The sequence below is a fragment of the Microlunatus ginsengisoli genome (assembly GCF_039537205.1).
Taxonomy (GTDB): domain Bacteria; phylum Actinomycetota; class Actinomycetes; order Propionibacteriales; family Propionibacteriaceae; genus Microlunatus; species Microlunatus ginsengisoli.
Genome location: NZ_BAABAB010000017.1, coordinates 1 through 115,343, shown reverse-complemented (window position 1 = coordinate 115,343; position 115,343 = coordinate 1). Strand labels below are relative to the sequence as shown.

At 70.5% G+C, this 115,343-nt stretch carries 90 protein-coding genes and 1 tRNA gene (1 of these 91 running past the window's edge); 53 read left to right on the top strand and 38 right to left on the bottom strand.

The window, feature by feature from the left end:
* Positions 1-879 carry the 3' portion of a DMT family transporter gene (locus ABD747_RS13035; RefSeq protein WP_344805138.1) on the top strand. 21 nt of this gene lie to the left of the window's left edge, so 879 of the gene's 900 nt are visible here — the last part of the coding sequence; the start codon falls outside the window, past its left edge; its stop codon occupies positions 877-879.
* A 17-nt stretch (positions 880-896) separates the two neighbouring features.
* On the opposite strand, the gene ABD747_RS13030 is transcribed toward ABD747_RS13035, so the two are convergent.
* Complete coding sequence (locus ABD747_RS13030) at positions 897-2,330, bottom strand: CCA tRNA nucleotidyltransferase (RefSeq protein ID WP_344805387.1); 1,434 nt, start codon at positions 2,328-2,330, stop codon at positions 897-899.
* A gap of 120 nt (positions 2,331-2,450) precedes the next feature.
* Between ABD747_RS13030 and ABD747_RS13025 the strand changes: the two genes are divergently transcribed.
* Together ABD747_RS13025 and ABD747_RS13020 are read left to right on the top strand one after the other, a co-directional pair.
* Positions 2,451-4,601: a penicillin acylase family protein gene (locus tag ABD747_RS13025; RefSeq protein ID WP_344805136.1), complete on the top strand. Its 2,151-nt coding sequence runs from the start codon at positions 2,451-2,453 to the stop codon at positions 4,599-4,601.
* Positions 4,598-5,695 (top strand): AI-2E family transporter, encoded by a 1,098-nt coding sequence (locus tag ABD747_RS13020; protein ID WP_344805134.1) that lies wholly within the window; start codon positions 4,598-4,600, stop codon positions 5,693-5,695. The genes ABD747_RS13025 and ABD747_RS13020 overlap by 4 nt, the downstream gene beginning before the upstream one ends.
* 163 nt (positions 5,696-5,858) lie before the next feature.
* Here the strand turns inward: ABD747_RS13020 and ABD747_RS13015 are convergent, their stop codons facing one another.
* Together ABD747_RS13015 and ABD747_RS13010 are read right to left on the bottom strand one after the other, a co-directional pair.
* The gene (locus ABD747_RS13015; RefSeq protein ID WP_344805132.1) at positions 5,859-7,295 is read right to left on the bottom strand and encodes a DUF2252 domain-containing protein; all 1,437 of its coding nucleotides are present in this window, start codon (positions 7,293-7,295) and stop codon (positions 5,859-5,861) included.
* A gap of 56 nt (positions 7,296-7,351) precedes the next feature.
* Positions 7,352-7,942: an RICIN domain-containing protein gene (locus ABD747_RS13010; protein WP_344805130.1), complete on the bottom strand. Its 591-nt coding sequence runs from the start codon at positions 7,940-7,942 to the stop codon at positions 7,352-7,354.
* Between the two features lie 231 nt (positions 7,943-8,173).
* Here ABD747_RS13010 and ABD747_RS13005 point away from each other — a divergent pair, with 231 nt between their 5' ends.
* From ABD747_RS13005 to trxA, 7 genes are all read left to right on the top strand, one after another.
* A complete protein-coding gene (locus ABD747_RS13005; RefSeq protein WP_344805128.1) occupies positions 8,174-10,378 on the top strand; it encodes a hypothetical protein in 2,205 nt (734 codons plus the stop codon).
* A complete protein-coding gene (gene murJ / locus ABD747_RS13000) occupies positions 10,371-14,174 on the top strand; it encodes a murein biosynthesis integral membrane protein MurJ (RefSeq protein ID WP_344805126.1) in 3,804 nt (1,267 codons plus the stop codon). The genes ABD747_RS13005 and murJ overlap by 8 nt, the downstream gene beginning before the upstream one ends.
* A 30-nt stretch (positions 14,175-14,204) precedes the next feature.
* Positions 14,205-14,834, top strand: a complete 630-nt coding sequence (gene sigM, locus ABD747_RS12995) for an RNA polymerase sigma factor SigM (protein WP_344805124.1) — start codon at positions 14,205-14,207, stop codon at positions 14,832-14,834.
* Positions 14,834-15,325, top strand: coding sequence for a hypothetical protein (locus ABD747_RS12990; protein ID WP_344805122.1), 492 nt, complete (start codon positions 14,834-14,836; stop codon positions 15,323-15,325). The genes sigM and ABD747_RS12990 overlap by 1 nt, the downstream gene beginning before the upstream one ends.
* 224 nt (positions 15,326-15,549) lie before the next feature.
* Positions 15,550-16,263, top strand: coding sequence for a hypothetical protein (locus ABD747_RS12985; protein ID WP_344805120.1), 714 nt, complete (start codon positions 15,550-15,552; stop codon positions 16,261-16,263).
* Positions 16,264-16,372: 109 nt separating this feature from the next.
* Positions 16,373-17,389 carry a thioredoxin-disulfide reductase gene (gene trxB / locus ABD747_RS12980; RefSeq protein ID WP_344805118.1) on the top strand — a complete coding sequence of 339 codons (1,017 nt, stop codon included), beginning with the start codon at positions 16,373-16,375 and terminating at the stop codon, positions 17,387-17,389.
* 88 nt (positions 17,390-17,477) lie between these two features.
* The gene (trxA, locus tag ABD747_RS12975; RefSeq protein ID WP_344805116.1) at positions 17,478-17,798 is read left to right on the top strand and encodes a thioredoxin; all 321 of its coding nucleotides are present in this window, start codon (positions 17,478-17,480) and stop codon (positions 17,796-17,798) included.
* Positions 17,799-18,179: 381 nt separating this feature from the next.
* Here trxA and ABD747_RS12970 read toward each other — a convergent pair whose 3' ends face one another.
* The 4 genes from ABD747_RS12970 to ABD747_RS12955 form a co-directional block, all read right to left on the bottom strand.
* Positions 18,180-19,442 carry a GNAT family N-acetyltransferase gene (locus ABD747_RS12970; RefSeq protein ID WP_344805114.1) on the bottom strand — a complete coding sequence of 421 codons (1,263 nt, stop codon included), beginning with the start codon at positions 19,440-19,442 and terminating at the stop codon, positions 18,180-18,182.
* Between the two features lie 4 nt (positions 19,443-19,446).
* Positions 19,447-19,905: an OsmC family protein gene (locus ABD747_RS12965; protein ID WP_344805112.1), complete on the bottom strand. Its 459-nt coding sequence runs from the start codon at positions 19,903-19,905 to the stop codon at positions 19,447-19,449.
* Positions 19,906-19,985: 80 nt separating this feature from the next.
* Positions 19,986-20,627 carry a GNAT family N-acetyltransferase gene (locus tag ABD747_RS12960; RefSeq protein ID WP_344805110.1) on the bottom strand — a complete coding sequence of 214 codons (642 nt, stop codon included), beginning with the start codon at positions 20,625-20,627 and terminating at the stop codon, positions 19,986-19,988.
* A complete protein-coding gene (locus ABD747_RS12955) occupies positions 20,627-20,767 on the bottom strand; it encodes a hypothetical protein (RefSeq protein ID WP_344805108.1) in 141 nt (46 codons plus the stop codon). Before ABD747_RS12955 ends, ABD747_RS12960 begins: the two co-directional genes overlap by 1 nt.
* 145 nt (positions 20,768-20,912) lie before the next feature.
* On the opposite strand from ABD747_RS12955, the gene ABD747_RS12950 reads away from it, so the two are divergent.
* From ABD747_RS12950 to ABD747_RS12935, 4 genes are read left to right on the top strand one after another with little or no spacing between them, the layout of a single operon-like run.
* Positions 20,913-22,241, top strand: coding sequence for an aminotransferase-like domain-containing protein (locus tag ABD747_RS12950; RefSeq protein ID WP_344805385.1), 1,329 nt, complete (start codon positions 20,913-20,915; stop codon positions 22,239-22,241).
* Positions 22,242-22,258: 17 nt separating this feature from the next.
* Positions 22,259-23,251 carry a D-alanine--D-alanine ligase family protein gene (locus ABD747_RS12945; RefSeq protein ID WP_344805106.1) on the top strand — a complete coding sequence of 331 codons (993 nt, stop codon included), beginning with the start codon at positions 22,259-22,261 and terminating at the stop codon, positions 23,249-23,251.
* An 11-nt stretch (positions 23,252-23,262) separates the two neighbouring features.
* Entirely contained in the window at positions 23,263-24,003 is a 741-nt protein-coding gene (locus ABD747_RS12940; protein ID WP_344805104.1) for an SURF1 family protein, read from the top strand.
* A gap of 10 nt (positions 24,004-24,013) precedes the next feature.
* On the top strand, positions 24,014-24,427 hold the full coding sequence (locus ABD747_RS12935) for a DUF3817 domain-containing protein (RefSeq protein WP_425562523.1): 414 nt from the start codon (positions 24,014-24,016) through the stop codon (positions 24,425-24,427).
* Positions 24,428-25,008: 581 nt separating this feature from the next.
* Here the strand turns inward: ABD747_RS12935 and ABD747_RS12930 are convergent.
* The 8 genes from ABD747_RS12930 to rpmH all read right to left on the bottom strand — a co-directional run bounded on the left by ABD747_RS12930 (position 25,009) and on the right by rpmH (position 31,233).
* A complete protein-coding gene (locus ABD747_RS12930) occupies positions 25,009-25,974 on the bottom strand; it encodes a ParB/RepB/Spo0J family partition protein (protein ID WP_344805102.1) in 966 nt (321 codons plus the stop codon).
* Positions 25,971-26,885 (bottom strand): ParA family protein, encoded by a 915-nt coding sequence (locus ABD747_RS12925; RefSeq protein WP_344805383.1) that lies wholly within the window; start codon positions 26,883-26,885, stop codon positions 25,971-25,973. Before ABD747_RS12925 ends, ABD747_RS12930 begins: the two co-directional genes overlap by 4 nt.
* 1,033 nt (positions 26,886-27,918) lie before the next feature.
* Positions 27,919-28,566 (bottom strand): 16S rRNA (guanine(527)-N(7))-methyltransferase RsmG, encoded by a 648-nt coding sequence (gene rsmG / locus ABD747_RS12920; protein WP_425562522.1) that lies wholly within the window; start codon positions 28,564-28,566, stop codon positions 27,919-27,921.
* On the bottom strand, positions 28,545-29,117 hold the full coding sequence (locus tag ABD747_RS12915; RefSeq protein WP_425562526.1) for a Jag family protein: 573 nt from the start codon (positions 29,115-29,117) through the stop codon (positions 28,545-28,547). Before ABD747_RS12915 ends, rsmG begins: the two co-directional genes overlap by 22 nt.
* Positions 29,118-29,364: 247 nt before the next feature.
* Positions 29,365-30,381, bottom strand: coding sequence for a membrane protein insertase YidC (gene yidC / locus ABD747_RS12910; RefSeq protein WP_344805100.1), 1,017 nt, complete (start codon positions 30,379-30,381; stop codon positions 29,365-29,367).
* Between the two features lie 23 nt (positions 30,382-30,404).
* Positions 30,405-30,728 carry a membrane protein insertion efficiency factor YidD gene (yidD, locus tag ABD747_RS12905; protein ID WP_425562521.1) on the bottom strand — a complete coding sequence of 108 codons (324 nt, stop codon included), beginning with the start codon at positions 30,726-30,728 and terminating at the stop codon, positions 30,405-30,407.
* Positions 30,725-31,081, bottom strand: a complete 357-nt coding sequence (gene rnpA / locus ABD747_RS12900) for a ribonuclease P protein component (RefSeq protein ID WP_344805098.1) — start codon at positions 31,079-31,081, stop codon at positions 30,725-30,727. The genes yidD and rnpA overlap by 4 nt, the downstream gene beginning before the upstream one ends.
* Positions 31,082-31,095: 14 nt before the next feature.
* Positions 31,096-31,233 (bottom strand): 50S ribosomal protein L34, encoded by a 138-nt coding sequence (rpmH, locus tag ABD747_RS12895; RefSeq protein ID WP_344805096.1) that lies wholly within the window; start codon positions 31,231-31,233, stop codon positions 31,096-31,098.
* A gap of 438 nt (positions 31,234-31,671) precedes the next feature.
* Here rpmH and dnaA point away from each other — a divergent pair, with 438 nt between their 5' ends.
* Positions 31,672-33,333: a chromosomal replication initiator protein DnaA gene (gene dnaA / locus ABD747_RS12890; protein ID WP_344805094.1), complete on the top strand. Its 1,662-nt coding sequence runs from the start codon at positions 31,672-31,674 to the stop codon at positions 33,331-33,333.
* A 75-nt stretch (positions 33,334-33,408) separates the two neighbouring features.
* On the opposite strand, the gene ABD747_RS12885 is transcribed toward dnaA, so the two are convergent.
* Together ABD747_RS12885 and ppk2 are read right to left on the bottom strand one after the other, a co-directional pair.
* Positions 33,409-33,702 carry a GIY-YIG nuclease family protein gene (locus ABD747_RS12885; RefSeq protein WP_344805092.1) on the bottom strand — a complete coding sequence of 98 codons (294 nt, stop codon included), beginning with the start codon at positions 33,700-33,702 and terminating at the stop codon, positions 33,409-33,411.
* 144 nt (positions 33,703-33,846) lie between these two features.
* Complete coding sequence (ppk2, locus tag ABD747_RS12880; protein ID WP_344805090.1) at positions 33,847-34,752, bottom strand: polyphosphate kinase 2; 906 nt, start codon at positions 34,750-34,752, stop codon at positions 33,847-33,849.
* A gap of 510 nt (positions 34,753-35,262) precedes the next feature.
* Here ppk2 and ABD747_RS12875 point away from each other — a divergent pair.
* The 11 genes from ABD747_RS12875 to ABD747_RS12825 all read left to right on the top strand — a co-directional run bounded on the left by ABD747_RS12875 (position 35,263) and on the right by ABD747_RS12825 (position 51,115).
* Positions 35,263-35,634 carry a hypothetical protein gene (locus tag ABD747_RS12875; RefSeq protein WP_344805088.1) on the top strand — a complete coding sequence of 124 codons (372 nt, stop codon included), beginning with the start codon at positions 35,263-35,265 and terminating at the stop codon, positions 35,632-35,634.
* Positions 35,635-35,795: 161 nt separating this feature from the next.
* Positions 35,796-36,968 (top strand): DNA polymerase III subunit beta, encoded by a 1,173-nt coding sequence (dnaN, locus tag ABD747_RS12870; RefSeq protein WP_344805086.1) that lies wholly within the window; start codon positions 35,796-35,798, stop codon positions 36,966-36,968.
* A gap of 120 nt (positions 36,969-37,088) precedes the next feature.
* The gene (gene gnd, locus ABD747_RS12865; RefSeq protein WP_344805084.1) at positions 37,089-38,138 is read left to right on the top strand and encodes a phosphogluconate dehydrogenase (NAD(+)-dependent, decarboxylating); all 1,050 of its coding nucleotides are present in this window, start codon (positions 37,089-37,091) and stop codon (positions 38,136-38,138) included.
* A gap of 103 nt (positions 38,139-38,241) precedes the next feature.
* Positions 38,242-39,372, top strand: a complete 1,131-nt coding sequence (gene recF / locus ABD747_RS12860) for a DNA replication/repair protein RecF (protein WP_344805082.1) — start codon at positions 38,242-38,244, stop codon at positions 39,370-39,372.
* Positions 39,373-39,473: 101 nt separating this feature from the next.
* The gene (locus ABD747_RS12855) at positions 39,474-39,941 is read left to right on the top strand and encodes a DciA family protein (protein ID WP_344805377.1); all 468 of its coding nucleotides are present in this window, start codon (positions 39,474-39,476) and stop codon (positions 39,939-39,941) included.
* Between the two features lie 468 nt (positions 39,942-40,409).
* Complete coding sequence (locus ABD747_RS12850; protein ID WP_344805080.1) at positions 40,410-44,324, top strand: efflux RND transporter permease subunit; 3,915 nt, start codon at positions 40,410-40,412, stop codon at positions 44,322-44,324.
* 142 nt (positions 44,325-44,466) lie between these two features.
* Positions 44,467-45,645, top strand: coding sequence for an inorganic phosphate transporter (locus ABD747_RS12845; RefSeq protein ID WP_344805078.1), 1,179 nt, complete (start codon positions 44,467-44,469; stop codon positions 45,643-45,645).
* Positions 45,646-45,758: 113 nt separating this feature from the next.
* Complete coding sequence (locus ABD747_RS12840; protein ID WP_344805076.1) at positions 45,759-47,978, top strand: SulP family inorganic anion transporter; 2,220 nt, start codon at positions 45,759-45,761, stop codon at positions 47,976-47,978.
* Positions 47,979-48,558: 580 nt separating this feature from the next.
* Positions 48,559-49,953, top strand: a complete 1,395-nt coding sequence (locus ABD747_RS12835) for a hypothetical protein (protein ID WP_344805074.1) — start codon at positions 48,559-48,561, stop codon at positions 49,951-49,953.
* Complete coding sequence (locus tag ABD747_RS12830) at positions 49,950-50,534, top strand: hypothetical protein (RefSeq protein WP_344805072.1); 585 nt, start codon at positions 49,950-49,952, stop codon at positions 50,532-50,534. Before ABD747_RS12835 ends, ABD747_RS12830 begins: the two co-directional genes overlap by 4 nt.
* Positions 50,531-51,115 carry a hypothetical protein gene (locus tag ABD747_RS12825; RefSeq protein WP_344805070.1) on the top strand — a complete coding sequence of 195 codons (585 nt, stop codon included), beginning with the start codon at positions 50,531-50,533 and terminating at the stop codon, positions 51,113-51,115. Before ABD747_RS12830 ends, ABD747_RS12825 begins: the two co-directional genes overlap by 4 nt.
* A 33-nt stretch (positions 51,116-51,148) precedes the next feature.
* On the opposite strand, the gene ABD747_RS12820 is transcribed toward ABD747_RS12825, so the two are convergent.
* Positions 51,149-51,766, bottom strand: a complete 618-nt coding sequence (locus ABD747_RS12820; RefSeq protein ID WP_344805068.1) for a hypothetical protein — start codon at positions 51,764-51,766, stop codon at positions 51,149-51,151.
* 380 nt (positions 51,767-52,146) lie between these two features.
* On the opposite strand from ABD747_RS12820, the gene gyrB reads away from it, so the two are divergent.
* The 4 genes from gyrB to ABD747_RS12800 all read left to right on the top strand — a co-directional run bounded on the left by gyrB (position 52,147) and on the right by ABD747_RS12800 (position 58,683).
* Entirely contained in the window at positions 52,147-54,186 is a 2,040-nt protein-coding gene (gene gyrB, locus ABD747_RS12815; protein ID WP_425562520.1) for a DNA topoisomerase (ATP-hydrolyzing) subunit B, read from the top strand.
* Between the two features lie 221 nt (positions 54,187-54,407).
* Complete coding sequence (gyrA, locus tag ABD747_RS12810) at positions 54,408-57,026, top strand: DNA gyrase subunit A (RefSeq protein ID WP_344805066.1); 2,619 nt, start codon at positions 54,408-54,410, stop codon at positions 57,024-57,026.
* Entirely contained in the window at positions 57,023-58,354 is a 1,332-nt protein-coding gene (locus ABD747_RS12805; protein WP_344805064.1) for a DUF3566 domain-containing protein, read from the top strand. The genes gyrA and ABD747_RS12805 overlap by 4 nt, the downstream gene beginning before the upstream one ends.
* Positions 58,355-58,609: 255 nt before the next feature.
* Positions 58,610-58,683, top strand: a tRNA-Ile gene (locus ABD747_RS12800).
* A 92-nt stretch (positions 58,684-58,775) separates the two neighbouring features.
* On the opposite strand, the gene ABD747_RS12795 is transcribed toward ABD747_RS12800, so the two are convergent.
* Together ABD747_RS12795 and ABD747_RS12790 are read right to left on the bottom strand one after the other, a co-directional pair.
* Positions 58,776-59,594, bottom strand: a complete 819-nt coding sequence (locus tag ABD747_RS12795; RefSeq protein ID WP_344805062.1) for a glycosyltransferase family 2 protein — start codon at positions 59,592-59,594, stop codon at positions 58,776-58,778.
* A 10-nt stretch (positions 59,595-59,604) separates the two neighbouring features.
* The gene (locus ABD747_RS12790) at positions 59,605-60,303 is read right to left on the bottom strand and encodes a class I SAM-dependent methyltransferase (RefSeq protein WP_344805060.1); all 699 of its coding nucleotides are present in this window, start codon (positions 60,301-60,303) and stop codon (positions 59,605-59,607) included.
* A 110-nt stretch (positions 60,304-60,413) separates the two neighbouring features.
* Here ABD747_RS12790 and ABD747_RS12785 point away from each other — a divergent pair, with 110 nt between their 5' ends.
* Positions 60,414-61,895, top strand: a complete 1,482-nt coding sequence (locus ABD747_RS12785) for a hypothetical protein (RefSeq protein WP_344805058.1) — start codon at positions 60,414-60,416, stop codon at positions 61,893-61,895.
* A gap of 101 nt (positions 61,896-61,996) precedes the next feature.
* Positions 61,997-62,449 carry a GtrA family protein gene (locus tag ABD747_RS12780; RefSeq protein WP_344805056.1) on the top strand — a complete coding sequence of 151 codons (453 nt, stop codon included), beginning with the start codon at positions 61,997-61,999 and terminating at the stop codon, positions 62,447-62,449.
* Positions 62,450-62,736: 287 nt separating this feature from the next.
* Here the strand turns inward: ABD747_RS12780 and ABD747_RS12775 are convergent, their stop codons facing one another.
* Positions 62,737-63,033 (bottom strand): hypothetical protein, encoded by a 297-nt coding sequence (locus tag ABD747_RS12775; protein WP_344805054.1) that lies wholly within the window; start codon positions 63,031-63,033, stop codon positions 62,737-62,739.
* A gap of 22 nt (positions 63,034-63,055) precedes the next feature.
* Here ABD747_RS12775 and ABD747_RS12770 point away from each other — a divergent pair, with 22 nt between their 5' ends.
* Together ABD747_RS12770 and ABD747_RS12765 are read left to right on the top strand one after the other, a co-directional pair.
* Positions 63,056-64,630 carry a hypothetical protein gene (locus tag ABD747_RS12770; protein ID WP_344805052.1) on the top strand — a complete coding sequence of 525 codons (1,575 nt, stop codon included), beginning with the start codon at positions 63,056-63,058 and terminating at the stop codon, positions 64,628-64,630.
* A gap of 219 nt (positions 64,631-64,849) precedes the next feature.
* On the top strand, positions 64,850-66,766 hold the full coding sequence (locus ABD747_RS12765) for a family 43 glycosylhydrolase (RefSeq protein WP_344805050.1): 1,917 nt from the start codon (positions 64,850-64,852) through the stop codon (positions 66,764-66,766).
* Positions 66,767-66,787: 21 nt separating this feature from the next.
* On the opposite strand, the gene ABD747_RS12760 is transcribed toward ABD747_RS12765, so the two are convergent.
* Positions 66,788-67,618, bottom strand: a complete 831-nt coding sequence (locus ABD747_RS12760) for a hypothetical protein (protein WP_344805048.1) — start codon at positions 67,616-67,618, stop codon at positions 66,788-66,790.
* Positions 67,619-67,891: 273 nt separating this feature from the next.
* Between ABD747_RS12760 and ABD747_RS12755 the strand changes: the two genes are divergently transcribed.
* Entirely contained in the window at positions 67,892-69,604 is a 1,713-nt protein-coding gene (locus tag ABD747_RS12755; RefSeq protein WP_344805046.1) for a glycosyltransferase 61 family protein, read from the top strand.
* A 27-nt stretch (positions 69,605-69,631) separates the two neighbouring features.
* Here the strand turns inward: ABD747_RS12755 and ABD747_RS12750 are convergent, their stop codons facing one another.
* Positions 69,632-70,543: a glycosyltransferase family 2 protein gene (locus ABD747_RS12750; RefSeq protein WP_344805044.1), complete on the bottom strand. Its 912-nt coding sequence runs from the start codon at positions 70,541-70,543 to the stop codon at positions 69,632-69,634.
* Positions 70,544-71,081: 538 nt separating this feature from the next.
* Here ABD747_RS12750 and ABD747_RS12745 point away from each other — a divergent pair.
* Entirely contained in the window at positions 71,082-72,047 is a 966-nt protein-coding gene (locus tag ABD747_RS12745) for a glycosyltransferase family 2 protein (protein ID WP_344805042.1), read from the top strand.
* Between the two features lie 22 nt (positions 72,048-72,069).
* Positions 72,070-73,419: a glycosyltransferase family 2 protein gene (locus ABD747_RS12740; protein ID WP_344805040.1), complete on the top strand. Its 1,350-nt coding sequence runs from the start codon at positions 72,070-72,072 to the stop codon at positions 73,417-73,419.
* Here ABD747_RS12740 and ABD747_RS12735 read toward each other — a convergent pair.
* Entirely contained in the window at positions 73,402-74,553 is a 1,152-nt protein-coding gene (locus ABD747_RS12735) for a UDP-galactopyranose/dTDP-fucopyranose mutase family protein (protein WP_344805038.1), read from the bottom strand. The two genes, ABD747_RS12740 and ABD747_RS12735, sit on opposite strands and share 18 nt — an antisense overlap.
* 63 nt (positions 74,554-74,616) lie before the next feature.
* On the opposite strand from ABD747_RS12735, the gene ABD747_RS12730 reads away from it, so the two are divergent.
* Positions 74,617-75,540, top strand: coding sequence for a glycosyltransferase (locus ABD747_RS12730; RefSeq protein ID WP_344805036.1), 924 nt, complete (start codon positions 74,617-74,619; stop codon positions 75,538-75,540).
* Positions 75,541-75,554: 14 nt separating this feature from the next.
* On the opposite strand, the gene ABD747_RS12725 is transcribed toward ABD747_RS12730, so the two are convergent.
* The 3 genes from ABD747_RS12725 to ABD747_RS12715 all read right to left on the bottom strand — a co-directional run bounded on the left by ABD747_RS12725 (position 75,555) and on the right by ABD747_RS12715 (position 78,993).
* The gene (locus tag ABD747_RS12725; protein WP_344805033.1) at positions 75,555-75,944 is read right to left on the bottom strand and encodes a hypothetical protein; all 390 of its coding nucleotides are present in this window, start codon (positions 75,942-75,944) and stop codon (positions 75,555-75,557) included.
* A gap of 62 nt (positions 75,945-76,006) precedes the next feature.
* Complete coding sequence (locus tag ABD747_RS12720; RefSeq protein ID WP_344805031.1) at positions 76,007-78,055, bottom strand: DUF6020 family protein; 2,049 nt, start codon at positions 78,053-78,055, stop codon at positions 76,007-76,009.
* Between the two features lie 89 nt (positions 78,056-78,144).
* Positions 78,145-78,993 carry an EamA family transporter gene (locus ABD747_RS12715; RefSeq protein ID WP_344805029.1) on the bottom strand — a complete coding sequence of 283 codons (849 nt, stop codon included), beginning with the start codon at positions 78,991-78,993 and terminating at the stop codon, positions 78,145-78,147.
* 61 nt (positions 78,994-79,054) lie between these two features.
* On the opposite strand from ABD747_RS12715, the gene ABD747_RS12710 reads away from it, so the two are divergent.
* The 3 genes from ABD747_RS12710 to ABD747_RS12700 all read left to right on the top strand — a co-directional run bounded on the left by ABD747_RS12710 (position 79,055) and on the right by ABD747_RS12700 (position 83,610).
* Positions 79,055-79,243: a hypothetical protein gene (locus ABD747_RS12710; protein WP_344805027.1), complete on the top strand. Its 189-nt coding sequence runs from the start codon at positions 79,055-79,057 to the stop codon at positions 79,241-79,243.
* 531 nt (positions 79,244-79,774) lie between these two features.
* The gene (locus ABD747_RS12705) at positions 79,775-83,302 is read left to right on the top strand and encodes a PKD domain-containing protein (RefSeq protein ID WP_344805025.1); all 3,528 of its coding nucleotides are present in this window, start codon (positions 79,775-79,777) and stop codon (positions 83,300-83,302) included.
* A 137-nt stretch (positions 83,303-83,439) separates the two neighbouring features.
* Positions 83,440-83,610: a hypothetical protein gene (locus ABD747_RS12700; protein WP_344805023.1), complete on the top strand. Its 171-nt coding sequence runs from the start codon at positions 83,440-83,442 to the stop codon at positions 83,608-83,610.
* Positions 83,611-83,643: 33 nt separating this feature from the next.
* On the opposite strand, the gene ABD747_RS12695 is transcribed toward ABD747_RS12700, so the two are convergent.
* Positions 83,644-84,651 (bottom strand): DNA topoisomerase IB, encoded by a 1,008-nt coding sequence (locus tag ABD747_RS12695; RefSeq protein WP_344805021.1) that lies wholly within the window; start codon positions 84,649-84,651, stop codon positions 83,644-83,646.
* 82 nt (positions 84,652-84,733) lie between these two features.
* A complete protein-coding gene (locus ABD747_RS12690; RefSeq protein ID WP_344805019.1) occupies positions 84,734-87,376 on the bottom strand; it encodes a hypothetical protein in 2,643 nt (880 codons plus the stop codon).
* A 259-nt stretch (positions 87,377-87,635) separates the two neighbouring features.
* Here ABD747_RS12690 and ABD747_RS12685 point away from each other — a divergent pair, with 259 nt between their 5' ends.
* The 6 genes from ABD747_RS12685 to ABD747_RS12660 all read left to right on the top strand — a co-directional run bounded on the left by ABD747_RS12685 (position 87,636) and on the right by ABD747_RS12660 (position 93,446).
* The gene (locus ABD747_RS12685; RefSeq protein ID WP_344805017.1) at positions 87,636-87,839 is read left to right on the top strand and encodes a hypothetical protein; all 204 of its coding nucleotides are present in this window, start codon (positions 87,636-87,638) and stop codon (positions 87,837-87,839) included.
* 58 nt (positions 87,840-87,897) lie between these two features.
* The gene (locus tag ABD747_RS12680) at positions 87,898-90,834 is read left to right on the top strand and encodes a helix-turn-helix transcriptional regulator (protein WP_344805015.1); all 2,937 of its coding nucleotides are present in this window, start codon (positions 87,898-87,900) and stop codon (positions 90,832-90,834) included.
* Positions 90,835-91,149: 315 nt separating this feature from the next.
* On the top strand, positions 91,150-92,322 hold the full coding sequence (locus ABD747_RS12675; protein WP_344805013.1) for a glycosyltransferase: 1,173 nt from the start codon (positions 91,150-91,152) through the stop codon (positions 92,320-92,322).
* Positions 92,319-92,675, top strand: a complete 357-nt coding sequence (locus ABD747_RS12670) for a VOC family protein (protein ID WP_344805011.1) — start codon at positions 92,319-92,321, stop codon at positions 92,673-92,675. The genes ABD747_RS12675 and ABD747_RS12670 overlap by 4 nt, the downstream gene beginning before the upstream one ends.
* Before the next feature lie 47 nt (positions 92,676-92,722).
* Positions 92,723-92,860 carry a DLW-39 family protein gene (locus ABD747_RS12665; RefSeq protein ID WP_344805009.1) on the top strand — a complete coding sequence of 46 codons (138 nt, stop codon included), beginning with the start codon at positions 92,723-92,725 and terminating at the stop codon, positions 92,858-92,860.
* 40 nt (positions 92,861-92,900) lie between these two features.
* Positions 92,901-93,446, top strand: coding sequence for a GNAT family N-acetyltransferase (locus tag ABD747_RS12660; RefSeq protein WP_344805007.1), 546 nt, complete (start codon positions 92,901-92,903; stop codon positions 93,444-93,446).
* An 8-nt stretch (positions 93,447-93,454) separates the two neighbouring features.
* On the opposite strand, the gene ABD747_RS12655 is transcribed toward ABD747_RS12660, so the two are convergent.
* A complete protein-coding gene (locus ABD747_RS12655) occupies positions 93,455-94,459 on the bottom strand; it encodes a LacI family DNA-binding transcriptional regulator (RefSeq protein WP_344805005.1) in 1,005 nt (334 codons plus the stop codon).
* A 221-nt stretch (positions 94,460-94,680) separates the two neighbouring features.
* Here ABD747_RS12655 and ABD747_RS12650 point away from each other — a divergent pair, with 221 nt between their 5' ends.
* Together ABD747_RS12650 and ABD747_RS12645 are read left to right on the top strand one after the other, a co-directional pair.
* On the top strand, positions 94,681-96,054 hold the full coding sequence (locus ABD747_RS12650; RefSeq protein WP_344805003.1) for an MFS transporter: 1,374 nt from the start codon (positions 94,681-94,683) through the stop codon (positions 96,052-96,054).
* A complete protein-coding gene (locus tag ABD747_RS12645) occupies positions 96,054-98,498 on the top strand; it encodes a beta-glucosidase family protein (protein WP_344805001.1) in 2,445 nt (814 codons plus the stop codon). Before ABD747_RS12650 ends, ABD747_RS12645 begins: the two co-directional genes overlap by 1 nt.
* Positions 98,499-98,640: 142 nt before the next feature.
* Here the strand turns inward: ABD747_RS12645 and ABD747_RS12640 are convergent, their stop codons facing one another.
* The 3 genes from ABD747_RS12640 to ABD747_RS12630 form a co-directional block, all read right to left on the bottom strand.
* Entirely contained in the window at positions 98,641-99,669 is a 1,029-nt protein-coding gene (locus tag ABD747_RS12640) for a DNA polymerase IV (RefSeq protein ID WP_344804999.1), read from the bottom strand.
* A gap of 87 nt (positions 99,670-99,756) precedes the next feature.
* Entirely contained in the window at positions 99,757-100,587 is an 831-nt protein-coding gene (locus ABD747_RS12635; protein WP_344804997.1) for a class II glutamine amidotransferase, read from the bottom strand.
* 106 nt (positions 100,588-100,693) lie between these two features.
* Positions 100,694-101,155, bottom strand: coding sequence for a hypothetical protein (locus ABD747_RS12630; protein ID WP_344804995.1), 462 nt, complete (start codon positions 101,153-101,155; stop codon positions 100,694-100,696).
* 172 nt (positions 101,156-101,327) lie between these two features.
* Here ABD747_RS12630 and ABD747_RS12625 point away from each other — a divergent pair, with 172 nt between their 5' ends.
* The gene (locus tag ABD747_RS12625) at positions 101,328-101,627 is read left to right on the top strand and encodes a DUF6343 family protein (RefSeq protein ID WP_344804993.1); all 300 of its coding nucleotides are present in this window, start codon (positions 101,328-101,330) and stop codon (positions 101,625-101,627) included.
* Positions 101,628-101,649: 22 nt separating this feature from the next.
* Here ABD747_RS12625 and ABD747_RS12620 read toward each other — a convergent pair whose 3' ends face one another.
* The 5 genes from ABD747_RS12620 to ABD747_RS12600 form a co-directional block, all read right to left on the bottom strand.
* Positions 101,650-102,630 (bottom strand): hypothetical protein, encoded by a 981-nt coding sequence (locus ABD747_RS12620; RefSeq protein WP_344804991.1) that lies wholly within the window; start codon positions 102,628-102,630, stop codon positions 101,650-101,652.
* Positions 102,627-105,971, bottom strand: coding sequence for an SMC family ATPase (locus tag ABD747_RS12615; RefSeq protein WP_344804989.1), 3,345 nt, complete (start codon positions 105,969-105,971; stop codon positions 102,627-102,629). The genes ABD747_RS12620 and ABD747_RS12615 overlap by 4 nt, the downstream gene beginning before the upstream one ends.
* 190 nt (positions 105,972-106,161) lie before the next feature.
* A complete protein-coding gene (locus ABD747_RS12610; RefSeq protein WP_344804987.1) occupies positions 106,162-107,337 on the bottom strand; it encodes an exonuclease SbcCD subunit D in 1,176 nt (391 codons plus the stop codon).
* A gap of 102 nt (positions 107,338-107,439) precedes the next feature.
* Positions 107,440-109,215 carry an ATP-binding protein gene (locus ABD747_RS12605; protein WP_344804985.1) on the bottom strand — a complete coding sequence of 592 codons (1,776 nt, stop codon included), beginning with the start codon at positions 109,213-109,215 and terminating at the stop codon, positions 107,440-107,442.
* 81 nt (positions 109,216-109,296) lie between these two features.
* The gene (locus tag ABD747_RS12600) at positions 109,297-110,523 is read right to left on the bottom strand and encodes an FAD-dependent monooxygenase (protein ID WP_344804983.1); all 1,227 of its coding nucleotides are present in this window, start codon (positions 110,521-110,523) and stop codon (positions 109,297-109,299) included.
* Positions 110,524-110,658: 135 nt separating this feature from the next.
* On the opposite strand from ABD747_RS12600, the gene ABD747_RS12595 reads away from it, so the two are divergent.
* The 3 genes from ABD747_RS12595 to ABD747_RS12585 all read left to right on the top strand — a co-directional run bounded on the left by ABD747_RS12595 (position 110,659) and on the right by ABD747_RS12585 (position 115,174).
* Entirely contained in the window at positions 110,659-111,210 is a 552-nt protein-coding gene (locus ABD747_RS12595) for a TetR/AcrR family transcriptional regulator (RefSeq protein ID WP_344804981.1), read from the top strand.
* Positions 111,211-111,257: 47 nt separating this feature from the next.
* Positions 111,258-114,191: an aminotransferase gene (locus ABD747_RS12590; protein ID WP_344804979.1), complete on the top strand. Its 2,934-nt coding sequence runs from the start codon at positions 111,258-111,260 to the stop codon at positions 114,189-114,191.
* 221 nt (positions 114,192-114,412) lie between these two features.
* Complete coding sequence (locus tag ABD747_RS12585) at positions 114,413-115,174, top strand: GolD/DthD family dehydrogenase (RefSeq protein WP_344804977.1); 762 nt, start codon at positions 114,413-114,415, stop codon at positions 115,172-115,174.
* The last annotated feature ends 169 nt before the right edge of the window (positions 115,175-115,343 follow it).

The window sequence follows — 115,343 nt, the reverse complement described above, 5'->3', positions numbered from 1 at the left end:
CTGTTCGGCACCCTGGGGGTGTTCTGGGGCGTTCCCTATCTCTTCATCCGGATTGCGGTCACCGAGCTCGACCCGGTGGTGGTCGCGGGCGGCCGGACCCTGCTGGGCGCGCTGATCCTGCTGCCGTTCGCGCTGCGGGCAAAATCGCTCCGACCGGTGTTCGGCCGCTGGCGCTGGCTGCTGCTCTATACCGGGGTCGAGATCGTCGGTCCGTGGATCCTGCTCGGTCACGCCGAGACCCGGCTGAACAGCTCCACCACCGGTCTGCTGATCGCCATGGTGCCGATCGTCGCCGCGATCATCCTGACCGCCACCGGCCAGGACCATCTCGGCACGCGCCGGGTCGCCGGACTGGTGATCGGCCTGGTCGGGGTCGGGCTGCTGGTCGGTCTGGACCTGCGGTTCGACGACCTGGTGGCGATGCTGCAGGTGCTCGGCGTCGTCGTCGGCTATGCGATCGGTCCCATCATCGTCAGCCGCAAGCTGGCCGACCTGCCCTCGATCGGGGTGATCACCTCATCGCTCGTGCTGGCCGCGGTCGTCTACCTGCCGTTCGCGATCTGGCTACGGCCGGCGACCGTCAGCGCCGCCGCGATCGGCTCGGTGGTGGTGCTCGCGGTGGTCTGCACCGCCGGGGCGTTCATGGTGATGTTCGCCCTGATCGCCGAGGCCGGACCGGCCCGGATGACCCTGATCACCTACGTCAACCCGGCCGTCGCCGTGCTGCTCGGTGCCCTGGTGCTGAACGAGCCGATCACCCTGGGGCTGATCCTCGGCTTCCCGCTGATCATCGTCGGCTCGATCCTCGGCACCTGGCGCAACGCCACCCCGGTCGAAGCGGGCATCGAGCCGGAGGTCACCGCCACCGAGCGCACGTGAGGATCAGGACGTGAGGTTCAGGAGGACCGGGCCGCCCACCAGGCGAGCAGGGTCTCGCGGGCCTGGTCCTCGCTCGCCGGTCCGTGTTCGAGCCGGTGCTCCAGCAGCATCCGATAGGCTTGGCCGACCTGCGGGCCGGGGCCGATGCCGAGGATCGCCATGATCTGCTGGCCGTCCAGGTCGGGCCGGATCGCGGCCAGCTCCTCCTGCTCCGCCAGCACGTCGATCCGCTCCTCCAGGTCGTCGTACGCCGCCCGCAACCGGGCCGCCTTCGCCTGGTTCCGGGTGGTGCAGTCGGCGCGGGTGAGGATGTGCAGCCGCGGCAGCTGGTCGCCGGCGTCGCGGACGTACCGGCGGACGGCGGAGTCGGTCCACTGCCCGTCGCCGTAGCCATGGAAGCGCAGGTGCAGCTCGACCAACGTGGCCACGTCCTTGACCACCTCGCTCGGGAACCGCAGCGCAGTCAGCCGTTTGCGGGCGAGCTTCGCGCCGACCACGTCGTGGTGATGGAAGGTCACCTTGCCGCCGGCCTCGAACCGGCGCGTGTCCGGCTTGCCGATGTCGTGCAGCAGCGCCGCGAGCCGGAGCACCAGGTCCGGCTCGCCGAACCGTTCCCGTTCCAGGTCGATGGCCTGCTCCAACACGGTCAGCGAGTGCTCGAAGACGTCCTTGTGCCGGTGGTGCTCGTCCCGCTCCAGCCGGAGCGCGGGCAGCTCCGGCAGCACCCGGTCGGCCAGCCCGGTGAGCACCAGCAGTGCCAGCCCGGCCCGCGGCCGGTCGCTCAGCAGCAGCTTCGACAACTCGTCGCGGACCCGTTCGGCGGACACGATCGAGATCCGGTCCGCCATCGCCGTCATCGCCGCGATCACGTCCGCCGCCGGACGGAAGCCGAGGCTCGAGGTGAACCGCGCGGCGCGCATCATCCGCAGCGGATCGTCGCTGAACGACACCTCCGGCGGGGCCGGCGTCCGCAGCACCCCCTCGGACAGGTCGCGCAGACCGCCGTACGGGTCGCTGAACCGCTTGCCGGGAATCGAGACCGCCATCGCGTTCACGGTGAAGTCGCGCCGGATCAGGTCGCCCTCGAGAGTGTCGCCGAACTCGACGATCGGCTTGCGACTCTCCGCCTCATAGGCGTCAGCGCGATAGGTGGTCACCTCGATCACCCAGCTGGCCCCACCCTCGTCGACCTTGCAGCCGATCGTGCCGAACGCCTTGCCGATCGTCCAGACCGAGCGGCTGAACGATCGCAGCAGCCGCTCGATCTCGTCCGGCCGGGCCGAGGTGGTGAGGTCGAGGTCGTGTCCGAGCTGGCCCAGCAACGCGTCCCGGACGCTGCCACCGACCAGGTAGAGCTCGTGCCCGGCCTTCTCGAACAGCCGACCGAGCCGGTCGACCACCGGCGCGATCCGGAGCAGCTCCGTGACCGCACGGGTCTGCGCGTTGCTCAGTCGGGCCTGGGACACGCTGGCCAACTCTAGCGAGTCCGACCGGCCGGCCAGCCCGGCTTTTCGCCGCGATCCGCCTCGGTAGCCGCCGACCGCGGCAGCGGATCGGCCAGACTGGCCCCCGTGCCCACCGCCCCCGACCCGCGACCGCCCGGCCGCGGCACGATCTTCCGGGACGACTTCGGCGTACCGCACCTATGGGCCGACACCGTCGACGACCTGGCGTACGTCCAGGGCTGGGAAGCCGCGTACGAGCGGGCCTGGCAGCTGGAGTACGGCCGGCTGCGGGCCGAGGGCCGGACCGCGGCGCTGCTCGGCTCGGCCGCGGTGGAGTGGGACGTCTTCGCCCGCCGGGCCCGGATCGTCGACACCGCGCGGCGGGCGTACGACCGGCTGGACGCCCGGACCCGATCCTGGTGCGCCGCGTACGTCGAAGGGGTCAACGACGCCCTCCCGCTCGGTGCCGCGGACTCCGCCGAGTTCGCAGCCCTCGGCGCGACGCCGGGGCGCTGGTCGTCGTGGAGCCCGCTGGCGGTGTTCGCGGGGATCCACATCCTGTTCGGCACCTGCCAGTACAAGTTGTGGCGGGCGCACGTCGCGGCCACCCTCGGCGCGGAGTTCATCGACCTGTTCGACGTCGACGGCGGGCCCGAGGGCGGCAGCAACGCGTACGCGGTGACCGGGCCGCGCTCCCCGACCGGGCTCCCCCTGGTCGCCGGCGACCCGCACCGCTATCTGGAGGCGCCGAACGCCTATCAACAGGTCCGGCTCGCCTGCCCCGCGTTCGACGTGGTCGGCCTGGCCTTCCCCGGTGTGCCCGGCATCGCCCACTTCGGGCACGCCGGCGCCGTCGCCTGGGCCACCACGAATGCGATGGCCGACTACCAGGACCTCTATCTGGAACGGCTCGGGTCCGACCCCGAGACCGGGCCGTGGGTCGCCGGTCCGCGGGGACGCGAGCCGGTCGAGCGCCGGTTCGAGCGGATCGAGGTTCGCGACGGCGAGGCGGTCCGGGTCGAGGCGGTCGAGACCGCACGCGGCCCGGTGGTGCTGGAGCTGGCTGACGGCCGCTGCTACAGCCTGCGGACGCCGTCCCGGGTGACCTCGAGTCTCGGTTTCGGGGCCCTGCTGCCGCTGCTGCACGCGCGTGACGTCGACGACGTAACCGCCGCGATGACCGGGTGGGTCGAGCCGGTGAACGCCTTGGTCATCGCGGACGCGACCGGCCGGCTGCGCGAGCAGGTGGTCGGTCTGGTCCCCGAGCGCAGCCCGGCCAACCGGGTGCTGCCCGCCGACGGCGCCGACCCGGCCGCGACCTGGACGGGTGACTACGGCCGGCCCGGTGGCCGGGACGGGGAACTCGTGGTCAACGGCAACGACGCCGCGAGTGGCGCCGGCCTGGGCTACGACTACGCCGCGCCCCAGCGCGCCGCCCGGATCCGCTATCTGGTCGAACGTGGCGCCGCGTTCGACGCCGCTGGGCTCGCCGCGGTCTCGCTCGACACCGACCAGCCAGCAGCGGGCACGCTCCGTATGTTGCTGAGCGACCCGTCCCTGGCCGCCCGGCTCGGTCCGGCCGCGGCGGAGGTCCGCGACCGGCTGCTGGGCTGGGACGGCCGGGCCGACGCGGCCAGTTCCGAGGCAGCGCTGTTCGCGGCGTGGCGCTCGGCCTTCGTCCGCTGGCTGCTGGACCAGCCGGCGCTGGCGCCGTTGACCGCCGCGTCCGGGTTGCCCGACCTGTTCGCGCGCTGGGTCGAGCCCGTGGCCCGGGCCGGCGCCGCCTGGGAGCGGCTCGCGGGAGCGGCCGACCGGCTCCGGCTGGACGTACGGTCCGGGACCGCGCTGGCCCTCGACCAGGTCGCCGGCGCACCGCCGACCGCCTGGGGCGACACCCACCGCTACCGCCCGCTGCACCCACTGGCCGGACGGCCGGGCGCCCCGGAGGTGCCCGCCGCAGCGCTGTCCGGCGACTACGGCTGCGTGCTCGCCGCGCGCAGCCAGCCGGGCGTCACCGACGCGTGCACGTTCGGTCCGGTCGCGCGCTATCTGTGGGACCTGACCGATCGGGACCGCAGCCGCTGGGTGGTCCCGCTGGGATCGTCCGCACGGTCCTCGAGTCCGCATCGCACCGATCAGCTCGACCGCTGGGCCGGGGGTGAGACGATTCCGATCGTCACCGCGTGGCAGCGACTTCGGCTCGACCGGGTGCTGCCGCCTGCCACAGCACGCCCGGCCGTCCCGACGGACCGTCCCGACCCCGAAAGCGACCGATGACCGACAGCCGACGCCCGATCCCCCGCGCCCTGATCATCCTGCTCGCGGTGGCCGCCGGCGGGATCGTGACGCTCACGCTGCGTCAGGTCGGCTGGCTCGTCGCACCGGTGATGCTGGCCCTGGTGCTGGTCATCTTGTTCCAGCCCGTGCATGCCTGGCTCCGCCGCAAGCGGGTGCCGGAGATCCTCTCCCTGATCGCGTTCGTGCTGGTGGTCTTCGGCGTACTGATCGCCGTCGTGGCGATCATCGCGCTCTCACTGACCCGGCTGGCCGCGATCCTGCCCGGCTATGCGGCGAACGCCGATCAGTTGTTCGCCCGGACCGCCGAGCGGCTGTCCGGGCTCGGCTTCGGCCGGGACGAGATCCGGTCCACCCTCGGCAACTTCGACCTGCGCCGGCTGAGCGGCCCGCTGGCGACCCTGGTCAGCCGGCTGAGCAGCCTGATCGCGACCTCGGTGTTCCTGTTCAGCCTGCTGATCTTCCTCTCGGTGGAGGCGACCAGCGCCGGCCCCCGGCTGGTGGAGCTGGCCCGGCTCAAACCGCGAACGGCGGCGGCGCTGCACGGGTTCGCCCGCAACACCCGCCGGTTCCTCGCCGTGACCGCCATCTTCGGCCTGATCACCGGCACCGCGAACACGCTGTTGCTGGTCTGGCTGGACATCCCGCTTGCGCTGCTGTGGGGGCTGCTCGCGGCGGTCTGCAACTTCATCCCGTACGTCGGCTTCGTGATCGGGCTGGTCCCGCCGGCGCTGCTGGCCCTGCTGGGCGGGGACTGGCGGCTGATGATCTTCGTCGTGATCGCGTACGTTCTGCTGAACTCGCTGTTCACCTCGCTGATCCAGCCCTATTTCATCGGCGACGCGGTCGGTGTCTCGGTGACCGTGACGCTGATCTCGCTGGTCTTCTGGGGCTGGGTGCTGGGCCCGCTCGGAGCGATCCTGGCGATCCCGCTGACGCTGCTGGCGAAGGCCGTGCTGGTCGATCCCGACCCGAACGCCGCCTGGGCCGAGGCCCTCATCGGCTCCACCCGGCGGCATCGCAAGGACGTCGCCCCGCCCACCACCGGATCCGAGCCCGATCCCGCCGCCCCCTGACCCCCGTCCACACGCCCTGTCCCCATCCGCCTCGCCCGCGGCCGGCCCCTCCCCTCGCCGGCGCCCGCACTCGCGCCCGCGAAACTGTGCAGTTCCTGCAGCGACACGCCGGGCGCGAGTGCAACAGCTGCACAGTTTCCGGAGCGGGAGGGGCGGGAGAGGGTCAGGGTTCGGGGGCGACGGTGATCGCGCCCGAGTCGGCGGCGGCGCGCAGGGCGGCGTAGTCGGCCTCGTTCTTGTCCGCGTACGCGGTCGCAAACGCGAGGATCGCCCGGTCGAACGCGTCGCCGCCGCCGAGATAGGCGGCGATCGCCATCCGGTCGCCGGAACGGGCATGGGCCCGGGCCAGGGTCTGCCCGCAGGCCCGGGCATAGAAGGTCAGCTGGCGGACCGTCATCTCCTGGCTGTCGAAGGAGCCCTTCCAGTCCCGGAACTGACGCAGGTAGTAGTCGCGCCGGGTCCCGCCCAGCGTGACGGCCTCCCGCCAGCCCAGCATCGGGTCGCCGAACGCCTGCATCAGCCGCTGCCCCTCGACCACCCGCTGCCCCTGGTGGCTGATCCGCGGGCCCGCCAGATAGGGCGCCAGCACCGATTCCTGGGCCTCCTTCGCCTGCAGGATCACCGCGTCGGCGTCGTTCGCCCCGGTCAGCAGCACCACCCAGGCGGCCGTGCCGACGCTGCCGACCCCGACGACCCGCCGGGCGACCTCGACCAGGTGATACTGCTGCAGCAGCCGGCGGCGGTCCGCGGAAAGGGTCTGGGCGTAGCCGGCGAGCAGCATCGCGATCCAGGCCATCAGCTCGTTCTGGTCCGCGGTCGGCATCAGCTCGGCGAGCGGCACCAGCACCGGTGGCTGGCTGACGAATCGGGGCCGCCCGTCCACCGTCTCGGTGAGCTTGCGGACCGCCTGCATGGTGTCGCGGCTGCGCGCCTTCGCCACCGTCTTGCTGGCGGCGGCGAACTCCTCCTTCGTCGCGCCCTCGGGCCGGCTGGCCAGCACCGCATCGATGTCGATGTGGGAGTAGAACACCTCCCGGCTCGTCCGGCCGGCGTAGCGGCGCATCCTCCTCCGGTACGCCGAGGCCGCGGCCAGCACCACCGGCTCCCGCTCGGCCGGACCGAACCCGGCCTGGCGCATCGCGATGTCGAAGCTGGCCGCCAGCCGCTTCACGTCCCACTCGAACGGACCGGGGTAGGTCTCGTCGAAGTCGTTCAGGTCGAACATCAGCCGGCGTTCGGGCGAGGCGAACAGGCCGAAGTTGTCCAGATGGGCGTCCCCGCACAGCTGGACGAACAGGTCGCTCCGCGGGCCGCCACCCAGATCGGCGGCCATCACCGCGGCCGCGCCCCGATAGAAGGTGAACGGGGACACCAGCATCCTGGCGTAGCGCAGCGGGATCAGCTCCGCGATCCGGTTCGCCTCCTGGCCGCGCAGGATGCTCACCGCGTCCTGCTCTCCGGGCACCAGCTCGGCCAAGCTCCGGCGGGACACCCGCCGCCGGGTCTGCCGGCCGTAGGCCCGCTGGTCGGCCTCGCTCGCGTACGCGATCGGCCACTTGTCCACCAGCGGGCCCCGTTGGGTCCAATCCACCTCGGTCACGGCGCCAACCCTTCCGGACATACGCGCGTCGCGTCCAGATCAGCGTCGAACACCACTCAGCCGACGCCGCCGAACCCGAAGTTGAACATCTGGTTGTCGGCGCTGCCCAGACCCTTCTGGAAGTACTGGATGGCCAGCGTTCCGTTCGCCGTCGAGGCGTTGCCGATGTCGATCACCAGCCCGCTGTTGCGGTTGAACACCCAGCGGTAGCCCTTGCCGGTCAGCAGGCCCTTGTCGGCGAGCTTGTGCATGTACCAGCGCTGGCTCGGCTTGCCGCCGGTGAAGTCGCACGGCTGCTGGACCAGGTGCGCGCCGGCCGAGGTGGAGCGGTTCTCCACGTCGAGGCACATCCCGCTGTTCCGGTTCTGCAGCACGAAGTCGGGCGTATCCGTGGCGTTCGGCGCCGCGGCCACGTTCACCTGCCGCCACTGCTGGTTCTCCCCGCCGATGAACGGGAACTGGATGACGTGGGCGTTGGCGCTGGTGCTGGCCTCGCCGACGTCGAGCACCTTGCCGGAGTGCAGCGCCTCGAGCTTCACGAACGGCACCACGGCCGAGGCGGTGGGCGCCGCGGCGGCCAGGCCTCCGACGGTCAGCGCAGCGGCCGCGGTAGCCAGCGCGGCGACGCGACGGCGATTGCTCGTCATGATCTCTCCTTCCGCCGAGGAGCTGGGGTGTGGTGCGTGCCGGAACTGCTTGTTCCGGCACGGCTCCGTCGGCGGGGGAAGAGAGCGCACCCGGCGCGCCGCCCGGACGCGGTTACCCAGAAGTACGCAACACCCCGCGCCGCGGATCGAGACCGTCACGTCCCCGACTCGCCGAGCGAGCGGCCGGCACAGCCTGCGGCACTAGGATGGCCGGATGAGGCAGGCACACCCGTGAGGGCGCTGCGCGCCGTCGCGGCGAGCCTCCTCGGCCTCGTGCTGGTGCTCGGGATGGCGTGGTCGGCACCGGCGACGGCCGGTGCGGCCGAGCCGACGGCGTACGTCGCCATCACCTTCACCGCGATGACGCCGAGCCTGCCCGATCGGAACGACCCGAAGGCCACGGTCACCCTGCAGGGCACCGTGACGAACACCGGCAAAAGCGAGCTGTCCAACCTGCAGGCGGTGTTCTGGCGCTCCTTCGACCCGATCCAGGACAGCGAGGGGATGGCCGCGGCGCTCGCGTCGCCGGCCGACGAGCCGCTCGGCTATCGCGCGGCGGACTACTACGAGAACATCCCGTCCGAGAGCGACCGCACGCTCGCGCCGAAGAAGTCCACCGACTTCTCCGTCACCATCCCGATGTCGGCGCTGAAGCTGCCCTCGATCGACGCGATCTATCTGCTCGGCATCCACATCCGCGGCCGGCTGGTGCCGAACGGGCCCGACATCACCCTCGGTCGGGGCCGGGTGTTCGCCCCGGTGGTGTCCGGCGAGCCGGACAACGCGGCCCAGCTGAGCACCCTGGTGGTGCTGGACAGCCGGCCGTCGCTGGTCCGCCAAGGGGTGTTCGCCGACGACCACCTGGCGACCGAGCTCGGCCCCGACGGCCGGCTGACCGCCCTGCTGGACGCGGCCGAGACCCCGGACGCGAGCTTCGCCGTCGACCCGAACCTGATCGAGGAACTGCAGACCATGCGGGCGGGCTACCAGGTGCTCCGACCCGACGGCCAGACCGAGGCCGGCACCGGGCAGTCCGCCGCGGGCCGATGGCTGGCCGACTACACCCGGATGGCCCGCACCCAGACCGGGTACCGCCTGCTGTACGGCCATCCCGACATCAGCGCGCTGGTGCATGCCGGGATGACCTCGGTCGTCGACAACGGCGAGACGGCCGCGAAGGCGGTCACCACGACCTCGGCGCTGCCGCTGCTGGCGATGCCCGCGTCGGGCCAGGCCGACCAGCAGACCGTGGAATACCTGGCCGGGCTGAAACCGGCGGCGATCGTGCTCGACGACTCCACCACCGCGCAGACAAGACCGCTGCTGGCCGGCCCGAACGGCGTCCCGCTGCTCAACACCGCGGCTACCAGCGTCGGTGGCGGACCCGGCCCGGACCCCAGCGACACACCGGTCCAGATCCGGCAGCGGACGCTGTCGGAGTCCTGGCTGGAGGCCGGCGCGGCAGGTCCGGCGGACACCATCGGTCAGCTCCGGGTGATCCGGACCCGGGCCCAGGCCCGCAGCAGCACCAGTGAGGTGACCGCTCCCTGGCTCAAGCGCGAGCCGCTGTCCCGGCTACTCGACTCGACTCCGGCCAGCTGGCCGGAGCGTTATCGCTATCCGGAGTCGGCGGCGCAGAAGGAGCTGACCCAGACCCAGCTCGGCGGCGTCGGCCGGCTCGTCGCCGGCTACCGGGTCCTCGCCGACTTGCTGGTCCGTCCCGCGGACGTGGAGCTCGAGGCGGACGCGGCCCCGGCGCGGGCGGCCAGCACCTCGTGGCGCAGCCGGCCCGACCTGTGGGCGAGGTTCGTCGATCCGCAGCAGGCCCGGCTCGACGACGTCCAGCACGCGGCGGTGACCATCATCGCCACGCCTCGGGTGGTGACATCGGCCCACCGGGTTCAGTTCCCGGTCACCGTCCGGAACACGCTGCCCCGCAGCATCGACGACCCGCAGCGCAACGCCGTCCAGGTCCGGCTCCGGTTCACCTCCGCGAACAGCCAGCGGCTGACCGTCACCATCCCGGCGGACGAGCAGCGCCAGCTGCAGATGATCCCGGCAGACGCCGGGGTGACCACCAACGCCCAGGTCGAGGCGCAGACCAACGGCACCGTCGGGGTGACGGCGCAGGCGTACACCATGGACGGCACGCCGGTCGGCGCCCCGGTGCCGATCGAGGTGAAGGCCACCCAGGCGGGCACGATCGGCTGGCTGATCGCGATCGCCGCCGGCATCGTCCTGGTCGGTACGTCGGCACTGCGGATCCGCCAGGTCGCCAGGGAGCGTTCCCGCGACGGTGCCGCGGCCGAGCCCCCGGCGGATCCGTCGGACGGCACCGACCCGACGAGCGAGCCGCATCCGGCCCAGACGGTCCCGCCGCCATCGGAGACCGACCGGGGAGACGCCCCCCGCGACCCGGAGAGCCTGGATGTCTGAGCAGTCCCCCCGCACGTCCTCGAGCCCGCCCACACCCCAGTCCACAACCCCGTCCGAGCCGACCTCGAACGACACCACCGAGCCGTCGGAGGCCACCCGGCACGCCCGGAGCACCGCCCGGCTGGTCTCGGCGAGCGCGCTGATGGCCGGCGGCACCCTCGTCTCCCGGCTGCTCGGCTTCGGCCGGCTGATGCTGCTGACGGTCCTGTTCGGCAACGGCACCCGGCAGGCGGAGATGTTCACGCTGGCCAACACGGTCCCGAACAGCATGTACATCCTGCTGGCCGGCGGGGTGCTGAACACCGTGCTGGTGCCGCAGATCGTCCGGGCGATCAAGGGCGACAAGGACCGAGGCGAGGCGTACACCAACCGGATCATGACCGGTGGCCTGATCGTGCTGACGCTGATCACGGTGGTGCTGACCGCAGCGGTCCCGCTGATCATCGCGATCTATTCCGCCCACGGCTGGAAGGACCCGGCGCTCGCCACCCAGTACCAGTCCATGATCATGCTCGGCTACTACTGCATGCCGCAGGTCTTCTTCTACGGCGTGTACGTCCTGGCCGGCCAGATCCTGAACGCCCGGGACCGGTTCGGGCCGATGATGTGGGCGCCGATCGCCAACAACGTCGTCTCCATCGGCGTGCTGCTGATCTTCTTGTTCACCTTCGGCGAGGGTGACACCGCGAGCGCGTTCAGCTCCGGCGAAGAGCTGCTGCTCGGGCTGGGTTCGACCCTCGGTATCGCCATCCAGGCACTGGTCCTACTGCCCTTCCTGCGGGCGGCGGGCTATCGGTTCCGGCCCCGGTTCGACTTCCGGCACACCGGCCTCGGCAAGACGGTCCGGCTGGCCAAGTGGACCCTCGGCTTCGTCCTGGTCACCCAGCTGGCCCTGGTGGTGGTGAACCGGCTGGCCAGCAGCGCGACCGTCGGTGGCAGCGGCGCCGGCCTGACCGCGTACGCCAACGCCTACGCGGTCTGGATCTTGCCGCACTCGCTGATCACGGTGTCGTTGGCGACCGCGATGCTGCCCTCGGCGTCCCGGCTGGCGCACGCCGGTGACCTCAAGGGGGTCGCCGACGAGACGCTGCGGGCGGTCCGGCTGGCGGTCACCGCGCTGCTGCCCGCCAGTGTCGCGTTCATCGCCCTCGGGGTGCCGATCGCCCAGCTCGCCTTCGGTTTCGGTCAGGGTGCCGACGACGCCGATTTCGTCGGCTGGGCCTTGATGGCGCTCGGTTTCGGGCTGGTGCCCTTCACCGTGCAGTACCTGTTCCTGCGCACCTTCTACGCTCTCGAGGCCAACCGCACCACGTTCTTCCTGCAGGTGCTGATCTCCGGCGTGAACGTGGTGGTCGCCGTCCTCGTGGTGTACGGCCTGCACCGCTCCTCGCTGGTGGCCACCGGGCTGGCTGCGGCCTACTCGCTGGCCTATGTGGTCGGCGTGATCGGCTCCTACCACTGGCTCCGGCGCCGGCTGCCCGACCTGACGGCCGCGCCGCTGGTCCGGCTGTGCGTCCGGCTGCTGGTCGCCGCGGCGCCGGCCGGCGCCGTCGGCTTCTGGATTACGTTCGCATTCTCGCTGTGGTCCACCAGCCAGTTCGCCCGAGCGCTCGGGCTGGCCACCGCTGGGCTGGTGGCGGTCGGGATCTTCCTGCTGCTCAGCCGCTGGCTGCACATCCGGGAGGTGACCGACATCCTGCAGCTGCTGCGCCGGCGCCGGCGCAGCGGGTCCGGCGACCGTGCTGACGACGGCTCCGGCGATCCGTCCGATCCCGAGCCGTCCGGCGATTCTGCCGACCCGGAGGCGTTCGTCGGCTCTACCATCGACCCAGGTCCGCAACCGACCATCGACGCGGAGGACGTCCCCGTGGTGGCCGAAGGCGGCCTGACTGCAGAAGTCTCCAGCGAGACTGCCCCGACCGGAACAACAGAGACCATGGTGACCCAGGCCGGCGCCCTCAGCGCTTCCGAGCAAGACCTCTCGGCGGGCGCCGACGACCCCGGATCCTCCGACGCGGCCCGGACCGCCCGGGTGGCCGGTCTGCCGGCCGGGACGGTCCTCGGCGCGCGCTACCGGCTGGAGGAGCTGCTCGCCGAGGCGCCGACCACGGTCACCTGGCGCGCCTTCGACCAGGTGCTGTCGCGTTCGGTGCTGGTGCACCTGCTGCCGCCGGGCCAGACAAATGCACCGGACCTGCTCGACCTGGCCCGGCGGGCGTCGATCGCGACGGACGCCCGGTTCCTCCGGGTGTTGGACGTGGTCCACGTGGACGACCGCGCCGGCGACCCCCGGGCGGGCGATCCGCGCTCCGACGAGCCGGACACCGGCGACTACATCGTCTGCGAGTACGCCAACGGCCAGACCCTGGAGGCGATCCTCACCCACGGGCCGCTGTCCGGACTGGAGGCCGCCTGGATCGTTCGCGAGCTGGCCGATGCGCTCGCCGGAATCCACTCCGCCGCGCTCGGCCACGAGCGGATCAATCCGGACACGGTCGTGATCACCCCCACCGGCAACGTCCGGATCGTCGGCCTGGTGATCGAGAAGGTGCTGCGTCCCGCCGCGAACGCACCCGTCCACGGCCACGACCTACCCGAGGCCAGCACGCCGGAGCTGACCGACGTCCGCGACCTGGGCCGGCTGCTGTACGCCTGTCTGGTCGCGCGCTGGCCCGGCGGTCCGGCGTTCGGTCTGCCGGAGGCGCCGCAGTCCGGTCACCGCTGGCTGACGCCGCGCCAGGTCCGGGCCGGGGTGGCGCCGGCGCTCGACCACATCTGCGACCAGATCCTCAGCGACCCGCCGCGGCACCGCGGCGAGCAGCTGACCACCGCGGTCGGGGTGGTGAACGCGCTGACCAAGGTGCTCGGCCCGGCCGACGCCTCGAACGATCTCGAGCGCCGGCTCCGCCAGCCCGTGCCGCGGGTCCGCAGCACCGTGCGGTTCGACGACGACCGGTCGCCGGCCCGGCCGCGGCACGGTGGCCAGGCCGGCGCCGCCGCGTCCCGGGAGGCGGCGGCGATGGCACCGCCGCCGGCGCCCGCTGCGGTGGCCCCGGGGCAGGTCACACCGGAGCAGGGTGTCCCGTCCTCGCCGGAGTCGGTCCGGACGACGCTGATCCGGCAGCCCATCCCGCCGGCCGCCGGGCGGGCCCGCAAGCAACTCCAGGCCCGCCGCAGCCGGACCGCGCTGCTGGTGCTCATCGTGCTGCTGTCGATGGCCCTGGTCGCGGCCGGCCTGGTCGCGTTCCTCGGCTACCGGCAGCGCGCCTCGACGGCCGGATCGCAGCCGAGCAGCGCCGCGTCGACCGCGGCCACCCCGAGCGTCCCGGTGAAGCTGCCCATCTCGTCCGCACGCGACTTCGACCCCCAGGGCGACCCGCCGGAGGAGAACCCGCAGGAGACCCGGCTGGCCGTGGACGGCGACCTGACCACCCGGTGGCGGACCAATCGCTACCTGGGGAACCCGAAGCTGGGCAACCTGAAGCGGGGCGTCGGGCTGGTTGTCGACCTCGGCCAGGCGCGGAGCATCGACGCGGTGAAGGTCACCCTGAGCGGTACCGGAACCAATTTCGACGTCCGGATCCCGAAGAACGATCCGGCCCGCGTCAGCAGCCCGCCGATGACCTCCGACGCCCAGTGGCAGGTCGTCGGGAAGGCGACCAAGGCGACCGGGACCACGACCGTCGACCTGGCCGCGCCGGTCGAGTCGCGCTATCTGCTCGTCTATCTCACCTCGCTGCCGCGGGAAGGAGGCGGCTACCGCGGCGGCGTCTACGAGATCGAGGTCTTCTCGTGAGCCGGGCTCCCCGATGAGGGAGTCGCTCGCGTGACCTCACCCGCCGGGCCGGACGACGCAGCGCTGCTCGCGGCCCACGTGGCCGGCGACCCGGAGGCATTCGCGACCCTGGTCGGCCGGCACCGGGACCGGCTCTGGGCCGTCGCGCTGCGCACCATGCGCAACCCCGAGGACGCTGCCGACGCCCTGCAGGACGCGTACGTCGCCGCCTTCCGGCGGGCGGACACGTTCCGCGGCGAGGCCGCGGTGACGACCTGGCTGCACCGGATCGTGGTGAACGCCTGCCTGGATCGGCTGCGCCGTGCCCGCAGCCGGCCCAGCGAGGCACTCCCGCAAGAGGAGGACCGCGCGGCCGAGCTCGCCGCCGCGGCCACGGTCGACCCGATCGAGGAGAAGGAGCAGCAGAACATGGTGGCCGCCGCGCTGGCTACGCTCAACCCGGATCAGCGGGCGGCGCTGGTGTTGGTCGACATGGAGGGGTACTCCGTGGAGGAAGCGGCCCAGCTGCTCGGCTGCGCGGTCGGCACGGTGAAGAGCCGGTGCGCGCGGGGTCGGGCCAGGCTGTTGCCGTTGCTCAGGCCGCTGCACGATCCGGCCGACGACGCCGGCGACCCCGGCACGACCGGTGGTGCCTCGGTCACCGGGAAGGGAGGAGGCTGATGGCCCACCCGCTGGAGCTTTCCTACAACTGGCGTACGCCGGCGATGATCGCCACCCTGGGTGCGATCGGCTGTCTCGGAGTGCTGGTCCGCGGCCAGGCTGGTGGCTGGATCGTGGCCGCGCTGGTGGTGCTCGTGCTCTGGGCGCTGTTCGTGCTCGTGCTGGCGCGCCGGGCCCGGTCCTATCTGATGGTGGGCGACGACGGCGCCCTGGTGCTACGGCACCGGCGCGCCTTGGTGCCGGTGGACGGCGACCGGGTGCGGGCGGTCCGTCAGGTGGTGACCGCCCGGACACCCTCCTACCGGCTGCTGGTGGAGCTACCGGACGGCCGGACCGAGCGCTATCTGGTGCCGACCGCGTGGCTGCGGGACGGGCACGTGACGCTGTTCAGCTGGCTCCGGACATACGCTCCGCACGCGGAGCTCGACAAGGGCTCGCAGCGGATGCTCGAGCTGCTCCGCAACCGGGGGTTGATCGCCGATGCGTCCTGACCCCGGCCCGGCGGCGCGATGCCGATCGGCGGCCCCGTTCCCCCCGAGCGGATCCGCGCCGGGCCGACCCGTACCGGTCCGACCCCGATCGGCCCAATCCCGATCGGCCCAATCCCGATCGGCCGGGAACCGGATGGGCCGGTCGGCACGTCCAATCCGTGGCCCCCGCCGGTCCGGGGCCGGGTCCGGCCTGTCGCCGGGCCGGTACGTCGAAGGATTGCAGGGTGTCTGACCACATCAGCGTCGAGGAGCTGGCCGATGCGGCCGAGGGCCTCCTCGCGCCGGCGCGCGCCGACCAGGTCCGCAATCACCTGGCCGGCTGCGCCCTGTGTGCCGACACCGCCGGACTGCTGGCGTCGGTGACGACCACCCTGGCCGCGCAGCCGGCCCCGGCCATGCCACCGGCGGTGGCCGCCCGGCTCGACGCGGTGCTGGCGCAGGAGCAGTCGCGCCGGGAGGCCGCTGCCGGCGGGTCGCGGGACGGGGCGGACGGCGCGCAGGTGGTCGCCTGGACTCCGCGGCCGCACCTGGAGCCGCCCCGCCCGCTGCGGCACCAGCGCGGCCACGCCGCCGGCTGGGTCCTGCTGGCGGCGACGGTGGCGACCGCGGTCGGCTTCGGCGGCTACGTGCTCAGCGCCCGGGCCGGCCTGAACGAGCCCCCCGACGGTGCCGCCGCGCTGAGCAGCGGGGATCTGCGCCAGCAGGCCGGCTCGCTGGAGGCCAGCGGTGACATCGACGCCCACCGCTTCTCCCGCGCCTGGTCGTGTGCCCGGAAGGTGACCGACGGCCGGATCACCGGGCTCGCCTCGGTCACCCTGGACGGATCGCCGGCGCTGCTCGCCTACGTCCGCACCCCCGCGGGACAGCAGGTCGCCGTGATCGAGGGCTGCGACGACGGCTCGCCCCGGGTCACCGCGACCAGCAAGCTCTCCCGCTGACACTCGCGGCGCGGGCCGGTGAGACGCGGAATAGCGGGCCGGCCCAGGCCGTTTCGCCCAGGTAAGCTGCCGCGACAAGCGGCGCAGCGAACGTACGAAGAGGATCCGCATGAGCACAGCCCCTGCCAGCACGAACACCCCCGCGGTGCGCGACGTCATCATCGTCGGCAGCGGCCCGGCCGGCTACACCGCGGCGATCTATGCCGCGCGGGCCGCGTTGAAGCCGCTCGTCTTCGAGGGCTCGATCACCGCGGGTGGCGCCTTGATGAACACCACCGAGGTGGAGAACTTCCCCGGCTTCCCCGAGGGCATCCAGGGCCCCGAGCTGATGGACAACCTGCGCGGCCAGGCCGAACGGTTCGGCGCCGAGCTGATCACCGACGACGTGACCGCGATGGACCTGACCGGACCGGTCAAGACCGTCACCGACTCCGAGGGCACCGTGTACGCGGCGCGGTCGGTGATCCTGGCGATGGGCTCGGGCTACCGCAAGCTGGGCTTGGACGAGGAGGACCGGCTGTCCGGCCACGGCGTCTCCTGGTGTGCCACCTGTGACGGCTTCTTCTTCAAGGGCAAGGACATCGCTGTGGTCGGCGGCGGCGACTCCGCCGTCGAGGAGGCGACGTTCCTCACCCGGTTCGCCGACTCGGTGACGATGATCCACCGCCGCGACGAGCTGCGGGCCAGCAAGATCATGGCCAACCGGGCGCACAACGACCCGAAGATCGCCTTCGCCTGGGACTCCGCCGTCGACGCCATCCACGGCGACAAGTCGCTGTCCGGGGTCACCCTGCGCGACACCAAGACCGGGGAGACCCGGGACCTGGAGGTCAAGGGCCTGTTCATCGCGATCGGGCACGAGCCCCGCTCCGAGCTGGTCGTCGGGCAGGTCGAGCTGGACGCCGCGGGATACGTCCTGACCGACGGCAAGAGCACCCGGACCAACCTGCCCGGCGTGTTCGCCTGCGGCGACCTGGTGGACCACACCTACCGGCAGGCCATCACCGCCGCCGGCACCGGTTGCTCGGCCGCGCTGGACGCGGAGCGCTATCTGGCCGACCTCGACGACGGGGTCGCGCTGCAGACCGGCGAGCACGAGGCGGCCCTCGCCGCCGCCGGCCGCTGAGCCGAAACTGTCCGAGCCCGCGCCGATCATCGACGCAGCGTCTACGACTCACCCCAGCCCGGCACCCGGGCGGATCAGGAGAAACACCATGGCAGTCAACGAGGTCACCGACGACACCTTCGAGCAGGTGGTGCTCAAGTCCGAGAAGCCGGTGATGGTCGACTTCTGGGCCGACTGGTGCGGGCCGTGCAAGCAGGTCGCGCCGATCATCGAGGAGCTGTCCCGGACCCACGGGGACAAGGTCACCTTCGTCAAGATGGACACCAACACCAACCCCGTCACCCCGGCAAACAACCACGTGCTGGGCCTGCCGACCATCCAGCTGTACGTCGACGGCGAGCTGGTCAAGGCGTTCAAGGGAGCGAAGTCCAAGTCCGTCCTGCTGGGCGCGATCGAGGAGTACCTGTAGGCGAGCACTTCGCTCACCGCAGCGCGACTTCGCTCACCCTCGCCGGCGAGCGAAGTCGCGGTTGGACGCGCGAGGTGGGCTGACGGGTGGGCCCAGGACCCGGGCCGGTCGACGAGGTGCGTGCCTGGTGCGGCGACGGCGGCAGCTGCGCCCGGCCGGACGGCTCCAACTGACCGGACGGCTCCAACTGACCGGCCGGCCACACCCACCGGCCGGCCGCCACTAGACCCCACCGCACTTCGCCCACCGGAGGACGACCTCGCTCACCGCAAGGCGACTTCGCTCACCCTCGTCAGTGCGCGAAGTCGCGGCTGGACGCGCGGGGTGGGGTGCGGGCCGGGCCCGCATCAGAAATGCCCGCGGTACGCCGCGGGCCCCGCGTCAGAAGTGGTCAGGGGTGAGCGGCGGCCGGGTCCAGCCGAACGCCGACGCGGCCGCCGCCACCGCACCCTTGCGCCGCTCCTGCACCAGCCCGGCCCGGTGTAGGTCGTTCAGCGAGACACCGCCGAGATAGATCGCTCCGAGCTCGCGTACGTCCACGGTCAGATCCGGTTTGCGCCGGGCCCGGCCGACCTGACCGCCGGAACCCGAGGTCTGCAGCCGGATCGGGCCGTCGTTGTGCGGCAGCAGCCGGTCGGTGACGCCGAGCACCAGGTCCACCTCGGCGCCGTACGCCCGCTCCGCCAGCGCCCGACGGACGTCGACCAGCCGGGCGAAGGTGCCGTCGACGATCTGGGTGGATACAGCGCGCTGGTCCGCCACCAGGTAGCGCAACGGCTCGCCGACCGAGGCCAGGTCGTAGCGGTAGGTCCGGACCAGGTCGAGGTCGAGCACGAACCGCCACAGAGCGGCGTGCGCCCCGGGATCGGCCGCGTCCAGCTCGACGATCTCCACCTCGCCGGTCGGCCCGGTGACCTCCATCCCCTCCTTGACCCGGAACACGACGTATCCGTCCGGGGCGCCCTTCGCGCCGTAGTGCAGCGCGAAGCGGTAGCCCTTCCAGCCGCCGCGCCATTGCTCGGGGTCGTACAGGCCGATCTCCCACCAGCCCTCGGACCGGTCGAGGGCGCCCGGACGGCCCGGCAGCATCCGGGCGTGCAGCCGCTTCATGGCCGGGATCGCCTCCGCCCGCTCCAGCTCGCCGACCGAGCCCTCCCCCGGCAGGACCGACGGCAGGAATCCGGTGGACCTGGTCTGCCCGGTCAGCTTCGCGCGCGGCGCCGCGTGACCGTACCCGTACCGGCCGTAGATCAGGGTCTCCGACGCCCACAGCAGGGCGACCGGCTCGACCCCGCGGGCGGCGATCTGTTCCAGCTGATGCGTCATCATCGCGGTCAGCAGGCCGCGCCGGCGATACGACGGCTGGACCGTCACGATCGTCACCGCGGCGGTCGGCACCACACCGCCCGGCACGCTCAGCTGCCGGCTATAGGCCCCGCAGGTGGACACCCAGCGCCCGTCCACGGCGAACCCGAAGCACCGCTCCGGCTCGATCACCGCGGCGTGCGGACCCCACAGCTTCGGGTCCCACTCGCCATGGAAGCCGCGGGCGACCGCCGCCATGAACTCGTGCAGCCGGTCGGGCGTGGCATACGTCAGCTCGAGCTCGGCCAGGTGCGGCGGGGTCGGCAGCGCGGTCGGCATCGGCTCAGTCCACCTGCCCCGGATCGCCGAGTGCCGCCCCGTCGAGCCGGGTCGCGACCGGCGACGCCAGCTCGACCGTGCGACTGACCGTGCAGAGCCGATCGTGCGAGCGCCGGATCGCCGTCGGCAGCACCGACCGGGCGGCGTCCCCACCCTCCCCCGCCGGGAACGACACCGAGAAGTCGACGGCCAGATCGGTCAGGTGGTTTCCGTCGGCGTCGCGGACCTTGCGTCCCTCGGCGACCAGGTCCAGCCGGTCCGGCTCGGCCCGCTTGCGGGTGATGGCGTCGACGTCCATCCCGGTGCACCCGGCGATCGCGGCCAGCAGCAGCTCGACCGGGCTGAACAGGTCACCGCCGCCGGGACCCATCTCGATGGTCGCACCCGACTCGGTGGTGGCACGAAACGTCAGCGGTCCGGTGCGGGTCAGCGTGACCCGGCGAAGGGGATCGTCGGAGCTCATGGCGACAGTCTGCCCGGCGGGGTGCGGGCGGACCAGCGCGGGAACCGCCGGACGGACGCCGGCGGCGGCCGGACCGTCCCTCAGCCGCGGTCGCGCCGGACGTACGAGGCCGGCTCCGGCGAGCCCGGCTGGACAACGAGCTCGGTCAGCCGGTTCCAAGCGGCACCGAGATCAGGGATCCAGCGTTGGGTGCTCTGCAGGTCCATCCGCAGCCGCGGCGTGACCGGGTGCTGGCGGACGACCTGGAACCCGACCGCCTCGAGAAACGTGGTCGGGATCATGCACGACGGGCCGTCCCGGTTGGTGCCGATCGCCTCCAGCGCTCGGATGTCGCGCCGGACGAGCAGCGAGGCGGCCGAGCCGACGAGCTGCCGGCCGATGCCCCTGCCCCGCCACGGATCCAGCACCTGAACCGACATCAGCACGGCCGCGTCGGCGCTCATCGGCGAGGTCGAGAAACCGCCGACCCGCGGCACCAGGCCGGACGGAGCCATGGTCAGGAAGCCGATCGGCTCGCCGTCGTTGAGGGCGATGGCACCGCAGTAGCCCCAGCGAGAGGTCACCGCCTCGGCCCACTCCAGCTTCACCCGGGAACCCTCGCGATGGTCGGCCGGATAGGCCAGGTCGCTCAGGCTGGTCTCCCAGAAGGCACAGCGGGCGCAGGGTTCGGGAAGATTGGGGATGTCGGCCACCCGCAACGGCCGAAAGCGGCGGGACGGCATCAGACGGTCCTGATCCGCGGTGTCTGCGGGCGAGGCCGGCCCAGCCCGACCGCGAACCCGACGATCAGACCGAGCACTACTCCGGCACTCAGCCACAGCGTCCAGCGCACCACCTTCCGCCGTGCCCCGGACTGCGTCATGACCACATCGTAGGAGGTGGACCCGTCCGGCCCAATGGGCGATCGTGGTGACCTCGCCGCGCCGTCGCGTCGCGCTCGGAGCGAATACGCTGCATCCGTGAGTGTTTCGGAGCCGCCGACGACGGATTCGGGTTCGCCCGGCCGTCTGCCCGCGCCGGACCGTCTCCGTCGGACGGACACCCGGCTGGACAACTACGTGGACCGCTATGCCGCGCGGACCCACGGAATGACCGCGTCGGCCATCCGAGCTCTCTTCGCCGTCGCCAACCGACCCGAGGTGGTCTCGCTGGCCGGCGGCATGCCGAACATCACCGATCTGCCGCTGGACGTCGTCGGCTCGGTCCTGAACGAGCTGGTGGTCGAGCACGGCCGGCAGGCCATGCAGTACGGCTCCGGGCAGGGCGAGCCCGCGATCCGGGAGCAGATCTGTGAGGTGATGCGACTGGAGGGCATCTCGGCGCATCCCGACGACGTCACCGTCACAGTCGGCTCGCAGCAGGCCCTGGACCTGGTCACCCGGATCTTCTGTGATCCCGGCGACGTGGTGCTGTGCGAGGCGCCGAGCTATGTCGGCGCGCTGGGTGTCTTTCGCGCCTACCAGACCCAGGTCGTCCACGTCGCGATGGACGAGCAGGGGCTCGATCCGGTCGCCCTGGCCGAGGCGATCGAGGCGGTCCGGCGCACGGGCCGGACCGCGAAGTTCCTCTACACGATCCCGAACTTCCACAATCCGGCCGGGGTCACGCAGACGCTGGAACGCAGGATCGAGATCCTCCGGGTCGCGGAGCAGGCGGACCTGCTGGTGGTCGAGGACAACCCGTACGGCCTGCTCGGCTTCGACGGCGACCCGACGCCGGCCATGCGCTCGTTGGACGCCGACCGGGTGGTCTACCTGGGCTCGTTCTCCAAGACGTTCGCGCCCGGCTTCCGGGTGGGCTGGGCGCTCGCGCCGCACGCGGTCCGGGAGAAGCTGGTGTTGGCCCAGGAGTCGGCCACCTTGTGTCCGCCGGTGTTCTCCCAGTTCGCGGTGTCGGCCTACCTGGCCGGCCACGACTGGCGCGGCCAGATCAAGGTGTTCCGCGAGATGTACCGGGAGCGCCGGGACGCGATGATCACCGGGTTGACCGAGCACATGCCGGCCGGGTCCACCTGGACGGAGCCGAAGGGCGGCTTCTTCGTCTGGCTGCAGCTGCCGCCGGGCCTCGACGCGCAGGCCATGCTGCCCCGGGCGGTCACCGCACGGGTGGCGTACGTCCCCGGCACGGCATTCTTCAGCGACGGCTTCGGCACCCGGTTCATGCGGCTGTCCTACTGCTTCCCGACGCCGGCCCGCATCCTGGAGGGGACGCGCCGGCTCGGCGAGGTGCTGGCCTACGAGGCGTCGGTCAACGAGACGTTCGGGATGACCGCCCTCGGCGACGGGCGCGACCGTGTCATCCACCCCTACGAGGCGCCCGGCGCCGACATGAGCTGAACAGGAACCATGCCCGGATGAGCGATCTCGACTCCACCGACCCGACCATCCTCGTCCTGGCCGGCGGCCTCTCGCACGAGCGTGACGTCTCGCTCCGGTCGGGTCGGCGGGTCGGCCAGGCGCTCCGCTCGCGCGGCCTCGACGTGATCGAGGCCGACGTCGACTCCAGCCTGGTCGCCCGGCTGGCCGGCGCCTCGAACCTGGTGGTCTTCCCGCTGCTGCACGGCGAGGCCGGCGAGGACGGCTCGCTCCGGGAGGTGCTGGATCTGCTCGGCGTCCCGTTCGTCGGGTCGGCGGGGCCGGCATCGCGGGTGGCCTTCGACAAGTCGATCGCGACCACCGTTGCCGCCGAGGCCGGCATCGACACGCCCGCCCAGGTCGCGCTGCCGCACGAGATCTTCCGCGAGCTGGGGGCTCAGGCGCTGGTCAGTGCGCTCGGTGACCAGCTCGGTTTCCCGATGATGGTGAAGCCCTCGCGCGGGGGCTCGGCGCTGGGTGCCAGCAAGGTGAGCCGGCCCGAGGAGCTGCCCGCCGCCATGGTCGGGGCGTTCGCCTACGGTCAGGTGGCGGTGGTGGAGCGGTTCGTCACCGGCACCGAGGTGACGGTCGCGGTGGTCGATCGGGGCACCGGCCCGAAGGCGCTGCCGGTGGTGGAGATCCGGCCGGACTCGGGGGTGTACGACTACACGGCGCGCTACACCGCCGGCGAGACCCGCTTCATCTGTCCGGCCGAGCTGCCTACCGAGATCGCCGAGCGCTGCGCGGAGACGGCACTGCGGGTGCACGACGTCTTCGGCCTCTCGGACCTGTCCCGGACCGATCTCATCGTCGACCCCGACGGCGTACCCACCTTCCTCGAGGTGAACGTCGCCCCGGGGATGACCGAGACGTCGTCGGTGCCGCTGGCGATCGAGGCCGCCGGCTGGAGCCTGGGCAAGATGTGCGCCGACCTGGTCCGCGCCGCCGCCGCTCGGGGCAGCCGCCGGGTCGCGGCCGGCCAGGGCACCTGATCTCCCCGGTCATGGTTCGCCTGCAGCAGGTCCTGCTCGTGCTCGCCGGCCTGGTGATCGCCAGCATCATGGTGGCGCTCGGCCTCTGGCAGATGGGGGTCTACCGCTCCACCGGGGCCGACTCGGCCCAGGCGCGCGCGGCCGCGCCGCCCGTCGCGCTGAGTTCGGTGGCACCGCCGGCGGTGAAGATCACCGACGGTTACGGGCGCACGGTGTCGTTCGCGGGCACGTACGATCCGGCGCTGGAGTTCACCACCCCGACCGACGCATCGCCGGTCCGCCGGGTCGTCGGCGGCATCCGGCTGGACGACGGTCGGCTGCTGGCCGTCATCCGCGGTACGACTACCGGCGCCGCCCCCCGGCCGCCGGCCGGCAGGGTCGCCCAGACCGGCGTGCTGCTGCCCTCCGAGGCCGGCGACCCCGCCGGAAGCTCGATCAGCGTCCCGCTGCTCGCCCAGACCTGGCCGGGCCAGCTGGTCGAAGGTTATGTCAACCTGTCGGCGGACGACGCGCGCGCGCAGCGGCTCCAGCCGGCACCACTCGACCTGCCCGCCGAGCCCGGCCGGCTGCGCAACGGTGCGTACGCCCTGCAGTGGTGGCTGTTCGCCGGTTTCGCGATCGTCCTGGCCGTGCGGATCGCGCGCGACCTCGACCGGGGTCGCGACCTCGAGCTCGCCGCGGAGCTCGACGCGGCCGGGGTCGTGCCGACCGAGGGCGGGGCGACGGCGGAGGAGCCCAGCAAAACGACGTAGGCTCGCTCCCGTGCGCGCCGCATTGCTTCGCTATCGGATCATGGCCTACATCGTCGGAACCCTGCTCATCGTCCTGGTCTGCGTGGGTGTTCCGCTGAAGTACCTCGGCGGGAACGAGACCGTGGTGATGTGGACCGGCATCCCGCACGGCTGGCTCTACATGATCCTGCTGATCACGGCCTTCGACCTGGGCCGCCGCGCCCGGTGGAGCTGGAAGCGGCTTCTGCTGATCGCGCTCGCCGGAACCATCCCGTTCCTGTCGTTCGTGGCGGAGCGGTCCGCCACCAAGGACGTCCGCGCGAAGCTGGCAGCCTTCCCGGACTACGCCGAGCAGCCCTCGCTTCCGCCCGAGGCGGCCCGGGTGCACGCCGCTCCCCGCTCGGCGGACGCGAGTGCGGCCGAAGCCCAGCCTGTGACCGACTGAACCACGCGGCCCACCGGCCGGCCGCCGCTGAACCGGATCCGTCCGCGCGGTCTCAACTTGCCCGGTCTCAGTTCGCCCAGACTCAGCCCGCCCAGACTCAGCCCGCCCAGGCACGACTCGCCGGCCTCAGCTTCCGAGGGCGACTCACCAGCCACTCGACTTCCGGGGCAAAACTCCCCGAGCTCAGTTCCAGCCGAACCCGGCCACCGGTGCGGTCGCCAGCGCACGTTCCACTGCCACGTGTGCCGGGTGCGTCCGAATCCTGACCGAACTGGACGCGGCCACTCCACATTCGATGCTCGCTCGCGAGCGTGCAATTCCGGGCGCGACTCCGGCGCTCCCCGAAAACGCGCGCCCTTTCGGTGCCGGGCGACCTGACAGCTGCGCAAAACCCCTGGTCAGGGCACGCTCAGCGCCACCGGAGGCCCCGGGATCGGCCCGGATGTTTCACGGGGAACCGGCTGGCTCGCCGGCTCGATCAATGTCTTCATCGGTCTAGCGTCTTGCCCACAGATCGATGTGCCCATTCATCGGTTTATAGCGGTACTGATCTGTTGTCTTGTCGTTGAATCGTCGAATATCTATGTCGACATATCGACAGATCGATCAATCCGCATCGCGCCGATGATCCTCTCCAGATCCTCCGCAGTGGCGAACTCGATCGTGATCTTGCCCTTGCTGCGACCCTGGTCCACCTTGACCCGGGTGTCGAAGTGGTCCGAGAGCACCACCGCCAACTCCGCGGCCCGTTCATTCACCGCACGCGGCGTTCTCCGCCGCGGCGCGGCCTCGACACCGGGCTCCCCCAGCGCCACGATCTCCTCCACTGCGCGCACGGACAGGCCCTCTGCGACGATGCGCTGAGCCAATCGCTCCTGCGCCAGCGGATCAGGCAGTCCGAGCAGCGCCCTGGCGTGGCCCGCGCTCAGCACACCTGCCGCGACGCGTCGCTGGACCGAGGCGGGAAGCCTCAGCAACCGGATAGTGTTCGAAATCTGAGGTCGAGAGCGCTTGATCCGGGTCGACAGCTCGTCCTGGGTGCAACCGAAGTCCTCGAGCATTTGCTGGTAGGCGGCAGCCTCCTCCAGCGGATTCAGCTGCGCCCGGTGCAGATTCTCCAGCAGCGCATCTCGCAGCAGCTCGTGGTCTTCGGTTCGCCGTACGATCGCCGGGATCTTTTCCAGGCCCGCGGCGGTCGCCGCCCGCCAGCGCCGCTCGCCCATCACGAGTTCGAACCGATCGTTTTCCAGTGGCCGGACCACGATCGGTTGCAGCAGGCCCACCTCGCCGATCGAATCGACCAGCTCGGCGAGCGCGTCCTCGTCGAAGACCGTCCGTGGCTGGCGTGGGTTCGGCGTGATCGCGGAGATCGACAGCTCGGCGAAGTAGGAACCTTCGAGCACCGGCATGGCCGCAATGTCGGCGGCCGGCTCGGGCCGGCTCGGACGCTCCCGCTCGTCAGAATCCGCGGGAGCAATGGCCTCGGTCCGCTGGAACAGCTCACCGAGTCCGCGACCGAGCCCGCGACGTTCCGTATAGGTGCTCATGACTTCTCCTTCGCGCCCCGGCGAGCGATCTCCGTCGCCGCTTCGAGATAGGAAACGGCGCCGGCCGAATCCGGGTGATAGGTCAAGACGGTCTGGCCATAGCTGGGGGCCTCCGAGATGCGGACCGACCGCGGAATCACCGCCGGCAGTGTCTGTGCGGCGAAATGGGTCCGCACCTCCTCGGCGACCTGGGCGGCGAGCCGCGTCCGAGCGTCGAACATCGTCAACAACACCGTGGTGAGCTCCAACTCGTCGTTGAGCTCCTGCTTGACGACCTCGATCGTCCGCAACAACTGCGAGACACCTTCCAGGGCGTAGTACTCGCACTGGATCGGGATCAGGATCTCGTTCGCGGCGACGAGGGCATTCACGGTGAGCAGACCCAGCGAGGGCGGGCAGTCCAGGAAGACATAGTCGGTGGGGTAGTCGCGAAGGTAGGTTCGCAACGCCCGGAGGAGCCGGTTCTCCCGGGCGACGACCGACACCAGCTCGATCTCCGCGCCGGCGAGATCGATAGTCGCCGGCAGCACCTTGAGGTCGGGAGCCTCGGGGGAGTCCTGGACGTGCTTTTCCAGCGGCTCGCCGCCGATCAGGACGTCGTAGGTTCCCGGACTGCCGGGAGGGTGCTCGACACCGAGCGCGGTCGACGCGTTGCCCTGCGGATCCAGATCGATGACCAGGACGGAAAGCCCGCCGAGGGCGAGCGCGGCGGCGATGTTGACCGAGGTCGTCGTCTTTCCGACGCCGCCCTTCTGATTGGCCACGACAAACACTCGGGCATGCTCGGGTGCCGGCAACCGGCTGCGGGTCTGGACCGATGTTGTTCCACGTGAAACTTGAGGGCTGTCGGGCGAAGAGTCGAACTCGTCCCGGTCGAAGCGGGCACGGCGCGGGCCCGGCGGTCGGGGCAGATTGGCCGTGGCGGCCGCGGACTCATCGGCGGTCCGGTGCGGACCGAGCTCAGTATTCGGGGCCGCGCCACCGCGCACGGGCGATTCGACTGGTGCCGATGGTTCGAGGTCGGCGCCCTGGTTCACGGGCACGACGGGCTCGTCCTGCGGCTCGATCGGCTCCTGCTGCGGCGCCGCCACATCGAGCCCCGCGGAGGGCGCCGGCACGTCGGCGACACTCTCGCTGACGGTGGCCGGCCGCTCAGCCCCGGCCGGAGCTACGACGTCGGTCACCGGGTCGTCGACAGTGCGCTCCTCCACTCCGGCGCCCGTTGACGCAGGAATGGCAGCCGTGTCAGGCGCAGCGGCCGGTGCGGGCGCGGGAGAGCTCGAAGACGCCGCGGTTTCACGTGGAACACCCGGCCAGCCGAGGCGCGCCCCGGCCGACCGACCGGCAGTTGGCCAGCCCAAACCTGCTGTTGTCGTCGGACGGTCGTCCACGGACGTACTCACACTGACCCTTCTTGCCATCGCCGAAATCGGGAGGATCCCACCGTATCGAGTGCCACCCACCATTCCGCGATGGCGCGCGGGCATCGTCGCCCCCGGCCGAGTTGCGCCCGGCCTGCGCTGCAGGCTCACCACCGATCGACCGATCCCGACCCCCTAACCGAGTCGGCGCGGCAGAGGCCAGCGCCGCCACGCGGCCCGGCTTCGGCGCTCCGGACCTCCGCCAACAGCCTTCGCGTACAGGGCCTTGGACCAAAGTCCGCCAACCCTTCGGCGAACGGCGTCGGGTCCCGCCGCGTCGAGTGATCGCGACCGCCCTCCGTGGTCGCTCATCTGGGGCGAGAGTGATGGAAGGGGCCCGTGTGATCAGAGTGACACCCCGCCCTGCTTATGCCCAGAGCCGTCATCGACGAGCCGTGCTGTCGACAGCGCGCCATCGTCGGTGCTCGCCCATCCGCTGCCCGCGCATGAGGAGGGGCCTCGATTGCTCCGCTCGAGTGTCGCGCGAACACGCGTCACGCTCGGGCTGGACGCCTCGAGCCGGCTACCTCGCGTGCTGCCCGCGATCGGCGGTCAGCCGAACCACTGTGGTCGGCTCCGCGCGGGGGTGGGCCCGGAGCTCCAGGACCTCGGCGCGCAGCCGGGCCTTGGCCAGAACGGCGGTGGCGGCGCGCACTTCGTCGGCCGCCGACGAACCCTTCAGCGCGAGCACGATTCCGTCGGGCTCACGCAACGGCGCACACCACGGAACGAGTCGCGGCAGGGGAGCGACGGCTCGGGCGGTGACCACCTCGTAGGTGTCGCGGTGCTCCTCGGCCCGGGCGCGGACGACGCGTACCCGGTCGGCGAGACCCAGCTCGGCCACCGCCTCGGTGAGGAAGCGAGTCCGCCGCAGCAACGGCTCCAGCAGGCTCACCTCGAGGTCGGGGCGGAGGATCGCCAGCGGAAGGCCGGGCAATCCGGCCCCGCTGCCCACATCGACCAGCCGAGCCCCGGTCGGCACCAGTCCGGTCAGCGCGGCCGAGTTGAGGACGTGACGGTCCCAGACCCGGTCCGCCTCGCGAGGACCGATCAGACCATAGTCGATTCCACGACTCGTCAATATGTCGACATAGTGACTGATCGATTCCAGCGCCGGCCCGTAGACGTCGACCGCCTCCCGCGGCGGTGTCAGGGGATGATCACCACGCACCGGCTGGGCTCCTCGCCCTCCGACTCGCTGGTCAGGCCTGCAGCGGCGACCGCGTCGTGCACGATCTTGCGCTCGAACGGATTCATCGGCGACAGCTTCGCCCGCTCACCGGACGACTTCACCTCGGCCACGGCGTCTGTCGTGAGCTGGAGCAGTTCCTTGCGTCGCTGGTCCCGATAGCCAGCGACGTCGAGCATCAGCCGGCTGCGATCGCCGGTCTCGGTCATCACGGCCAGCCGGGTGAGTTCCTGCAGCGCATCGAGCACCTCGCCGTTGCGACCGACCAGCACCCGGGACTCGGTGATGACCGACACGTGCGCCCGATCGCCCTCGATATAGGTGTCGATGTCACCGTCGAGGTCGGCGATGTCGAGCAGCTCCTCCAGGTAGTCCGCCGCGATCTCGGCCTCGGTATCCAGCGGGCTGTCCTCGCCGTTGCCATCGGCGTCGTTCGCGTCCGCGTCCGACTCGTCGTTCTGACCCTCGTCGGAGTCTGCCACCTCGGCTTCGCCTGCGTCGGGGTCAGCCGAACCCGAGCCGGCGCCGGGCACCGGCTCGCCGGGGACGTCCTCGGCGACGTCGGTGGCCACGACACCCGGCTCGGCTTCGTCGGCACCCAACACCGGCGCCTCGGCGACGGACTCCGGACGTACGTCTTCGCTCACGGGACTACCTCCCTCGGGACCTGGTCGTCCCGTCAGAATGACTCGCCGGTCTTCTCGACTCGGGCGGATCGCATCGGTTGGTCCGGCCACGGGCGCGCCGCGTAGCCGGCTGGTCTGGGTTGCTCCTGCGGAGCTACTTCTTGCGCTGCGAGCGCGACTGGGTGCGTGGCTGCTGCCGGACGACCCTCGGGGCCGCCGGCGCGACCGCCGCACCGTCTCCGCCCGGCAGCGGGGTCTTCGGCCGCGCGCCGTTGCCGCCGGGCTCCGGTCCCGGGTCCTCGGGCTTCGGCCGCTGAGCAGCCCGGTGCTCGGCCTTCGCCTTGCGGCGGATCTCCCAGGCCTCGTAGGCGGGCGTGCCGGGCGCGGGATTGCGCCGGATGATGTAGAACTGCTGCCCCATCGTCCACAGGTTCGACGTCAGCCAGTAGATCAGCACGCCGACCGGGAAGTTGATGCCACCCACCGCGAAGATGATCGGGAAGATGTAGAGCATCATCTTCTGCTGCTGCGCGAACGGCCCCTCGAGCGCCTCCGGCGGCATGTTCTTCCGCATCAGCTGGAGCTGGGTGATGAACAGGGTCACCGTCATCGCGATGATCAGCACGATGCAGACGAGCTGGACGCTGCCGAACGGAATCGCCGGCAGGAACTTGTCCGAAATCCGGGCGCCGAAGATGGTCGCCTGGCTCAGCGAGGTCACCAGGTCCGGATTGACCACCAGCCAGTGACCCTTGGGGACGCCGTCGGCCGCGCTGTTCAGCACCCGGAACAGGGCCAGGAAGATCGGCATCTGCAGCAGCAGCGGAAGGCACGAGGCGAGCGGGTTCGCCTTGTTCTCCCGGTACAGCTTCATCGTCTCCGCGCCGAGCTTCTCCCGGTCGTGGGCGTACTTCTTCTGCAGCTCGCGAACCTTGGGCTGCAGCACCTGCATCTGCCGGGACGAGTTGATCTGTCGGACGAACAGCGGGATCAGGGCGACCCGGATGCAGATCGTCAGGAAGACGATCGACAGCGTCCAGGTCCAGCCGCTGTTCGGACCGAACACCGGCGACCACACGGCGTGGAAGAACACCAGGATGCCGGACACCACCCAGTACAGCGGCGCCATGATCGCGCTGCCGATGCTGATGAACGGATCCCAGATACTCATCGGGATCAGGCTCAACGCCTCTATCACTTGACACCTCGTCCTTCAGGGGCCCGGTGCGATCTGACGCCGCCGGAGTGTGTGTGCTCGTGGTCGTGCCGAGCCGCTTGCAGCCGGAGCTCCTCGGCGTGCTCGGGAGTGCCGGGCACCGGATCGTATCCGCCGAGGGCCCACGGATGGCAGCTCAACAGCCGGCGCGCGGCGAGCCAGGTGCCCTTCGCCGCGCCGTGCACCTCGACCGCCCGCAGGGCGTACGCCGAGCAGCTGGGGTAGTAGCGGCAGACGTTGCCGTACAGCGGGCTGATCACCAGCCGATAGCCCTTGAGCAGCCAGATGAGCACGTGTTTCACGAGAAACCCTCCCGCCGGCGCAACCGCTCGAGCGCGTTCGGCCAGGCCGCCGAGACGTCGCGACGCAGATCCTCGGCCGAACGCGCGGCCGGTGGTAGCGCTCGCAGCACGACCCGGCTGCCGGCCGGTGTCTGGGGAAGAACACTGCGGGCGAGGTGGCGAAGCTGCCGTTTCACACTGTTACGGGTGACCGCATTGCCGACGGCCTTGGACACCACCAGCCCGACCAGCACGTCCGAGTCGTCAACCGCGTCGGCGTGCACCACCACGGTTGGGCGACCGACCCGAACCCCGCGGCGAACCGTCGTGCGGAAGTCGGCTGAGCTCCGCATCCTCGCCCGCCTCGGCAGCACGGCCGGCGGACGACTCAGGCAGACAGCGCGGCGCGACCCTTGCGGCGCCGGGCAGAAATGATGGAGCGGCCAGCGCGGGTGCGCATCCGAAGGCGGAAGCCGTGGGTACGGCTGCGGCGCCGATTGCTCGGCTGGAAGGTGCGCTTGCTCACGGGAAAGCTCCGAAATCGTCGATCGATGGCTCTACAGAGGGGCCGCCGGACAGACGGCGACCTTCTAACGGTACGGGGCAGCGCCAAACGGGTCAAACCGCCGCGGACGTACGCCCCCGGACGGGCCGCGCAGCCGGTCGCGACCGACCCGGCAGACCGAGTCAACGCGACACGCCGACGCCCCGCAGGAATCTCGGCGGCGACCTTGCACGATGCCCTCCGGGATTGCTAGCTTCCCTACTCTGTCCTAGTTTCCCGGCTCGCTTCCCGGCGGTGATTCGTCCGGCTGGCGGCGCCATCCACGGCACCATCCACACGATGTGGATAACTCTGTGGACCCCGCTAGGGTAGGCGGTTCCTGCTGCACCAGTTCGGCACGACGGGGCGCGACCACGGGGTCCGCTCCGCGGCCGGCCCCAAGATATGTCCGGAGAGCGCGTGACTGATATTCCCGAAGCTGCGGACAAGTCGACATTCCTCGCCTGGGACCGGGTCTACTCGTCCTCACCTCCGGAGCTGCGGCGCTGGCTCAACACCGGACGTCCGATCAGCATGCATCGCGACGCCTTGATGGTGGCGGTGCCGAACACCTTCACCCGCAACCAGCTCGAGGGCCGCTTCCGCGAGCAGATCGAACAGGTGCTGACCTCGTTCTTCCAGCGCCCGGTGCACTTTGCGGTGATCGTCGACGAGAGCCTGAGCAGCTCGCCGATGGAGGAGCCGCCGGCCGACGGTGTTGATCATGGCAACGCGGGTTTCGCCCGGCCCGGATTCGACGGCACCCCGTTCGACGGCACCGGCTACGGCGCGAATGACGGCAGCCGGTTCCGGACCACGGAAATCGACGACGCCCGCCGCACACCGGAGCGCAACGGTCACCACCCGGTCGCCGACGACAACGACGCGCAGTTCGGCTGGCTCGGCGCCCGGACACCCGCCGGCGGGCCGGCCCGCCACGAGCCGGTGCAGGGCACGCTGACCGACGCGGGCGGCGGGCTGGCCGAACCGGTCGACCTGGGCGCGCCGCCGAACCTCAACGACTACGCCCGCGCCCGGCGCGACAGCGAGCCGCGGTTCAACCCGAAGTACTCCTTCGACACCTTCGTGATCGGCGCCTCGAACCGGTTCGCGAACGCGGCCGCGGTCGCGGTCGCGGAGAACCCGGGCAAGTCCTACAACCCGCTCACCATCTACGGCGAGTCCGGACTGGGCAAGACCCATCTGCTGCACGCCATCGGGCACTACGTGCGCAACTACTTCGAGCGGGTCAGGGTGCGCTACGTGTCCACCGAGGAGCTGACCAACGACTTCATCAACTCCATCAGCCAGAACAAGGGCGTGGAGTTCCGCCGGCGCTATCGCGATGTCGACGTGCTGCTGATCGACGACATCCAGTTCCTGGAGGGCAAGGAACAGACTCAGGAAGAGTTCTTCCACACGTTCAACACCCTGCACAACGCGCAGAAACAGATCGTGATGACCTCCGACCGGCCGCCCAAGCTGCTGGAGAACCTCGAGCCGCGTCTGCGCAGCCGGTTCGGTTGGGGGCTGATCACCGACGTCCAGCCGCCCGACCTGGAGACCCGGATCGCCATCCTCCGGAAGAAGGCGGCCCAGGAGCGGCTGTCCGCGGGACCGGAGGTGCTGGAGTTCATCGCCAGCCGGATCCAGACCAACATCCGCGAGCTCGAGGGCGCGCTGATCCGGGTCACCGCGTTCGCCAGCCTCAACCGGCAGCAAGTGGATCTGTCGCTCGCCGAGATCGTGCTGAAGGACCTGATCCCCGAGGGTGGCGAGGCGCAGATCACCTCGACCGCGATCATGGCGCAGACCGCCGCCTACTTCGGTCTCACCATCGACGACCTCTGCGGTCAGAGCCGGACCCACGTGCTGGTGACCGCGCGGCAGATCGCCATGTATCTGTGCCGGGAGCTGACCGACCTCTCGCTGCCCAAGATCGGCCAGCAGTTCGGCGGGCGCGATCACACCACGGTGATGCACGCCGACCGCAAGATCCGGACCCTGATGGCCGAGCGGCGCAGCGTCTTCAACCAGGTCACCGAGCTGACCAACCGGATCAAGCAGTCCGCCCAGCGCTGATCCCGAAGTCAACGTGCCCTGAGCCCGTCGAGAACGTGCCCTGAGCCTGTCGAAGGGCACCCCAGGACGAATACCTCACCGGACCGATTCGTGCGGACCCGCGGTGCACAGCGCCGGCAGGTCGGCAAACCTCCCGGCGACGAGTGCGAGCTTCTTCGCCCGGCGCCAGCCCTTCACCTTCTGCTCCATGGCCCACGCCTCACCGATGTCGTCGAACTCCTGAAACCAGACCAATTCGACGGGTCGCCGCGATGCGGTGTGGCCCTCGACCCGGCCGGCGTTGTGCTGGTCGACCCGCCGAGCCAGATCATGCGTGCTGCCGACGTACAAGGAATCGTCGGCGCAGCGAAGAAGATAGGTGTACGGCATGCCGGGATCCTGCTCCATCGCGCTGACAGTTCCTGATGCCCTTCGACAGGCTCAGGGCACGTTGGCCAAGGCGCTTCGACAGGCTCAGGGCACGTTGGCTGCCGGAAGGCCCTTCGACAGGTTCAGGGCACGTCTTGAGCGCCGTCAGTCGCCGACGGTGTCGCGGGCGCGCTTGACCAGGGATGGGTCGGGCGGATAGACGATCGCCGGGTCCTTGCCCTCGTACTCGAACTGGCTCAGGAAGAACCGCATCGCGTTGATCCGGGCCCGCTTCTTGTCGTTGCTCTTGATCGCCGTCCAGGGCGCGTGGTCGGTGTCGGTGTGGAGGAACATCGCCTCCTTGGCGTCGGTATAGGAGTCCCACCGGTCCAGCGACTCGATGTCCATCGGTGACAGCTTCCAGCGCCGCACCGGGTCGATCTGGCGGATGGCGAACCGGGTTCGCTGCTCGGCCTGGGTCACCGAGAACCACAGCTTGGTCAGCGTGAAACCGCTGTCCACCAGCATCTTCTCGAACAGCGGTGCGTGGTCGAGGAAGCGCTCGTACTCGTCATCGGAGCAGAAGCCCATCACCCGCTCGACACCGGCCCGGTTGTACCAGGAGCGGTCGAACAGCACGATCTCACCCGCGGTCGGCAGATGGGTGACGTAGCGGTGGAAGTACCACTGGCCCCGCTCGGTCTCGGTCGGCTTGGTCAGCGCCACCACCCGGGCGGCGCGCGGGTTCAGGTGCTCCATGAACCGCTTGATCGTGCCGCCCTTGCCGGCCGCGTCCCGGCCCTCGAACAAGATCACATGGCGGCCGCCGACGTCTTGGGCCCAGTACTGGAACTTCAGCAGCTCGATCTGCAGCTGGTACTTCTCGGCCTCGTAGTCGTCGCGGTCCATCCGCTCGTCGTACGGGTAGCCCTCCCGCCACGTCTCGACCGCGCTGCCGCCCGGATCGATCAGGTCCGGGTCCGATCCGTGCTCGTCGTGCCGGACCGTGTAGCCACTGCCGATCAGCTGATCGAGGTACTCCCGGAAGTTCTCCCGGATCACACTGCTCATTTGCACCCGCCTGAACTCGATGGCCCGTCCCGCGCCGGGCGAGCACAGCCTCGCCGGTGCAGATGACGTCAGGGTAACGCCGCGGCGAACGTCCGCCGCCATCGAGGCCGACCGAACGTCGAGATCGGAATCGCCGCGCTGACCTGCGACTTCGGTCCCGATCGCGGAGCTGCCTTGCCAGCCAAGGTGACGATGGTGTAACGCAGTCCGCACAGCTGGGGAGAACACTGTGGATAACCTTCGGTCGGCGCCGGCTCGTTGTGTGCGCGGGGTGGATCTCCGGCGCCAGCCGGGTACGTCCTCCGCAAATACTCCCCGTGTGATTCCGGGTTCTCCACAGCGGCGTCCGCACGGCCGGTGCCGCCGCGGCCAGTGCTGACACCGAGTTGTCCACAGAGCCCACAGAACCTACGACGACGACCAATTGATACATATCTCTCAACGGGTCAAAGCATGCTCGAGGCGATGGATGTGGATTCCGACCCGAACCGGTGAGAGGAAGGCCCGACGGTGAGCTTCCTGCGCAAGCTGTTCAAGCGCGACGCGGCCGAGGAGGAGGACGACAGCCCCATCGTGCTCGACAAGGAGAGCGTCGCCCCGCGGCTGCTGCGGCTGGAGAAGGCGCTCGACGCCGTCGCCACGGAGATGCGCAGCGACCAGTCGATGGACAATCCGGGCTGGCGCGGCCGCGTGAACGAGTACTCCCAGCTCGCGGGGGACTGTATGCAGGTGCGCCGCGGCAGCACCGTGACCCGGGAGGCCGTGCTCGACATCGTGTTCGCGGTCCGCCCGGTCTTCTCCGGTCCCATTCCCGAGGGACTGGAAGGTCTCGGCCCGCTGCAGGCGGAGATGATGGCGGCCGCCGAGGATCTTCGGGCCTAGCGCCTGTGCTCGGCCCGCCGGCAGAGGTACCAGGTCCGTCGGGAAAGATGCGAGGGCGGCGCCGTCTCGACGGCCGTCGGGTGCCGATGGGTAGGATGCTCTGGCCCGGGGCCAGGGCAGCGAACGATGCCCGTGACCAGGCCTGAGGCGGAGGAGGCACGGTGAAGATCCGGCTCGAACGCGACGTCTTGGCAGAGGCTGTCCAGTGGGCAGCACGCAGTCTGCCGACGCGGCCGAGCGTGCCGATCCTGGCCGGGCTGCTGGTGCGGGCGGACGCGGACGGGGTGATGTTCTCCGGGTTCGACTACGAGACGTCGGCCCGGATCTCGGTCAAGGCCGAGGTCAGCGACGAGGGCGAGGCGCTCATCTCCGGCCGGCTGCTCGCCGACATCTCCCGCAGCCTGCCGGCGAAGCCGGTCGACATCACCTCCGACGACACCAAGATGCAGCTGGTCTGCGGTAGCGCCCGGTTCACCCTGCAGACGCTGCCGGTGGCCGACTACCCGGCACTGCCCGAGCTGCCGGAGGCGACCGGCGCAGTGACCAGCGCTGAGTTCGCGCAGGCCGTCAGTCAGGTGGTGGTCGCGGCCGGGCGGGACGAGCTGCTGCCGGTGTTCACCGGCGTCCGGGTCGAGATCGAGGGCGACACCATCTCGCTGCTGGCCACCGACCGCTATCGGATGGCGTTGAAGGAGCTGACCTGGCGGCCGAGTTCGACCAACGCGTCGGCGGTCGCGCTCGTGCCGGCCAAGGTGCTGTCCGACACCGCCCGATCGATGACGGCGGGGGAGGAGGTCGTGCTCAGCCTCAGCGCCGGCCCGGGCGGCGGGTCGCGCGGGGAGGGACTGATCGGTTTCGAGGGCCACGGTGCGGGCGGCGACCGGCAGACCACGACCCGGTTGCTGGACGGGGAGTTCCCGAAGGTCCGGCACATCATGGAGACGCCGCCGCTGATGAACGTCCGGGTCAACACCGCGGAGCTCGTCGCCGCGACCCGGCGGGTGGCCCTCGTCGCGGAACGCAACACGTCGCTGCGGATGGCGGTCGGCGACGGCTCGATCACCCTGGAGGCGGCCACCGGCGACCAGGCCCAGGCCTCCGAGGCGCTGGAGGCGAGCATCGACCAGCCCGGCGGCGGCGACGCCGCGGTGTCCGTGGTCGGCTTCAACCCGACGTACCTGCTGGACGCGCTGGGCGCCTTCGACACCCCGTACGTCAACTTCGGCTTCACCGCCCCCAGCAAGCCCTGCCAGCTGACCGGGCTGGCCGAACCGGACGGCGAGCCGCTGACCGACTACCGGCACGTGATCATGCTGATGCGGCTGCCGGCCTGAACCGCCGATCACCGGGTTCGCGTCCGAAGTTGCACGTGGAACGCGGCGCCTGCCTGAGAAGGTTCGGCCGGCCACTGATAGAAACGACTCCGACGTAGCGGGCGATACCGGGAGCACATCATGCAGCTGGGAATGGTCGGACTGGGCCGGATGGGTGCCAACATCGTGCGCCGGCTGATGCGCGGCGGACACGAGTGCGTCGTCTATGACGTGAACGCCGACTCCGTCCGCCAGCTCGCCGGCGAAGGCGCGGTCGGCGCCGAGAGCCCCGAGGACTTCGTCGCGAAGCTGCAGCAGCCGCGGGCGGTCTGGGTGATGATCCCGGCCGGCCTGACCGGCACGATCGTGGACCAGTTCGCCGCCCTGCTCGACGAGGGCGACATCATCATCGACGGCGGCAACTCCAACTACCGCGACGACGTCCGGCGGGCGAAGAAGCTCCGCGAGCAGGGGATCCACTACGTCGACATCGGCACCAGCGGTGGCGTGTTCGGGTTGGAGCGCGGCTACTGCCTGATGGTGGGCGGCGATGACGAGGCGGTCGGCCACATCGACCCGGTGTTGAAGACCATCGCGCCGGGGGTCGGCGAGATCGAGCGCACCCCGGGCCGGTCCGGAGACCTGGCGGCGGAGGAGCAGGGCTATCTGCACTGCGGACCGTCGGGGTCCGGACACTTCGTCAAGATGGTCCACAACGGCATCGAGTACGGCATCATGGCCGCCTTCGCCGAGGGTCTGAACATCCTGGCCAACGCCGACGCCGGGATCACCCAGGGCGAGCACTCCGCCGAGGTCGCGCCGCTGGAGGAGCCGGAGTACTACCAGTTCGACATCGACACCGCGAAGGTCGCCGAGTTGTGGCGCCGCGGCTCGGTGATCTCCTCCTGGCTGCTCGACCTGACCGCGGCCGCGCTGCAGGCCAACCCGACCCTGGACGGCCTGGCCGGTCGGGTGTCGGACTCCGGCGAGGGTCGCTGGACGGTCAAGGCCGCCGTCGACATCGGCGTGCCGGTGCCGGTACTGGCTGCATCGCTGTTCGAGCGGTTCGCCTCCCGCGACGAGGACCACTTCGCCAACCAGGTGCTGTCGGCGATGCGGCAGCAGTTCGGCGGCCACCAGGAGCTGCCGGCGGGCGACTCCCTCGAGGCCGGCGGCGCGAAGGCGGACTGAGATCGGGCGCGCCCTGAGCGCGGCCAATGCGCCCTGAGCCCGGCCAATGCGCCCTGAGCCTGTCGAAGGGCGGAACGGCCCGGGCGGATTAGGCTGACTCCTCGTGTACGTCGATCACCTGCAGCTGGCCGATTTCCGGTCCTACGAGGCGGTCGACGTGGCGCTCGGCCCAGGGGTGACCACGTTCGTCGGGGCCAACGGCCAAGGCAAGACCAACCTGGTCGAGGCGGTGGAATACGTCTCGACGCTGGGCTCGCACCGGGTGTCCGCCGACCAGCCGCTGGTCCGTGCCGGCGCGGAGCGGGCGATCGTCCGGGTCCGGGTCTGCGCGGGTCTGGACGACGACCGGCAGCTGCTGCTCGAGGTGGAGATCAGTCCGGGCAAGGCCAACCGGGCGAAGCTGAACCGGTCGCCGGTGCGCCGGACCCGGGAGATCCTCGGGTTGCTGCGGACCGTGGTCTTCTCGCCGGAGGATCTGGCGATCGTCAAGGGCGACCCGGCCGAGCGGCGCCGGTTCCTCGACGAGCTGATCACCGCCCGGTGGCCCCGGATGGCCAGCGTCCGGGTCGACTACGACCGGGTGCTGCGGCAGCGCAACACGCTGTTGAAGTCGCTCGCCGGGCGCCCCCGCTCGTGGTCCGACGCCGCCTCGACCCTCGACGTGTGGGACAGCCACCTGGCCGCGGCCGGGGCCGAGCTGCTGGAGGCACGGCTGAGCACGCTGGAGGCGTTGATGCCGCAGGTCGCCAAGGCGTACGCCGACATCGCGCCGACCAACAACGAGGCGTTGGCCGACTACAAGGCTTCCCTCGACCTGGCGGCGGGTGCCTCCCGCGCCGACCTGGCTGCCCTGTTGCTGGCCAAGCTCGCCGAACGGCGGCCGGACGAGCTGCAGCGCGGGCTGACCCTGGCCGGCCCGCACCGCGACGACGTCACGCTGTCGCTCGGCACGCTGCCGGTCCGTGGGTACGCCAGCCACGGCGAGTCGTGGTCGTACGCCCTGGCGCTGCGGCTGGGTGCCTTCCAGCTGCTCCGGGGGGACGGGCTGGAGCCGGTGCTGGTGCTGGACGACGTCTTCGCCGAGCTGGACGCGACCCGCCGGGAGCGGCTCGCCGCCGGGGTAAGTGTCGCCGAGCAGGTGCTGGTGACGGCCGCCGTCGGCGCCGATGTCCCGGATCTGCTGCAGGGACGGCGCTACGAGGTCGCGGCCGGTCAGGTCACCGCGGTGCCGTGAACCCGGACGGAATCGGGCGAGACGGGGCCGGATCCGACGGGGCCGGATCCGACGGAACCGGGCCGGCGGGCCCCGACGATGCGCCCCACGACCCCGGCGGTTTGGGCCTGGCCCGATCGATCGCGAAGTCGACCGGCCGCCCTCGCCGGCGCCGACGTACCGGCCCGCCGCCGGTCTCGGAACCGCAGGCCTCGGGCGCACACCCGGACGACCGCGATCCCAAGACGTTGGGCTCGGCCCTGGACCGGCTGGTGGAGAGCAAGGGTTGGTCGACCGAGGTCAGCGTGCACGCGCTGCTCGGCCGCTGGCCGGCGCTGGTCGGTCCGGAGTTGGCCGCGCACAGCCGGCCGGAGCGCTATACCGACACGGTGCTGACCGTGCGGACCGACTCGACCGCCTGGGCCAGCCAGCTGCGGTTGCTGGCGCCGCAGCTGGTCGCGACGCTCAACCGGCAACTCGGCGACGGCACCGTGACCCGGGTGAGCGTGCTCGGGCCCGATGCACCGAGCTGGAAGAAGGGGAGATTGTCGGTCCGCGACGGACGAGGCCCGCGGGACACGTACGGCTGAGGATGCGGCGCCGGAGACGGATCCGCCCCGCCCGGTCGAGACCGGACGGGGCGAACCGCGGTGACCGGCGCGGCGGTCGCCTCTCGGCGAGTGGCGCAAGGCGGCTCCAGCCGAACTGGTATTCCGACAGCGGCGATAGGTGAGGCCCGGGGACACGTTCCACGCCAGTCGATGCTGTGCAACCGTCGAATCGCCGGCCCTATTCCCGCCCCCGGCCACCCCGGCGGAAACTGTGCAGCTGTGACACCCCTGACCGGCGTGTCGCTGCAAGAGGCGCACAGTTTCGGGGCAGTCGGCGGTGTCCGGGCCGACGAGGGAGGGGGATCGGGGACCTCCCGGGCGCTACCCGGACCCTTGTGGATCGGCTGAGAACGGTTTGTCGGATTCGGTTACGTTCGTCATGCTGCGACGGGCGCCGGGTGGACAAGGATTGTCCCGAACACCGGACGACCGGTCACCGGCGTGGCCTTGAACGAGAAAGAGAGCACCGCCTTCATGACGCACCTGACCAGGTGGAGCCTGGCCAACCGTCTCATCGTCGGCCTCGCCACGATCGCCATCGTCGTGTTCGGACTGATCTCGACGTTCTCGCTCAAGCAGGAGCTGCTGCCCTCGACCACGGTGCCGACGGCCATCATCACCGCCAGCTACCCGGGCGCGACCCCCCAGATCGTGGCCGACGACGTCTCCTCGCCGATCGAGCGGGCCGTCTCCGGCGTGTCCGGGGTGACCGACGTCAGCTCGACGTCATCGAACGGGATGGCCACGATCACCGTCCAGTGGGACTACGGCCTGGACGACGACAAGGTCGTTGCCAACATCCGCAACGCGGTCGACTCGGTCGCGCCGACCATCCCGGACACGGTGAAGACCGACGTCATCACCGGCAGCACCGACGACATCCCGGTGCTGCTGCTGGCGGCGTCGACCGATCTTCCGCTGACCGAGTCGAGCCGTCTGGTGCAGAACGTGGCGGTGCCCGAGCTGAGCGCCATTTCCGGCGTCCGCCAGGTGAACGTGACCGGTGAGGACACCACCCAGCTGACCGTCACGCTCCGGCCGAAGGACCTGACCAAGCACGACATCAGCGCCCAGGTCGTGCAGCAGACGGTGCAGGCTCAGCTGCAGGTCATCCCGGCCGGCAGCGCCTACGACAAGACCCTCGAGCTCGCCGTCCAGGTGGGCACCGCGCCGGACTCGGTGGACAAGGTGAAGAACCTCGCCATCGCGACCGCCGACGGGCCGATCAAGCTGGCCGACGTCGCCGACGTGAAGGTCGAGTCCGTGTCCTCCACCTCGGTGGCCCGCTCCGACGGCCGGCCTGCGCTGAGCGTGTCGGTGCTGAAGGAGTCCGACGGCGACTCGGTCGCCATCTCGCACGCGGTCACCGACAAGCTGCCGGCCCTGGAGAAGTCGATCGGGCACAACGCGACGTTCAACACCGTCTTCGACCAGGCCCCGCTGATCGAGCAGTCCATTCACGACCTGGCGGTCGAGGGTGCGCTCGGACTCGTCTTCGCGGTGCTGGTGATCCTGCTGTTCCTGTGGTCGGTGCGGTCCACGCTGATCACGGCCATCTCGATCCCGTTGTCGCTGCTGATCGCGCTGATCGGCCTGTACGTGGGCAGCTACTCCCTGAACATCTTCACCCTGGCCGCCCTCACCGTCGCGGTCGGCCGTGTGGTCGACGACTCGATCGTCGTCCTGGAGAACATCAAACGGCACAACACCGGCCACGCGGACCTGACCGCCGCCGACATCGTCGAGTCGGTTCGCGAGGTGGCCGGCGCGGTGACGGCGTCCACCGCGACCACGATCGCGGTGTTCCTGCCGGTGGCGATCGTGTCCGGGGTGACCGGTGAGCTGTTCAGACCGTTCGCGATCACCGTTGCGGTGGCCCTGATCGCCTCGCTCGTCGTCTCGATGAGCGTCGTACCGGTGCTGGCGTACTGGTTCCTGCGCCGGCGCCGCCGGCAGAAGGCACCGGCGGGAGCGGCAGCGGTCGCCCCTGCAACGGTCGCCCCGGCCCCGGTCGCCCCGCCAGCGGTCCCCGGACCGGGGGTGCCCGCCGCGGCGGTGGGTGCCGGTGCTGCGGCCAGCCTGGCAGGACCCCCGACCGCTTCGGCGGTGCCGGTGTCGGTCGCGGCGAGCGAACGTCCCGACTTCGACCATCCGTCCGAGCACGTCACCGACGAGACCAAGGTGACCCGGCTGCAGAAGGGCTATCTGCCGGTGCTGGGGTGGGGGCTGCGGCACCCGGTGATCACGCTTGCCATCGCCCTGGTCGTCTTCGTCGGCACCCTCGGCGCGTCCACTCTGCTGAAGACCGACTTCCTCGGCTCGGTCAGCGATCAGTCCACCCTGACGGTGCAGCAGGAACTACCGGCCGGCACCAAGCTGGACACGATGAGCGAGGCTGCGAAGAAGGTCGAGACGGTGCTGGCCGACGACCCGCAGGTGAAGCACTACCTGACCACGATCGGCGGCAGCATCTATGCGGCTGTCGGCACCGGCGCCAACACCGCGGAGTTCACCGTCCAGCTGGTCGACGGTGCGAAGGCCGACGACGTGCGGCCGGATCTGACCAACCGGCTGGGCGAGCTCGGCGACGACGCGGGGAAGATCACGGTGACCCAGGCGGCCAACGGGTCGACCAACAACAACGTCACGGTGACCGTCAAGGGCGACAACATCGACGACGTACGCAAGGGCGCCGAGACGGTCCAGGCCAGCCTGGCGACGATTCCCGGGCTGACCGACCTGACCAGCAACCTCGCCGAGCAGCGCAAGCTGCTCCAGGTCCAGGTCGACCAGAAGAAGGCCGCCTCGTACGGATTCACCCAGGCCGAGGTCGGCCAAGCCGTTGCCGGCGCGATCACCGGCACCAAGGTCGGCGACGTGACGCTGTCCGGGGAGCAGCGCGAGGTCTGGATCCGGACCCAGGACGCTACCGACCCGACCCCGGCCGACATCGGCAACCTGCTGCTGCCGGTCAGCCAGCTGCAGCAGACCAACGCCCAGAAGAAGGCCTCCGACAAGCTGTCCGACCGATCCGACGCCCTGCAGGACAAGCAGCAGGCGATGCAGGACGACCAGCAGGCCAAGGCCGACCAGGCGACCGCCGACCAGATGAAGAAGCTGCGCGACCAGCGGGCCGAGCTGGTCGACCAGCGCTCCGACACCCGCAAGCAGCTCAACGACACCCGGAAGAAGCTCGGGCCGGCACAGAGCCAGCTGACGAAGGCCAACGCCAACCTGGCGAAGGCGCAGAAGGAGTTGCAGGCAGTGAGTCCGGTTGCCGATGGCACACCGGCCAATCCGCCGGCGTCGGTCAACTTCATCGCCGCGCAGCAGGCGGTGGCCGCCGCGGCGCAGCAGGTGGCCGGCGCGAGCGCCGGGGTGACTCAGATCCAGGCGGGGATCAAGCAGCTGGAGACGGCCGTCGACCAGCTCGACAAGAGCATCGACCAGATGGACGAGCAGATCAGCTCGGCCAACGACCAGGCCGCGGAGTCCGCTACCCAGCGGCAGAAGGCCCAGCAGCTGACCGACCAGCAGAAGAAGCTCGCGGAGGATCAGAAGAACCTGACCGACGTACGCGCCGGCGCCATCCGGGTGAAGGATGTCGCGACCGTCAAGGAGGTGCAGGCCCCGAGCACCGTCACCCAGATCAAGGGCGACCCGTCGGTGACCATCACCGGCACCCCGTCCGGCACCGACCTCGGCGCGCTGACGACTCAGATCAACGCCACCCTGGCCGGTATCGACAACCTGCCGCCCGGTGTCTCGGCCGAGGTCGGTGGCGCGGCCAACGACCAGCAGCAGGCCTTCCAGCAGCTGGGCCTGGCCATGCTGGTCGCCATCGCGCTGGTGTTCATGATCATGGTCGGCACGTTCCGGAGCCTGGTCCAGCCGCTGATCCTGATGGTCTCGATCCCGTTTGCGGCCACCGGCGCCATCGCCGCGCTGCTGATCACCGACACCCCGCTCGGGGTCCCTGCGATGGTGGGTCTGCTGATGCTGATCGGCATCGTGGTCACCAACGCGATCGTGCTGATCGACCTGATCAACCAGTACCGGACCAAGGGCGAGGACCTCCGCACGGCGATCACCGACGGAGCCCGGCTGCGGCTGCGGCCGATCATCATGACGGCCTCGGCGACCATCTTCGCGCTGATCCCGATGGGCCTCGGGCTCACCGGCGGCGGCGCCTTCATCTCCCAGTCGCTGGCCGTGGTCGTGATCGGCGGTCTGGTGTCGTCGACGATCCTCACCCTGCTGCTGGTGCCGGTGCTGTACTCACTGGTCGAGCGGCGGAACGAGAAGAAGCGGCTGCGCGACCTGACCCCGCCGGCCGCCCCTGCAGCTCCGGCGGCCGGCTGAGCCCGCGATCCACGGGACCAACGGCTGGCCGTCAGGTGTCGAAATCACCCTCAACGGGTGACGAGCAAGCGACCAATGGCCCTCGTCAGGCCGGCCTTGGCAAACCACAATTGACCCTGTCAACGCCGACTAAAGGGTCACCATGGACTGGCTTCTCGTTGCCATCATCGCGGTCATCGCTCTGGCTTTGCTCTTCGACTTCACCAACGGCTTCCACGACGCCGCCAACTCGGTTGCGACCGTGGTGGCCACCCGTGCCATGCCGGCCCGCTGGGCCCCGTGGTTCTCCGCCTTCTTCAACTTCGTCGCCTTCTTCGTGGTCGGTACGGCCGTCGCCAACACCGTGGCGAAGGTGGTCAAGCACGACAGCGAGGGAGTCGCGGTGGTCTTCGCCGCGCTGATCGCGGCGATCACCTGGAACTACATCACCTGGTACGTCGGGATGCCGTCCTCATCCAGCCACGCCATCATCGGCGGCCTGGTCGGGGCCGGGCTCGCGGCCGGGGGGTTGAAGGCCATCAACTGGGGCGTGGTGCGGACCGCGCTGATCGCGATCGTCGCCTCGCCGCTGGTCGCCTTCACGGTCGCGTTCCTCGCCATGCTGCTGATCGCCCGCATCCAGCGCCGCTGGCGGATCCGCGAGGACGCCAAGGCGTTCAAGGGCCTGCAACTGGTGTCCGCCGCCGCGGTCTCGTTCGGCCACGGCGCCAACGACGCACAGAAGACGATGGGCATCATGGCCGCCCTGCTCTACGCGGGCGGCTACATCGGCCTGCAGGCCGACGGCAACCTGGAGATCGACTGGTGGATCCCGCTGCTGGCCTACTCCGCGATCGCGGCCGGCACCATCTGGGGCGGCTGGAAGATCATCGAGACGATGGGTCTGCGGATCACCTCGCTCCGCGCCAGTTCCGGGCTCGCCGCGAACATCGGCGCGGTGACCGCGATCTTCGGAGCGACCGGGATGGGCATCCCGATCTCCACCACCCACGCCGCCGCCTCCTCGGTCAGCGGGTCCGGGGTTGCCTCGGGCCAGGGCATCAACATCCGCGTGGTCGGTGAGATGGTGCTGGCCTGGATCGTGACGATCCCATCCACCGTGGTGATCGGCTGGCTGATGCTGGAGCTCACCCGGCTGCCCGGCGCCGCCTCCTTCATCGCGGTCGGTGCGGCCCTGTTCGTGCTGTTCGGCTGGATCGCGTGGGCCATGTCGAAGGCGCTGCGGGCCGACGACGTCGCGGCCGAGATCCCGTCCGTGGCGGAGCTGCGTGAGCCGGTTTCGGCCGTTCCGCACATCGAGGGTCACGGATCGGTGGAGTGAGCTCGGCGCCCGCTGCCGGGACGACCCCTCCCGGGCCGGCGGGGACCGACGTGTCCGGGCCGCACCGCTCGGGTCCGGGAAGCTCAGGTGGAAACGTCTCGGGTCGACAAGACTTGGATCGGGACGGCTCGGGTCGGGACGACTCGGGCCTGGACGATTCAGGACGTGCCCCCGGCGGGGACGGCGCCCGGGCGGCGGGCCGGTCGCGGGTGCCGGCCCGGCTGCGGACGTACGTCCCGATCCTGGACTGGGCCCGCGGCTACGACCGGCACCGGCTCCGGCCGGACCTGTTGGCCGGGTGTGTGGTCGCGGCGCTGGCCGTGCCGCAGGCCCTCGGCTACGCCGCCATCGCCGGGGTGCCGGTCGAGATCGGGCTCTATGCCGTCCCCGTCGCCCTGATCGCGTACGCCATCTTTGGCACCTCCCGCCAGCTGGTGGTCGGGCCGGTCTCGACGGTGTCGGTGCTGTCCGGGTCGTTGGTCGCGGCGCTGCACCCGGTCGGGCTGGGGCAGGCGATCCTGTTCACCACCGCGGCGGCGATGTGGGTGGGAGTGATCCTGGTCGTCGCCTCGTTCCTACGGATCGGCTGGGTCGCGGAGTTCTTGTCCAAGCCGATCGTCACCGGGTTCGTGCTCGGCCTCACCCTGCTGGTGATCCTCGGCGAGCTGCCGGCTCTGCTCGGGATCCAGGTGCCGGCCCGTGACGTGGTCGGCCGGATCACGGGTCTGGTCAGCGGTCTCGGCCAGGTCGACTGGATCACCGTCACCCTGTCGGCGGTGGCGCTGGTGGTGTTGTTCGTCGGCTCGCGTCTGCTGCCGAAGGTGCCGTGGTCGCTGGCGGTGCTGATCGGCGGGCTGCTCGCCTCCGCGGTCTTCGACCTGCCCGCCAAGGGGGTCGCCGTGGTCGGGCACGTCCCGTCCGGGCTGCCGACACCGCGCGTTCCGCTGGTCCCGCTGGACCGGCTGACCGACATCCTGCTGGCCGCCGCGGCGCTGGCGTTCGTCGGGCTGGCCGAGGGGCTGAGCGCAGCGCGGCTGTTCGCGGTCAAGCGCGACTACCGGATCCGAACCGACCAGGAACTGCTCGCGGCGGGCGCGGCCAACATCGCCACCGGCCTGCTCGGCGGGCTCTCGGTGGCTGGCAGCCTGTCCAAGACCGCCGCGGTGGACCGGGCCGGCGGGAGGACCCAGATCGCCGGCCTGGGCGCGGCCGCGCTGTCGGTGCTGGCGATCCTCTTCCTTGCGCCGCTGCTGCAGGGCCTGCCCAAGGCCGTCCTCAGTGCGATCGTCGTGCACGCGGTCTGGAGCCTGATCGACATCCCGGCGATGCGGCGTTACCGGCACTCGCGCCGGGTCGACTTCCTGTCCGCCTGCGTCGCCGTCGTCGGCGTGCTCGCGGCCGGTCCCCTACTCGGGCTGCTGATCGCGATCGGCTGGGCGATCCTCGGGCTGGTTTATCGGTCCAGCCGGGTGACCATCGACGTGATGGGCAAGGTACCGGGGGAGAAGGCCGCCTGGGGCGCGCTGGAGAACCATCCCGAGCGGGTCACCATCCCCGGCGTGCTGGTGCTGCGGCTGAACGAGTCGCTGTTCTGGGTCAACGCCGCCCGGGTGAAGGAACGGGTGCTCGAGCTGGTCGACGACCATCCGGACACCTGCGCGCTGGTGCTGGATCTGGAGAGCACCGACCAGCTGGAGATCACCAGCGCCGACATGCTCGCCATGCTGATCGACCGGCTGCGGAGCCGCGGCGTCGACCTCTATATCGTCCGGGTTCGGTTCCGGGTTCGGATCGTGCTCCGCAACACCGGCGTCCGCGACCAGGTCGGCGACGACCACCTGTGGCACAGCATCTCCCAGGGTGTCCGCGCGGCCCGCCGCGACCACGGCCTGAAGCCGCCGAAACCCGCGCCGGCCCTGGCCGCGCCGCCGGAGCCGACGGCCGCGTCGCCGACGGGGCTCGCGGCGATGCCCGGCGTGTCGGCCGCGCCTGGCGTGCCCACCCCGGCCGTCGAGTCGGACGCGCCCGACGTGCCCGTCGAGCCGGACGTGCTCGCCGCGCCGGACGTGCTCGCCGCGCCGGACGTGCTCGCCGCGCCGGACGTGCTCGCCGCGCCGGATCTTCTGCCCGCGCCGAAGGTCACCGACGATGTGGTCGTAGACGAGCTGATCCTGGACGAGGACGACGACGCGGCCGAGGTCGTACTCAGCCGGTCGCTGGACGCGGAGCCCGACCCGGATCGGATCGACGAGATCCTCACCGTCGACCAGCTGCGGACCGCGCGGAAGAAGAAGCACAAGAAACACAAGAAGCGCCACGCGAAGAGCCACTGACCGACGGTCCCGGATCAGGGCTGCGCGCGCCTTCCTCCGCTGCCCTCCGCCTCGCCGACCAGCTCCCTGGACCCCGCTCGCCGCGAGGCCCGGTCGTCGCGCGGCCGAGCTGCGATTCTCCGGCCATGGCTGGATTTTCGGGTCCGGGCCCACGCTTTCCGGCACGAATTTCCGGCCGTGGCTGGGTCTTTGGGGGCGCGGATCGGGGTTTCGGCACGAGCTTCCGGCCATGGCTGGGTTTTGGGGGCTCGGGTCGAGGGATTCCGGCCCTGTTGTCCGCAGTCTGGCCGTTGCGGCTTTTCCGGCCGCGGCTGGATTTTAGGGGCCCGGATCGGGCTTACGGTGCGAACTTCCGGCCGTGGCTGGGCTTTTGGGGCCTGGGTCGCGCGTTGCTGGTGCGATTTTCCGGCCGCGGCTGGGTTTTGGGGCCTGGGTCACGCGTTGCTGGTGCGATTTTCCGGCCGTGGCTGGCTTTCACATCTCGCGCTCGGGTTTCGCCGCCCGACGACCCGCCGGCGGTACGCCGCACCACGAGCCCGCCCCCGAACGAGCGAGCCGGTCCGCGCTTAGGATGCCTCGGGTGCTGTGGACGGACCTGCGCATCCTGGTGACCGACACCGGTCGCCTGTGCTGGCGGTTGCTGCCCAGGCTCCTGACGATCTGGCTGCTCGGCTGGCTCGCCCGGCGGGTGTTCAGCGCCGTCGCAGTGATCGACGGCGACGTCTCGCCCTGGCTCACCTTGGCGATCTTCCCCCTCGGCATCGTGGCCGAACTGATCGCCATCGTGCTGATCCTGCAGGCCTGCGGACGCGAGCTGGGTATTCGGGCGCTGATCCCGTCCGGCGAGCTCGTCGACGACGACCGCGACGCCGGTGTCACCCGGTTGCTCGCGATCACGCTGCTGCCGTTCATCGGCATCTACGCGGCCTTCGGCTACATCAACGACGCCGCGTACGCGCTGTACGTCCAGCAGATGGCCCGCTACGGGCTGCTCTCCGACACCCCGACCGTGCTCGGCCTGCTGAACGATCTGGCCACCCAACACACCTGGCGGCTGGTGATGATCGTGATCACGCTCTACGTCGCCCGCCGGCTCGTCGACCTGGCTCACGAGCAGACCGGCTGGCGGCCGCTCGGGCTGCTGGTCGCGGTGCTGGAGGCGTTCTTCGTGCTGCTGCTGGTGATGGGCGGGATCCGGATCTGGCAGCTGGCCAAGATCTGGCTCCGCGATCGGGCCTTCATGCGCTGGATCGAGACCGCGCTGGAACCGCTGGAGCAGCTGTTCGCGCTGATCCGGATCAACCTGCCGGAGCTGGTGGTGCGGGTCTGGGACTTCGTCTTCGGCCAGGTCTGGCCGGTGCTCGCCGACACCCTGGTCCAGCCACTGGTCTGGCTGGCCGTGGCGGCGATCATCTACGGCTCGAACGTGATGTCGCTGGCCGAGCTGAACCGGACCGTGCGCGACCAGCTGCCGGGCCGTTACTCCGGGCGCACAGCCCGGCGGGCGGCTCGCCGGGCCGAGCGGCGGACGGCACATCAGGCCCGTCCGCCGCGGCAGGGTCTGCGCCGGGTCGGCACCGAGGCGAAGGAGGCCTTCCTCGGTGACGTCGACGACAAGTACCTGCCGACGTTCCACGCGCTGCGGCTGGTGGTGCGGTCCGGCCCGACCTTCATCCGCTCGTTCGTGCTCGTGTACGCCGCGGTGGCGATCCTCGGCAACTACCTGCAGCGGCTGGTCCGGCTGGTCACGGGGGGCCGGGACCTGGACTTCTGGCTGGTCTACGACCCGCTGCTGGACCTGATCCGTACGCTGCCGGTCGAGCTGCTCCGGCTCTGCCTGTTGGCGGTGGCCTTCCGCCGCTGCCTCGAGCTGTTCGACCAGCGGGCCGTCGCCGCCGAGACGCTGCCCGGCGAAGCCGCCGACGCCGAGCGGCCGGCGCCGGGACCACTAACGCCCGCGGGGGCCGGTCGATGAGGGGGCGCCCGGAGGGCGTGCGGCGTTCGGCACTGGTGGGCTGGTTGGTCGCGCTCAGCTGCATCGTCATCGCCGCGGTCGGACTCCAGGTCAGCGAGCCGCCCCCCGGCAGGGTGCAGTACGTCGATGGGGTCCGCGACCGGCCGGTGCCCTACGGCGACGGTTCGGTCACCGTCGGCGCGGTGCGCGTCGGGCAGGGCCTCGACGACTTCGGCGGTGTGTCGCGGACGGTCGGGATGTTCGTCACGGTGGACGTGACGCTCAGTGCGAGCGGTAGCCGCAAGCTCAGTCTCGGTGACTTCGACCTGCTCAGCGGCGACCGGACGTACGCACCCTTCTCGATCGCCGGGCTCGGCGCCGATCCCGGCTTCGCCGAGCGGACCACGGTCGCGTTCGAGGTCGACCCGAACGGCATCGACGGCCTGATTTTGCAGACCGGTCGTGGCGAGGTGGTCTCCGGCTACCACCAGCGGCTGCGGGTGTTCCTCGGCATCACCGCCGAGAATGCCGAGCAGTGGCGCCGGGCGGCGGTCGGTCAGGTGTTGGCCGACGGCACGAACTCCCGCTGGGCGCTGCCGTGATCGGGTCGAGCGCCGCGGCGTCGCCGGGTCCGCTGCCGGGCCGCGAGCGCGGTCTGTCCGAGCGGGCTCGGGCCTGGCTGGTCGCACTCGTCGTGCTGGCGCTCGCGGCGACGTACGTCGTGGTCTGGGGCACGTATGCGTACGTCCACATGAGCAGCTCGGTGCGCTACCGAGTGCTCGGCCCCGGCCAGCCGGCGACGATCGCGTCCGGCACGGTCCGGCTGATCGACCTGAGCCTGGCCCGCACACTCAGCTCGACGTACGAAAGCCTCGGCCCGTCTTGGCCCGATCCGGGCGCCCTGTGGGCGGTAGCGGCGGTCGAGGTCACCCTCGACCCGGGCAGGGACGACCCGTTGTGCGTCTTCGAGCTGGTCGGTCCGGACCGGAGGGTGTGGGAGCCGTCCTTCGGAGTGACCGGCCGGAAGCTCCCCGGCAGCTGCTCCGACGACGAGGTCCCTCGCGGCCGACCGACCCGGATCGAGGTCGTCTTCCAGGTCCCCGAGGTCGACGCCGATGGGCTGATCGGCGTGGCGGTCTCCGGGGGCGACTCCTGGCACCGGATCGAGGTGCTGCGGGCCTGAGCGCCGCGGGCCGGTCCGGTCCTGGGGTCGGGCTCAGTCCGTCTTCGGGGCCAGCTCACGCAGCGGCAGATCCAGCCGCCAGCCGTCGCGGCCGTTGTGCCACTCCTCGTCGGTGCTGTCCTCGGTCTTGATCAGGGCACGGTTGCTGAAGACCTGGTCGATCACCGCGAGGCGCAGCGTGTCTCCCGGACGGAATCCGTCGGCGAACTGGAACGTCGCCGTATAACGCACCATCGGCAGGCCGGGGGTGAAGCCGCCGCGTCCGGCACCGAACTTCTGGTCGTCGGGATAGGCGACCTGGTCGGCTCCGGCGCGGGCGACCAGCATGCTGCTGCTCCCGCTGTCCTGCGGGCTGATCGTGTCGTCGCCGGTGGTGCGACCGGTGCCGATCACCGTCACCTCCCAGGACCCCTTGCGGTAGTCGGTCGGCAGCAGATGCTGAGCGGTCGCCTCGGTGAAGACCAGCACGAACGGTCCGGCGGCGATCGGCGTGCCCGGCGGGACCTGGGCGAACGCGCGCTGCTGCTCGCGGAAGCCACCCAGCCGCCAGACAGTGGCCAGCAGCGCCGCGATCAGCACCGTCACGACGAGGCCGATCAGCCGGCGACGACGCTCCGGCGCAACCGGCTGCGCGACCTGCCGCTCGTTCACCGGGTCAGTCTAGGAAGGTCCGCCGACGCCGTCCGAACCGTCGAAGGCGCCCGGCTCGGCGTCGACACGTGGGAGCATCGCCCGGGCGGCTCTCCTGGGCCTGGAGGCCCCCGGGCGCGTATGGGAACACTCGGAACACCCTGTTCGAGCCGCAGATCTGGCTTCTGAGCGCTGCTGAGGGCATCTTTCGGCCCGCCGACCCCGGTCCGAGACAGGATCTGGACGAAAGGGGAGCTAGACTAAGGGGGTACTGCCCGCCCCCCCCGATACCCGATTCGATACCGCCGATTCCGACCAGTTGATCTGTGCCGCCCACTGACCGCGCCGCGGTCGGGCCAGGGCGGCTCATGTGTGACAGGAGCCCTGCGCCCGTGCCCGATATGCCCGAATCCGTCGACGGCGACGCCCTCGAACCGGTGCAGCCCGCCGCACCGGCGCAATCGGCAGAGCCGGCACAGCCGGTCGACAACCGGCCGGCGACGTACGACTCGGAGTCGATCACGGTGCTGGAGGGCCTGGAAGCCGTCCGCAAGCGTCCGGGCATGTACATCGGCTCCACCGGCGAGCGCGGCCTGCATCACCTGGTCTACGAGGTCGTGGACAACGCCGTGGACGAGGCCCTGGCCGGCTTCTGCGACACGATCCTGGTGCAACTGCTGCCCGACGGCGGGGTATCGGTCACCGACAACGGCCGCGGCATTCCGGTCAAGGACCATCCGACCGAGAAGATTCCGGCGGTGACCCTCGCCCTGACGGTGCTGCACGCGGGCGGCAAGTTCGGCACCGGCGGGTACAAGGTGTCCGGCGGCCTGCACGGCGTCGGCGTGTCCGTGGTGAATGCGCTCTCCTCCCGGCTGACGGTCGAGGTGAAGCGGGACGGCTACCGCTGGACCCAGTCCTTCCAGCTGGGCGACCCGGAGGCTCCGCTGGCGCGGCACGAGGAGTCGACCGAGACGGGCACCCGGGTGACGTTCTTCGCCAGCCCGGAGATCTTCGAGACCACGGCGTACTCCTACGAGACGCTGTCCACCCGGTTCCGGGAGTACGCCTTCCTGAACAAGGGCCTGACCATCACCATCGTCGACGAGCGGCCGGACCGGGTCGGGGAGGACGGCAAGCCGCTGACCGACACGTTCAGCTACGACGACGGGCTGATCGACTACGTCAAGTACCTGACCGGCAGCAAGGAGATCATCAACCCGACGGTGATCGCGCTGGAGGCGGAGCGGGCCGAGTCGGGGATGAGCCTCGAGCTGGCGATGCAGTGGAACACCTCCTATACCGAGTCGGTGCACACCTTCGCCAACGCGATCAACACGCACGAGGGTGGCACCCACGAGGAGGGATTCCGGGCGGCGCTGACCAACACCGCCAACAAGTGGGGCGAGACCTGGGGGCTGATCAAGAAGAAGGAGGACCGGCTCTCCGGCGACGACATCCGGGAGGGGCTGACCGCGATCATCTCGATCAAGCTCTCCGAGCCGCAGTTCGAGGGCCAGACCAAGACCAAGCTCGGCAACACCGAGGCCCGTTCGTTCGTGCTGCAAGCCACCAACGACAAGCTGGGGGACTGGTTCGAGCAGAACCCGAGTGAGGGCAAGCTCGTCATCCGCAAGGGCCAGGCCGCGGCGATCGCCCGGCTGGCGGCCCGCAAGGCGCGCGAGGCCGCCCGGAACCGGAAGGGCCTGCTCGGCGGTGGGGGCCTGCCCGGCAAGCTGTCGGACTGCCAGTCGACCAACCCGGAGGAGTGCGAGGTCTTTATCGTCGAGGGTGACTCGGCGGGTGGCTCGGCCAAGGGCGGCCGCGATCCACGGATCCAGGCGATCCTGCCGATCCGCGGCAAGATCCTGAACGTCGAGAAGGCCCGGATCGACAAGATCCTGCAGAACAACGAGGTCCAGGCGATCATCTCCGCGCTCGGCACCGGGGTGCACGAGGACTTCGACATCGACAAGCTGCGCTATCACAAGATCGTGATGATGGCCGACGCCGACGTCGACGGCGCCCACATCCGGACGCTGCTGCTGACTTTGATGTTCCGCTTCATGAAGCCGCTGATCGAGGCCGGCCACGTCTATCTCGCGCAGCCGCCGCTGTTCAAGATCAACTGGACTGGTGGCGCCGCAGAGCTGGCCTACACCGACGCCGAGCGGGACGCGCTGCTGAGGGCCGGCCAGGAGTCGGGCAAGCGGCTGCCCAAGGAGAACGCCATCCAGCGCTACAAGGGTCTGGGTGAGATGAACCCCGACCAGCTGTGGGAGACCACGATGGACCCGGACAACCGGATCCTGCTGCAGGTGACGCTGGACGACGCCGCCCGGGCCGACGAGATGTTCTCGATCCTGATGGGCGAGGACGTGGAGCAGCGCCGGAACTTCATCCAGCGCAACGCGAAGGACGTCCGCTTCCTTGATATCTGATGACTGTTGCTCCGGCTCTCGGGGTACGGCGTACGTCCCGCCCACCTCGCTGCGTTCCGCTAGCGCTCCACTGCGCTCGGAACGCCCGCCACACCCGGACGCACGCCGTACCCCGAGAAACTGCGCCGCGAGGGGTGCCGCCCTACGCGCCCTGAGCTTGTCGAAGGGCGATCACCAGACGACGAAGAAGACGAAGACGACGATGACTCAGGAGCTGACGCATGAGTGAGACGCCGACCGAGGGTCCGGCGGACCGCAGGCTGCCGGTGGATCTGCAGGACGAGATCCAGAAGAGCTACCTCGACTATGCGATGAGCGTCATCGTCGGGCGGGCGCTGCCCGACGTCCGGGACGGGCTGAAGCCGGTGCACCGGCGGATCCTGTACGCGATGTACGACGGCGGCTATCGGCCGGACCGGGGCTGGAACAAGTGCGCCCGGGTCGTCGGCGAGGTCATGGGGCAGTACCACCCGCACGGCGACAGCGCGATCTACGACACCCTCGTACGCCTGGCGCAGCCGTGGGTGATGCGCTATCCGCTGGTCGCGGGGCAGGGCAACTTCGGCTCGCCGGGCAACGACCCGGCCGCGGCGATGCGCTACACCGAGTGCCGGATGGCGCCGCTGGCCATGGAGATGGTCCGCGACATCACCGAGAACACCGTCGACTTCAAGCCGAACTACGACGGCAAGGAGCAAGAGCCCGTCGTTCTCCCCAGCCGCTTCCCCAACCTGTTGGTGAACGGCTCGACCGGTATCGCCGTCGGGATGGCGACCAACATCCCGACGCACAATCTGCGCGAGGTCTCGGCGGCCGTCCAGTGGGCGCTGGAGCACCCGGATGCCCCCGCCGAGGAATTGCTCGAGGCGGCGATGGAGCGGGTGCTCGGGCCGGACTTCCCGAACGGCGCGCTGATCGTCGGCCGGCGGGGGATCGAGGACGCGTACCGGACCGGACGCGGCTCGGTCACCATGCGGGCCGTGGTCGATATCGAGGAGGACCGCTCGGGCCGGGCGATGCTGGTCGTCTCCGAACTGCCACACATGGTCAACCCGGACAACCTCGCCGAGAAGATCGCCCAGCTGGTGAACTCCGGCAAGGTCTCCGGGATCGCCGACATCCGCGACGACACGTCGGCCCGAACCGGCCAGCGGCTGGTCATCGTGCTGAAGCGGGATGCCCAGCCGAAGGTCGTGCTGAACAACCTCTACAAGCACACCCAGCTGCAGGACACGTTCGGCTGCAACATGCTGGCCCTGGTCGACGACGTCCCGCGGACGCTCCGGCTGGACCAGTTCATTTCCTACTGGGTCGCGCACCAGATCGAGGTCATCCAGCGCCGGACGCAGTACCGGCTGGACCAGGCCGAGAAGGACGCTCACATCTATCGGGGCCTGGTCAAGGCGCTCGACGCGCTGGACGAGGTGATCGCCCTGATCCGGCGCTCGCCGAACACCGACGAGGCCCGCGACGGCCTGATCCGGCTGCTGGACATCGACGAGATCCAGGCCAACGCGATCCTGGACATGCAGCTGCGCCGGCTGGCCGCCCTCGAGCGGCAGCGGATCATCGACCGGTTGGCGGCGATCGAGCTGGTCATCGCCGACCTGATCGACATCCTGGCCAAGCCGGAGCGGCAGCGCCAGATCGTCAGCGACGAGCTCGGCGAGATCGTGGCGAAGTACGGCGACGAGCGGCGGACCCAGATCATCGCCGCCGACGGCGACCTGTCCGACGAGGACTTCATTCCCGACCGCGAGGTGGTCGTCACCATCACCCGGGGCGGCTACGCCAAGCGGACCAACACCGACGAGTACCGGGTGCAGAAGCGCGGCGGCACCGGTGTCCGGGGCGCGGCGTTGCGCGCCGACGACGAGGTGGACCACCTGTTCACCACCACCAACCACCACTGGATCTTGTTCTTCACCAACCAGGGCCGGGTCTATCGGGCGAAGGTGTGGCAGCTGCCGGAGGCCTCCCGCGACGCCCGCGGCGGGCACGTCGCCGGGCTGTTGTCCTTCCTCCCGGGGGAGGAGATCGCCCAGGTCCGGGCGATCCGGGACTACGACGTGGAGCCCTACCTGCTGTTGGCGACCCGGCACGGCCTGGTCAAGAAGACCGCGCTTGGCCTGTACGACTCGCCCCGCCAGGCCGGCATCATCGCCGTCCACTTCCGCGAAGACGACGACGAGCTGATCGGGGCCGAGCTGTGCTCGGCCGCCGACGACGTGCTGCTGATCTCGACCAAGGGGCAGGCGATCCGGTTCAGTGCCGACGATTCCCAGCTGCGGCCGATGGGTCGGGCCACCTCCGGGGTGACCGGAATGAAGTTCCGCGACGGCGACGAGCTGCTCTCGATGTCCATCATCCGGGCGGGCGCAGGTGAGGACGATCTGTATGTGTTCACCGTCACAGACGGCGGCTTCGCCAAGCGTACGGCCGTGTCGGAATACCGCGAACAGGGCCGTGGCGGGCTCGGGATCAAGGCGATGAAGCTGAACGACGCCCGCGGCTCTTTGGTCGGAGGGCTGGTTGTGTCGGAGAATGACGAGGTCATCGCCATCAAGGCAAGTGGACAGATCACCCGCAGCGCTGTCAACGAGGTTCCGGTCAAGGGTCGTGACACCATGGGAGTGAAGTTCGTCGGGGTGCGGGACAGCGACGCGGTCGTGGCGATCGCGCTGAATCCGGAGATAACTGCAGACGAGGCTGACGCGGAGCCAGGGTCCGAGGGCGATCTGCCCGAGGGTGAGGCCGCAGTCAGCGAACCGGCACCTGAGGACCAGGCGTCGGCAGATTCCGAGCCGGACGTGCCTGGGGTCGAGGAGGACGAACAGTGAGTGACGCCAACCGGGGTTCCGGCTACGCCGGCTCCCCCCAGGCTGACCAGCGCAGCACCGACCGCGCGGACGACGCGCGGGGTTCTGCCGCGCCCACCGGTCCCGACGCCGACACCAACGATCGAGAAGAGTACGGCACCACGACCCAGGTGATGCGCGCGGTCTCTCCCGGGTCGCCCGCTCCGACCAACGGCGCCGCGGACTCGCCCGCCGGTCCGGGATCGCCGAACGGGTCTGCCGGGTCCAACGGATACTCCTCGCCATGGGGGCCGTACGGCGGCTCGACCCGGCAGCCGACATACTCGCCGGGATCGCCGAGCAACGGCAGCGGCTACTACACCCCGGCCCCCGAGGCCCCGACCACTGCCGCCGACGCGCCCGGCGACGGTCTGCCGGACGGTGCCCAGCCCACGCCGGCCGTGGTGGCGAGCTGGGAGCCCGTCGCATCGCGCTCGAAGAAGCCGCTGAAGCAGCGCTGGAGCGACCTCACCGCGAAGCTGACCGGCAAGAACGACGCTCCGGGCGAGCTGGGCGACCGCGAGGCCGCCGAGCGGGTCTGGGCGTCGTCCGCGGCTGCCGCCGGCACGCTGCCGGCCGACCAGCCGACCGTCGAGGGAGGCCCGCAGGGCGCGGCGACCGCCGAGACCGCCGAGGCCGAGACGCGATCGGCCGAGCCCGATCAGACTGCCGTCGCCTTCGTCCCGCCGATGCCGAGCTCGGCACCGGCGGAGGAGGCCGAGCAGGTCGTCGACGAGCAGCAGATCGCTCGTCAGTACTCCCCGGCCTCGCCGATGCCCGAGTCCAGCCCGTGGGCGCCGACCGCGCCCGAGGGTCCGCCGACCGGCCCGCAGACGGCCGTCATCCCGGTGGTCGAGGGACAGGCTGCTCCCGACTTCCCGCAGGCGTACGCGACACCCCCGGTCGATGGCCCGAAGCACAAGCCCGGGGTCCCGCGGCGGACGCGCAAGGCCAGACTGCGACTGTCCCGGCTGGACCCGTGGTCGGTGATGAAGACGTCCTTCCTGTTCTCCATCGCGGCCGGCATCATGCTGGTGGTCGCGGTGTACGTCGTCTGGACCGTGATCGGCTCCTCCGGCCTGTTCGACTCGGTCAACGACATCGTGAAGAGCGTCATCTCCACGCCGAACGACACCACCCCGTTCCGGGTCGAGGAATACATCAACACCCAGAAGGTGCTCGGCGTCGCCGCCCTGCTGGCCTGCGTGGACGTCATCATCTTCACCGCGCTGGCCACCCTCGGGTCGTTCCTGTACAACCTCGCCGCCACCATGCTCGGCGGCCTGGAGATCACCCTCGCCGAGGACTGAGCCTCCCTCCACTGGTCGATTCGTGCGGGTAGTCGAATCGAATCGACCAGTGGCCCGGACCATCCCCTACGCTTCACACCCCTCACTGTCGCCGCACACTCCGTGCAGCGGGTGCGAAGCAGCAGGAGACGGTGTGAAGCACGTGAAGGACCGCGCGGTGGCGACGCATCTGGTTCCGAGTTGAGGCCGCCGGGTCGATGGGCTAGCCTTGCTCCTCGTGCCCGTCGCCCAGCGCAGGCGGCGAGGCGCACCAGCGGGCCTATAGCTCAGTCGGTTAGAGCGCTGCCCTGATAAGGCAGAGGTCAGTGGTTCAAGTCCACTTAGGCCCACCCATTTTCCCTGGTCAGCAGCGGTTTCCGGCTCGGGATGGTCTGGTTGTGGCGGCCGGGGGGCAGCGAAAAGCCGCGGCTCGTAGCTATCTTCATCGGGGTGCGCTGTCGGCATCCTCGTGCTTGCGACCAATCGCGCTTTGATCCGATGGCTCCGGCGGATTCCACAGCCCTGGTTGCCGCATTGCTTCGTGCTGACCGCGCCGGGCCGTTGCTCGACGTCGGCGGCGCGGCGGTCGGATCCGCATCGAAAGCACTATCCCCAGCATCTGAAAGCCGAGGCGAATTGCGGTGCGAGTGTCTCCGGTGACTGCCGACGTGCCGATCCGTGGGTGGTAGTTCACCGGAACCTGTACGACGGTGTCCCGGGCTATCAAGGCAAGCATCAACATCTCGAGCCCGAATGCGGAACCGTGAACGCGGGAGTCCCGCAGCAAGCCAGGGACCAGATCCTTGGAGACGACGCGAAATGTGCAGCCGACATCACTGAGGTAGGAGGTGTTGAACAGTGCCTCGATGGTCTTGGCGACTCCCCAGTTGCCCCACTGCAGAAACCGGCCCATGTTGGCGCCGTCCCAGATGAAGGTCGACACCGTGCGTGACCCCAGCACGAGATCGCAATCTTCGGTGAAGGGCAACAACTTCGCCAGGTCCCTCGGGTTGAAGGTGCCGTCGGGTTCGCAGATGCAGATCAGGTCCGTGTCGACTTCGGCTAGCCCGCGACGGATCGCTGCGCCGTAGCCCTGCCGTGGTTCCAGCACCTCGCGGGCCGTGGTCATGGCGACCTCGTCTGAGGTCCCCTCCGTGGCGTTGTTGTTGACCACCAAGATGTCGTCGACGATGCCGAGCTGGTCGAAGGCTCTGATCGTCTCGGCGATGCTGTCCTTCTCGTTGTAGGTCGGCAGCACCACCGACAACGTCTTACCGTTCCACATGGCTGGACTCCGGCGTGGCGATCAGCAGCATCTGGCCGGCAAGCGGCTTGATCGGAGACCGCAGATACCAGGGCACCAAGAAGGTCAAGGCTGAGCCTTTGCTGTTCATCGTCAGTGGAAGGAAGCGCGGAAACACCTGGAGGATCCGCCAATCCTCTGAACGCAGGTAATCGGCCAGCGAGCGATCGGTGTAGATCGCCACATGCGTGTAGTCGTCGAAGTAGCCGCCAGGGTTCAGCCGAAAATTCGGTTGCAGCAGAATGAGGGTTCCGCCCTCCCGCAGTACCCGGGCCGACTCGGCCAGCAGTCGCGTGGTCGCCGGCCGCTCCAGGTGTTCGAGCAGATTGGACGCGAACACCACGTCGAAGGAGCCCGAGTCGAAGCGCGACAGGTCGGTGCAGTCACCCACCTCGGCCTCGACGTGCTCGGCCGCGGCGCGCCGCACAGTGGTGTCGAGATCCATCGCCACCACGCGCCGCGCCGCAATGGTGTTCGCGAAGTCGCACCACCCGGCGCCGAGTTCCAACACGTCGGAGTCCGCGGGGATCCAGCGCTGCAGGTAAGCACACAGGTGTTGCCAGATGGCGGCGCGATGGCGGTTCGGGGCGAGCCGGGTACGGAAGTACGCGGAAACGTCACCGTCCGCGGGCGGGGGTGAAGCCGGGGCTGACGCACGGTCTGCCACTAGGCCACTCCTCAACAATCTCGTCGGGTCGCTCGACTGTTGGTTCTGCAGGCCGGGGCGCCCTGTGCGGATAGCCTGATGCCGTCGCACATTACCCGAAGGACGAGTGGATGCCGGTGGACACCGACCCCAAATCGGACCGCCGAGCCGGGGTGTCGACCCGTACGCTGCTGCTCGCGTGCCTTCCGGCGGTCGCGATCGGGGTGCTGATCAGGGTTTGGCTGATGCACACCTCACTGGTCCCGTTGAACGCCGACGAGGGCGTCACCGGCCTGCAGGCGTACGAGGTACTCCGTGGAAGGTTCCGCCTCATCGTGGCCGGGAACGAGTACGGCTCGACGACCGAGACCTACCTGATTGCGCCGCTCCTGGCGCTGTGGAGCGGGGTGTGGCCGCTGCGGATCGTGCCGATTGCGCTGTCCGTGGTGGCCGGCTATGCGCTCTACCGGTTGGCGCGGCCGATTTTCGGTCGGGTACCGGCCTCGGCACTGGCGCTGATCGGGTGGACCACCTCCGGCGCGCTGACGAAATTGTCGCTGCGTCCCTACATGGGCTACCCGACCGGGTACATCGCGCTGATCGCCGCGCTGGCGTTGGCGTGCCACGCGATGCGTACGGAACATCGACTGGCGCGGACTGCCGGCCTCGCCGGGTTCGCCGCAGGGTTCGCGACCTGGAGCCATCCGATCTTCGGTACGGTCGCGCTGCTGGCGTTGATCGCGCCGACGCTGTACCGCCGGCGGGCGCTGCGCCGATGGTGGCTGCCCCTCGCCGCCGGCGGAGTGCTCGGAGTCAGCCCGTGGCTGGTGTTCATGGCGCAGAACGGTTGGCCGGCATCAGCCACGCCGGTGGTGGCAGCCACCTACCCCGAGCGCCTGACCAGGTTCGTCGCCGAGCTGCTCCCGCGGGCCTTCGGTCTGCGCCCCGAGCTGGGTGAGGACTGGGTCGGCCCCGGCGCGGTGGCGGTCGGGAGCGCGGCCGTCCTGATCATCGGTTCGATCGTCGGGATGGTGCTGCTGGTGATCCGCACCGGCCGACAGGCCGTGCCGATCCTGGTAGCCGGGGTTCTCGCGTTCCCCGTTCTCGCGCTGTACGCCCCGCTCAGCAACATCGCCGACGGGCGGTACGCCCTGCCGTTTTTGCCGGAGCTGCTGATGGGGTTGGGGGCGTGGCTGCTGCTGATCCCTGAGCGCGTCCGCAACTCACCGTGGCTGGTGGTCACCCTGCCAACGGCGTGGGCACTCTTGACCTGCGTTCCCGTGGTGCATCAGCAGGTCGGCTGGCAGTGGATCGACCCCAACACCGATGCCAAGCAGATAGTCAGCGAGTTGGAGACCCGGCAGATCCACTACATCGCTGGCGACTACTGGGGCGCGTACCTGGTCGACTACCTCGGTGCGGGACGCCTCCAGGCGGCGGTGATCCTCCCCATCCGATTCGACGAGGAGAACGCCATCGTCAACGCCGCCGACCCGTCGGAGGTCGCGTACGTGTTTCAAGACGGTCAGATCCCGCGCCTGCGGATGCCGGCGGACCATTATCAAAAGATGGACCTCGGACGTTTCGACCTGTACCTGCCGGTCAGGACGTGAGACGCCCACAGCTGTGGCTGGCCGACACCAGCCATAAGGTGCGTCTATCGTGACCCAGGTCATGCATGTCGGTTTCCGGAACCACCGCCACGGAGAGGGACATGTCTGACCTCGAAGCATCCTCCCGCGCCGCGGACAGCCCGTCGGCATCGATGCCGAGGCCGCGGCTGCAACGCCAGCTGTTCTGGTACCTGGTCGTCGGCGGTCTCACCGTTGTCGTCGACATAGGACTGCTGGCCCTACTCCATGAGTCCTTCGGGGTTCCGCTTGGCGTTGCCACCACGGTGGCCTTCTGTACCGCTGTGGTGGTGAACTTTCTGCTCAACAGGACCGCAATGTCATCCTGGGGCTCGCGGGGGTTGACGCAGCACGCATTGCGGTACGGTGCGCTGGTTGTGTTCAACTATGTGATCACACTCGCGGTGGTGACAACCGCAGGGCACGTGGGCGACAGGTACCTGGTGGCAAAGGTTGCGGTGGTCGCAGCATCGACCTTGTGGAACTTCCTCCTCTACCGCCACTGGGTCTTCACCCCGCCCCGTCCACCGTCGTAGCAGGGCCGCAGCGGGCCGCACAGCAGGCGCACGGCCCGCTACGCCGATCCCACGCTCCGGCCTCTGGCGCCCGAGCTGATCCAGGACGGTTTCGACAGCCCGAGTCACCGGCACGAGATCCGAACCGTTGAGCAAGGCATCCTGGCGTGAGCCGGACTTGCCCTAGCTCTCGACCAAAGGGCTCGAAGGACCGAGGATCGTGTTTTGCTGCGCCACGCCCGGCGATGTCACACGATCGTAGCTTCGGGTTTGTATATTCTGCTCGGCAATGAATCTGCCGAATGCCGTCAGCAGGCCGGCGTGAGCATTTGATGCCCGTGATTTCCGCGGATTGGGACGACATATGACAGCACATGGTCGAACGCGGTGCGGCGGATCTCGGTCGTGCCAGCGCCCGCGGTGAAGAGCGCGATGTCGAGCGTGCGGATGCCTTGGCCCGGGGTGAGCCGGGTGGCGGAGAGTGATCGTCGAGATCGCTCCGTGAAGGCGGTCGGAGCCTCGGTGATTCGGACCGCGATCGAAGATCTGGGACGACGTCGCCCGTCGCCCACGGTGGCGCTCTGGTGCACCGCGGTCGGTGTCACGATCCTGCTTCAGTGGCACTGGATGACGTTGTACATGGACATCCGCTACACCTTCGGGGCGCTGCGCGCCGCCGGCCAAGCGGGATCGAGCGCGCCCGAGGTCTTCATCCACCGGCCGATGGCCCATCGAGCGCTGATGTCGTTGCTGGACCACCTGACGTTCGGGGCGACGGAATTCCGCGAGCGTCTCGCCCTCAGTATCGCGATCGTCTGCGCAGGGATCAGCGGAGCCTGGCTGTCCCGGTCGCTGCGCGACTGGCTGGATCGCACGTCGGCGACGTACGTCGGACTGGCGGCCTTCGCCGCCCTTGCCTGGGCGCCGACGGTCACGGTCCTCCAGCCGGAATGGACGGCGGTCCTCCTGTCGGTCGCTGCGATCGCGGCCGCGCTCGGTCGGCAGTCCTCAGTCGCGGCATGGCGCTCGCCCTGGCTGGTGGTGGCCGGCACGTTGCTGGCTCTTGCGGCGCTGCAGAAGTACACCACCGCAACCACGGTCGTTGTGGCACTGGGCGTACTGGTCGTCGTCAGCTGGCGGCGCGGGGCGGTGGTTGCCGGCTGGACCGCGGTGACGACCGTCGGTCTGTTCCTGCTCACCCTGCTGAACCGTCACGAATATCAGTGGTTCCGGGAAATGCCGGAGTTGAATGACACCGCGGTCGTCAAATGGTCGGCACTGGGCAGTTCGTTGTGGTATTTCCCGTTTCTGAATCCCGTCGTGATGGTCCTCCCGGCGGCGGTGATCCTCGGCTACAGGCTGTCGCGTCGCCGGATCTGGTGGGCCGGCCCGCCGATCGCGGCGGCCGTCGTGATGGCGGGTGTGGCAGTGCAGAACGCCTACTACCTCCACCACTACGCGGCACTCTCCGTGCTTGCGGGTGCCGTGGTGGCTCTCGCCTGTGCTCTGTGGATCCGGCGGGTCGGAACTTTTCCGTCCGTCGCCCTGATCGGCTTGGTGTGGATGCCGACGGCGTGGTGGCTCTCGCGTCGACCACTCCAGTGGCGTGCGGATCACGTCGGTCTGGCAGTCGCCGGCGAGATCGCTGTGATCGCACTGTCGATCGCGCTCGCCGTCCGGCAGCCCCTCGATCCGGCAGATGCGAGCCGACCGCAGGCGTCGTGGTGGAAGTGGCTGCTGACGGCGGCCGCGCTCGCGCTGCTGCTGAGCTTTCCCGCCTGGCCCCGAACCCCGGCGTTGGCCTACACGGCCGGCGAGACCCGCGTATCGGAGGCAGCTGGGCGGGATCGTGGCATCGGAACGGGTCGAGCGATCCACGAGGCCGCCGGCGGTGCAGAGGTCGTCTACGCAGCCGGGCAACAGGCCGCCTACTTCATTGGTCTCCCGACGGCGTGCCGATACCCGACGCCGACCTTCCTGGCCCGCAGCACGAGAGCGCCGAACGCGCCGAGTCTCGCGAGCTTTCAAGAGAATCTCGGCTGCGTTCGCGACCGCAATGCCAAGTATCTCGTCCTCAATCCCCAACTGATCGAGCGCGGCAGTGCAGTTCCGTCGGTCAGGCAGACCATCGCGGCAGAGTTCGACTGCCAGCATCCGGTCCTGCAGAAGGAGAACCTGCTGCTCTGTGCCCGGCGTCGCTGACGAAGCACGACGCCCGCCGGAATATCGATGTCGGACTGATGCCTCGTCCGACCGGTCCGACCACCGGCTCGCGGCAGCTCGGCAGCGGTGGACCAAGCCGCGCCCGGGGCTGGTGCCGTGACGGGCGCATCCTCCGGTGTCGCGCCGGTTCGGACCGTGCCGGCCCGGACCCGCAGGGCGATGGACTAGGGTCGCCACGGTGCCGCCGGAGGAGTGCCTGTGACGAAACGCCGCGTCCTTCTGTACGTCGTCGGCCTCGCGACGGCCGCGGCCGTCGTCCTGGGTCTGCTCGATCGAGCGAGTTTCGCGGTCAGTGCGATGGCGGTCGCGGTGGGGGCGATGTTCGGCTGGGTGGTGCTCTGGGCTCGTGCGCTGAACGCGCGGCTCGGGCGGATCGGAGCCGACACGACCCGGCACCGCGACCAGCTCCGGTCGATGAAGGTCGCGATCGGCGCCGTCGACGAGCACCTCGGTTCTGTGGACGGCAGGCTGACTCGGCGGGCGGACGCCCACCAGGCGAAGCTGCTTGCCCAGAGCGAGAAGTCGGCACAGCTGCAGCGAGCGATGTACGACCTGAGCTCGCTCGTCCAGCGAACTCCGAGTGCCACGGTCGAGCTCGGTCGGGTGTATCAGCGGCTCGTCCGCCACGAGCGGCCGATGCCGGAGCTCGGCGGCTGGGCGATGACGAGCTCGACCTTGGTGTGGGTCGTCGACCAGGTCTACTCGGGCCGGGTGTCCACGATCATCGAATGTGGGTCTGGTAGCTCGACGGTGTGGTTCGCGCTCGCCCTCGAGCAGCGAGGTGCCGACGGCCGGATCGTGTCACTCGAGTCCAGCGCCGAGTACGCCGAGCGGACCCGCGGCAGGCTGGCCGAACTCGGACTCTCGCACCGTGCCCTCGTGCTGACTGCCCCACTGGTCGACTGCAACCTGCCCAACCGCCCCACGCAACCCTGGTTCGACCTGTCCGCGTTGCCCGAGGACCTCGCCGCCGTCGATCTGCTCTTCGTCGACGGCCCCCTCGGCAACACGTCACCGCAGGCGCGCTACCCGGCTCTGCCTGTGTTCGCCGACCGCCTGGCCGCCGACGCCCTGGTCCTGTTGGACGACACCTGGCGGACGCCCGAGCGACAAATCGTCCAGTCGTGGTCGGCCGAATCGTACGCCGGGCGTCGCTTTGCCGTCACGGAGGAGCTCGACCGGGCAACCGTGTTGCAGGCGGTTCCGGCGCCGGCCGACTTCATGCACTGGTCCGACCGATCGCGGGGCAAGCCGTTCGCCAAGGACCCGAGCGTCGTCCGGTTCGGCGATCGCTACCTGATGTATTTCTCCGTGCCGCCCAAGCCTGGTGACGATCGCTGGGGCCAGGCGGTCGCGGAGAGTGTAGATCTGTCGAGCTGGACCACGATGGGGGAGGTCGAGCCGGCCGGCGCGGTGGAGGCGAGCGGCATTTGCGCGGGCGGTGCGATCGTCCTCGACGATCGTGTCCACCTCTTCTACCAGACCTACGGGAACGGGGCGGACGACGCGATCTGCCACGCCACCAGCACCGACGGTGTGACGTTCGAGCGGGCGACCGGCAACCCGATCATCCGGCCGACCGGTGCCTGGACCTGTGGCCGGGCCATCGACGCCGAGCTCCAGGTGGTGGGCGAGGAATTGTTCTGCTACTGGGCTACACGCGACCCCGATTACCGTATTCAGATGCTCGGTGTGCACAGCGCTCCGCTGAGCAGCGATCTCTCCGCCGAGCACTGGCGCCAACGGTGCTCGCAGAGCATTCTCAGACCAGAGCTCCCCTGGGAGCGGGGATGCATCGAGGCGCCCACGATCTGCCGCCGGGACGACACCCTGGTCATGTTCTACGCCGGTGGTTACAACAACGAGCCGCAGCAGATCGGCGTGGCCTTCAGCCGCGACGGGCTGAGCTGGGAACGGATGAGCGACAGTCCCTTTCTCGCCAATGGACACAGGGGCGAATGGAACTCGAGTGAATCCGGACATCCGGCCGTCTTCGTCGATCCGACCGACGGCGCCACCTGGCTCTTCTTTCAGGGCAATGACGACAACGGGAGATCCTGGTTCATCTCCAAGCGCCGGATCGAGTGGGACGGACACCGGCCGCGCCTCGCCTGACCGGTGCCCGTGCCGACGAGGTCAGGAGGCGGCGACGTCAGGAGGCGGGGGGATCTTCCGGTTCGTGCCCTCGTTGTTCTCGCCCTTCTCCAGGATGACGAGATTGTGATAGCAGTGCACGGCGACGACATGCTCGTCGGCGTACGTCGGCTCGTAGTCCCACTGTCGCCATTCCTCGTAGTTCAGGCCGTCGACGAGACGCTTGACCAGAGCCATCGAGGTGGTCGGGTCGTCGATGTCCTCGCTGCCGCCGAAGCGCGGCCAGTACGAGGTCTGGGTGTCCTCGATCGCATACAGGCCGCCGGGGGGAAGCAGCGGGAACAGCGCTTCGAACGTGGTCCGGATGTGATCACTGCGGTGACTGCCGTCGTCGATGATGATCTGCAGGTTGTCCGACTCGTCCACGATCGTGCGCAGCAGCGGTACGTTGACCTGGCTGCCCTGATAGGCCTTGATCCGGTCTTCCACGACGAACGACTTGTCCTCGATGTCGAGGCCGATGATCTGCGCGTTGGGGAAGAACGCCTTCCACATGCGTAGTGACGCGCCGCCCTGCTTTTCCCGCGCATAACCGCCGATACCGATCTCCAGCAGGCTGAAGGTGTCGTTCTTGAACGGCAGGAAATGGTGCTCGTAGTGCGGCGCATACCGGTGCGAGCCCCACTTGTCGGTGCCGAAGTGTCGCGCGAGGCTGACCATGTCCCATTCCGACAGCGGGGGAAGCGCCTCGGCGGCGCCGTTCGCGCCGCGGCCCCGCGGGTCGAGCGACTTGATTCTGCGCCAGGTGTCGTTGCTGACGTGGGGTTTTATGGTCCTGACGGCCGCCTTACGCAGCGGCTCGAGCAACGCCATCGTTCACTCCTCCGTGTGGCTAAGGGGATACTGTGTCACGTCCCGGGCAGGTCCTCGCTGTTTGGCTGAGGTGTTGGGCCGGGCGACGACTTGCTGCGGCGAAGCGCCGATCCGTCGGCGCCCGAACCTATGATCGGTAACCGGATATCGCCGAGGAGGTGACTGGTGGGCGTCACGGCCGACACCACTGACGATCCAGCGAGCGATCGTGCGGTCGAAGGGCCGGGGAGACACGGGGAGGCCGCCGTCGACGATCGGTCGGTAGACGCATTGATGGACCGCGGGCAGCGGCCGACAACCGACTCCGGCTCCGCCGCACTGTCCGTGCGGATCCTCCAGAACTGCGCGGTCTACCCCACCATCCGGGTCGCTTCGCGGCCCGGAAAGCTGCTGATGGGCGTCTTCGACGCCGAGGGCGGCTACGTCGAGGGCAGCGCGCTCGAACGGCGCTCGGGGGAGCAGGGCGCGCCGGTTCCACGGGATCTCTATCCCGATCCGGTGGAGTCGCGCGAGCCGGAGGCGATCTACGCCGGCACGCTGTACTACCACTTCGGCCACTTCCTGCTGGAGAGCCTGGCCCGCGCCTGGTACGCGGGCCCACGCCCCGACCTTCCGCTGGTTTGGGCCGGCGCGCACGACTGGCAAGGCTATGAGCTCCAACCGTGGCAGCGAGAGATCCTGGCGTTGCTCGGTGTCCAGAACCCGACCCGGATCGTCGCCGACCCCACTCGCTTCCAGACGCTGCACATCCCCGACATCGGCTACCGCTATGACGACACGTTCCATCCCGAGCACGCGCAGTTCCTCGGCCGCTACGAGGGTCCGCCGCAGATCCGGGGGCGCCGGCTCTGGCTCTCCCGCAGCAAGATCGGCACCGATGTCCGGAACCTGAACGCAGCACCCGCCGAGCGCCGGCTCGCGGCCGACGGCTGGAGCATCGTGCATCCGGAGAAGCTGACCGTGCGCGATCAGCTCGACGAACTGAGCCGAGCCACCACCGTCGGCGGTGAGGAGGGCTCGGCCTTCCACCTGCTGATGTTGCTGAAAGATGTGTCCGGCAAGAAGGTCAATATCCTGCGACGATTTGGCTCCGAGCACCGCAACCTGCGCACCATCGGCGACGTTCGCCGTATCGACCAGACGTTCCACACGCTCGAGCACGAACTGGTCCTGAGGGCCGAGGGTCGGGTGGTCTCGAAGATCAGCCCGAACTCGGCAGAGATCTTGGACCTGCTCCGCGTTCCCATCCCGGCAGTCACCGACGCGATGCGAGACCCCGACGACCCGATCCTGGAGCGGATCGTCACTCACCATCAGCCGCGGTCGCTGCTCGATGTCGACGCGGCCGGGCCGGATCTGGCGGTCGGGCCGCCGGGACCGGTGCCGCCGGGACCGGTGCCGCCGGGACGCGAGCCGATCGTCAGGGTCGCGGTGAGTCGTCGGTTCGCGTTCGATCCGCGCAGCTATGCGGAATCGACGACCGACTTCTACGAGCTGGCCCTGGACCAGTACGTCGAGCTCTTCCATGGCGACCGGGTTCCGTTCGACCTGATCCGGATCGGCGGGACGAAGCTCCCCACCGTGATGGCCGCGTTCGAGGCCAGCAAGCGGGTCGCGCACGAGGACACCGTCTGGCTCTTCGGAGTCGGTCAGGTGGCCGCCACGGCGGCGTTGGCCGTGCGGTCCATGCATCCCGGGTTCGGCGCCCAGCGACTGTTCGTCGGCAGGAAGTTCGTCTTTGTCGCGCACCGGGTTCCGGGCGAACCGACGGACGCGGCCGGGCTGGGCAAGCTCAGCCCTGAGCAGGTGAAGGAACGCGTCCGCCGGCTACCGCTGTCGGTGCTCAGCGCTCGCTCGGTGATCGGCGACGGGCTGGAGGGGTCCTTGGGCAAGCGACGCACCGATCAGATCCGCCGGCTGGAGAAGCGGACCCGGCGGCAACTGACCGAGCGGTTCGGCCGCGGCTCGCACTCCTCGCGGACCTGATCTGCGCGGCCGGGCACCTGCCGGGGCTCAGACGATCGGCGGCCGGCCGAGCAGCGTCATCCGGCCCACGGTCCGCCAGTGCATCGGCCGCCGGGTCGGCCGTGCGGCCCAGGCTTCGCGGTAGCCGGCGAACACCTCGCGCGGCTGGGCGCCGCGGACGATCGCGGCCAGGGTCCAGGTGGCGAGGTAGCCGAGCATCACCGGCACCGGCAGCGAGCGCCATGCCATCCAGAGCCGATTCCGGGCCGTCAGAACCACGTAGCCGGGGTGGCGCGAGGGTGCCGTCCACGGGTGGAACGCGGTGAGGTCGGCCGAGTACCAGATGGTCCAGCCGGCGTCGAGCAGGCGCCAGGCCAGGTCGGACTCCTCCATCGCGTAGAAGAACCGCGGGTCGAAGCCATCCACGGTGTGGAACACCTCAGCGCGAACAACGCAGGCGGCACCGATGAAGTGGGTGACCGGTCCGGACCTGGTCGCCGATCGGCCGCCGAGCCGGGGAACGTGCCGTCGCTGGGTCCGGCCCTTGTCATCGGTCAGCCGGATCGCCATGGCGCCCAGCTTCGGCTTCTCGGCGAACCGCCGGACCACCGTGGCCAGGACGTTCGTGTCGAGCAGCTCGGCGTCGTCGTCCAGGAACATGATCAGCCCGGCGTCGGACGCCTCGGCGCCGACGTTGCGCGCAGCGGGGATGCCGATGTTCTCGGGCAGCACGATCAGCCGGTCGGCGGGGTCGGGATCGGGCGCCGGTGCTCCGTTCATCACCAGGACGAGCTGGACGTCGACATCGCGCTGCGCGCGGACGGAGGCCAGTGCCCGCTCGAGCTCGTCGGGACGGTTGGCCTGGGTGAGCACGACGACGGCAATCTCGTGCGTGGGTTCGCGGATCGGATCCTGCCTCGGCTCGGGGCTCTCAGCGACCCGATTCGACACGGTCAGCACTGCGGCGCCTGCATCGGATCGGTGGTGAGGACGACGGACGGTTCCGGGGGAGCGCTCCACGACGGTCGTCGGGCTCTTCCGACGCGTCGGCCGTAGCCCCGTCAACGTCTTCCAAACCCCCATTCCTTTCCTTCCGCCCGGTGCCGAGGACTGGGCTCCAGCAAGACTTGTCGGGGCTGTTGTCTGGCAGGTTAACACCGAACGGATATGGGCCCAAGACGATAGAAACCCGCCCGCCGGGCATAATCCGAACCGGTGACGGCCCGCGCGCCGGCTGCAGGCGGGAAGCGGCGGTCACGTTCTCAGCATGGAGCATCCCCTCCGCGATGACAGCGAGACTCGCCGGGCGGTGCAACCGCCGTGCGCGGGGTATAGCGGTACAGATCGGTGGTTCCGGTAGCCTTGCCGAATCTGCCGCGCCGCGCCGCGTGTGTGCCGCCGCGTGTGTGCATAGGGTTCCGGCGAGGCGGGCATCCGCCGATCTCTGCGGGCTCGACAGCCGTCGGCCTCGCCCGACCAGCCCGGAAGTGGACTACGTGTGACGAACCAGCCAGACCTGTCGGTGATCATTCCGATGCACAACGCGAGTGCCACCGTCACCGGCGTCGTCGAGTCGTTCCTGAGTGTCGACGCGGTGTCGGTGGAGGTCATCGTGGTCGATGATGCGTCCACCGACGGCTCCGTCGCCCAGCTTCGGGCACTGGACCGGCCCGAGGTGGTGGTCGAGGGCTTCAGCACCAACCATGGCGCCGGCCTGGCCCGCAATCTGGGCTTCGCCCGTGCGCGCGGGCGCTACGTGTTGTTCTTCGACGCCGACGACGAGATCCACCCGAGCAGCCTGCGCGTGGCCATCGACTCCCTGGACGACACCGGTGCCGACGTGGCGATGATGCCGTACAACTACCGCCGCGGGCAGGCCAACGGCGACGAGGCGATGAACTCCTTCGACGCCTCGGTCTGGGCCCAGTACGCGACGGCACCGCGACGGGTGGCCCGGCTCAGCGACGTACCGCGGCTGCTCGGCTTCTCCAACTATCCGTGGAACAAGCTCGCCCGCACCGAGCACTACCGTCGCACCGGCCTGCGTTACGGCAGCACGCCGGTGCACAACGACGTACTCGGGCACTGGCTCACCTTGCTGGACGCCCGGAGCATCCTGCTGCTGGACCAGCCGCTGTGTACCCACATCGTCGCCGAGGGCGGCCGCAACCTCACCAACCGCGAGAGCCGGGCCCGGCTGAGCCTGATCGACGCGCTGAACGAGACCTATACCGAGCTCGAGGCGAGGCCGGAGAAGCGGAACCGGTATTCCCACCACTACTGGGATTTCGTCCTCCGGGTGGCCGGCTGGGCGAAGAGCCGCGTGACGCCGGACGTGCTGGACGAGTTCAACCTCGGTCTGCAGCAGCACCTGCTCCGGATCGACGTCGGCGACTTCGCCCGAATCCGGCTGCGGCGAGACTCAGGGCTCGCCAGTCGTATCGTCCGCACGTCGCTGGCCTGACCAGGGGAGAGGAACCAGATTCGTGGCTGAGCTCAGCATCATCGTCACCTCCTACAACATCGAGTCCTATATCGATCAGTGCCTGGCCAGCGTCGCCGCCCAGACGCTGACCGATATCGAGGTGCTGGTGGTCGACGACGGATCCTCCGACAGCACACCGGAGAAGATCGCCGCGTTCTGCGCCGACGACCCGCGCTTCATCCCGGTGCTGCTCGGCGAGAACAGCCCGGGCGGTGTGGCGACAGCGGCCAACGCCGGTCTGGACCGCGCGAGCGGGGAGTGGGTCGGCTTCGTCGACGGCGACGACTACGTCGAGCCGACGATGTTCGAGCGCCTGGTCGATGCCGCCGACAGCTGCGATGCCGACCTGGCGATGTGTGAATACCAGGAGGTCGTCGACGAGACCGGCGAGCGGCGCGACCCGGCCGACGCCCACCGCTGGGCCGAGCTGCCAGGCTCGTGCTACCCGCTGGACGTGCAGACCCGGCGGCAGGTGCTCCGCTTCATCGCCGTGCCCTGGCGCAAGCTGTATCGCCGGAGCCTGCTGGAGGACAACGCGATCCGGTTCCCGGTCAGCGACGCCTTCTACGAAGACAACCCGTTTCACTGGTTCTCGGTGGTCTCGGCCCGGTCGATCGCGCTGGTGCCCGAGGTGCTGTGCTATCACCGGGTCGGCCGGACCGGCCAGACCATGGCGACCGCCGACGAGCGGCTCTTCAAGATCTTCAGCCACCATGACACCATCCACAGCTGGCTGGAGCGGCGGCGTGTGCTGGAGGTCTATCAGACGACGCTGCTGGGCTGGGTGATCTCGCAGTTGGAGTGGATCTCCCGCCGGACTCCGCCGGAACTGCGACGCCGGCTGTTCGACATCCTCGTCCCGATTTTCGCCGAGTACACCCCGGACACCATCGCCGCGGCGCTGCGGGAGGGCAACAAGGGGGTCACGGCACAGCGGTTGAGCATGGCGCTGCACAAGCGCGAATACGGCAGCTTCGTCCGCAGCCTGTCGAGCAACCCGGGCTCCAACAATCCGGTGGTCACCGCCGCGTTCCACCTGCGGCACTCGGGCGTCCAGCACACCGCTGTGCTGACGGGGCGCTATCTGCGCAACGTCATGCAGGGCAACCGGGTCGGCAAGGTCGTCGGACGCGCCACCAGACGCGGCGGCGAGCCGCGACGCCAGGACACGATGTTCGGTCTGATGGTGATCCAGCAGCAGTTGCGGGTGCTCGAGGGCCGGCTCACCGCACTGGAAGTCGGGCTGGCCGGCGTCGACGACCGGATGACCGACCTCCTCGCGCGGATCGACGCCGGGCAGGCCGAGGCAGCCGAGGCGGAGGCGCTGATCGGTTCAGGCGTCGACGAATAGCGACGGAACAGCGGCGCCGGAGCCGATAGCGTCCAGGATTCCGTCGGCGGCGGTCAGGGCTTCGCCGATGGTCACGTCCATGTCGAGATAGCGGTACGTCCCCAGCCGGCCGACGAACGTCACGCCGGCCTCGGCCCGGGCTGCGTCCAGGTACTGGCCGAGCACGCTCTTGTCGTTGGCCAGCCGGATCGGGTAGTAGGGAATGTCCCCCTCGCCGGCCAGCCGGCTGGTCTCCCGGAAACAGACCGTGCCCTCGTGCTCCTCCCAGGGTGCAAAGTGCTTGTGCTCCGCGATCCGGGTGTAGGGCACCTCGACGTCGCCGTAGTTCATCACCGCGCAGCCGATGTGGTCGCCGGTGTCCCGGATCTCCTCGAAGTCCAGCGTCCGGTAGCCCAGCCGGCCGAACCGGTAGTCGAACCACGCGTCCAGCGGGCCGGTCCAGATCGAGTGGTCGAACTGGCCGCGGTCGGCCACCCCGTAGCCGGTGGACAGCAGCACCTCGATCCGCGGGTGGTCGAGGATCTGCTGCACGATCGAGGTGTAGCCGTCCCGCGGGATCGCCTGGTGCGGGTGGTTGAAGTAGGAGTCCTCGTAGCTGAACCGCAGCGGCAGCCGGCGCAGCACCGCGGCGGGGATCTCGGTCGGCGGCAGCCCCCACTGTTTCGTGGTGTAGCCGAGGAAGAACGCCTCGTAGAGCCGGCGGCCCATGAACTTCAGCGCCTGCTCCTCGAAGTTCCGCGGTTCGCCGATCGTGGAGTCGGCCTGCTCGGCGATGAAGGCCCTGGCCTCGGCCGGGTTGAGCGCGGTCTCGAACAGCTGGTTGATGGTCAGCAGGTTCACCGGCAGCAGGTAGACCCGGCCGCCGACGGTGGTCCGGACCCGGTGGTTGTACGGCATCATCGTGCCGAACCGGTTCACGTACTCCCAGACCCGTTCGTTGCCGGTGTGGAAGATGTGCGGCCCGTAGCGGTGGATCATCACGCTGGTCTCGGGGTCGCGCTCGGTGTGGCAGTTGCCGGCGACATGGTCGCGGGTCTCGAACACGGTCACCTCGTGGCCGGCCTCTGCCAGCTCGCGGGCGATGACTGCGCCTGAGAATCCCGCCCCGGCGATACCGAATCTCTTCGTCGTCACCCCGCAACCCTAGTGGTCGCCACTGGCCACGGCCCCGCGGCCGGAACCCGTAGAATCCCCTCGATGGCCCAAATCGTGCAGGTTCCGCCGGTGACCGCCGGCGATCGGCCGCGATGGTCGGTCGTCATCCCCGTTCACAACTGCGCCGACTATCTCGCTCAGGCGCTGCCGGAGGTGCTCGCCCAGCTGGCCGGGCGGGATGACGCCGAGATCATCGTGGCCGACGACGCGTCTACCGACGATCCCGGCCGGGTGGTCGAACGGCTCGGCGGGGGGAAGGTCGTATTCAGCCCCAATCCGACGCACCTCGGGGCGATCGGCACCTTCAACCGCTGCCTCGAGCTATCCCGGGGTGAGCTCGTCCACCTGCTGCACGGGGACGACGGGGTGCTGCCCGGCTTCTACGCCGGGATGGAGCGAGCCCTGGCCGGTTCCGATGCCGTGGCCGCGGTCTGCCGGGTGCAAGACATCGACGGCGACAACGAGCTGCTGTACGTGACGAAGTCGTATCGCAACGGCACCGGGATCTGGCCCGACGCGCTGGACGCGTTCGCGGTGTCGAACCGGGTCCGGGCCCCGGGGATCGTGGTGCGGCGCGCGGCGTACGAACGGATCGGCGGCTATCGCACCGATCTGCCGCACGCGGCTGACTGGGACATGTGGACCAGGCTCGCTGCCAGTGGACCGATCATGTTCGTCGACGAGGTGCTGGCGCTGTATCGGCGACACGGCTCGTCCGACACCTCGGTCCGGGTGCAGACCGGGGAGAACGTCCGCGAACGGGTGACCGCGATCGGCGTGGTGTCGGGCTACCTGCCCGCCGAGCGGCGGCCGCGGACGACCCGGAAGGCGCTGGCGTACGCGGTCGTCTTCGCCGGTCGGACGGCGCTGAACCAGGCCCGGGCGGGGAACTGGGCGGCGGCCGGCCACCAGGCCAGGGAGGCGGCTCGCTGCGCGCTGATGCTGCCCCGCGGCATCCGAGCCTGAGCCGGCGGAGCGGATCAGGGCGGAGGCTCGGTGCCGGTCGTCTCGGCGGTGCGGATCTCGCCGTGGATGAAGATGGACCAGATCGCGCGCAGCGCGGCCCGCTTCTTCGGCGCCTGTTGCACGATCGTCTTGACCTCGCTGCCGGCGACCCAGAAGCCGAGCAGCCCGATCACGGTTTGGATGACGACGATGGTGCCGGTGACCACGGCCACGCTCGGCGGTACCGGCAGCCCGGACAGCGCCTGGGTGATGGCCGGCCCGAGCGCCCAGAACGGGATCCACCAGAGCAGGATCAGGGCGACGCCCAACCTCAGTCGCAGCGGCGAGGCCCCCGTGGCGGCCGGCTCGGAGACCGGATCGGACTCGGGCGGCCCCGGTTCGATCGTGGGCGTGTCGTCGGACATGAGACCTTCTCGGTTCTGCTCTGGTGCGGCGCGATCCGCTCGGGATGAGCATGACAGGTCCGTCAGGGTGCTGGCGCCGATCGGCGAGCGGCGGGCTGCTCGACGGACCCACGCTCCGCTGCGTCCAGCGGGTCGGATGGCACCCCGAGACGTCGGCCGGAGCCGGCGCGCCCGGTGAGGTCGATGGCCCCCGGAGCGGGCAGCGCGGCCCGCCGAGGGGACCGCCCGGACGAGCGGACCGACAGGGCCACCGCCGAAACCGCGAGCGGCAGGCCCATGAACAGGGGGAGCGTGTAGCGCTGCCCGCCCGAGACCGGCCCGGCCAGGCAGGTGAGCAGCAGGATGCCGGCGGGCACGAACAGCGCAAGGCTTCGCGGCCGCCGACGCCGGGCCACCAACGCGGCACTGATCAGCCAGGCCCAGCACACCGGGGCCGGCGACATCGCCGAGCCGAGCAGCGGGATGGCTCGGTAGCCGTCGTCGTGCACACCGTTGCGATAGTCGCGGGTCGGCACGAGCCCGCTGGCCAGCACGGCGGCAGCCGGGCCGGAGGCCGGCCGGCCGGAGGGTATGTCGAGATGGATGTCGCGGACGTTGTTGTCGGACCACCAGTTCGGGCCGTCGTAGGGCGGGGCATCCGGATCCCAGTAGCCGACGGTGTTGGCGAGGGTTGCCGCCAGTGCGGTACCGGGGAATCGCGCGGCCAGCGACGCCCAGCCGGCGAGCAGCTCCCCGGTGCTGTGCTGGAACCAGGCCTTCCGCGCTCCCAACTTCATGGGGTCGGCCAACGCCGGGACGTAGTGCGCGCCGAGCTGGTCCGGCGGCATTCCGCCGAAGATCCGGGTGAGGAACTGTTTGTCGGGCTCGGTCAGCGAATCGAGGTCGTCGTCGGCGATCCTCGCCAGTTGTTGGAGCGGCACCGCAAATGCCTCGTCCTCGGGACCGGGCGCCACCCGCAACGCAGAATAGAGCGGACCTCGGTAGAGGAGGAAGGCGATCAGCACGACGCCCAGCACGGCGAGGACGTGCCTCCGGTGCTGCCACAGCGGGCCGAGCAGGATCGGCAGCGCGAGCGCGAGCACGTAGATCCCGTTGTTCCTCGTGGCGAACGCGACGATCGCGGCGAGGGAGAGGAGCACCCAGGGCCAGCGCCGGGCGGCGCTGGCCGGAGGACCGAACGAGAGTTCGCCCAGACAAACGAGCAGCACCGTGACGGCGATCGAGAACGGTACGTCCTTCACCACACTGACGCTGTACATGCCGAAGATCGGCAGCAGGGCCAGCCAGCAGAGGCCGAACACCCACAGCCCACGCGAGACTCCCCAGATCGCGAGCCGCCAGAGCATGAAGGTGAAGGCCGCGGAGGCGGCCAGCAGGTAGGTCAGCATGGCGAGGGCGACGCCGCCCGCATCCCCGGTCCCGAGGGTGGTGCCGAGCCACTGGAAGGCGGTGATCAGCACGGACGACCCGACCGGTTCGTACGAATCCCACGGCCGCGTGCCGCGAGCGTAGGAGTAGCTCCGGAAGGTGTCGAAGAAGACGATGCCGGGCCAGTACGTGAGAACGTACGGCAGACGGGACAGCACGAAGATCCCCATCACCATGGCCAGCCCGATCCGGCGTGGGCGGGCACGCGGTGAGCGTAGGGCGCTGAGCAGACGACCGACCGGCCCGGGCCTTTCGTCCAGGACCCCGACGACGCGCCCCGCACGGGCGTCGACGACCTGGATCAGGGCAGCGAGGCCGGCGCTGGCCATCCAGCCGGTTCCCAGGAAATGGACGACCGTCCAGACGAGGTGGTCAGCGGTCAGCAGCGGTGCCAGCAGCGCGTTCTGCGTGCGCAACGACCAGCCGATCAGCTGCGCTGCCGCAAACAGGGTGCCCAGGCCGAGCCCCCAACGCCACGCCGAGCGGGAGGCCCGGCGAAGCGTCCAGATCCCGCCGGCGGTGAAGGCGGCGAACACGACGACGGCCGAGGCATTCGGCCCACGCAAGGTGAACAGCAGCGGTCCGGCCACGGGTTCGGAATAGATCGCGAGCACGGCGAGCAGGGCCCCGACCGCGGCCAACAGGGGGGACAGTCGGGCCAATCCTGCCGCGATCGACCTCACGCAGAAAGCGTACGTCGCCCCTTGCGCCTTTTATCTGACCCTCGACCTTTTTCCTCCGGCCATCCTTTTCCCGGCGCCCGACCCCACGGTCAGCCCAGCTGCAGCGCGACGACACCCGCGACCGCGACGACGGTCAGAGCGGTCCGGGCCGGGCTGAGCGGCTCGCGGAAGAACAGCCAGCCGATCACACCGGCGAGCAGCACGCTCGTCTCGCGCAGGGCCGAGACGAGCGCGAGCGGCGCCTGGTTCTGTGCCCACACCACGATGGCGTACGCGATCAGCGACATGGTCCCGCCGAGCAGGCCCAGCCGCCAATGGCTACGGAGCTCACGGCCGAGCCGGCGGGAGTTCGTGGCCAGCAGCACGCAGGCGATCGGTAGCGTGATGCCCTGCACGGCGAACAGGGCGGCGGCGTAGCCGAGCGGCGCGCCGGACTGGCGGACTCCTTGACCGTCCACCAGGGTGTACCCCGCGATGCAGACGGCGGTCAGCACGGCCAGGCCGACTCCGCGGCGGGAGCCTGACTGCGGGGCCGGTCCGACGAACGTCAGAGCGATCAGGGCGCCGGCCACCACGGACACGCCGACCAGCTGGATCGGACTCAGCCGCTCGCCGAGGACGACGACCGAGACCAAGCTGACCTGGACCACCGCCAGGCCGCGGATGAGGGGATAGAGCTGGGAGAAGTCGCCGTGCCGGTAGGCGGCGGTGAGCAGGATCAGATAGACCGTCTGCAGCACCGCCGACGCGGCCAGATACGGCCAGGATCCGGTCGCGGGCAGCGGCAGCAGAGCCAGCCCGATCGCGCCGCCGAGCAAATAGCTCAGCCCGATCAGCATCGATGCGGCCAGTCGATCGGGGATGTTCTTCGCGACGGCGTTCCAGCCCGCGTGCAGCGCGGCGGCGACCAGGACCAGGCCGACGACGTACGCGCTCATCGGACAGCAAGGTAGCCCGTGTCGCCGGGTAGCGCCCCCGCCGGTCGGGTAGGACTGAGACATGACCACCGCAGCGCAGGAACCGCAGGATGCCGACCCGACTCAGCTCGAGGATGCCGGTGCCGCGATCGACGAGGCCAAGGCGGCGGCCGGGCGAGTGGCGAAGGACGACAGTATCGATACCGGCGGCGACCTGCCGACCGAGGACGAGAACGTCCCCGCGGTGCCCGAATCGCCGTCGTCGGACTGAGTTCGGGAGCGGGCAAAAGAAAACTGTTGTCCGCTCGTTCTGCAGACAATTGACCTCAACGATGGAATCCGTACGCTAAAATCTGGGCGGAGAGCCGATAACGGCGCCCGAAAGTCGTTCCTGACCAGGGGAAATGTCGGTGCTGACGGACCGGGCGAGGGGCCGTTCGACTGTCTGCTGAGGCTGCGCACTTTTGTGCGTCCGGAGGGCGTGGGCCGGATGAGATGTCGCTAATCGACCGCCAGCACTTCCGTGGTGACTTACGCTTTTCCTAGCTGGGGGCTTTGTGCCCTCGGCTGCGCTGGTCATGCAAGTTTCGGGGGGATCGTCGCGCAGGCGGCAGGCGCGGTGCACTGGGGACGTCGGGGTCACCGGACGTGGGCACCGCGGAGACGGCACGGAGAGTGCCGTCAGTGCTCGCGTATCACCAATCGCCCCCGGGCTTCTATGCCTGGCGGAGACCCATGCCGGGTCGGGGACGGATTGGTCGATGGGGGAGTCGGGACCGCGATGATGGTTTCTGCAACACGAATGCTCAAGCGCGCCAGCGCGCTCGTGGCCGGTGCCACGCTACTGGCGTTGGTGGGACTGGCGACACCGGCACAGGCCGACACGGCCCCGGCCGATCCGACCAACCCGGCGACGCCGACGACGGTCTCGGCCGACCCGCTGCCCACCGTCCAGATCGACGGGGTCGCCTGGACCCAGCTGATCGTCGGCAACACGGTGTACGTCGGCGGCAACTTCACCACCGCCCGCCCGGCCGGCGCGGCCGCCGGAGTGAACACCACCGCGCGCGCCAACCTGCTGGCCTACAACCTCACCACCGGTGAGCTGATCACCAGCTGGGCGCCGGCAACCAACGGCGAGGTCTACGCGCTCGCGGCATCGCCGGACAACTCGGTGATCTACGCCGGCGGCGCGTTCACCACCGTCAACGGCATCATCCGCAACCGGATCGTGGCCCTCAACCCGAGCACCGGCGCGGTCATCAACAGCTTCCAGGCCGGCGCGGACGCGAGCGTCCGGGCAATCGTGCCGACCGCCGGCACGGTCTATTTCGGCGGCGTCTTCACCAGCGTCAACGGCACGGCCCGCAGCCGACTGGCCGCGGCGCAGGCGAGCGACGGCTCGCTGCTCAGCTGGGCGCCGACCGCCACCAGCGCGACCGGGGTGTCCGCCCAGGTCAGCGCGATGGCGATGTCGCCGAGCGGCGACAAGCTGCTGATCGGCGGCAAGTTCCAGTCTCTGAACGGCTCGTCCAACCCGGGCTACGGCCTCGGTGCGGTGGACCTGAACGGCAACAGCCTGCCGTGGGCCGCGAATTCCGTCGTCCGCGACGCCGGCGACAACTCCGGCGTCACCGCGCTCACCACCGACGGCAGCTATGTCTACGTCTCCGGGTACGTGTTCGGCGCCGGCGGCAACCTCGAGGGGATCACCAAGCTGAACTGGAGCGACGGCTCCATCGTGTGGCTCGAGGACTGCCACGGCGACACCTACGGCACCTACCCGATGGCCGGCGGCGGCGAGGTCTACGCGGTCAGCCACGCTCACTACTGCGGCAACCTGCCCGACGGCTTCCCGCAGCTCGCGACCTGGATCAACCACTGGGGCACCGCGTTCAGCAAGACCGCGACCCAGACCCTGACCCGCGACCCGCTGGGCTACCCGAACTGGGCCGGCTATACCGCGCCCAGCCTGCTGAAGTGGAACCCCAAGCTGACCGCCGGCACCTTCACCGGACAGGCTCAGGCCGGCTGGACGGTCACCGGCAACGGCCAGTACGTCCTCTACGGCGGCGAGTTCCCGACCGCCAACGGCGTGACCCAGCAGGGCCTGGTTCGCTATGCGGTCTCCTCGATCGCCCCGAACAAGATCGGTCCCGAGCTGACCGGCTCGAAGCAGAACCCGACCCTGACCTCGGTCCGGCCGGGCGAGGTGCGGGTCAGCTGGCTGGCCAACTGGGACCGGGACAACGAGAACCTGACCTACAAGGTGATCCGCGACGGCAACACCACCAAGCCGATCTACACCACCACCGCGCCCTCCAGCGAGTGGTACCGGCCCGGGATGGGCTACGTGGACACCGGTCTCACCCCCGGCCAGACGTACAAGTACCGCATCTTCGTCAGTGATCCGTTCGGCAACGAGGTGCGCTCCGACACCATCACGATCGTCGCGGCGAGCGCGAGCTCGGTGCCGACGTACGCCTCCGGCGTGCTGGCCGACGGGGCCGGCGACTACTGGCGGCTGGGTGAGCCGGCCGGCTCCACCACCCTGGTCGACCTCGCGCCCGGGTTCGGCAACCTGAGCGCGCAGGCCGGCGTGACCATGGGCGGTGCCGGCGTGATCGCCGGCGACACCGCGGCCACCTTCGGCGGCACCAACACCGGCTGGGCCACCACCAACACCTACGCCAGCGCGCCGAGCACGTTCAGCACCGAGGCATGGGTCAAGACCAGCACGACCAGGGGCGGGAAGATCATCGGCTACGGCTCCAGCTCGACCGGATCCAGCTACACCTACGACCGGCAGGTCTACATGCTGAACAACGGCAAGCTGTCGTTCGGCATCTACACCCCGGCGCTGGTTCGCCAGGTCATCACCAGCCCGAACGCGTACAACGACGGCAAGTGGCACCACATCGTGTCCACCTTCGGCAGCGGCGGGATGGCACTGTACGTCGACGGCGCCAAGGTGGCCTCCACCACCGGCGTCACCACGGCCTACGACTACAAGGGCTTCTGGCGGATCGGTGGCGACAACCTCGCCAACTGGGCCAGCCGGCCGTCCAGCGACTACCTCGCCGGCAGCATCGACGAGGTCGCCGTCTACCCGAGCGTGCTGAGTGCCAGCCAGATCTCCCAGCACTACACCCGTGGCACCGGCGGCTCGGTGAACGTGCCGCCGACGGCGTCCTTCACGACGTCGGTCAACAAGCTCTCGGTGAGCGTCGACGGCTCGGCCTCCTCCGACCCCGACGGCACGATCGCCAGCTACGCCTGGAACTGGGGTGACGGGAGCACCGGCACCGGCGCGACCGCCAGCCATACCTACGCCAGCGCGGGAACGTACACGATCACCCTGACGGTGACCGACAACACCGGGGGCACCGGCGGGACGGGAACCACCAGCAAGAGCGTGACCACGACGGCGAACGCGGCGCCGACGGCGGCCTTCAGCAGCTCGGTGAGCGACCTGCTGGTCTCCTTCGACGCGTCCGGCTCCGCCGACTCCGACGGCACCATCAGCTCCTACGCCTGGGACTTCGGTGACAGCACGACCGGCACCGGGGTCAGCCCCAACCACAGCTACGCCGCGGCCGGGGACTACCAGGTCAAGCTGACCGTCACCGACAACGACGGCGGCACCGGCTCGGTGACCAAGACCGTGACGACGACCGCGCCCACCGGACCGATGGCCAGCGACGACTTCGGCCGCACCGTCTCCGGGGGCTGGGGCAGCGCCACCAAGGGCGGCCCGTGGACCTTGTTCGGCGGTTCGAGCGCGTTCTCCGTCGACGGATCGTCCGGCAACATCTCGCTGACCAAGGCGGGCGCCGGCCCGCGGGCCGTGTTGACCGGCGTCAGCTCGACCAGCACCGACCTGACCGCAAAGGTCTCCTTCTCCAAGCTCGCCGACGGCGGCGGCGAGCAGGCCGGTGTGGCGGCGCGGGTGGTCGGCAACGACGAATACCGGGCGAAGGTCAAGGTGGCCGCGTCGACCGGGCAGCTGACCCTCTATCTGACCAAGATGGTCGGCGGCACCGAGACGACGATCACCTCGGTCACCCTCGGCTCGGCCAACAACTACACCGTCGGCTCGCAGCTGCAGCTGCGGATGCAGGCGGTCGGCACCGGCACCACCACGCTCAAGGCCAAGATCTGGAAGGTCGGTGCCAGCGAGCCCAGCAGCTGGAACCTGACCGGGTCGGACACGTCCTCCTCGCTGCAGGCGGCCGGCGGGGTGAGCGTGCTCGGGTATCTGTCCGGCTCGTCCACCAACTTCCCGATCACGGTCGCCTTCGACGACCTGGTCGCGCAGACCGCCGGATAGCCGGTCGAGCGCGCGCCGCGCAGCGCACCATCGAGACGCCCGATCCCTTCGCTGGGGTCGGGCGTCTCGGCGTCGCACGACCGTCCGGTATCTCGCCGCGGCCTCGCGGCTCTCAACGGGTCGAGGAGGCGATGGACGTGGACGAACCCGGGGACTGGGCGCTCCTGATGGTGCCGATCGCGGTCTGTCTGGTGCTGGTGATCCTGGCCGGCGCCATGGGCGTGTTCCGGACCGACAGCCCGGTCGAGACCGACGTTCGGGTCGGTTGCGTCGGTGCCGGACCGATCACGCTGGGCTGTCGCCGCTGAAGGGTCGGAGCTCCCGCGCGCAGCCGTCCCGGGCTAGCGGAGCTTGTCCTTCGGGGCCCGCAGCAGGTTCAGCACGGCTCGCTCGATCCTGCCGTGCGTCGTCCCGTCGGAGAGGTCGGCATCGGTGCCGGCCAGCTTCGGCGAGATCGTCACCCCGTCCGCGAACAGGTCGACCAGGCGCGGGTCGACGTAGGACTTCCGGGCCACCGAGGGGGTGTTGCCGAGATAGCCGGCGACCTCCTTCATCGCCGTCGACACGGCCCTCCGCCGCGCCGTCACGGTTCGGGCCTCCTCGTTCGCTTGGGCCAGGGCGACCGCGGCGATCACGGTGCCGTGCCAGGTGCGGAAGTCCTTCGCCGAGACCTCGCCACCGACCACCTCCTTGACGTAGGCGTTGATGTCGGCCGAGGTCACGTCGCGCCAGCGGCCGTTCTCCTTGTAGGCCAGCAGTTCGGCACCGCCCGAGCGGCGCCGGAGCAGGTCGCGGACCGCCTGGCGGACGAGGTCGTCGGCGAGGGCCACGTATCGCTCCTGGCCGGACTTGGCGACGTAGTCGAAGACCACCTCGCCGCCGGCGACGGTGACGTGCTGCTTCTGGATGGTGGCCAGGCCGAAGCTGTTGTTGGTCTCCGCGTAGGCCTCGCCACCGATCCGGAAGAAGCCCAGGTCGAGCAGCCGGAACGCGGTCCCGAGCGCACGTTCGTACGGCATCCCGTCCAGCTGCAGGTCCTTCGCCACCCGCCGGCGCGCCTTCGGCAGGTGGGCGGCCACCTCCAGCACCCGGTCGTGCTTGGACTTGTCCCGCCTGATCCGCCACTGCTCGTGGTACAGGTACTGCCGGCGCCCGGCGTCGTCGGTGCCGACCGCCTGCAGGTGCCCGTTCGGGGCCGGGCAGATCCACACCTCCTCCCAGGCGGGCGGGATGACGAGCAGCTTGCAGCGCTCGACGTCGGCCGGATCGAGCCGCTTGCCGTCGTTGTCGAGATAGATGAATCCCTTGCCGGCACGCCGGCGGGTCCAGCCGGGGTCCTTCGGCGACACCGTTCGCAGTCGGGGCACACCGAAGTCATACCCGGTTCCTGACGAAACCCGCCTTTCCGGCGCCGGCCGGCTCGAACGGGGCTCAGCCGAGCGGTGTCACCGACAGATCGTCGTAGCGGACCGTGAGCGCGCCGGAGGTCGTCGACGAGCTGAGGTACGTCCGCAGCGAGACCCCGCCCGCGGCCTGCATTGCCGCGGTCGAGTCGGTGGCGCTGGCCTGCCAGGTGCTGGGCTCGGTGCCGCCCGCCTTCCACACCCTGGCCCGGATCGTGGTCGGCGCGGTGCCCTGGACCTGGATCCGGACCCGCAGCGTGTCGCCGGCCGCCAGCGTCAGGCCGGTCACCGTGCCACCGGTCAGCGTGGTGTCGCCGCGGCTGGTCTGGACGGCGACCGTGCCGTCGGGATTGATCTTGACCCGGCCGCCGTACTCGACCCCGTCGACCCGGCGGCCACCGACGTACGCGTAGAGGGCGCCGTTCGGGATCGCCGAGGGGGACAGGCTCACGGCGGTCTCGGCGGCCGTCGAGGACACCCCGTTCAGCGCGGCCACGGTGCTGGCACCCGCGGCCAGTTGCTGGCTGCCGGCACCGCCGCCGACGGCATAGCGCGCGGCGGTGCCGGCCACCGTCCAGGCGCCACCGGCGTCCGCGCTGCCCCAGCCGGCGCTCACCGTTCGTCCGAACGCGTCGGTGGCGAGCGCGGTCGGAGGCGGGGGATCGGTCGGGGGATCGGGCGGGGTCGGCGGAGTGGTCCCGCCGACCGGCACGACGCTCAGGTTGTCCGCCCGCAGCACGAGCGGCCCGTTCGTGGTCGAGCTGGACAGATAGCCGGCGATGGCGATCCCGCCCGCGGCCTGCAGGCCCGCGGTGCTGTCGGTCACGCTCACCTGCCAGTTCGCCGGTTCGGTCGAGCCGGCCTTCCACACCTTGGCCCGGATCGTGGTCGGCGAGGTGCCCTCGACCTGGACCCGCGCGCGCAGCGTCTCGCCGGCGGCCACCGTGGTGGTGGGGATGGTTCCGGTCGCGATCACCGTCGTCGACCGGGTGAGGTTCAGGCCGACCCCGCCACCGGGGGACACCTTGACCCGGGCGGCGTAGTCGGCGGTGCCGACCCGCCGGCCGGCCAGGTAGCCGTAGACGGCGCCGTTGGGAATCGAGCCGAGGGAGAGGTCGGCGGTCGTGTCGGTCGAGGTGGCCGAGACCCCAGCCAGTGCGGCGGTCAGCGTGCTGCCGGCAGGAATGGTCTGGATGCCGCTACCACCGGTCACGCTGTAGCGGCTCGCCGTGCCGGCGACCGACCAGGCACCGCCGGTCTCGGCGCTGCCCCAGCCGGCGGTGACGGTTCGTCCGAAGCCGTCGGCGGCGAGCGTGCTCGGCGTCGCCGCGGCGGAGCTGAAGGTCCAGGTCGGGCCGACGACGGAGGACGTGCCGTCGCTGACGATCGCGCGCCACTCGTACGCCGTTCCGGGGTTGGTGGTGAGGTCGACGGAGGCGGTCGCGCCGGAGGCGGCGCTGACCCGGCCGACGTCGGCGAACGGAGCCTCGCCGATCCTCATGTCGTAGGGAATGGTGAACGAGCTGTCCGCGTCGGTCTCGAACCGGTTCAGCGTCGGGGAGTAGGTCACTGCCTGGATCAGGTTCTGCGACGGCTTGAACGTGTAGTAGCGCAGCCAGCCGTCGCCGCCGTTGACCCGGCTCTGGTAGTCGCTGAGCGCCATCCGGACCGGCTGCCCGCAGGAGTTGTTCTGCTCCCGGTAGGCCTCGCCGAGGTCGCCGTCGTGGTTGTGACCGTTGATCACCATGAAGATGCTGCAGCTGGGCGCCACCAGCTTGTCCCAGATCTGATCGGGGAAGTTGCCGCCCGGCCTGGTCACGGAGTGGCTGAACGAGCCGTCGGTCCCGATCATGTTGTGGGTGACCAGGATGGCCCGGCGCTGCGGATAGGCGGCGAGCACCTTCTTGGCCCAGTCCAGGGCGTAGTCGGGCGCGTTGAACTCCAGATTGACGACGAGGAAGTCCATTCCGCCGGCGGTGAGCAGGACGAACGAGTCCTGGTTCTTCCGGTCGACCGGGTCGGTGCCGAACAGGTTCTGGCCGAGGTATCCGCCGTAGCGGACATCTGCGGAGTTCCAGCTCGCGCCGGCGTAGCGCGAGGGCGGGAAGTATTGGTCGAACAGCGGCGCGCTGCCGGTGCTGACGTTCATGTCGTGGTTGCCGGTGGTGACGGTGTTCGGCACGCCGGCGTTGTCCAGCGTGGCCATGTACTGCGACGCCGCCTGGAACTGGCTCACGCTGTCCGGCTGGCCGGTCAGGTCGCCGAGGTGGGTCACCAGGGCCGTGTTGAGATCGGCACGGTGATCGACGATCCACTGGGTCTGCGCTGCCATGATCGGCCGGTTGGCGGAGATGCTGGTGTAGTTCTGGGTGTCCGGAAGGGTGACGAGGGTGAAGTCGGCGTTGGTATTCGTCGACGCGCCGCCGGTCGTGGGACGGGCCTGGAATCGTACGTCCAGCGGGTCGCCGTCGGGATCGCTGACCCGGACCTGCAGCCGCGTCGGCGACGCCACCTGGGCGGCGGCGTCGGCGGGGGCGACGAGCGTCGGTGCCGACGGTTCGGCGGCCTGTGCCGGAGCGGCCACCAGGGCGGTGCTCATCCCGAGCACCAGCCCGAGCGTGGCGGCGAGGACTCGCCGTCGGGACGGCGTCGGCGGTCGCCGTGTTGTCATCTGGAACTCCTCACCCGGTCGGGCGCCCGGTCAGCCGCGGGTGCGCAGGGGGGATGACACATGGTTCCACGGCACGGACGGCCGCGCGGGCGTTCGCGCATTTCTCACCGTCGGTCCCGCCGTCTGAGGTACCTGAGGTACCTCACCGGGACTGCGGTACCGAAGATCAGGCATCTGCTCGATGGGCGCACCCCCGTCTTAGACCGAGTCTGGATTCATCGAGGGAACGGCCTCGAGAACCGACGAGGAAGGCCCGGACATGAGCATCTACGGCGACTACAGCCACACCATCCTGCACCACCAGAGCGAGCGCGACCTGATCGTGGCCGCCGAGCACCGCCGGCTCGCCGCCGAGGCGTCCGGCGCCGGCTATGCCACCCCGTGGTGGCGGCGGCTGCTGCACTCCGATCAGCGCAGTTCCGTCCGCGGACTGCCGGCGCGGACCGTCCGGCCCGCGCACTGACGCCCCGGACCCGATCCGCGATGTCAGCGTGTCGATGATGGCCGAAAGCGTGTCGACGATGACCGAAAGCGTGTCGATGATGTCGGCGCTCGATGGCACGATGGACGACATGAGCCGCCCCGACCGCAGCGCTGCCCGTCGGCAGGGTGCTGTGGTCGGGCGGGCGGCGCAGCTGGACGAGCTGGCCGCCGTGCTCGATGAGGTGGCGACCGACGGCAGCCGGCTCGTCCTGATCGGTGGCGAAGCCGGCTCGGGCAAGACCACCCTGCTCGAGGCGTTCGCGGCGAGGCTGGGCGCGGGACGGGGCGCGGCGGGTTCGGCCCAGTTGGTGCAGGGACAGTGCGTGGCGCTGGGCGGTGAAGGGTTGCCGTATGCGCCGATCGTCGGTGCGTTGCGCGGGCTGCTGGCGACGTACGGCCGGGATCAGGTGCTGGAGTGGGCCGGTCCGAGCCGGGCCGCCCTGGGTGTGCTGCTGCCGGGACTGGTGCCCGGAGCCGAACCCGGCGAGTCGGTCAGGTTGCAGCTGTTCGAGGCCGTCGCCAGGCTGCTGGAGCACGCCGGCAGCCGGCGGCCGCTGGTGCTGGTGGTCGAGGACATCCATTGGGCCGACGAGTCCACCCGGCACCTGCTTCGCTTCCTCGCCCGGGCGCTGACCGACGCCGCCGTGTTGGTGGTGGCGACCTACCGAACCGACGAGCTGACCCGCCGGCACCCGTTGCGGCCCTTCCTGGCCGAGATCGGACGGCTGCCGCGGACGGTCCGGATCGACGTCGAGGGCCTGGACCGCGACGAGGTCGGCGAGTTGCTGTGCGGTCTGCTGGGCCGCGATCCGTCGCCGGCGGTGGTCTCCCTGGTGCACCGGCGCAGCGAGGGGATTCCCTACTTCGTCGAGGAGCTGGCCCGGTCCGCGGCACGCGGCTGTGTCGAGATGCCCGACACCCTGCGGGACGCGCTGATCGTCCGGATCCAGGCGATGTCGGACCAGGCGCAAGACGTGGTGGCGCTGGCCTCGGTGGGTGGTCAGCGGATCGACCACGAGCTGCTGCAGGCCGTCGCGGAGCTGCCCGACGCGCAGCTCGAGGCCGGGCTGCGGGAGGCGGTCGACGCCGCGGTGCTGCGCACCGACGAGGACGGCTACGTGTTCCGGCATGCGTTGCTGCGCGAGGTCGTCCACGAGGATCTGCTGCCCGGCCAGCACGCGCGCCTGCACGGCCGGTTCGCGGCCGTGCTCGAGGCACGGCCCGACTTGGTCGGCCCCGAGGTGGCGGCCCTGGAGATCGCCCACCACTACAGCGCGTCGCACCAGAGCGACAAGGCCTTCCGCTGGTCGGTGACCGCGGCGACCTCGCGCTCGGCGGCGTACTACGAGACCTTGAAGATGTACGAGCGGGCGCTCGACCTGTGGGACCAGGTCGACGACCCGGAGTCGATCGCCGGCCCGCGGGCAAACGTGCTGGAGCGGGCCGCGCAGGTCGCCTGGGACGCCGGCGAGCACGAGCGGGCGCTGGCCCTGATCCACCGGGCACTGGAGGAGACCGGACCGGAGCCGAGTGTGGAGCTGGCTCGCCGGATGATGGTCAAGAGCAAGGTGCTCGGCGCGCTGATGCGGCTGGGCGCGGTCGAGTCCGCCGAGGAAGCGGTGGCTGCGATGCCGGCGAGCATCGGTCTGCGGGAGAAGGCGCAGGTGCTCAACCAGCTGTCGACCGTGCTGATGCTGGTCGGGCAGCACGCCCGGGCGGTGGAGACGGCGGAGGCGGTGATCGAGGCTGCGGTCGCCGCGGGGTCGGTGAAGCTGGAGGCCAACGGCTATCTGTCCCGAGGCAGCGCGCTGGTCGGCCTGGGTCGCGAGCAGGAAGGGCTAGCGGACCTGGTCCGCGGCGGTGAGCTTGCCGCCGGGGACACCCGGACGATCGTGCGCTACTACGTGAACTACTCCGACGCGTTGCACCTGGCCGGCCGCTACGACGACGCGGCCGAGCAGGCGCTCGCCGGCATCGAGGTCGCCCGCAGCATCGGTCTGGAGCGCTCCCTGGGCAGCATGCTGGCCGGCAACGCGGCCGAGCCACTGATCGCGCGCGGCGAGTGGGACCGGGCCGCGCGGATGATCGCCCGTGCGTTGGAGCTCGACCCGCCGCTGCAGCACCGGGCCCACCTGCGGATGCTGCGCGCCTGGCTGCTGGTCTGGCAGGGGCGGCTGGACGATGCGGACGCGCTGCTGGCCGAGTTCCGCAGCCTGATCCAGCCGGTGCAGCCCGCACCGCAATATGCGAGCGGTGCGATCCGGGTCGACGCCGAGCACGCGCTCGCCGTCGGCGATGCCGTGCGGGCCTGGGACGACCTGCAGAACTTCCTCGACCGGGTGGAGATCTATTACGCGCCGCTGGTGTTCCCGCTGCTGGCGCTCTCCGCCGCCGCCGCTCGCCGGCTCGACGCGATCGACGACGGGACCCGCGGGGCGCGGATCGGTGCGCTGCTCGACAGCGTCCGGCCGACGCTGCTGCGGCCGCAGTGGGAGCCCCTCATCCGGGCGGAGCTGAGCGACACCACGGAGGAGTGGCGGGTGGCCTACCGGCACGCGCTCGGGCGCAACGTGCCGGCCTACCTGGCGCCGTACGCGGGACTCCGGCTGGCTCACCACCTCGGTGGTCCCGGCGACCGGGCCGAGGTGCGGTCGGTGCTGGCGGAGTCGATCGAGCGGTCGGAGGCGCTCGGCGCGGCCCTGGTCACCGACCGGCTGTCGACGCTGGCCCGGCAGCACGGGCTGACCGCGGAGCCACGCCCCGACGGTCCGGCCCTGGCCGAACTCACCCCGCGCGAGCTGGAGGTGCTCCGGCTGGTGGCGGAGGGCCGCACCAACGGCGAGATCGGTACGACCCTGTTCATCAGCACCAAGACCGCGTCCGTACACGTCTCGAACATCCTCGCCAAGCTCGGCGTCTCGGGCCGGGGCGAGGCGGCCGCCATCGCGCACCGCCAGGGCCTGGTCGGCGTCTGATCCCGGCGCCTGCTCGCGGAGGCTCGGGCGGCCGCACCCGGTGCCCACCCCACCAGGTCGCTCGCGTTCGCCTCGCCTGGGACCCAGTTCGCCCCGCGTCGCCTCGCCTGGGACCCACTTCGCTCGCTTTCGACCCACTTCGCTCGTCTTGCTGGTCGCGCGAACAAGGTGGAACCCGCGCGAAGATGGCCCGCGCGAAGATGGGCCGGGCGGCACGGGCCGGGCGGGACCGGCCGGGCGGGGACGGGCAGAGGCCGGAAGGTCCGGCCGGTCGACCAGGTATCACCGGCGCCGGCCGGCGTCTCCTGGGGTGTCATGCGCCTGCTGTTCAGCTGCACCCCGCTGACCGGACACCTGCTGCCGCTGCTGCCGCTGGCCAGGGCAGCGGCCCGCGCCGGGCACGAGGTGGTGATCGCCTCCGGTCCGGATCTGTGCGCCGAGATCGAGCGACAGGGTTTCGCGGCCTGGCCGGTCGGCCCGTCGATGGCCGAGATCCGGGCCCTGATGGCCGGCACCGTGCCCGAGCCGGGCACCGCGCCCGGGCCGGAGCGGGTGTTCGCCAGCGCGCTCGGGATGTTCATCCGACCGTCCGGATCCCGCGCGGTCGAGCTACGGCTCCGGGCCGAGGACTGGCGTCCGGACGTGGTTGTCCAGGAGCCGTACGAGCTCGGCGCCGGGTTCGTCCAACCCGCCACGGGCCGCCGGATCGTGCACGGACTGGGAGCGGACTATCCGCGGTTCGCCGACTTCGTCGCGATGGGGCACGGCCAGCTGTCGGCCATGCTGGGGCTGCCCGATCCACACCGGGCCTATCTCGACGCGCCCTACCTCGACCCCTTCCCGGCCCGGCTCCAGCCGCCGGTACGTCCCTGGCGCGACATCCGCCCGATCCGGCCGGAGGCCGGCATCCCGGTCACCGGCGCCGCCGACTCCGGCGCGACGCTCCCCGAGTCGTTTCGCCGGCTCCCGTACGAGCGGACCGTCTATCTGACCCTGGGCACCGTGTTCACCGCGATCGAGCGCTGGCGCGCGCTGCTGGCTGGCGTCGCCTCGCTTCCGGTCAACGTGGTGGCCACGACCGGACCCGGACTCGATCCGGCCGAGCTGGGCAGCCTGCCGACGAACGTCGCGGCGGAATGCTTCGTGCCGCAGGCACTGATCCTGCCGCACTGCTCGGCGGTGGTGTGTCATGCCGGCGCCGGTACGGTGCTTGGTGCACTGTCGGCGGGGCTGCCGCTGGTGTTGCTGCCGGCCGGCGCCGACCAGTTCCAGAACGCCGCGGCGGTCGTGCGAGCCGGGGCGGGGATCATGCTGGCGCCCGAGGAGGTCTCCGCCGCGACGGTCGCGGCGGCGGTGCGCACCGTGCTGGACGATGCCGCTCGGCGGGACGCGGCGCGGCTGCTCGGCCGCGACCTGGCGGCGCTGCCGAGCGCGGACGACGCGCTCGCCGACGTACTGTCGGAGGCGCGTGCGACCGTGTCGGGATGAAGATCTCCCGGACCCTCGTCGTGCTCGATGCTCCCGATCTCGCCGCGGAGAGCGGCTTTTGGGCCGCTGTGTTCGGTGGCACCGTGGATGCCGAGGACGACTGGCACACCGTGATGGTCGACGGTGCGCCGCGGCTGGCGGTGCAACTGGCGCCCGGTCTGGAGCCGCCCGACTGGCCGCACGGGATCCCGCAGCAGTTGCACCTCGACGTCTTCGTGGAGGACGTCAAGGAGGCCTCCGACGAGGTGCTCCGGCTCGGCGCCCGGCTGTTGCAGGAGGCCGACCTCGACGCCGCGGAGGGCTACGTGGTCTTTGCCGATCCGGCCGGACACCCGTTCTGCCTGTGCTGGTAGCCGCCTGTCCCGGCCGTCTCCGGCCGGCCACCGTCTAAGGTAGCGGGGTGAAGTGGAAGCTCCTGCTCGCGGCCGGTGCGATCGCCGGCGGCGCGGCCTACGTCGCCCGACAGCGCGCGCGGAGGGCACGCCGCGATGCCGAGCTCTGGGCCGAGGCGACCGACCCCATCGCCCCGGGCGGCTGAGCCGCCCGATGCTTCGGGCGTCGACCCCGGCGCGGCCCGGATGAGGGTCTCGACCGAGCGGCTGGACCTGATCCCGGTCCGTCCCGAGCATGCCGAAGAGCTGGTCCGGATCCACGGCGACCCGAGTGTCGCGTACTGGTTCGCGGGTGCCTGGTCCGCCGACCGGGCCCGGACCTGGGCGGCCGACCAGGCCGAGGCGTGGCGCGAGCACGGAGTCGGCCGGTGGATGGCCTACCGGCGCACCGACGGTGTGCTGATCGGCCGGGGCGGGTTGATGCGGATGGAGCTGGCCGGTCGGCCGGTGCTCGATCTGGGCTGGGTCGTCCGCGACCGGTACGTCGGCCAGGGCTTCGCCACCGAGATCGGCCGGGCGTCGGCCGCCTTCGGCTTCGAGACGCTCGGGGCCGCAGAGATCCACGCCTACACCGAGCAGGACAACCTGGCCTCGCGGGCGGTGATGGTCAAGCTCGGGATGACCGAGGTCGGTCCGATGGACGACTCCGGACTGCTCGCCGGCATCCCGCTCGACCGCGAGCTGGCCCCGTTCGTCGGCTACCGGCTGAGCCGACCCGTCCCGGCCGGCTGAGCGCGCCGTCAGGCCGAATCGCGGACGATCAGCTCGACGATGTCCGAGCCGGGATAGCGCGGGGCGGGCTCGTCGGCGAGCCCGGCGATCACGGCCGCGGCGAGGTAGGCCGCCAGCCCGCCCGAGTCGGTGGCGACGGTGGTCAGCGCTGGATCGACGATCGCGGACAGCGGCAGGTCGTCCACCCCGATCACGGCGAGGTCGGTGGGGATCGAGACGCCGACCTCCCGGGCGCCGCCGAGCACGGCGACCGCTACCTCGTCGTTGTAGGCGCAGACGGCGGTGACCGGGTCGGGCCCTGCGGTCCACTGCCGCACCGCCGCGACCGCACTCGGCCGATCGATCCGCACCGTGCGTACGTCCGGGGGATCGAGCCCGAGCTCGGCGCAGGCTGATCGCACCCCGGCCAACCGGGGCTCGGCGAAGACGAGCACGCGCTCGTCGTCGGGGAACGCGTAGCCCAGCCGGCGGTGGCCGCGGGCGGCGAGGTGCTCGGCCTGGAGCCGGCCGGTCCGCTGCTCGGAGACGGCGAGACCGCCCGCGTCGCCGCGCTGGAACAGACCCACCGTCACCTTCACGCCGGCGGCCCGCATGGCCGCCTGGTCCGCCGGCTCGATCGGGTCCCAGGTGAGCACCGCCGCGGGTGAGATGGCCTTCCAGATCTCGGCCACCGGGCGCCGGCTGCCGGCTCGGGGATGGGCCACGAAGATCAGCCCCACGTCGGCGAGCGCGACCGCGAGCTGCTCCAGCATCGCACCCACCATCCGGCCGAACGGCCAGTCAGGCAGCAGCGCGAGCACGACCTCGGACCGGCCGCTGCGCAGTGAGCGGGCCGCGGCCGACGGCGCATAGCCGAGCCGATCCACAGCGTCCCAGACCCGCCGCCGGGTTGCCTCCGGTATCCGCTGGTTCGGCGTGTCGTTGAGGACGTAACTCACCGTCGCTCGCGAGACCCCGGCTTCCCGGGCGACGTCCACGCTGGTCAGCCGCCGCTTCCGGGCCTGGTCGCTCACCGAAACCGCCGCCCGCCCCGGAAACTGTGCGGCTCTCGCAGCTGCGAGCGGCGTGTCGCTGCAGGACCTGCACAGTTTCGGTTGTGAGCGAGGGCACGTGCCCTCGGGATTGCCATAGCTGCATCATGCCCGTACGGTGGTGACACGTGCAACCTACACGTGTCAGCAACCATGACACGGACCGGTTCACGACCCCGCCCCTACGCGTCACGGAGGACATCTTGACCACGACCGATCCGAGCTCGCCGAGCTCATCGAGCTCGCCGAGCGACCCGCCGATCACCGGTGCCCGGACCGCGGAGTTCGTCAGCTCTGGTGTGCCGGGCCACGAACGACCCGTCCCGCCGGTGAACAGCGGGTTCGAGATCCCCCCGCCGAGCAAGCCGGTCGGCGGGAAGTTCGCGTTCTTCTTCGCGCTCGCCCAGCTCGGCCTGTTCATCGCCCTGCTCGGCCCGGTCACCATCAGCATGGCGATCAAGGTCATCTCCGTGGTCGGCCCGGAGAACGCCACCACCGCCCAGGGCCTGGTGCTCGGTCTGGGCGCCTTCGCGGCGCTGATCGCGAACCCGGTCTTCGGCCGGCTGTCCGACCGGACCACCTCGCGCTTCGGCCGCCGCCGCCCGTGGATGGTCGGCGGCAGCATCGTGTTGGCGATCTTCCTGCTCGTGATCGCCGTAGCGAACAGCGTGCCGATGCTGATCATCGGCTGGTTCGGCGCGCAGCTCGCCGCCAACGCGGCGTTCGCCGCCTACCTGGCCACCATCGCCGACCAGGTGCCGCCCAGCCAGACCGCCAAGATCAGCGCACTCGGCGGGGTGATGCAGAACGTCGGCATCCTCGTCGCCACCTTCGTCGCCGGCCTGTTCACCGAGCAGATGATCCCGCTGTTCATGGTGCCGGCATTGTGCGGCGTGGTCGGCATGGTCGCGTACGCCCTGGTGCTGAAGGACCCGCAGCTGCACCACAAGCCCGCCGCCGAAGGTTGGAAGGCGTGGATCCACACCTTCTGGGTCAGCCCGCGGCAGCACCCCGACTTCGGCTGGGCCTGGATCTCCCGCTTCCTGCTGGTCCTGGGCAGCTTCATGTTCACCACCTTCCGGCTGAACTGGATGATCGACCACCTGGGTCTGACCAGCGCGGAGGCTGCGCAGGTCGTCTTCGTCGGCGTGCTGATCTACACGGTCGTGCTGGTCGTCGTCGGTCAGGCCACCGGCTTCGTGTCCGACAAGATCGGTCGCCGCAAGGTCTTCGTGTTCGGCTCGACTGCCCTGTTCGCGATCGGTCTGCTCGGGCTGACCCAGGTGAACACCGTCGGCCACTTCTACGTGATCGAGGCGATCCTCGGCGCCGCCTTCGGCATCTACATGGGTGTCGACCTGGCGCTGGTGATCGGCGTGCTGCCCGACCCGGAGAACTCCGCCAAGGACCTCGGTGTGTTCAACATCGCCAACGCGGCGCCGCAGTCGCTGGCGCCCTTCCTCGGCGCCGCGCTGATCGCCGGTGCCGCCAAGAACTACAGCCTGCTCTACGTCGTCGCCGCCGCGCTGACCTTCCTCGGTGCGCTCGCGATCATTCCCGTCAAGAAGGTGAAGTGATGACCGCAACTGTTGCGACCGATACGAACTACGACGAGCTGATCGGCCGGCTCGACCTGGCCACCAAGGTACGGCTGCTGACCGGCGCCGCCACCTTCAACCTGTACGCGGAGGAGTCCATCGGGCTCGGTGAGCTCCGGCTCTCCGACGGTCCGACCGGGGTCCGCGGGCTCAAGTTCAGCGGGGGACGTACGGTCTCGCTGTTCCCGAACGCCACCCTGCTGTCGGCGTCGTGGAGCGAGGAGACGGCGTACGAGGTCGGCGGGCTGCTGGCCGAGGAGGCGATGGCCCAGCAGATCCACGTCGTGCTCGGCCCGACCATCAACCTGCACCGCTCGCTGCTCGGCGGCCGGCTGTTCGAGGCCTACTCCGAGGACCCGCTGCTGTCCGGCAAGCTGGCCGCAGCGTACGTTCGCGGGCTGCAGGACTCCGGCGTCGGCGCGTGCCTGAAGCACCTGATCGCGAACGAGTCGGAGACCGAACGCAACAGCGTGGACAGTGTCGTCGACGAGGCGACGCTGCGCGAGCTGTACCTGCTGCCGTTCGAGATCGCCGTCGAGGAGTCGAACGCGTGGTCGATCATGGACGCCTACAACGACGTGAACGGCGTCACCGCCACGGAGCAGGATCACGTGAACAACGAGATCGTCAAGGGCGAGTGGGGCTATGACGGCCTGATCATGTCCGACTGGTTCGCCACCAAGACCGCGGTCGGCTCGGTCAACGGCGGTCTCGACCTGGTCATGCCCGGCCCCGCACCGTGGTGGGTGGACGGCGTGGTCGCCGGCGTCGCAGCGGGCGAGGTGGACGAGGCGACGATCGACGACCACCTGCGGCGGCTGCTGCTGTTGGCCGACCGGACCGGCGCGCTCGGCACACCGCGGTCCTATCCCGCCGACCTGCCCGCGCCCGACGGCCCGGAGCGCAAGGAGCAGCTGCGCCGGCTGGCCGCCGCCGGGATGACCGTGCTGACCAACGAGGGCGGCGTGCTGCCGCTCGCCGCGGACGCGCGGGTGGCCCTGATCGGCCGACACGCGATCGAGACCACCGACATGGGCGGCGGTTCCGCCCAGGTGAACCCGCCGTACCAGGTGAGCGCGGCCGAGGGCCTGACCGCGCTGCTCGGAGACGCGGTCGACGTCGTGGACGGGGTCGAGGTTCGGCACCGTCAGGTGGCCGCCCGGCCTGAGTTCGTCACCGATCCGTTCACCGGCGAGCCCGGTGTGCACGTGACCCTGCTCGCCGCCGACGGCAGCCGGCTGGACGAGCACTCGGGCGCCGCGGCGACGGTGATGGTCGGTTTCGACGACGACCTCGGCGACGAGGTCGCGGCCGTCCGCTTCGCCGCCCGACTCGACGTCGACGGCGAGGTGCAGGTCGGTGGCACCGGCGTCGGCTCGTGGACCTTCTCGGTGGGCGGGGAGGACTTCGCGTTCCAGCTGGAGGCCGTCGCCGGCGGGATGGGTGACACCATGCTGGCTCCGCCGGCGCAGAGCCGGATCGTCCGGGTCTGTCGCGGCGATGTGCTGGAGGCCACCGTGAGCCGTCGGATCGTCGCCAATCCGAGCAGCCCGCTGGAATCGGTCGGCCTGTTCTCGCTGATCGCCCGCCTCGCCCCGCGCGACGCTGACGAGGTCGTGGCCGAAGCGGTCCGGGCCGCAGCAGCGGCCGACGTGGCCGTGGTGGTGGTCGGCCTCACCGAGGAGCAGGAGACCGAGGCCGTGGACAAGTCAACGCTCGAGCTTCCCGGTCGGCAGAACGACCTGGTCAGCGCGGTCGCCGCGGCGGCCGCGAAGACGGTCGTCGTGGTGAACGCCGCGACGCCGGTGATCATGCCCTGGCTGGACGAGGTGGACGCCGTCTTGTGGGCCGGCCTGCCCGGTCAGGAGGGCGGGCACGCCGTGGCGGCCGCTCTGCTCGGCGAGATCGAGCCGGCGGGCCGGCTGGTGAGCACCTTCCCGGTCGCCGACGCAGCGGCGCCGACCTGGAACGTCACCCCGGTCGACGGGGCGATCGTGTACTCGGAGGGGATCGCCATCGGCTACCGCGGCCATTTCGCGGGTAACGCCCCCGCGCCGGCGTTCTGGTTGGGACATGGCCTGGGCTACGGCAGCTGGTCGTACGACGCCGCCGAGCTGGTCGGCACCGATCCGGCGCCGGTGGTGTCGGTGACGGTGACCAACACCGGGTCGCGACCCAGCCGGGAGGTCGTCCAGGTGTACGCCGAGCCGGCCGCCCCGGACCAGCCGGTGCGGTTGGTCGGCTGGGATGCGGTCACCGTGCAGCCCGGAGCCTCCGCGACCGTCGAGGTGGCGACCGACGCCCGGCTCTGGCGGCGCTGGGACACCGCCGCGAACCGGTGGGGCGAGCCGCTGCCGTACGACGGCCGGCTCCTGGTCGCCCGCGGCCTCGGTGACGTGCGGGCCACGGTTCCGCTGGGCTGAGCCTTGGCTCTCGGGTGCTGGACGCCAGCCCCCGTTGACGCCGGTTGGAACTCGGATCCCCTGGCACGGCTCGGATCCCCTACACGGGATCCAGACCGGTACAGGGGATCCGAGTTCCGGTTGCGGGTGCGTGACGGGAAGTTCAGGCCAGGTCCACCCGGACGCCGAGCAGCCGGACCGGCCGGGTGATCTCGAACCGACCGAGCACCACCAGCGCATGCGCGGCGACGGCGGCCGGGTCGGTCGTCGGCTCGGGTAGCCGGCCGGTCTTCACCTGGGTGAAGAAGCTCGCGGTGCGCACGATCACGGCGACGTGGCTGGCGACGCGGCCCTGGGCGACGACCTCCTCGGTGACTTCGGTCGCGAGCTGCCGGATCTGCTCGGCGATCTCTTCGGAGCCGGTCAGATCGGTGGGATACGTCACCTGCTTGCTGCGGGACCGGGCGAGGCGCGGTTCGGGATGGACGGTCCGCGACGATCCGCCCCGGGCCAGCACCCGTAGCGCCGGCCCGATCGTCGGTCCGAACTCCGCCGCCAGCTCGTCCCGGTCGGCGGTGGCCAGGTCGCGCACCGTGCGTACGTCGTGCGCGGCCAGCCGGGCCGCCGTCCGCTTCCCGATGCCCCACAGCGCGGTCACGTCCCGCTCGCCCAGCAGGGGCATCCAGTTTGCCGGCGACAGCCGGAAGACGCGGGCGGCGGAGTCCTTGGCGAACCCGGTGGCCATCTTCGCCTGCTCCTTGGTCTGACCGATGCCGACCGCGCAGGCCAGCCCGGTGCCGGCCAGCACCCGATCACGGATCTGCTCGGCCAGCGCCTCCGGGTTGTCGGTCTCGGCCCCCAGCACCGCCTCGTCCCAGCCCCAGATCTCGACCGGATGACCGAGGTCGCGCAGGACGGCCATCACCTCGGCACTGGCCGCGTCGTAGGCGGCGTGGTCGCTGGGCAGGAACACCCCGTCCGGACACTTGCGATGGGCCAGCCGGAGCGGCATCCCGGAGTGCACACCGAACGCGCGGGCTTCGTACGACGCCGTGGCGACCACCTGCCGTGCCCTGGTCGGATCGCCCTCCCCGCCCACGATCACCGGGCGACCGCGTAGCTCCGGACGGCGCCGGATCTCGACGGCGGCGAGGAACTGGTCCAGGTCGACGTGCAGGATCCAGCGTTCCACTCCACCAGCCTGCCCGATCCGTCGGCGGTGACGACCCGGTGGCTCGCCCGGGACCGAACCCCGCGGCGAACTCGCCGGCGCCCGGAATCAGCGGATCGGCTCGAACGGCTGCAGCAGGTCGTCGCCTGGCCGTACGACCCCCGCCGCGGACTCGGGCACCTCCTGCCAGGCGCCCGGCAGGTCGCCCAGCGGCTCCGAGACGATCAGCCGTCCCTCGGCGCCGACCTCCTGGAGGATGGCCAGGTCCGGATGCGTCTTGTGCAGCGTCTCGACGGCGGTGGAGAAGAACAGCGTCCGGCTCTTGCCCTCACTGGAATAGCGGAACGCCCAGGTCGAGGTGCCGTCGCTGGTCGCGATGGTGCCCTGGAACGGGAACTCAACGCCGTTGCGATGTCCGACCGTCTCGACGAAGCCGATCGCGCGGGCCACCGCGGTGAACGGGTCGTCGGTGAGCCCGAACGTCAGGGCGAGGAAGAACAGCGTCTCGGAGTCGGTCGAGCCCTCGATGTCGGGATAGAGCGTCGGGTCGACCGCCATCGTGAGTTCGCGCTTCACCGTGTGGAACTCGCGGATCGCGCCGTTGTGCATCCACAGCCAGTTGTCGTGCCGGAACGGGTGGCAGTTGCTGCGCTGGATCGGCGTCCCGGTCGCCGCCCGGACGTGCGCGAACATCAACGGAGTCCGGATCCGGGCCGCGACCTCCCGCAGGTTCACGTCGTTCCAGGCCGGCTCGATGCTCTTGAAGCACCCGGGTCCCGGCGCGACGTCGCTGTACCAGCCGATGCCGAAGCCGTCGCCGTTGGTGGTGGTCGCACCCATGGTCGAGTGCAGACTCTGGTCGATGATCGAGTGCGCGGGCTTGAACAGCAGCTCGTGCGCGGAGATCGGGTCGCCGGAGTACGCCATCCATCTGCACATGCCTGCAGTGAAGCACGACCGGTGCCGGGTCGGGATCCTCCGCCGGGGGTGAGGCTGGCGGCGTTCCTGCGCTACCTGGGCCTGAGTGAACGTCGCTTGTGCGGCGCTAGCTGGCCACGCAGCTGTGGGCCAGCGCCTCGGATAGCGCCGAGGTGGCGGTCGTGAGTTGCCGGAGCGAACTGGCAATGGCAGGCGCCTTGTCGCGCACGTTGTCCTTGGTCACGCCGCTGGTTGCGGTCTGCACTGCCGCCGGCGCGGTCCGGACCTGATCCAGTTCCGGTGCCACGTTGCTCGACGCCGTCGCAGAAGCAGCGTCGAGATCGGTCTTGACGGTGGCGATGGCGCTGTTCAGCGCGTCGACACCGTCCTTGACCACGTTGACGTCGCCGAGGGCCACGAGTGACGCCTTCAGCGCCTCGACCTGCGCGCAGTCGGCCGATGCCGCCGCAGCCGGCGTGGCGGATGCACTGCTGACGGCGGTCGCCTCGGCCGCGCTGGGGCTCGACCCGGTCGACGGGGCACTGGAGCCGCAGCCCGCGAGAACGCCGAGCAGTGCGAACCCGGCCACGGTGGCGGAGAGGGGACGGAGGAGGTTTCGTATCAGCATCGTCAACGCTTTCCAGACTGTGACGGTTCGGGAGGGCTCAGCATGTCAGCCGCGGTGTCTGGCCGGATCCTCCGCCGGGGGTGAAGTGGTTCTGGGCTATTAGGGTTGGGTCAATGGCACGAGCAGGAGTCGCATGGCGCAGGTAGACGAGCCCGACGGCGAGGCGAGACCGGCCCCTCAGCCGGCGGACATTCCGCCCGACCACCACAACCCGCTCGGCGGGATCGGCGGAGCCGCGCCGGCGAGGAGCCCGCTGAACCTTCGGCTGGGCCTGGCGATCTTCGGCCTGGTCGTCTCGGTGGCCGGCGCGATCACCTTGGCGCTGCACGACGTGCCGCTGTTCTTGGTGACGGTGCTGGCGATCGTCGCCGTTACCGCGCTGATCGACATCGTGGTCGTGGTCCGCCGCAAGCGGCGCGGCGAGCCCGGCTGATCCGCTGCGCCGGCGCGACCATCTAGCCCGCGGGCTGACCGGCGGCGAGCCGCAGCGCGCGATAGAGCAGGCCGGGATGGCCGAGCCGGCGGCGGAGCTCTCGTTCCAGGCCGCCGACGGGATAGAGGTTCTGCGGCGCGCGGGAGTCCTTGTATTCGGTGCTCGCGAACCGGGGGAGCACCACCTGGGAGAGGTCGGCCAGCGCGATCGCGTCCGAGGCGGGCAGGTTGGCGGCGCACTCCACCCGGGCGATGCCGGCCCAGGGGTGACTCGGCGGACCCGGCAGCCGGAGATACCAGGTGAACCGGTTCCAGTTGTTGCCGGCCAGCAGGAACACCGGCGTGCGTTCGCCGGCGGCGAGGGTCCCGACCATGGCGTGCAGCGGAGCGTCCAGGTACGCGATCTGGTGCGACTTGATGAAGCCCAGCACGCGCGGCAGGCTGTCCCGGCCGCGGACCGGGCCATCCACGATCAGCAACTCGCGGCCGTCGGCGATGCCGTGCTCGGCCAGCAGCGCCCGTGCCGCGACGGCGGTCGCTATCTCGAGCGTGGTGAGCTGGTGCTGCAGCGACGCCGACAGGCTCATCGCCAGACCTTGGCTCTCGTTCAGCACCGTCGGAAACACCCGGTACGTCCCGGCCCACGTCTCCACATCGCTGGCCTGCGGTGCGACGGCGAACAGCCCGCGCCGCACCTCGGCGTTGAGGAAGTGGGCGCTGCCGTCGCAGCAGCAGACGGAGCCGGCGGCGTACGACGCGGCCAGGGCCATCGACGCCTCCGCGCCCTCGCCTTGTGCGCTGATCCACAGCCGCGCCTCCAGCCGCCGGACGCCGTCGACGAAGACGGTCGCCTGCGGCTGGTCGACCGGGCCGGGTCCGATCGGTCGCCACATCGACGGAGCCAGCTCGACGTCGGTCGTCACCTGGGACACAGACTCGGCGGCGGCGTCCACGCCGAAGCTGGTCCCGTAGCCGGGGTCCCAGCCGTCCACGGCGAACCTCACGGGCCGACCCGCTCGATCGAGGACGTACGCGAATTCCGGCTGACCTCGAACCGAACGGGCACCCGCTCGGCCAGCGCGCCGACGTGGGTGATCACGCCGACCATCCGGTCCTCCTGCGCCAAGTTCTCCAGCGTGCCGGCCACGATTTCCAGCGCGTCCGGGTCCAGCGTTCCGAAGCCCTCGTCGAGGAAGATCGAGTCCAAGGTCGTCCGGCCGCCGGCCGCCAGCGTGGACAGCTGCTCGGACAGGGCCAGCGCCAACGCCAGGCTCGCCTGGAACGTCTCGCCGCCCGACAGCGTCCGCACCGAGCGCCGCGAGTCGGCGTCGGCGTGGTCGATGACGAAGAACTCGCCCCGGTCGTGGGTCAGGTCGAACTGGTTGGTGGACAGCCGCAGCAGCGACGCCGAGGCGTCCGCCACCAGGGTGTCGAGCGCCGTCTCGGCCAGCCACTGCGGGAACTTGCGGGCCGACATCAGTTGCTGCAGCTCGCGCGACACCAGGTGCGTCTCGGTCTGCTCCGCAACCTTGGCGTGAAGCCGCTCTGCATCCCTTCGGCTGCGCGCGATCGCGGCGGTCCGGCCGCGCGCCCGCTCCCGCTCCACCATGATCGACGATACGACCTGAGCTGGATCGCCGGCCGGCTCGAGTCCGTGCCCGGCGAGCAGCTCGGCCAGCCCGGCATGCTGCTGCGCGAGCCGTCCGACCAGCCGGTCGACGGTGGTGCCGAGTTCCGCGGCCTGCCGCTTCCGGCCGGAGATCTCGGAGGCCACCCAGGTCAGCAGCTCGTCCCAGGCGTGAACCAGATCGGTCGCCGCGACGGCCGGTACGCCGAGCGGCACCAGGCGCTCCCGTTCGGCGACGAACACCGTCCGGGCGCGATCACGGTCGGCCCGGGTCGCGTCCCGGGCTGCTTCCGCGGCCTGACGTGCCCTCGTGGCGACGGCGGCCGCGTCCAGCGAGCGGCGCGCCTCCTCGGCCAACCGCTCGCACTCGGCGAGCAGGCGGGTCAGCTCGGCCGCGTCGGGCTGGCCGGCGAGCAGCCCGTCCAGTTCCGCGAGCCGATCCAGCAGCTGATCGTGCGCCAGGGTGGCTCGTTGCGCGGCGAGCGCCGCGGCGGTCTGCGCCTGGGTCGCGACCCGGTCGGTCTCGACGGCCGCCGCCAGCTCTCCGGCGGCCCGGGTCAGCTCGGCCTGCGCGTCGGCCACCGTCCGCTCGGCTCCCGGCAGCTCGCCGGTGCGCAGTTCGCCGGCCCGACCGGCCGCCCAGCCGGCGAATCCGGCCCAGCCCTCGGCGATGTCGGCCGCCTCGACCGCGGGTGGCTGCTCGCCCGCGAGCCGGCCGGCCGCCGCGTGCAGCGCCGCCCGGGCCCGGTCGGCGGTGGCGTCGATGCGGCGGAACTCGTCGGCCGCAGCCCGTTCCGCCGCCCGCGCCCGGTCGATCCGCTCGGTCAGCTCACGTCCCTGCCGGGTCGCGGCGTCCAGCCGGGCGAGCAGCGCGGCATGCGCGCGACGATCGGTCGCGGTATCGCGCGCATCGCCGCCGGGCTGTTCCGGCAGCCGGGAGCGGAGCAGGTCGTCCAGCTGGTTGCGGCGGTCCGTGGCGGCGCCGAGCCGGGTATCCAGGGTGGCCAGCGTGGTGCTCTGCGCCTGGTGTGCCGCTCGCGCGGCCGCCAGCTCGTGCTCGGCCGCGGCCAGGGCATCGCCGGCGGCGTCCAGCGATGGTGCGTGGATCGGGGGCGGCAGGGTCGCCACCCGCTGGTCGCAGACCGGGCAGGAATCGCCGACGTGGAGCCGGGGCCGGAGGTCGGCGGCGACCGCCTCGACCCGGGCCCGGTCGCGTGTCGCCCGGGCGTGGTCGCGGCCATCGGTGGCGGCGGTCAGCCACTCCGACCGCTTGGCCAGCTCCGCCGCCGCCCGGTCTCGCTCGGAGCTCAGCCCGTTCGCCTGGTCGGCGGCGGCCGCGTACGCCTCGATCGTGCGCGCCGTCTCGTCCAGCGCGCTGCGCTCGGGCAGGTTCTCGACCAGCCGGCGAACGGTGGCCAGCTCGGTCTCGGCCGCCGCGATCTCTGCGGTGGCGGCGTCCCGGGTTGCTCGCGCGGCGGCGCCGGCGGCGGCCAGTTCGGCCAGCCCGTCCGGCGGGTTGATAGCGGCCAGGGCGTCGATCCGACCCTGCAGGGCCGCCAGCGCATCACCTGCCGCGCCGCGGGCGCTGACCGCCGACGTGTGGTCGCTGCGGCGGGACTCGAGATCGGTCTCGGCGTCGCGCGCCGCCAGCTCGGCGGTACGGCCGTCGTCGGTGGCCAGCCGGGCCCGCTCGACGGCGGCCGCCAGGCCGGCCACCCCCTCGGCGCGCTCCCGGTGCCAGGCGAGTGCGGCCTGCAGCGGCCCTCGTGCCGGTCCCTGGTCCACCGCACGCCGGGCCAGCTCGGCCGCGTTCCCCGCGAGCATCTCCTGCTCGCCGGCCGACCGGTACGCCTCCTCCGCCTCCGTCACCGCCCGCTGCAGATCGGCGATCCCGGCTGGGGCGACGACCGATCCCAGCAGGGTGCTCTCCGTCGTCACCCGGTCCAGACGCTCGCGCGCCGACGCCAGCTCCGCTACGGCCGCCGAGATCGTCGCGACCGCGTCGGCAGCGATCGGCTGCAGCTGCTCCAGCTCGGCCTCCCGGGCCACGGCGGCCGCCTCGGCGTCGGGGGTCGCGTCTGCCAGCTCGTCCAGCTGGCCGGTCAGCACCTCCACCCGGGTCCCGGCCTCGGCCGCGCGGCGGCCGGCCAGCTTGCCGATGTCGTCGTAGTGCTTCGCGCCGATCAGCTTGAGCAGGATCTTCTGCCGCTCGGCCGTGCTCGCCTTGAGGAACGTGGCGAAGTCGCCCTGCGGCAGCACCACACAGGTGCAGAAGTCGTCGAAGTCCAGCCCGAGCAGCTCGACCACCGCCTCGCGCGCGGTCCGCGGGTTCTCCGCCAGGATCTCGGTCGGCTCGTCGGCGTCCGGTCGGCCGGACGCGGACGGGTCGAGGTAGCGCTCCAGGCTGCAGTTGCGCTGGGAGATCTGGGCGCCGCTGCGCCGCACCTCGCGGGCGACGACGTACCGCTGCCCGGCGACGTCGAAGATCAGCCGAACCGTGCACCGGTTGGCGGTCGGCGCCAGTGCGTACTGGATCGAGGAGATCGAGCCCCACCGCGGCGCCGAGCCGTAGAGCGCGAACGTCATCGCGTCGATCACGGTCGACTTGCCCGAGCCCGTCGGACCGACGAACGCGAAGTAGTCGGCGTCGGCGAAGTCGATGCTCGCCGGGTCGCGGAAGCTGGCGAAGCCGTCGAGGTCGAGCCGGACCGGCCGCACTAGGGCGCACCTGACGATCCGTCGTCGGCTGCGCGACGCCCAGGACGCGCCTGGCTTCGTTCGCGTCGTCGTCCGTAGAACACCGCTACGACCTCCTCCTCCGCTGGCCGCCGAAGGCGGCGCTCCGCACCAACACGCCAGCCACGTCCTGGACGCCGCTCGCTATCGACCACGGATCATCAGGCACGCCCTAGGTCCTCCCCGACAGCTCGTCGTGCAGCTGGTCGAACAGCCGGGCGACCCGGTCGTCGCTGACCCCGACGCCGGCGCAGTAGTCGGCGAACAGCTCGGCGGGGGTCTTCGCCGCGCGCAGCCGGCGGTCGGTGCCCGGGTGCAGGTCGGCGGCGAACTGCGGGTCGATCCTGATCTCCAGCGCGTTCGGCAGTGCGTCCAGCAGGTCCTCCCGCATCCCGGCGTACTGCGCCTGTCGCACCCAGACCCGCAGATAGTCCTCGCCGTAGGAGTCCGGGTCGGCCAGCAGCTGCTCGACCGTGCCCGTCACCGTCCGCAGCCGGCGGCCCGACCCGATCGGCAGGTCGGTGACCTTGGCCGGCGTGTCCGGGGTGACCTCGACCAGGCAGACGACGTTGGTGTTGGCTTGCTCGCCGAAGTCGATCGCCAGCGGCGAGCCGGAGTAGTGCACCGGTGCCGGTGCCGGAATCCGCTGCCGGCGGTGCAGGTGACCGAGCGCGACGTAGTGGGTGTCAACGCCGAAGACGGCCCCGGGCACGTGGTACTCCATGATCGACTGGGCCGCGCGCTCGCCGCCGCCGAAGACGCCGCCGGTGCAGGTCAGATGCGCCATCGTCAGATTGACGGTCTGGTCGCCGCCCTGACCGGCGCCGAAGGGGCCGGTCAGGTTGCCCAGGACGTCGCGGATCAGCTGGTCGTAGGCGCCGACGTTCTCCGCGGGCGTGTGGGCGATCAGCTCGGCCGCCCGAACGGCGTACCGCTGGGACAGGAACGGCAGCACGGCGACGACGGCTTCCTCGCCGGTCGAGCGGGCGGTGAACCGGTGGGCGCCGCCGGAGTCGGCCGACCGCACCTGGCCGAACAGCCGGATCCCGGCGGCTCCCATCAGCGGCCGATAGGCCTCGAAGGTCGCGCCGTGGTCGTGGTTGCCGGCGATGGCGATCACCTCGATGCCGGCGCGGGCGAGCTGCAGCAGGGTCCGGACGACGAGTCGCTGCGCGTCGGCGCTCGGCGCGACGCTCTCGTAGAGGTCGCCGGCGATCAGCACCGCGTCGACGCCGTGCTCCTTCGCCAGCGCGACGATCTCGGCCAGCACGGCTCGTTGTTCGTCGAGACGAGAACGACCCTTCAGGGTCTTGCCGACGTGCCAGTCGGAGGTGTGCAGCAGCTTCATATCCATTCATCCCTCGGCCGGTGAAGCCGCCCTTCGACAGGCTCAGGGCACGTGTCGTGATGTGCCCTGAGCTTGTCGAAGGGCATCAGTTCTCTTCCATGCTCAGTACGGCGGCGGCGGTTCCACCGAACCGTCGTCGAGGTCGTCGTCGGGGCCTATCCTGGGCAACCGGTCGAACACATTCCGCGGCGCGCCGCCGGCGGGAACACCCGTCCCGGGGGGCTGGGCGCACTCGCCGAGCCTGGTCGCCCAGGCCGGGAACGGAAACTCGATCGCCAGCGGCACCGGAATCTCCGGCTGCGAGACGAACATCGCACCCGGCTTGGCCAGCGTGGCGCGCTGCCGCTGGGACGGCGGCAGGAAGCCGTACTCGGGCCGGCCGGACTCGGCCGGATCCAGCCGGCCGACGACCTTGATCGAGGAGTTGGAGACGATCCGCCGCTCCACCTCGCTGGCGGTCTGCTGGGCGCCGATCAGGATGATGCCGAGCGACCGGCCGCGTTCGGCGATGTCCAACAGCAGGTCCTTGATCGGGGAGTTCCCCTCGCGCGGGGCGTACTTGTTCAGCTCGTCGATCATGGTGAACAGCAGGCCGCCGGCTCCGGCGCGTTCCTTGCGGGCCGTCTCGGCCGCGATCACCACACCGACCACGAACCGCTGGGCACGCTCGGGCAGGTTGTTCAGGTCGATCACGGTGACCTGCTGGTTGCCGGTGTCGATCGTCCGGCCGGAGGTCTCGGTGAGATCGCCGCGCAGGATCGGGGTCAGCGCCCGCACGCTGGAGCGAAGCCGGCGGATGAAGGCGTTGATCGTGCCCTGGCCCGTGACCGGTCCGGCCCACTCGGGCCGGGTGGCGTCGTCGGTGACCTGGTCCGCGATCAGGTCGACCAGCTCCGGCCAGGTCCGCACGGTCGTTCCCGCGACGGAGACCGCGCCGTCGCGCCCGGCCGGCACGGCGTCGCGCAGCAGCCGGGTGGCGACCTGGTGGACGACCATCGTGTACTGGTTGCGTTCGTCCTCGACGTCGGCGAAGACGTACGGCAGCAGCTCCTGCGCGCAGAACTCGGCCAGCGTCCACCAGAACGCGTTCACCCCGGAGGTACGTCCGGTCACCTGCGGCCGGCCGGTCCGGTCGCCGGGTGTCGGCGGGGCGAAGAAGCCGACCGAGCCGAACGGTTTCGCTTCCAGCCCGAGCCGGTCATAGTCGGCCCGCAGATCGTCGTCCAACCGGATGTTGGGCTGGTCGAGGAACAGCAGGTCCTCGCCCTTGACCGAGAAGATCAGCGCCTTGGCGTTGACGCTGCGCCGGCCCAGCACCCCGGAGGTGAACAGGGCGTGCAACAGGAACAGCGCGAAGCTGGTCTTGGTGGCGACCCCGGAGATGCCCGAGATCGAGACGTGCGCGCCGCGGGTGCCGTCCAGGAACTCCAGGTTGACGAAGATCGGCTCGCCGTCGCGTCCGAGCCCGATCGGCACCTTCTGATCCATCTGGTCGAAATACAGCGCCTTGTCCCGCTCGGCGCCGGTGGCCCGCGTCGCCGGCGTGCCGGGCAGCGGCGGGATGTAGCACTCCGGGTCGACCCGGGTCGTGGTCACCTCGGCCAGCTCCTGGACGTGCGCCGGCAGCACCCCGTCGGAGATCAGGAAGACGTCGGAGCCGAAGGAGGCGCCCTCGTGCCGCGCTTTCACCTGGGTGACCACGCCGGCGGTGCTGACCGGCCCGACCCCGGGCACGTCGCGGACGGTCAGCACGACGTCGTCGAGCTGGAGGTAGCCGTCGGCGCCGATCGCCACCCGGAAGACCAGCGGGGTGGAGTCCTCCGTGCCCGCGACCAGGCCGACCGCCGGTGCGGTCGTCGGTTCAGCGTCGTCGCTCACGTGCCACAGCCCCCACCTCGTTGATCGCCCGAGTCCGGCCACCGTACAGCCGACCTCGGACGTGGGCCCTGGGCCAGTGGTCTATTCGATTCGGCGACCCGCCTGTTGTGACCAGCGGGCCGGCGGGTCGGGCAGCTCGACCGCGTTCGCCGCCGTCCGGAGCGCACGGTCCAGGAGCCCGGACCGGATCAGCAGCGGCCCCAGCCGCAGCCCGCAATCACGGAGCACCAGCTCGGCCCGGGTCGCCGGAATCAGGAACCTCCGCGAGGTCGAGGCAAGTGCCTGGTTGCGCCGCACGTAGTCCCGAAGGCGACGCTCGTAGCCGAGCATCGCCGATCCCGGATCGCTTGCGCCGAGCTCCGCCGCGAGCACGTACGCGCCGACGATCGCGAGGCTGGTGCCCTCGCCGGACAGGAATGACGGCGCGGCGGCGGCATCGCCGATCAGGGCGACGTGTCCGCGGTGCCACGTCGGCATGACGATCTGGCTCACCGTGTCGACGTACAGATCCTCAGCCTCGTCGAGGGCGTCGAGCAGCCGATCCGTCCAACTCCCACCGCGCGCGAAGGCGGCACGAGCCGCTCGGCGCTGGTAGCTCCGGTCGGCCAGCTCGGCGCGCTCGGGCAGTCGCGTGCGGAAGGCCAGCAGAACGTGCAGGTCCGGCCTCGACCCGGCGGCGTACAGCGCGGCGAGCGCACCCGGCGAGTTCGCCAGCACGACCTCGCGATCCAGCCCGTACGTGTTCGGCACCGAGAAGCCGATGAAGCTGTGCCCGAGATAGCGGTGGTAGGCCTCCTCCGGACCGAACGCCAGCCGCCGGGTGTTGGAGTGGACGCCGTCCGCACCGACCACGAGATCGTAGGCGCCCTGCCGGCCGGACTCGAATGTCACCTGGACCGCGGCGCCGTCCTGCTGCAGGGCGGCGATCGAGTCACCGAAGACGTACTCGGCGTGATCTCGCGATGCCTCGAAGAGCAGAGCGGTGAGCTCCCCGCGCGGCAGTTCGAGGTCGGCGGTGGGACCCGACGGCCCGAACTCGGCTGGCGCCGGAATCGATGCGATCCGCCGCCCGGACCGGTTCACCGCTGTCACCCGTCTGGTCGCGATGTGCCGGGCCCGAACCGCGTCCAGCAGGCCCATCCGGGCAACGACCTCGACGGCGACGCCGCGGAGGTCGATCGGATAGCCGCCGCCGCGCACCGCCTCGGCCTTCTCCACCACCGTCACGTCGAACCCCGAACGAGCCAGCCAGTATGCGGCCGCCGGTCCGCCGACACTCGCACCCGAGATCAGGACCCGTGTGGTCATCGTCATCCCTGTCCCTCCCGACTGCTTACCGGTCGGTAAGTAGGGTACTTACCGTCCGGCAGGTAGTCAATGGCCGCGTTGGCGGATAGGGTGACGCGCGAATTGGCTCGTTCGTCGATCGCAGGAGGGTGCGTAGTGCCGCGATTGGAGGGTGACTCCCGCGAGGCGATCAAGGAGGCTGCGCTCGAGCTCTTCGCCTCCGGCGGTTACGGCCAGACCAGCCTGCGCGAGGTGGCCGAGAGCCTCGGCATCAGCAAGGCGGCGCTGTACTACCACTTCCGGTCGAAGGACGAGTTGCTCACCGAGCTGCTCCAGCCGATGGTCGACGACCAGCAGCGGCTGATCGAGGAGGTCCAGGCCGGCACGCTGGCCGAGCCGCGCGCCGTGCTGGAGCGCTATTTCGATCTCTGCCTGGTCCATCGACGACTGCTCCGCGGGGTGGTGAACGACCTGCAGGTGATGACCCGGCTCGATCTGATCCCGAAGCTGATCGCCTGGCGGATCCAGCTCGACGAGGTCCTGGTGGGCACCGAGCCACGCGATCAGGTCCGGGCCATCGTCGCGTTCGGCGGCCTCCAGGACTGCGCGGTGCTGTTCCCCGAGGATTTCTCGATGGAGTCGGTGCGATCCGAGGTCGTGGATGCCGCGCTGCGCGCGCTCACCCCGCCCGGCGCCGCTGGATCGTGACGCCCGATCCGGTGGCAGGTCGGTGGCCCAATCGGTAGGTTGCAGCCGTGAGCGCGCCGTTCTGGGGCGAGACGCCGCCCGCGACCCCGGTGTCGGAGCGCGAGGCGGAAGCCCTCGCCCGCGACCTGTTCGGGATCGAGGGCACCGCGAAGCCGCTCGGCTCCAACCAGGAGACCAATCTCCGGATCCGCACTGCCGACGCCACGACGTACGTCCTCAAGATCGCGAACCCCGCGTTCGGCCCGGACGTCTTGGATCTGCAGAACAAGGCCATGCAGCACCTGTCCGCGGCAGGCACCGGACTCGATGTTCCGGTTCCGGTCGCTGCGACGGACGGCAGTGATCTGCTCCGGGTGCCGATCCGCGGCGTCGATCATCACGTCCGGCTGCTGACCTTCGTGGCCGGCGAGATGTTCTCCGACGCCGGCTATCTCGGCGATCTCGCCCTCGGCCGGTTCGGCGCGCTCGCGGCCCGGCTGTCGGCCGCCTTGTCCGGCTTCGACCACCCGGCCGCGGACCGCATCCTGCAATACGACAGCCGGCACGCGGCGCGGGTGGTCGAGACGTTGGCGACCTCCGTCGCGGACCCCGGCCGGCGCGCGGCCGCTGTCGGGCTGAGCGAGCGGGCCTGGGCGGCACTCGATTCGTTGGCGCCCGCGCTGCGGTCCCAGGTCGTGCACGCCGACCTCGCGGACTACAACGTGGTCGCCGCGAAGGACGAGGCCGGACGGCTGATGCCGACGGGGGTGATCGACTTCGGCGACGTCGTCCGGAGCTGGCTGGTCGCCGATCTGGCCACCGCCCTCACGTCCTTGCTGACCCGGACCCGACGATCGCCGCTGCTGGACGCGTGCGCCGTGGTGGCCGGCTTCCAGGCCGTTACCCCGCTCACCGAGGCGGAGATCGCTGCCGTCTGGCCGCTGGTCGCCGCCCGGGCCACCGTGTTGGCCACCAGCGTCGACGACATCCTGGCCGCCGACCCGGGCAACGAGTACGCCCGCGAGGAGCAGCCGCTGGACTGGCTCATCCTGAATCGGGCGGCCGCGGTGCCGTTCCCGCTGGCCGAGGTTGCGCTCCGGCAGGCGACCGGGCTCGACCCCGGTCCGGCGGCGCGCGCCGTCGCCGGCTGGCGAGCCGATCGGGCCGTCGTCGAGCTGCCACCCGAGGCGCCGTTCCTCGACTTCTCGGTGACCTCGACACTGTTCCCCGACGGCACCTGGACCAGCCCGGCGGCCACGCGGGATGCGCTGGAGGCCGCGCTGCTCGACGGGTACGCGGTGACCGGAGGCGGCGCGACCCTGCCGTTCGTGGTGCCGGACAGCGCGGACGAGACGCCCAGCGTCCACCTGGGTGCCGACGCCTTCGTCCCCGCCGGAACCGAGGTCCGCGCGCCGGCCGGCGGCGTGGTGGTGGCGACCTCGGCCCACGACCTCGTACTGCGCGCCGGCGAGGTGGACGTCACGCTTGCCGAGCTGGCACCCGACGTCGAGACGGGCAGCCTGGTGCGCGCGGGGGAGGTGCTGGGCCACGTGCTCGCGGCGGACGACGATCATCCGCTGCCCTCCCACCTGCACGTCCAGCTGACCCCGGCCGGCGTGGTCGCCGACGGAGTGGTCGAGCCGTCGCTGGCCGCGGCCTGGCAGGCGATCTCGCCGAACGCGTACGCCCTGCTCGGCCTGGCACGGCCGGACGCGACGACCTCCTCCAGCACCGAGTTGGTCGCCCGGCGCGACCGCGTGCTCGCCCGGGTCCAGCAGCACTACTACGCGCGACCGCCGAGGATCGAGCGCGGCTGGCGGCAGCACCTGATCGACACCTCGGGCCGGGTCTATCTGGACATGGTCAACAACGTCGCGGTGCTGGGTCACAGCCATCCCGGCGTGACGGCGTCGGCAGCCCGCCAGTTCGGCCTGCTGAACACCAACTCGCGGTTCTCCTACGCCGGAATCGTCGACTATGCCGAACGGATCGTCGCGCTGCTGCCCGAGCCGCTCGACACAGTGCTGCTGGTCAACTCGGGCAGCGAGGCGGTCGATCTGGCGCTGCGGATTGTTCGTACCGCCACCGGCCGGAAGGACACCATCTGTCTGGCCGGGGGCTACCACGGCTGGACCACCGCGACCGACGAGATCTCCACCTCGCTGAACGACAACCCGAGCTCGCGGGACACCCGGCCGCCGTGGATCCACCTGGTGCCGATGCCGAACCAGTTCCGCGGCGCCCATCGCGGACCGGACGCGGCCGATCGCTATGCGGAGGCGGTCCGCGCGATCGTCGATGGCCTGCCCGACGGTCCGGCCGCGTTCGTCGCCGAGCCGATCTCGGGCAACGCCGGCGGGGTGGAGCTGCCGGCCGGCTATCTGGCACAGGTCTATGAGACGGTCCGTGCCGCCGGTGGGCTGACGATCTCCGACGAGGTGCAGATCGGCTACGGCCGGACCGGAGACGCATTTTGGGGCTTCGAGCTGCACGGCGTCGTGCCGGACGTGGTCACCATGGCCAAGGCCGCGGGCAACGGCCACCCGATCGGGTTCGTGGTCACCCGGCGCGAGCTGGCCGAGCGATTCTCCTCCGAGGGCGCGTTCTTCTCCTCGGTCGGCGGCAGCCCGGTGTCGTCGGCGGTCGGGATCGCGGTGCTGGACGCGATCCGCGACGAGGATCTGCAGGGCAACGCCCGGCGGGTCGGCGCACACCTCGGCGCCCGGCTCGCCGAGCTGGCGAGCCGGCACCGGCTGATCGGCACCGTCCACGGCCGCGGCCTCTACCAGGGCATCGAGCTGGTCCGTGATCCGGAGACGCTGGAGCCGGCGACCGCGGAGGCGACCGCCATCTGCGAGCGGCTGCGCGAGCTCGGGGTGATCGAGCACGCCACCGGCGACCACTCCAACGTGCTCAAGGTGAAGCCGCCGTTGTGCATCACGGTCGAGAGCGTCGACTTCTTCGTCGATCGGCTCGACCAGGTGCTCACCGAGGGTTGGTGAGAAGCAGCGCGGAGGTCGCTGTCGAGGAAAACTCGACAGCAGAACCGGCTGGCGACGTGACTTCACGCTCAGCCTCCCTCCGGCACTCGTTTCTCGGGTCGAGAATTACTCAGGCTGACGGCGAAGGGGGCGGAGGCTTCGCGCTCAGCCGGACCGGGCACGTCCGCGGAAAGCTGATCATCGTTCCCTGACCGGTCGCTCGATGCAGCAGACTGGCGGGCATGACTGAGCCGTCGGTGGACCTGGACTTCTCGCTGTCCGGGAGGACGGCCATCGTCACCGGTGGAGCATCCGGGATCGGCGCCGCGATCGCCCGGGCCTATGCCGCCAAGGGCGCCCGGGTCGCGATCCTGGACGCGGCGGACCACGCCGCCGCCACGATGGCCGCACAGCTGGCTGGCGCGGTCGGCATCGGCTGCGACGTCACCGACGAGCCGTCGGTGACCGCCGCCGTCGAACGCGTCCTGGCGGAGCTCGGCCGGATCGACATCCTGGTGAACTGCGCCGGGGTCGCCCGGTTGGCGCCGGCGGAGGATCTGTCGGCCGCGGACTGGGACCTCACCCTGGCGGTCAACCTGACCGGCGCGTTCCGGATGTGCCAGGTGGTCGGCCGGGCGATGCTGGCGCAGGGCCGCGGGACGGTAATCAACATCGCGTCGCAGGCGGCCACCGTGGCACTGGACCAGCACGCCGCCTACTGCGCGTCGAAGTTCGGCCTGGTCGGGCTGACCAAGGTGCTGGCGTCGGAGTGGGCGGGCCGCGGGGTCACCGCCAACACGATCAGCCCGACGGTCGTGCTCACCGATCTCGGTCGCAAGGCCTGGGCGGGCGAGAAGGGTGAGGCGCTGAAGGCGCAGATCCCGGTCGGGCGGTTCGCCTATCCCGACGAGATCGCCGCCGCGGCGGTCTTCCTCGCCTCCGCCGCGGCCCAGATGATCAATGGCGCCGACCTGCTGGTGGACGGCGGCTACACGATCCGCTGAGCTCGCCGCGCCGCGACCAGACCGTTTCGCGGCGCTGCGCGACCCGGACCGCCTCCTGTCTCGACTTCGCGCGGCGTAGCGCGACTTCGCGCACCTTCGCCGGTGAGCGGGCGGTCTCCAGTAGTCATCGCAACACCTCGGCGTTGGGAGGTTGTGGTGGTGGGTGCGG

Excerpts from the sequence above, each read along its gene's own strand:
- ABD747_RS12830 (WP_344805072.1), top strand. The coding sequence starts at position 49,950 with ATGAGGGGGCGCCCGGAGGGCGTGCGGCGTTCGGCACTGGTGGGCTGG.
- ABD747_RS13020 (WP_344805134.1), top strand. The coding sequence starts at position 4,598 with ATGACCGACAGCCGACGCCCGATCCCCCGCGCCCTGATCATCCTGCTC.
- ABD747_RS12660 (WP_344805007.1), top strand. The coding sequence starts at position 92,901 with ATGAGGGTCTCGACCGAGCGGCTGGACCTGATCCCGGTCCGTCCCGAG.
- ABD747_RS12730 (WP_344805036.1), top strand. The coding sequence starts at position 74,617 with ATGGCCCAAATCGTGCAGGTTCCGCCGGTGACCGCCGGCGATCGGCCG.
- ABD747_RS12770 (WP_344805052.1), top strand. The coding sequence starts at position 63,056 with ATGACGTTGTACATGGACATCCGCTACACCTTCGGGGCGCTGCGCGCC.
- ABD747_RS12955 (WP_344805108.1), bottom strand. The coding sequence starts at position 20,767 with ATGACGCAGTCCGGGGCACGGCGGAAGGTGGTGCGCTGGACGCTGTGG.
- murJ (WP_344805126.1), top strand. The coding sequence starts at position 10,371 with ATGTCTGAGCAGTCCCCCCGCACGTCCTCGAGCCCGCCCACACCCCAG.
- ABD747_RS12610 (WP_344804987.1), bottom strand. The coding sequence starts at position 107,337 with ATGAAGCTGCTGCACACCTCCGACTGGCACGTCGGCAAGACCCTGAAG.
- ABD747_RS12645 (WP_344805001.1), top strand. The coding sequence starts at position 96,054 with ATGACCGCAACTGTTGCGACCGATACGAACTACGACGAGCTGATCGGC.
- ABD747_RS12930 (WP_344805102.1), bottom strand. The coding sequence starts at position 25,974 with ATGAGCACCTATACGGAACGTCGCGGGCTCGGTCGCGGACTCGGTGAG.
- ABD747_RS12725 (WP_344805033.1), bottom strand. The coding sequence starts at position 75,944 with ATGTCCGACGACACGCCCACGATCGAACCGGGGCCGCCCGAGTCCGAT.
- ABD747_RS12945 (WP_344805106.1), top strand. The coding sequence starts at position 22,259 with ATGAGCGATCTCGACTCCACCGACCCGACCATCCTCGTCCTGGCCGGC.
- ABD747_RS12885 (WP_344805092.1), bottom strand. The coding sequence starts at position 33,702 with ATGCCGTACACCTATCTTCTTCGCTGCGCCGACGATTCCTTGTACGTC.
- ABD747_RS12760 (WP_344805048.1), bottom strand. The coding sequence starts at position 67,618 with ATGGCGTTGCTCGAGCCGCTGCGTAAGGCGGCCGTCAGGACCATAAAA.
- ABD747_RS12755 (WP_344805046.1), top strand. The coding sequence starts at position 67,892 with ATGGACCGCGGGCAGCGGCCGACAACCGACTCCGGCTCCGCCGCACTG.
- ABD747_RS12625 (WP_344804993.1), top strand. The coding sequence starts at position 101,328 with ATGGCGCAGGTAGACGAGCCCGACGGCGAGGCGAGACCGGCCCCTCAG.
- ABD747_RS12710 (WP_344805027.1), top strand. The coding sequence starts at position 79,055 with ATGACCACCGCAGCGCAGGAACCGCAGGATGCCGACCCGACTCAGCTC.
- ABD747_RS12675 (WP_344805013.1), top strand. The coding sequence starts at position 91,150 with ATGCGCCTGCTGTTCAGCTGCACCCCGCTGACCGGACACCTGCTGCCG.
- ABD747_RS12785 (WP_344805058.1), top strand. The coding sequence starts at position 60,414 with ATGCCGGTGGACACCGACCCCAAATCGGACCGCCGAGCCGGGGTGTCG.
- ABD747_RS12600 (WP_344804983.1), bottom strand. The coding sequence starts at position 110,523 with ATGACCACACGGGTCCTGATCTCGGGTGCGAGTGTCGGCGGACCGGCG.
- ABD747_RS12680 (WP_344805015.1), top strand. The coding sequence starts at position 87,898 with ATGACCGAAAGCGTGTCGATGATGTCGGCGCTCGATGGCACGATGGAC.
- ABD747_RS12685 (WP_344805017.1), top strand. The coding sequence starts at position 87,636 with ATGAGCATCTACGGCGACTACAGCCACACCATCCTGCACCACCAGAGC.
- yidC (WP_344805100.1), bottom strand. The coding sequence starts at position 30,381 with ATGAGTATCTGGGATCCGTTCATCAGCATCGGCAGCGCGATCATGGCG.
- ppk2 (WP_344805090.1), bottom strand. The coding sequence starts at position 34,752 with ATGAGCAGTGTGATCCGGGAGAACTTCCGGGAGTACCTCGATCAGCTG.
- ABD747_RS12940 (WP_344805104.1), top strand. The coding sequence starts at position 23,263 with ATGGTTCGCCTGCAGCAGGTCCTGCTCGTGCTCGCCGGCCTGGTGATC.
- ABD747_RS12965 (WP_344805112.1), bottom strand. The coding sequence starts at position 19,905 with ATGAGCTCCGACGATCCCCTTCGCCGGGTCACGCTGACCCGCACCGGA.
- gnd (WP_344805084.1), top strand. The coding sequence starts at position 37,089 with ATGCAGCTGGGAATGGTCGGACTGGGCCGGATGGGTGCCAACATCGTG.
- gyrB (WP_425562520.1), top strand. The coding sequence starts at position 52,147 with ATGCCCGAATCCGTCGACGGCGACGCCCTCGAACCGGTGCAGCCCGCC.
- gyrA (WP_344805066.1), top strand. The coding sequence starts at position 54,408 with ATGAGTGAGACGCCGACCGAGGGTCCGGCGGACCGCAGGCTGCCGGTG.
- ABD747_RS12585 (WP_344804977.1), top strand. The coding sequence starts at position 114,413 with ATGACTGAGCCGTCGGTGGACCTGGACTTCTCGCTGTCCGGGAGGACG.
- trxA (WP_344805116.1), top strand. The coding sequence starts at position 17,478 with ATGGCAGTCAACGAGGTCACCGACGACACCTTCGAGCAGGTGGTGCTC.
- trxB (WP_344805118.1), top strand. The coding sequence starts at position 16,373 with ATGAGCACAGCCCCTGCCAGCACGAACACCCCCGCGGTGCGCGACGTC.
- ABD747_RS12960 (WP_344805110.1), bottom strand. The coding sequence starts at position 20,627 with ATGCCGTCCCGCCGCTTTCGGCCGTTGCGGGTGGCCGACATCCCCAAT.
- ABD747_RS12705 (WP_344805025.1), top strand. The coding sequence starts at position 79,775 with ATGCTCAAGCGCGCCAGCGCGCTCGTGGCCGGTGCCACGCTACTGGCG.
- ABD747_RS12845 (WP_344805078.1), top strand. The coding sequence starts at position 44,467 with ATGGACTGGCTTCTCGTTGCCATCATCGCGGTCATCGCTCTGGCTTTG.
- ABD747_RS12970 (WP_344805114.1), bottom strand. The coding sequence starts at position 19,442 with ATGCCGACCGCGCTGCCGACCCCGCCGCACCTGGCCGAGCTCGAGCTG.
- ABD747_RS13010 (WP_344805130.1), bottom strand. The coding sequence starts at position 7,942 with ATGACGAGCAATCGCCGTCGCGTCGCCGCGCTGGCTACCGCGGCCGCT.
- ABD747_RS12990 (WP_344805122.1), top strand. The coding sequence starts at position 14,834 with ATGGCCCACCCGCTGGAGCTTTCCTACAACTGGCGTACGCCGGCGATG.
- ABD747_RS12715 (WP_344805029.1), bottom strand. The coding sequence starts at position 78,993 with ATGAGCGCGTACGTCGTCGGCCTGGTCCTGGTCGCCGCCGCGCTGCAC.
- ABD747_RS12690 (WP_344805019.1), bottom strand. The coding sequence starts at position 87,376 with ATGACAACACGGCGACCGCCGACGCCGTCCCGACGGCGAGTCCTCGCC.
- ABD747_RS12780 (WP_344805056.1), top strand. The coding sequence starts at position 61,997 with ATGTCTGACCTCGAAGCATCCTCCCGCGCCGCGGACAGCCCGTCGGCA.
- ABD747_RS12670 (WP_344805011.1), top strand. The coding sequence starts at position 92,319 with ATGAAGATCTCCCGGACCCTCGTCGTGCTCGATGCTCCCGATCTCGCC.
- ABD747_RS12635 (WP_344804997.1), bottom strand. The coding sequence starts at position 100,587 with ATGTGCAGATGGATGGCGTACTCCGGCGACCCGATCTCCGCGCACGAG.